A 114,342-nucleotide genomic window follows, 5' to 3' on the forward strand; every position below is an offset into this window, starting at 1 on the left:
GGGGGTCTGGTGTTCACCTCTTCCCAGTGGTACGCCAGCCGGTCGAGCGCGACCCCGGCCCCAACAGAGAAGTTAAGCGGGGCTGCCTAAGCGGGGCTGCCTAAGCCGAGGGCGTTCAGCCGCCACAATTACTAATCAAATACAATAGCACCCCATGAAGGACGCTTTTTTGCGTTTAGGGTGTTTCGAATGTTTATCCCTTGACAGAATCACAAGTCGTAGCCCGGAATAATGCTGGTAGGCAGACTATCTCTGCGTAGATTTAGTACACTCACACAACTTAATTTTAGCTCCTGAGCAATCTTTTGCCTTCTCTGGCTTTTGGCTCTGTCCAGCGTTGAAAGATACTCTCAAAAGCGGGAATGGCCTAGCTAACCACCCACCAACAAAAAAGCCGATCATCAGACCGGCTTTGAATAGGAAACTTATATCTTAATGAACAACTGAAGCCGCTTTAAACTGTCGTGCCATAAATTCAATTGAAGCGGAAATAATGCCATCCACATCGATCCCGCATTCTTTGTAAAGCTCCGAAGGCTCACCATGTTCAACGATCGCATCGGGAATCCCGAGTCGCTTCACTTGGCTGGTATATCCGTTATCAATCATAAATTCGAGCACTGCGCTGCCGAATCCGCCTTGTAAGCAGCCATCTTCCAATGTCATGACTCTGTCATAGGACGAGAAGATTTCGTGCAGCAGAGCCTCATCCAGCGGCTTTGCAAAACGCATGTCGAAAAGACCAGCATGGATGCCCTGTTTCTCTAACTCTTCACACGCTTTCAAAGCAAAATTACCAAGTGGACCGAATGAAAGAATGGCAAGATCGGCTCCGTCTTTCACTTTTCTTCCTTTACCAATCTGGATTTCTTCAAATGGCGTTTTCCAATCCGGCATAACACCATTGCCTCTTGGGTAGCGGATCGTGAATGCATTCTTGCCCGATTGAAAAGATTCCAACTGAGCTGTGTACATCATATTCCGTAGCTCCTGCTCATTCATAGGCGAGGCAACAACCATATTTGGAATACAACGCATGAAAGCGATATCGTACACGCCATGGTGCGTCGGCCCATCGGCTCCTACCAATCCGGCTCTATCCAGACAGAAAATAACCGGGAGTTCCTGAATGCACACGTCGTGCACGACCTGATCGTATGCACGCTGCATGAATGTGGAGTAGATATTACAGAAGACAATGTCGCCCCGTGTCGCCATACCTGCCGAGAAAGTAACAGCGTGCTGCTCGGCAATACCGACGTCAAATGCTCTTTCCGGAATGGCTTCCATCATAATGTTCAATGAAGAACCGGATGGCATTGCAGGTGTGATACCCACGATCTTTTGATTCTCTTTGGCCAGCTCCACAATGGTATGGCCGAATACATCCTGATATTTTGGCGCCTGAGGTGTATTGTAGACTTTTTTCTGAATCTCGCCCGTGATTTTGTCGAAGACGCCGGGAGCGTGCCATTTCGTCTGGTCTTTTTCTGCCGGGCCATAACCTTTTCCTTTGACGGTAAGGCAATGCAGCAACTTGGGACCAGGAATGTTTTTGAGATCTTTCAATACTTCGGTCAGATGGCTGATATCGTTTCCATCAATGGGGCCGAAATAGCGCAAACCGAGCGATTCGAAAAGGTTGCTCTGCCGCAGGATTGCTGTTTTCATAGCCGTTTCGACTTTGGAAACAATTTCCTGGGCGCTTTTTCCGAAGTTGCTCATTTTGCCGAGCAGGTTCCAAACCTCGTCTTTAAACTTGTTATAAGTCTGCGAAGTGGTAATGTCGGTCAGATATTCTTTTAAGGCACCGACGTTCGGGTCGATGGCCATGCAGTTGTCATTAAGGATAATCAGGAGGTTGGAATCCGTGGCACCGGCGTGGTTCATGCCTTCGAAGGCTAAACCAGCCGTCATGGCGCCGTCTCCAATGATGGCTATGTGCTGGCGTTCGAAGTTCTTTTCCAACGCGGATGCTACGGCCATACCGAGTGCCGACGAAATAGAGGTAGACGAGTGGCCTACCCCAAATGCATCGTAAATGCTTTCTTTTCTTTTAGGAAAACCGGACAATCCGCCGTAAACGCGGTTGGAATGAAACTCATCGCGGCGACCGGTAAGAATCTTATGCCCGTAAGCCTGGTGACCTACATCCCAAACGAGCTGGTCGTCGGGCGTGTTAAATACATAATGTAACGCTACGCTCAATTCCACCACTCCCAGACTTGCACCGAAGTGTCCGCCGTAAACCGACACGTTATCGATGATAAATTGCCTTAACTCGTTGCAAACCTGCGGAAGCTGAGAACTGTCCAGTTTTCGAAGATCTTCGGGAGAATTAATTGTCGCTAATAATTTTCCTGGCGTTATAAGCATACCGTAGGGCTATTGAATCAAATTTACTAGCTGTCCGCTTTATTAAATAGTCACAAAATTAAGCAAATACGTAATAAGTCTGACTATTATTTTTGCTGGCTTGCCTTGAACAACTTCTGCTTCTCCTCACGCGTCAGGCTTTCATAACCCGATTTTGAGATTTTATCCAGGATCGAATCGATTTCCATCTGATCGGGCATTTCGATGGGGCTCGATGATGATGATGAATATACGCTGGTACTGCGGTACACTTGCCGCTCGCGGTAAGTTACTTGCATGGATGGGCGCTTTCTGAAAATGCGCGACCATATCGACAGTAGCCCGTAAATGGGTTTGCCCAAATCTGTCCCGTTTTGCAGCAGTTTGATGAAAATATAACCCGTGAACGCCCCGCCTAAATGCGCCAGGTTTCCGCCTGCATTAGGACCAACCGTTTGTGCAAGCGACAGAATGATATAGAAGAGTGCAATAAATTTAATGCGTACCGGCCCCAAAAAGATCAGGTTGAAGGTGTAGTTAGGCAATAGCGTAGAAGCTCCTACGGCCACCGAAAAGGCCGCCGCGGATGCACCCAACATCCTAGAACCTTCGATATGGGCCTGAAAATAAGGCAACAGGTTATATAACACAATGTAAATCAGCCCGCCGGCGATCCCGCCCAGCATATACAACGCCACGACTCTCTTGGCGCCCAGATATTCGTCCACCAGCTTTCCAAACCAGTAGAGAAAGAGCATATTGAAGAGAATGTGAAAAATATCATCGTGTGTGAAGAAATACGTGATGAGCGTCCAGGGCTTGTATATGAATTCTTCCGTAGCAGCCGGAAGCTGTAACATATTGATCACCAGTGCGTATATGTTTGAAGATTGGGAGAGGGTAAGCACAATCTTCATGAGCAGCAGAATCAGGAATACTGCTGTGTTTATCAGAATAATCTTTACAAGCGCATTCTCGGATTTCGCGAATTCCCTTTTAACGTCGTCAACAATATTGCTCATCTTCTTCTTCTAATAGAAATTTGACTTTTGCGTACCCCAGTAACGCAACAATATATATGCAAATAGCATTCCTCCAATGTGCGCGAAGTGGGCAACATTATCGGACTGAGCGTTTTGTATTCCTGAATACAATTCAAAAAGCCCATAAAAAGCGACGAAATACTTCGCTTTTATAGGGAACGGTACAAACAGGAGAAAAAGCTCCGTATTTGGAAATAGCAAACCAAACGCCATCAGGATGCCGAAAATTGCGCCCGAGGCGCCGACCATCGGTATGCTTAGCATACTCTGGTAAACGTCCTGTACATCTCTAATACTCTGTTGAATATACATGGAATTAGTCGGATTTACTTCAAAATCATTCACAAATTGAAGCCTGTATTCATAGTAGGCTTCGGCATGTTTGCTCAGGAAGTCGGCGAAGCCGTCGGGTGTGGGATTTTGTGTATATATCTCAACAGCCTTAGCCAATTGCCAGTTCTCATAAAGGCCTATCCCTGAGAACAGCAACCCCGCACCAATGCCCGTTACAAAGTAAAATATCAGAAAACGCTTCGGCCCCCACACCCTTTCCAGCAGCGGCCCGAACATAATCAGACCGAACATGTTACTGAAAAGGTGGCCAATGCCGCCATGCAGGAACATGTAGGAGACAAACTGGAAAATATGGAAATCCGGCGACATCACCGGCATGAGCGCAAACTGGCCTTTCAGATTAAAAACAGAAGAATCTATAAAGTAGAATAGAATATTCAGTATCAATAAATTCCTTACCGTGGGGGTTATGGCTAACATATTTGATTCAAATTCAAAGATTTATCTCCAATTAACTTCGCAAATCCGGTTTTTTTTCTCAACCGCGGAATATGTTCGCCAGCTTATCCATCGTCAGCAAAACGATAATCGGTTCACCACCGGGCGTCCGGTTCGGGTCCGAGGATGAGAACAGCTGGTTAAGCAATGTGTGTATCTCGACGTATGAAAGCTTGACGGCGTACCGCACCGAAAAACGTTTCGCGAGTGACCTCGACAAGCTTTCCGGCTTATTCAGTTTAAGGTCGGAATAACTCTGTTTGAGTTGCTCGATCAGCTCTTCGAACAGGTCCTGCTCGCTTTCCTCGGGCAAATCGGCCGGAATGCCGCGGATGATCAGCTCGTTAGCCCCGAATTCGTCAAACTCAAATCCTAAACTGCGGATCTCCTTTTTCGTCTCGTGCACGAGCTGCATGTCCGAATGCGTGAGCCGGATGGTTTTCGGGAAAAGCAACTGCTGACAGGCGCCATTACGGTTAATCAACATCTTACGATACCGTTCGTAAAGAATGCGCTCGTAAGCGGCCTTTTGGTCGATAAGCATGATGCCATCCTTCACCTGCGACAAAATGTAGCGGTTATGGAGCTGGAACAGCAATGCATCAGCCTCCGGCGCGGCAATGACCTCGGACGCCATCCGGTTCACTTTGCTGGCAACGGTTTTAGCCTGTTCCTGGTACACGGGGCGCGAAGCAGTAGTGGCGCCCATTTCGAATGCTGCCAGTTCGCGGTGCCTGTCTTCGGTATTTTGCAATCCCTCGAAAAGCTTGCTCCAATTGGTCAGGTTCGATTTAGATGCACCGCCCTCGCTCTTGCGCGGCTGCGCGGCCCAGTCGGGCATGACCGTGCGCGGGATCAGGTTGTTGTTCGGTTCGGCCGGTGTAGGGTTGAGGAAATTTATATTTTCTTCAAAGTCGATGGACTGTGAGAGATTATAAACACCCACTGCCTTCTTGACTGCCGCCATAATGATCGCATACACCGAGCGCTCGTCGTCAAATTTAATCTCCGTTTTAGTGGGGTGAATATTGATATCGATATGAGACGGGTCGATTTCAATAAACAAAACATAAAACGGATGACTACCCTCCGGAATGGTGCCGTCGAATGCGCTGATCACCGCGTGATGCATGTAATTATGCTTGATGAAACGATCATTCACGAAAAAGAACTGCTCCCCACGCGTTTTACGGGCAAATTCGGGCTTGCCGATGTAGCCGCGCACATTGATGTACGACGTGTCCTCCTGGCAATAGGCCAGCTGTTCGCGGTAGCTTTTGCCGTAAATATCGATGATCCTCCGCACCAGCTTCACCGGTTGCAGGTTGAATACCTCGGTATCGTTGTGATGGAGCGTAAAGCCGACTTCCGGATGTGCCAGTGCTACCCGCTGAAACTCGTCGAGTACGTGCCGCATTTCGACGGAATTCGATTTCAGGAAGTTCCTGCGGGCCGGTACATTGAAAAACAGGTTGCGAATCGAAAAGTTGGTGCCTTTCGGGCAAGCCACGGCCTCCTGCGTTTTAATCTCCGAACCGTCGATACGGATCAACGTGCCTAGTTCGTCAGATTCCTGGCGCGTTCGCATTTCCACCTGCGCCACAGCCGCGATGGAGGCCAGCGCTTCGCCGCGAAAACCCATTGTCTTGATCCTGAACAAGTCTTCCGATTGCCTGATCTTGGAGGTAGCGTGCCTTTCGAAGCTCATGCGCGCGTCGGTTTCGGACATTCCGGTACCATTATCGATCACCTGGATGAGCGTCCGGCCGGCTTCGCGGAGTATGACCTGCACTTGGCTCGCCTTCGCATCAATCGCGTTTTCCATCAGCTCCTTTACCACCGAAGCGGGTCGCTGAACGACCTCTCCCGCGGCAATCTGGTTAGCTATGGAATCGGGTAATAGTTGAATGATGTTGGATGAAGGCATGTTGGAAGTGGCAGTTAACTTTACTATAACAAATAAACAAAAATTTTTTTTACTGCCCGGCGAATATCGGTGGGTAACAAATCGGGAGATTTTGCTTTATCAAGAATCCCGATTGAAATAATTACATTAATAATTCAAATTTTACAGAAAACGAGCGCGTTAGTATTGTAAAAAGTTGTTGACTATTAATTAATTATATAACTTGGGATACTAACCCATGTTATTTAGCACCTGATCCTGTTATGAAAACGCCAATTATCAAGAGATTTAACTTTACCATGGCATTGCAATGGCTGATTTTTTTGCCAGTCATTCTGCCTCTTTGTGTCATTTTCGGCGCCGTACAAGGCGTCATGAATATGGTTGAAAAAATGGCGCACAGGATGTGGGTTGACATGGAATTGTGACACCGCTCCGACACGTTTTACTCAGCGTATCAGGTAGATATAAAACGAAAATAGCCCGGAAACTTCCGGGCTATTTTCGTTTACAGTTATTACTTAGAACTTCCAGCGTACAAATGCTTCCATTGCTTCGTATTCGGCCAGACCGAGTGAATCGTAGAGCTGGGCCGTTCCGCGGTTGCGCTCCTCAGCACGTTGCCAGAACTCGCGTGAGTCTTCGCCCTGGAACACCACACCGTCTTTTTGCGACTGGTGTTTGAAAATTCCCTGGCGTTTTTTCAGCACCTGGTCCGGGCTCATCGGCACTGCCATCTCGATTTCATAAATATCCCATTCAGCCCATGCGCCGCGGTACAACCATACCCAACAGTCTTTCATGAAGTTCTTATGTTTCGAGCGCTGCAATGCGGCTTCGATAGCATCCCAGCACACTTTGTGTGTTCCGTGCGGATCGGCGAAGTCGCCGGCTGCATAGATCTGGTGCGGTTTGATCTCCTCGATCAGGTTTTCGATGATCTTGATATCTTCTTCACCGATCGGCTTTTTCTGAACAGTACCCGTTTCGTAGAAAGGCATATCGAGGAAGTGTGCCTGGCTGGTAGGGATACCCACGAAACGGCAGGTAGCTTTCGCTTCACCACGACGGATCAGACCTTTCACCTTACGAACCTCTGGGCTGTCGATCTCGCTGTTTTTAGTATGTCTCAAAAATTCCTTCGCATCCAGGAACAACTTGCTCGCATTCGGGCTGTCGATATCGAAGCCTTTGTTGAAGTCGACGACGAAATCAATAAAACGCAATGCTTCATCGTCGGCTACGGCGATGTTACCGGAAGTCTGGTAAGCAACGTGTACTTCGTGGCCCTGGTCGACGAGACGTTGGAAAGTACCACCCATTGAGATAATGTCGTCGTCAGGGTGCGGGCTGAAAATCAGCACGCGTTTTTTCGCAGGCTGAGCGCGTTCCGGACGGTGCGTGTCATCTGCATTAGGCTTACCACCCGGCCAGCCGGTGATAGTATGCTGCAATTGGTTGAATACATTGATATTGATCTCGTAGCAAGCACCATATTGTGCCAGCAAGTCGCTCATACCATTATCGTTGTAATCCTTGTCGGTTAGTTTCAGGATTGGTTTTTTCAAGGTTTGCGACAAATGTGTTACCGCTTTCTTGATCATTTTATTATCCCAAACCACTGAATCCACCGCCCAAGGCGTCTTGATGCGGGTCAGTTCGGAAGCTGCGCTTTCGTCCACCACGAAAGTAACATCCGCATGTGCTTGCAGGTAAGAAGCCGGGTTAAGCTCGGTTACAGGGCCTTCCACAGCGTTTTTGATCACCGAAGCCTTTCTTTCACCCCAAGCCAGCAGCACTATACGGCGTGCATTCAGGATAGGTGCGACGCCCAACGTGATCGCCTTGCGCGGTACGTTGTGCAGCCCGCCGAACTCCATGCTCGCAGCGGCGCGCGTAGAGTGGTCGAGCGTGATGAGGCGTGTGTGCGAGTTGATGAGCGAGCCTGGTTCGTTGAAACCGATGTGGCCATTTCCCCCAATTCCCAGCAACTGGAAATCGAGTCCGCCTACCGCATTGATTTTATTCTCATAAGACGTGCAGTAATCGCGCAGCAAAGCAGCGGGTACCGTTCCGTCCGGAATGAAATAGTTTTCTTTTGGAATGTCGACATGATCGAACAGCTGCTCTTTCATGAACCGGTGGTAGCTGTAAATGGAGTCCGGCTCCATTTGGTAGTACTCGTCCAGGTTGAAAGAAATCACATTCTTGAAGCTCAAACCTTCTTCACGGTGCATACGCACGAGGATCGCGTAGACGGTCTTCGGTGAAGAACCGGTTGCAAGTCCCAAAACACAAGGCTTACCTTCCTTTTGTTTCTGACGGATGAGGTCCGAGATCTCTTTTGCAACCGCATAGGACGCTTCTTTGGAATCGGCAAAAATCTGCGTCGGGATTTTTTCATAGGTGATGGGCTGCCCTATGGTGCCGGTAGTGCCTTTTCCATTGCTGGAAGCTTGCATCAGGATGGTTTGTGGACTTACCGTTTGTTGGCTCATAACTAAATGTTAAATTATTTAAGAGTTTCGTGAATAGACTTCGAATTAAACTGCAAGTTACTCATGTGTTCGATCACGCACGAACGATTTGACCACAAAAGTACAACGGAAAACAATTATTCTTAAAATAATTTAAGAAATAACTTACACATAAAATTACGCTTGTCGCACCGCTATGGGCTATCCGTCCGCATTAAGCTTACGAGCCGGTTCGCACTTTAAATATAAAGTAAGTGTTAATATTTTATTCCAAAATAATTGCTCGTATTTTTGCGGCTTATTCCACGAGTATCACACCATTTTTTCTGACAAATCCCATGTCTACACTCACCAGCGTTGAACGCGACACCGCCATTTTTGATCTGATCAACAGAGAAAAACATCGCCAGGAGTCTGGTATCGAACTGATCGCATCTGAAAACTTCACGTCACGCCAGGTGATGGAGGCGTCAGGCAGTGTGTTGACCAATAAATATGCGGAAGGTCTTCCGGGCAAGCGCTACTACGGCGGTTGCGAAATCGTTGACGAAATCGAGCAGATCGCGATCGACCGTTTGAAAGAACTTTTCGGCGCTACCTGGGCTAACGTACAGCCCCATTCGGGAGCACAAGCCAATACGGCTGTTTTCCTTGCTTGTTTGAACCCTGGTGATAAGATCATGGGCTTCAACCTGGCACACGGAGGCCACCTTACACACGGCTCGCCTGTGAACATTTCGGGTAAATATTTCCAGCCTGTATTTTATGGGGTAGAAGCAGAAACTGGCCTGATCGACTGGGATAAAGTAGAGGAAACGGCATTGAAAGAGCGTCCGAAACTTTTGATCTGCGGTGCTTCGGCATATAGCCGTGACTGGGATTATGAACGTCTTCGCGCAGTAGCCGACAAAATCGGTGCGTTGCTGATGGCCGATATTTCCCACCCTGCCGGTTTGATTGCAAAAGGTCTTTTGAAAGACCCGTTTGATCATTGCCACATTGTTACTACTACTACGCACAAGACACTTCGTGGCCCACGTGGCGGTGTGATCATGATGCGTAACGACTTCGAAAACCCATTCGGTATCAAAACGCCGAAAGGTCAGCTGCGTACCATGTCGTCGCTTCTGGACTCAGGCGTTTTCCCGGGCACACAAGGCGGACCTTTGGAGCACATTATCGCTGCCAAAGCCGTTGCATTCGGCGAGGCATTGAGCGAAGGATATTACAACTATGCTACCCAAGTTGCGAAAAATGCACAGGCAATGGCTAAGGCATTTGTTGACAAAGGTTACCGCATTATCTCAGGCGGAACTGATAACCACCTGATGCTGATCGACCTGCGCACTAAAAATGGTGTGGAATCAGGCCTGACGGGTAAATTGGCTGAGAACACATTGATCAAAGCGGACATCACCATCAACAAAAACATGGTGCCATTCGACGACAAATCGCCGATGATCACCTCGGGTATGCGTGTAGGTACTGCCGCTATGACTACCCGCGGGTTGGTTGAGGCAGATATGGAGCGTATCGTTGACCTCGTTGATACCGTTCTGGTAAACAATGACAACGACGCGAAAATCGCCGCTGTGAAAACAGAAGTGAACGAATGGATGAAACAATATCCATTGTATTAATATAAAATAGTAGTAAAAAAATGCTGCGCGGTAACACTGTTACCACGCAGTTTTTGTTTTGGGTTCGCCTAATATATTGACTTACAAATCAAAGGCCCTGAAATGCATTTGTCACCGTAAGCCTTTCGTTAACTAACGGTTGGCGGGAAATATATAACTTAAAGAATTGTGACCTAACTTGTTTTGACTTAACAAGTTTTTCATAACTTTGCACTCCAAAATCGAATTATTTGATATGAGCAAGAAGAATACGGGCGAATCCGGGATTGAAATCATTGAATCTCCGGAGGCATTAGCAGGCCAGATCAATAAAGCTGAGGTTTTTTTCCTTAAAAACCGCAAGGTTGTTCTTGGAATCGGGGTGGCGGTTGTGGTTGCTATTGCTGGTTTCGCGGGTTACCGTTTTTACATAGATGGTCAGGAAGGCACTGCCCAGAATGCACTTGCCAGTGTCGTGTACGATTTTGAAGCCGATTCATTGCAAAAAGCATTGAACGGAGCCGGTGGTAACGAAGGCCTTTTGTCAATCGCCGACAATTACAAAGGAACCGACGCCAGCAACCTTGCAAACTTCTACGCTGGTGTGGCTTTGCTGAAACAAGGCAAATACGACGAGGCTATCAGCCGTCTGCAATCATTCAGCTCTTCCGATCTGTTGATCCACGCACGTGCTCAATCATTGATCGGTGATGCTTATCTCGAAAAAAACCAGCCTGCTGAGGCTATCTCATACTATCAGAAAGCTGCTGATTATGAGAAAAACGAATATTTCACACCTGTTTATCTGATGAAACTGGCACTCGCGCAGGAGAAGGCCAACCAGCCTGCTGACGCGGTTGCTACGTATAAACGTGTTGTTGACGAGTTCCCACTTTCCTCGGAAGTGGTGAATGCCAAGAAATATATGGGATTATTAGAGGGACAGGTCGGCAAATAATGGTTAAACCATTCTGTTTCTGAAAAAGGATAAAGCCGACCTCGGTTTTATCCTTTTTTTATTCATTTAACCCGGAAATTTAAATCATACCTGTTTTTAATAAACCCCTTGAAAATCGATGTCAAGTGCCGATAAAAATTTAAGCGTGTTCACAACGGAAGGACTTCCGGATATCAGTAGTAAAAAATTCGCGATCGTCGTGGCCGAATGGAACAGCGAAGTGACCGGGAAACTGTTCGAAGGAGCTTACCAAACCCTGATCACCTACGGGGCGCTGCCTACGAATATCGTCAGAGGTAATGTACCAGGCAGTTTTGAGCTCACGATGGCCTCGCAATGGTTCGCGCAGCGCGCGGATATCGATGCGGTGATTGCATTGGGCGTGGTAATCCAGGGCGAGACGAAGCACAACGATTACATTAACCACGCGGTGGCACAAGGCATTACCAATGTGAGCCTGAAATACGACAAACCCGTCATTTTCGGTGTGTTGACCCCTAATAATATGGAACAGGCATTGGATCGTGCAGGCGGCGTGCATGGTAACAAAGGCGACGAGGCAGCCATTACGGCGATCAAGATGATCGGGCTTAAAAATATAATTTTGAATGATTGAATGACTGAATGATTGAATAGGGCGGGTTACTGATTTGCAACATTAGCCATAGCTTGATTTATTACTTAAAGCCTATTCGGTCATTCAATCATTCGGTCATTCAATCATTACCCATTCAGTCATTCAAAATTCAATCATTCATAATTAACTATGCAAGTCTGGAAATTTGGCGGTACTTCGGTAGGGAAGCCTGAGCGTATGCACTCAATCCGCGAACTCCTCAACAATGATCCTAATCGTAAAATTGTGGTATTGTCGGCTTTGTCCGGTTCTACCAATGCGCTGATCGCTATCGGAGAAGCGGCCAAATCGTATGACGATGCCAGGGCTGCTGCTTTGATTGAAGAGTTAAAAAATCATTACGATCTGTTTATCAAAGAATTGTACTCTACGCCGGAAGGATTGGAGGCTGGTCAGCAGATCGTAGACTCCGAATTCGGGTTTATCAAATCCGTGGTAAGCGTGAAGCCTTTCACGATCAAGCAGGAGAAAGAACTCGTTGCGGAAGGAGAAATATTGAGTACCAAAATGTTCCAGGCTTATCTGGAAGAAAAAGGCGAGAACTCGGTATTGCTGCCTGCATTGGATTTCATGCGCATCGACGCCGACGGTGAGCCGGAACTGGCAACGATCGAAGAGAAATTGGTGACGATTTTGAACCAATATACCGACAAACAGACCATCGTTACCCAAGGCTTCATTTGCCGCAACCCGCGCGAAGAAGTAGATAACCTGAAAAGAGGAGGGTCTGACTACACGGCTTCATTGATCGGCGGTGCCATCCGTGCCGACGAAATCCAGATCTGGACCGACATCGACGGAATGCATAACAACGACCCGCGCATTGTGAAGCGTACCTTCCCGATCCGCGAGCTGACGTTCGAAGAGGCAGCAGAGCTGGCTTACTTCGGTGCGAAAATTTTGCACCCTAGCACCATTACCCCTGCCAAACTACGCGGTGTGCCGGTTCGTTTGAAAAACACTATGCAGCCGGAAGCGCCGGGTACACTGATCGCGACCCAGACTTCCGACCGCGATATCAAAGCCATTGCTGCGAAAGACAATATCACGGCGATCTACATTCATTCGACCCGTATGCTGAATGCTTACGGCTTCCTTCGCAGGGTGTTTGAGATCTTCGAAAAATATAAAACACCGGTGGACATGATCACGACTTCCGAAGTATCGGTGTCGGTAACGATCGATAACTCCGAAAACCTGGAACAGATCAGTGCCGAACTGCGTGAATTCGCTGATTTGGAGGAACATGACCGCGACCAGAATATCATTTGTATCGTAGGTAATTTCAGCGCCGACAAAGAAGGCATTGCCCTGAAAGTGCTTGACGCGATGAAAAACATCCCGATACGAATGATTTCGTACGGCGCTTCGGAGCATAACCTTTCATTGCTGATCCATTCAAAATACAAAGCGGAAGCGTTGAATGTCCTCAACGAGCGTCTCTTCTTTTACGAAGACGCCATGAAAGACATCTTCACTGCTCCCTGAGCTCAAAGCATTCAAATACTAAAAAGCTGATCGCCGAAAGCCGACAGCCGACAGCCTCATGTTACAAACCAATTTTATCCGCGAAAACCGCGAACTAACCATCGCGGGATTGACCAAAAAGCATTTCAAGGATGCCGAACAGGCGGTAGACCGCATTATAGAACTCGACGGCAAACGTCGCCAGATTCAGCAGGACCTGGACGATGTGCTGGCTGCATCCAACAACAAAGCCAAGGAAATCGGCGCATTGATGAAAGCCGGCCAGAAAGCCGAGGCAGAAGCCGCCAAAGCCGACACCGCTGCATTGAAGGAGCGTTCCAAGGCGTTGGAAGAGGAGCATAAGGTATTTGAAGAGGCGTTGTTACAAGAGCTCGTAAAGCTGCCAAACCTTCCGCACGAGAGCGTTCCCGAAGGCCGCACCGCCGATGACAATGTGACGGTTCTCGAAGCCGGTACCAAGCCGGAATTACACGAAGGTGCATTGCCGCATTGGGATTTGATCAAAAAACTGGGTGGTAACCTGGCCCCGATCATCGACTTTGAGCTTGGGAACAAAATTACCGGAGCAGGTTTTCCGGTGTACAAAGGCAAAGCCGCACGTTTGCAGCGCGCTATGATCGCATTCTTCCTCAATGAGGCGGGTAATGCAGGCTACACCGAAGTGCAGCCGCCGATCGTGGTGAATGCGGATTCCGGTTTTGCGACAGGTCAGCTGCCGGATAAGGAAGGCCAGATGTACCATGCGACCGTCGATGATTTATATCTGATCCCAACGGCTGAGGTGCCGGTTACCAACCTTTACCGCGATGTAATCGTGGCGGAGAGCGAATTACCTGTTAAAAACGTGGCATTCACGCCGTGTTTCCGTCGTGAGGCGGGCAGTTGGGGCGCACACGTACGCGGGCTGAACCGTTTGCACCAGTTCGATAAGGTGGAAATCGTGCAGATCAACAAGCCGGAGGATTCATACAAAGCCCTCGACGAAATGGTGGAACACGTGAAAAGCCTGCTCGAAAAGCTGGAACTGCCTTACCGCATTCTGCGCTTGTGTGGCGGCGACATGGGTTTTACATCCGCATTGACCTACGATTTCGAAGTATGGTCGGCCGGGCAGCAGCGCTGGCTGGAATGCAGCTCCGTTTCCAACTTTGAGACTTACCAGGCCAACCGTTTGAAACTGCGTTACAAGAATGCCGACAAGAAAACGCAGCTGCTTCACACCTTGAACGGCTCTGCATTGGCATTGCCGCGTATACTGGCTGCATTGCTGGAAAACAACCAGCAGCCCGACGGAACCGTGAAAGTACCGGCGGTATTGGTGCCGTTCTGCGGTTTCGATGTGATCGAATAATGCATTTGAAATACGATTAACGAAAGGCTCTCATTCCGATGAGGGCCTTTTTGCTTTTTGGAGCAAAGCGGTCACACCGGTTTGGTCCATAATGAGCCTGCCGACCTTCTCAAATGCGGCGCCTTCTTCGATTTTAAATGTGTTTTGAAATTGATTGTTGTTGATATGGGTTCGGAAACATCGGAAGCTAAGCTTGGAATGGCCGGAGTAATGGGTGATCAATTCGTGAATGTGGGTTGATACCAGAAAACACGAGCCGCCGAAGTTCGCAAAACCATTGAGTACGGTTTTAGAGCAGTGCAAAGCATCCTCCTGATTAGTGCCACGGAATAGTTCATCTACGATCACAAAGCATTTTTCACCACGGTTCAATGCTTGGGAAATCTGTTTGATACGCATCATTTCATTGTAAAAATGGCTGAAACCCTGGTCGAGGTCGTCGGAGAGGTGGATAGACGTGAAGAGCCGGTCGATAAATGGTAATTGCAGCGATTTTGCTGGTACAGGCCAGCCCAGATGCGCGAGATAAACAATGATACCGCAGGTTTTGAGAAAAGTCGTCTTACCGCTTGTATTTGCTCCGGTGAGGATACATACGGGAGCGTTGGTGCCCAGCTCGAGGTCGTTGGCGATTGCATCGGTAATGAGCGGGTGCCAGGCTGCTTCGGCATTGAAATCATTGGAATGCAAATCAAAAACCGGAAATGTAAGTCGATGGCGTCTGGCTGCTTTGACAATCGCCATACAGGCATCCAGCTTATAAAGCGTGTCGAGCATTTGCCGGAACCCGTCCCGGTGGCTGATCCGCAAATGATAGTCGAGGTAGAAGATTGAGCGGTTGGATAGTTTCCCCTCATTCTTTCTCAAAAACACAGACAGAAGGGGGGAGAAGATAAACTTCCTGAGCCCGGCAATGTCTTCGGCAATTTCATCGGGAATGGCAGTTTTCGAAAGGTGATCCAGCGTGGATTGAACCGCCCTGGCCAGTCGCAGCGTTGCGAGCACGCCGCTTTGAATGCGGTAATATTCCCCCTTGTTTCTAACCGAATACCACCACGTATCAAACCAATGCTTGATCACATCCTGCGACATGGAATGCGCCACGCTTAACGCGTAGTAACTTTCGGCGGCGGCGGCATATGCTTTGGCAATGTTGACCTGCCAGGCCGTCGGACGTATGGCAATGGCTTTTAGCAGGTCCTGAAAGCAAATAATGTCTTCGGGCGTTTCCTTGGGCCGGGTGATAATGCTTTTGAGATAATCGCCGCCGCCCAGCGTTTCGGTGTGGTTATAGAAAGCGAAAACGCTGGCTGCACGGCTGTTTTCGGGCAGGAGTTGTAGTTCGTGTAAGGTATGCCGGTCTACGAGCTGCATTCGGGTAGTTTTGCGTATTCCCAAATGTAGGAACCGGTGCGAATACGTGCCGTTAAAGAAAGTTAAACTTGCAAGTACGGGAGACGCGGAGTGGGAAGAAAACAGGATCCTTTCTTGTTAATGTTAGCTGGAAGCTGCTTCTTCCTGTTTCGGAAATGCAAGCCAGATGAAATAGCCTGTCAGGAGCACAATAGCGGTTTGCATGCTGTAATCGATGAGCAGTTCCGTCGACGCAGCGGTGTCCGAGGGCGTCATGTAGCACGGCATTCCGAGCCGCCACCAGTAAGAGGGATGCACGACACAAAGCAAGTTGAATACGAAAAGGATCGTAATCTGTGTTTTGTTCTTCCAGTCAACCACATAGAATACCAACGGGAGCAGGAAGAGAAAGATATAATTGCTGTAAGCGCTCTGTTGTACGATCATCATCGTAGCGTACAAAACCACCCATACTTTGGAAAGCATTACCCGGAAATCGGCATAGCGGAGGCGCCAGGCTGAAATGCAGGCCAACCCTACCGAGGCTACGAGGCCGATCCAATTCCAGATTTTCTCACCAACGCCTATAGAATTGTAGAACCAAGGGTTCAATATCGACGGGATATTCGGGGCACGCAATGTTTTAGCTTCATCGAGCGGCTGCATGAATTCCAGCCCGACGAGCGGGTACAGAACAGCCAGGGAGATAATGCCGATAATGGCAATAGGAATGACGAAGCGGATCTTTTGTTTTTCCAATAAAAATAAAGGCACCATAATAAGCACGAAAATGGCTTTGGTCATCAACAAACCAATGGCCAGAACGGCAGCATACCACTCTACGCGCAATGTGCGCTCCCGCAGCAGGTACGCGAGGATTACGAAAAGCCACATCCAAACGTCTTCCTGCGCACCTATCACACATAGCACGAGAGAGCCGGGCAATAGCAGGTAAATGAGCGCCCGGAACAGAAAGGTCCCCCGTGATTGGAATGGCCTGAAAAAATGGTAGGAAGCCAGTAATGCAATGCCGTCCATAACTGCCATCGTGAGCACAATCATTTTCGGACTGTACCAGAGTTTCAGCCAAATGCCGAGGAAATACGCGTACAGCGGCGAATAGGGCGACCAAAAGTCACGGTACACGACTTGTCCCAATGAAGCCTTGCTCCCCTCGTCCCAGAAGCCGTTCACATCCGAAGTCGGTTCCATATTGGCGATCAGATATACGGCGATGAATGGTAGCAGCCTCAGAAATATCCAGGCGACGGCCAGTACCGCATTCGCGGATTTTTTTTCCAGCCAGTCGGTCAGTGCGTCCTTTTTGAATAGAAATGCAGTGGTAACCAGCAATGCCGCCACGCTGATGGCGGTTTTAGCAAGGACTATATTCATGCCGTTGCCAGGGTTTGGGTGCGAACTACCTTACGATACGTTTCGCGGAGAATCCACAAGAAGCAGAGTACATTCAGGATTTGCAGCACGTACTCGAACAGGTAGGAAGCATTCGCAAACAAGCTCAGCGATGTGTACGCAGGCTGTTTGATATACACCCACACAAACGGCTGTACGACCGTAAGCCAGTTCAATGCGAGCAATACCACCACATGGGCAATCTTGCGGATATCGATGATTTCAAATAAAACGGCCATTAGGTACGCGATCACATACGCGCCCATCGCGCTGGCCTGGAAGAGCATCATGCACACGAAGCAGGCGATGAAAATGCCTGGCAGCACCTCACTGATGTGCCGGTGCCGTGCTTTGAATGCCATGTAAACCGGGATGAAAACCGTAAACAGCAAACCGAACCAGTTGACTAAGGTTGATTTCTTCTCATCCACATGGAAAACGATCTCTACAAATGGCCTTAATACCGAGAACAAATTCGGAGTCATCAGCTGCTCCGTGTGCCGGATCGGCATCAGAAACAGATCACCAATCTGCCAGTAGAGGAAACCCACCGCAGGCAGACCGATCGCTGCCATCACGAGCAGCATTTTAACGGGTTTTTTCACCATTACCAGCAGGGCCGGCAGCAGGAATATGAACGTGACTTTGATCGTCAGCAAGGTCATCGCATACAAAAGGCCTATTCCGACCTCGTAGTTGCTCCTGTTCTTGATGGTATAGCGCCAGATGAGCAGCGCGGCGCCCCAGAACCACACCTCCTCCTGACCATCCACGAGAATGTACATGAATGCAGCCGGAAGCATATAGTAAATGGAAGCCAGTTGCAGCGCTTTCGGGTTTTTGCTTTTATAGGTATCGTAGGTAAGCCAGAGAATGGCGGTTTCCATCAAAACCATGAATAGCACGATTGCCCGCGCATTGTGCCAGATCCAGACAGGTATGCTGATAATGTATGCGTAAAGCGGTGCGTGATACGACCAGAAGTCGCGGTACACGAAACCGCCGGCTTTGGCACCCTCGGCTTTGTAAAAAAAGAAAGGTATATCACCTCGTGGTTCCTCGTTGATGATGAGGAAAATGCCGATCCAGGGAATGAGCCGGAACAGCACAAAGCCTAATGTGAGAATCAGTTTATCGTTTTCCCGCTGCCATTTTGAAAACAGATCCGAACGGCTGATGGTCCAGATGATTCCGATAGTCAATGCAAGGTTGATGAGCAGCTTAATATAAAAAACGGTAAGAACGGGCATGTGTAATCTGTCGTGATCAGGGCGCAAACTTAAGACAACTTTTGTTGAAAACGTCCAGCAAAACCCAAAGTTTTAATTGGTTAGGAAATTGTATGCTTGCATACTGTTTTCGTAAATCCTATTTTTGAAAATCTTCATCCTCAAAAATCAACGTTTTCTATGTCAGCTTCCCAACCACTAACCGGAATGGATTTCAACCTCAGCGAAGAGCACCTGGCGGTGCAAGCCGCTGCACGCGACTTTGCACAATCCGAGTTATTACCCGGTGTGATCGAAAGAGATACCGCCCAGCATTTCGACCCTGCATTGTTAGGTAAAATGGCCGAAATGGGCTTTCTCGGCATGATGGTGGCGCCCGAATACGGCGGCGGAGGTATGGATACGCTTGCTTACGTGCTTGCGATGGAAGAAATATCGAAGGTGGATGCATCGGCTGGGGTAATCATGTCGGTGAACAATTCGCTGGTGTGCTGGGGCCTCGAAAAATATGGTACGGAGGAGCAGAAACAGCAATATCTGACGCGGCTTGCCTCCGGTGAGCTCATCGGTGCGTTCTGCCTGTCGGAGCCGGAAGCCGGTTCGGATGCCACTTCGCAACACACGACCGCCTTTCTGAACGGCGACCATTATTTATTGAACGGTACGAAAAACTGGATTACCAGCGGGAATACTTCATCGGTTTGCCTGGTGATTGCGCAGACGCACCCGGAGGCAAGACATAAGGGTATTAACGCCTTCATTGTTGAGAAGGGTTGGAATGGCTTCGCAGTTGGCCGTAAAGAAGATAAAATGGGCATAAGAGCCTCAGACACACACACTTTGATGTTTTCGGATGTGAAGGTGCCGGTGTCAAATCGGATCGGGGAGGATGGCTTTGGATTCAAGTTCGCGATGAATGTGCTGAATGGGGGGCGCATCGGTATTGCGGCGCAGGCGCTAGGAATCGCTGCGGGGGCTTTTGAGCTTTCCTTAAAATATTCCAAGGAGCGGAAGACATTCGGCAAACCGATTGCCGACCACCAGGCGATCCAGTTCAAATTGTCGGAAATGGCGACTAAAATTGAAGCGGCGCGGTTACTTGTTTACAAGGCCGCCCGGTTGAAAGATGAAGGGAAGGAGTACATCCAGGCGGCTGCTATGGCAAAATTGTATGCATCCGAAGTGGCGATGTGGGTGACAACAGAAGCGGTCCAGGTACACGGGGGCTACGGTTATGTGAAAGAATACCACGTCGAGCGCCTCATGCGGGATGCGAAAATCACACAGATTTATGAAGGTACCTCCGAAATCCAAAAACTTGTAATCGCCCGGGAGCTTCTTAAATAATTAGTAATTCTCCCAAAAGTCGATTTTATTCTGAATGTTGGATTAAAATAATATCAAAATATCACTTTTTTTCAAATTTTTGTGAAACTATACTTGTATTAGTTTTGTACAATTTATTAGATTTGTACAAAATTTGAAAAATCGGTCAAAACGGCCCTTAAATATATCAAGTATGGAAGACTATAATAAGATTATTGAGTCGTTGGGGGTGAAATTTGTGAAGGCCCGTCATATCAGGATTTTACAGCCCATCACAATCAAAAACTTTTATGACGTACAGAACTCCCTGACCATTCTGTACGACGGTGAAGTTTCCTTCGGATCCGATGAGCCTCAGAGGGTTGAGGAAGGGGATATGCTCTTCATTCCGGGAGGTAAGCATGCTACCGTAACATACGGAAACGGCGCGTCAGCCAAAACCGTGTCGAACGAGGAGTTCATGACTAACCGTGACAATTATATCGAAGCAGGCCACGATCCGGCATTGATCGGAAAGTTGCCAAACTCTTTCGGTTTGATATCTTTCGAAGCGAAAGTATTTGATACTGTAAACTTTTTCACGTCCCTGGACGTGCCTCCGTTCCTGATCAAACGCGACGACCAGATCGCCGCGACGATCAACCAGATCCTGACGGAAGATATGCTCGATACCCCTGGAAAGGGCCGTATCATTAAGATCAAAACCGAAGAGGTGGTGATCGAGATCATCCGTTATATTTTGAAAAACAAACTGTTCGTTGAGCAGCTCGTAACCAACAGTACGTATTTCAAAGACCCTCGTCTGATCGATATTTTCGCTTACATCAAAGACAACCTGGGCGGCGACCTGTCGAACAAGGTACTCGCCAACGTAGCGAACGTTTCGGAAGATTATGTAGGCCAGTATTTCAAAATGCTGACTGGTATTAACCCGCAGGATTACATCGAATACCAGCGCATGGAAAAGGCGGTGGACCTGCTTCGCACGTCGAAGAAAAGCATCCGCGCGATCGGTTCCGATGTGGGTTACAAAGACACCGCTTATTTCTGCCGCCGCTTCAAGATGATGTTCGGTATCCCGGCCGGAAAAATGCGTCGTCGCGAATCGCTGATGAATGTTTAGAATGTAATGTTAGACTATAATTGAAAAAGAGAACTGGTTCCGGTTCTCTTTTTTTTATGCCCCGTAAGCTGCATTTTCGGCGCTTTACGACGTACGGAATGCCTTGCTTCATTGCGCGGGCGTCAGTTGCACGGTGGTAACCTTCCATTTCCCGCCCGAGCGCACGCACACGCTCGTGTAGGCGACGTTACCGCTGAAGCCGTTGTTCTGAATCCTCGCGCTTACATTCCAGAAGCCCTGCACTACCGCGACATCGCCATACGTACGCGTGCGGGTGCCTGTGAGCATACCCGAATCGACAATAATGTAGCCTTGTCCGATTGCCTGCTGTAGTGCACGGCCGTCGATGGTCTGTCCATTGTAATTGGTCACAGTAAAGTCATTGGAAATAAGGTTACCGACAGCCGCCCCATTTTCATCCAGCATTGCCTGGAAAAACAGGTTGGAACAATCGGTACCGTCGACGGGCTGCGTGACGTTGTCTTGGGCTGATGCGGCCAGTGTCGCGAATGTCACGAGAAAGATGGTCAGGAGTTGTTTCATCATGTAGTCTGGTATGGTCAGGTGTTGTCAGATATGGTCAGGTATTGTCAGGTATAGTCAAGTGTGGTTGGGTGTTGTTGGTTTGAGAGCGTGCGATTTTTAGCAATTTTCTCGCATTGTATGGCTAGATTCGCCTCGGTTTTGAATGAACGAATTATGACAATGAAATTATCTATAAAAATCCTCTTGACCGCATTGATCGGTATTGTTGCCAGCTGTTCGAGCGCACCTGATAAATTGGGCAACCTGGATCTTAAAAAGTGGCGTGGCGACCGTGGCGGCTGCAACGGCATCCGCAAAGGCCTGGAAAGCGATTTTAAGAATGCTGAAAATGAATTGAAAGGGAAGTTCGCCGACACGATCGGCGAGATATTGGGCAGGCCGGATATTCATCAGCTCGGCGAGCGGAATACCAAATTCTACGTTTATTTCCTCGAAAAGGGGCCGCAATGCGAGAATATGCAAGCCAAATCGGACGCGCGTAAGGTACTATTGAAATTCAATGCGGTAGGATTGCTATCGGAGATTACTTACCAGGACAGGCCGCTCTGATGTCAGAACCGGCCATTCCGGCTATTGATAGAACTTCTTGATCTTAATCAGCTGCTCCACCGGCTCAGGCACCATGTAGCGGATCGACTGGCCTTTCTTAACGCAGGCGCGAAGGAATGTGGCTGAAATGTCCAGCAAGGGCGCTTCCACGAACTTCACGTCCGGATGGTTCCCGAATGCGTGCGGCTTTGAATTGGGCCGTGGGTAAACATACAGGCCCGTGTATTCCAAGATCTTGTCGTAATTCTTCCAGTTCGGGAATTGCGCCAGGTTATCTTCCCCCATGATCAGCTTGAATTGATGCTGAGGGAATTTCTCCTGTAACCTCACCAATGTATCGATGGTATAACTTGGCTTGGGCATGTGGAATTCAATGTCGTTAGCCCGAAACAATGTATTATCCGAAATAGCGCGTTGCACAAGGTCGAAACGATCGAATTCGTGCAGGAGGCTACTGTTTTTTTTGAACGGGTTTTGCGGGCTCACGATAAACCAGACCTGCTCGAGGTCGGTGGTAGTAGCCATCGTATTGGCAATGATCAAATGACCGACATGAATAGGATTGAACGATCCGAAAAACAGGCCGATCTTCATTGCTCAGACTAAATTTTAGGATTGGATGAATGCCTGAACGAGATCTTCCGCTTTAGCCAGCGTTTCGTCCAGTTCATCATTGACAAGAACTACGTCGAACTCGTGCTCGAAGCTTTGCTCGTAACGCACTTTGGCCAGGCGTGTAGCCAATGTTTCGGCCGTTTCGGTACCGCGGCCCGACAGGCGGCGTTTGATTTCTTCATCGGAGGTAACCTTTACGAATACGGCGAGTGCGGCGTCGCCATATGCTTCTTTCAGTTTCAATCCTCCTTTCACATCCACATCGAAGAGGACGTGTTTGCCTTCATCCCAAAGGCGCTGTATTTCTGATTTGAGTGTGCCGTAGTAATTACCGGCGTAAACTTCCTCCCATTCCGCAAACTGCTGATCCGCTATTTTCTGACGAAAATCCTGCAAGGTCAGGAAGTAGTAATCTTTGCCGTCTATCTCGTAATCGCGGCGCGGGCGCGTACATGCCGAGACAGAAAATGCCAGTTGCTGTGTGTATTTATTTAAAAGATGCCTTACGATGGTGGTCTTTCCGGATCCGGAAGGGGCAGAAAATATGATAAGCTTACCTTTCACTCGAACAGATTAACTGTTAATTTTTGAAATAATCGTATTGAGAATACTGTCCGGGCAAGGTTTCTTGACAATTTTCATGTTGAGGGAATCCTTGATGCACTTTTCCAGGCGATAGGCCTCGATACAAGGGATGCATTTATCCATATTTTCGCGGAAGTGGTCCTTCTCTGCTTCGCTCGCCTCGTCATCCAGGATTGCCTGAATGATTTTCATACACTCAGCATGGTGCTCGCAGGTATGCTTCATTTGTTTTTGCGCAACTTCTGTTACAGAAGGCGTCGTGGAAGATGCATTCATTAGTTAAAATGAAAAAGAATAATGGAATATTGTACAGTTGTACCCTATAACCGAAGAGGTTGCAAAAAAAGTTTCACAACCTATGAATCATATCCCATTGAGCTCGCGTAGCTTCTGAGTTTTTCTTTCAGGAGGTTACGTGCGCGGTGCAGTCTGGACCTCACTGTTCCGATAGGAATGTCCAGGATTTTGGCCATCTCTTCGTAGGTGAAACCCTCGATGTCGCAGAGAATGATGACCGTTCTGAAGTCGACAGGCAGGGCGTTGAGTGCGTTCGCAACTTCATCGCCGATCAGTTCCTGTACAGCATCGGCACGGAGATCTACGGTATAAGTGGTATCAGATGCCTCCTCAGAGTTATAGGTCGTTTCAACTTCCTGATAATCAACTTTGGAAGGTTCTTTACTTTTTTTACGGTAGTCGTTGATGAAGCTGTTTTTGAGGATCCTGAAAAGCCATGCTTTTGCGTTGGTACCCTGTTCAAATGAAGATATAAAACGGAACGCCTTCAGATATGTGTCTTGAACCAGGTCGTTAGCATCGTCTTCATCCATGGTGAGGCGGAAGGCGAAGTTATACATGGAGTCAATGTGTGGCATGAACTCGCGGTTAAATACTTCATAACGAAGATCGTCCGTGTATTCATTAGTCGTGAGCGTTTCTGACATGGCAACTAACATAGGAATGCTGAATTTACAAAGATTAATAACAGCTCCAATTCGTACAAATTAAAATTTGATAAATGGCTGAATGGAGCGTCCTAACTGCCCTTATTTCACGATAAAATTAAAAAGAGCTGGGATGAATAACCTGCCTCCCAAACGGTGTCGCCTCGTATCGTTAATTTAATGTTACTACATCAAATTCCGAGCCAAAAACGAGGCTCCGCCAAAATGTCATGCTAGCGTTTGGAGAAGAGTTCCAGCAGGATAATGAGGATGGTTGTGAAGAGGGTGCTGGCGCCGATGCGGATCAGTGTGTAAAGGATCATTCCAAAATTGTTCATTTCCATTAGGAACAACATCGAATGGTGGATCAGGATCAGCGGGAAAATGTATGAGACGAATGCCCCCAGCCCTTGCGCACGTATGCCTACCTCCGCGCGCTCGGCCCCGCGCGATTTCATCTGGTAGTGGATCAGGAATGGCCTCAGGTAGGCAATCAGCACCGTCGCCGATGCATGCATACCGAAAGTATTTGAGAAAACATCCACTACAAAGCCCACGGCGAACGCGATGAGCAACGTATACATCCGGTCCATGTCCGCGGGCAGCAGCAAAATGGCCGCGATGTAAATGAAGCAGAACGCGTAGTTGAAGAGCACGATATTCCGCATGAAGAAGATCTGCAAAAATAGATAAAGCAGGATCATCAGGGAATATTGTATCGCCTCGCGTAAGCTCATTTTTTCAGGTCTATGGTTTTGGCTTTAAGATTTTCTTGTTCTACAAGTTGGTGATTTTGTACCACATACACGTATGACAGGTTCCGGAAATCGGTCGCCAGTTTCAGCACGATATTGTAAAATGTCTGGTTCGGGTTCACGGCTACGCTCTGCACTTTTCCGACCATGATATTCGGCGGGAAAACCGAGTTCTGGTCGGACGTTACGGCAGAGTCACCCTTATAGACTTTGGTATACTTCGAAACATCGATCATGTCGATGAAATTAGGGTCCTTCCCGTCCCATTTCGCATAACCGATTTCCTTGCTGCGCACGAGTTTGGATGACACCATGAAATTCGAATGCAGAATGGATGTAATGACCGAGTAATGTTCGGAACAGAACCGCACCTTGCCCACTACTCCTGTGGCGGAAATGACGCCCATGCCGGGTTTAATGCCATGTGCGGTGCCTTTGTCGATCGTAATGACGTTGTTTGCCTTGTTGGTTTCGTTATCCACCACTTTCGCAACGGTATACGTAAACCGCGCCGCAAACGCCGAGTCCGGCACATAACCGGCAGGCAACTGGCTTGGATTGGTCTGGCTCAACTTTGCCACGAGCGCATGCAAATGTGCATTCTCGCTCGCGAGGTCGGCATTGATCTCGTCCAGCTTGGTATAATCGCGCACCGAGTTCGAAAACGCGAGCGTTTTAGCGACGTAGTAATTGGAAGTATTAAAATAGGTTGCTCCCCAGTAGGTATTGTTGCGCACGATCATCCAGACACTGAGCACTTCCAGCAGCACAAATACCAAAAAGAAACGATTCCGGACAACGAAATCAACGAGTTGGAGCATGGGGTTAAATGTTCACGCGCAGTTTATCAACCCCAAAAATAGAAATCTTTTTTTCCAATTGATGAACTGCGCGCTCCGATCCTACGAAATCAGTACAGGCTTGTATAGTTCGAGGTTTTTGAGGACTTCCCCGGTACCTTTTACTACGGCCTTCAACGGATCGTCGGCGATGTGTACGGGCAGCTTGGTTTTCTGGGCGATACGTCTGTCGAGGCCGTGGATCAATGCGCCACCGCCTGTGAGGTAAATACCGTTCTTGAAAATGTCGGCAGAAAGCTCGGGTGGAGAAATTTCGAGGGCTTTCATCACACCCTCCTCAATTTTGGAGATCGATTTATCGAGAGAATAAGCGATTTCGCTGTAAGTGACGCGGATTTCCTTTGGAATACCGGTCATAAGGTCGCGGCCGCGGATCTGGTAGTCGTCCAATGGGATTTCCAGCTCCGGAGAAGCCGAACCGATCGCCATTTTGATCAATTCCGCAGAACGCTCACCGATCAGCAGGTTGTGTTCGCGGCGCATATAGTCGACGATATCGCGCGTGAAAACGTCGCCTGCGATACGTACCGACTGCTCGCAGACGATACCCGACAATGCGATTACCGCGATTTCGGTAGTACCGCCGCCAATATCGACGATCATTACCCCGTTTGGCTGCGTAATATCGATACCGATACCGATCGCCGCTGCGATAGGCTCGTGTACCATGTAGACTTCCTTCGCACCGGCGTGCTCGCAGGAGTCTTTTACCGCACGTTTTTCAACCTCGGTAATTCCCGAAGGAATACAAACCACCATGCGGTGAGAAGGAGTGAAGAAACGGCTGCCGGTGTCGATCATTTTGATCATCCCGCGGATCATCATTTCGGCCGCGGTAAAGTCGGCGATCACCCCGTCTTTGAGCGGACGGATTGTTTTTATATTCTCGTTCGTCTTTTCATGCATTTGCATTGCCGTATGGCCAATCGCCAGCACTTTGCCGGTGGTTTTGTCCATAGCAATGATCGACGGCTCATCAACAACAACAGTATCTTTATGGATGATTAAAGTATTGGCAGTACCTAAATCGATCGCTATATCGCTCGTCAAAAAATCAAACAATCCCATATATATTTTTAAAAACTTTTGCTCCCTTTGATTTCAGGATGGCAAAATTACAGATTATTAACCACAAACAAAGGCATTTAAAAAATTTCGGTATGCGGTATCCGAAGGGCGTAAAACTAGTTGCAAAGGGCTTTCCGATAGGCCTTCCAGGCGGGTTCCGAGCGGCTTTCCAAGCGGTTTTAAAATCATGGAATTTGTAATTCCTGCGTACATTTGTTTTCACTATGGGAATCAGATCAGTTTTAAGCAGGCCGCTGGCCCGTTACATTGTCAAGCAGCAACAGGAATGGATCGCGAGAAGTGTTGAGGTCCAGGAAAAATGGAGGTCGGAGCTGGTAAAGAAGGCCGCTGACACGCAGTTTGGAAAAGACCATTTTTTCAGAGACATTCATAGCTATTCCGATTTCAGGGAAGCCGTTCCAGTGTATGATTATGAAGATCTGAAACCTTACGTGGAGAAAATAAAATCCGGGGAAAGTGATATTTTGTGGCCGGGTAAGCCACTTTATTTTGCCAAAACATCGGGAACTACTTCGGGTACCAAATACATCCCGATTTCCAAAGATTCCATCTCCAATCACATCGACTCGGCGCGTAATGCCATTTTGACGTATATTGAAGAGACTCAAAAAGCTGATTTTCTGGATAATAAGCTGATTTTCCTCTCTGGTAGCCCGATACTGACAGATACTGGCGGGGTACTGACAGGCCGCCTGTCAGGCATTTCCAACCACCATGTGCCGGGCTACCTGCGCTCGAACCAGCTGCCGAGTTACGAAACGAATTGCATCGAAGACTGGGAAACCAAGCTCGACAAGATCATCGACGAAACGCTCGACCAGCGGATGTCGCTCATCTCGGGCATTCCGCCGTGGGTTCAAATGTATTTCGACCGCATTATCGAGCGGACAGGCAAGAAAATCAAAGATGTGTTCCCTGACTTCTCACTGTTCATTTATGGCGGGGTAAACTTCGAGCCTTACCGAGCCAAATTGTTCGAGTCCATCGGCAAGCGCATCGATTCAATTGAGCTGTACCCGGCTTCCGAAGGATTCCTCGCTTACCAGGACAAGCAGAATGACGAAGGCCTCCTGCTTTTGCTCGATACCGGCATTTTCTTCGAATTTATTCCCGTAGAAAACTATTTCGATGAGAATCCGCGCCGATTATCCATCGGTGAAGTGGAAGTAGGCAAAAATTATGCGGTAATAGTCAATAATAATGCGGGACTGTGGGGTTACTCGCTCGGCGATACCGTCAAGTTTGTCTCGATTGACCCCTACAAAGTACTGGTAACGGGCCGGATCAAGCATTTCATTTCCGCATTCGGCGAGCACGTGATCGGCGAGGAGATTGAAAAAGCATTGAAATACGCATTGGAAAGGCATCCTGAAACAGAAGTGATCGAATTGACCGTCGCGCCGATGGTAAATTCGACGGATGGCGGCCTTCCCTATCACGAATGGCTCGTGGAATTTGCTAGGAGGCCGAATGACATGGAGCAATTCGCGAACGATCTCGACCGCAGACTAACGGAGCTCAACATTTATTACAAAGACCTGATCACCGGAAGTATCCTGCGCCGGCTTGAACTCACGCCGCTGCGCAAGAACTCTTTCATCGACTACATGCGCGCCAATGGAAAGCTCGGTGGCCAGAATAAGGTGCCGCGCCTTTCCAACGACCGCAAAATCGCCGACGAACTGACCCGGCTGAACCAAAATTGACCGAACCTAACAGTGAGAATGCAATGAAAAAAAGAGTAGCCATTTTAGGTTCGACCGGTTCCATCGGTACCCAGGCCCTCGAAGTGATCGCGGCGCATCCGGGAATTTTCTCGGTTACCGTGCTAACCGCCGGCGGCAATGCGGATCTGCTCATCGAGCAAGCGGTGAAATTCAAGCCGGAGGAGGTTGTTATTTGCAATGAAGCGCATTATGAAAGGGTCAAAGCCGCCCTTTTTCCTTTCAATATCAAAGTTTACAGCAGCGCATCCGCGTTGGTTTCAGTCGTGGAATCGGACCATGTGGATGTGGTACTGACCGCTATGGTGGGTTATGCCGGCCTTCTGCCGACCATTCACGCCATCAAAGCGGGGAAAGACATCGCACTAGCCAATAAAGAAACGCTCGTAGTAGCCGGCGAAGTGATTACCGCGCTGGCAAAGCAGCATAATGTCAGTATTTACCCCGTCGATTCGGAGCATTCGGCCATTTTCCAATGCCTCACGGGAGAACAGGACAATGCGATTGAAAAAATCATACTGACCGCATCGGGCGGACCGTTCCGCGGCAAAGACCGTGCATTCCTCGCGCACGTAACGAAGGCGCAGGCGCTCAAACACCCGAACTGGAGCATGGGCGCGAAGATCACGATCGACTCCGCGACGCTGATGAACAAGGGCCTGGAAGTGATCGAGGCGAAATGGCTTTTCGATTTGAAGGCTTCACAAATAGAGGTGATTGTGCATCCGCAGAGCATCGTGCATTCGCTCGTGCAGTTTGAGGACGGCAGTATCAAAGCACAAATGGGGCTACCTGATATGAAATTGCCCATTCAATATGCCCTTAATTATCCGCAAAGGCTTAAATCGGATTTCCCTCGGTTCAATTTTATGGATTACCCGACGCTGACTTTCGAGAAGCCTGATCTGCAGACCTTCCGTAACCTGGCGATCGCATATGAAGCCTTGGAAAAAGGCGGAAATGCGGCTTGCATCGTCAATGCGGCTAATGAAATTGCCGTTGACGCATTCCTGCACGATAAGATAGGTTTTCTGGATATTTCGGACGTTATTGTCGAGAGCCTTGCCAAAATCGCGTTTGTCGGGAATCCTTCGATTGAGGATTATGTTCAGACGAACGAGGCGACAAGGCGTTTTGCTTCTGAAATGATACAGGTTAAAGTCTAAATGAAAACCACCTTTTTGAAATACCTGTCTGTTGCGCTTGCCAGTACATTGAAATTCTTCGGAGGGCCGATTGCGGGGGTTGTGCTTAAACTAACCTGGATAGAAACCGCCCTGTGCTCGGCTGTGGGCATGATGTTCACGGTGTTCGTGCTCACGTACGTAGGGGGCGCGATCCGTAACCTCATTCAGAAATACCGTAAAACGCCGCCCAAAAAATTCACCAAAACCAACCGCATTGCCGTCAATATCTGGCGCAAGTTCGGGATTGTAGGCATTGCGTTCCTTACGCCGCCACTATTCACGCCGCTTTTCGGGCCTATTCTGGCCGTTGCATTCCGCGTGCCCAAGGGTTCGATATTCCTGTGGATGTCGGCCAGCGCGCTCGTGTGGGGGCTGGCGATCTCCTACATCGCCCACAAAATGACATTTATCCAGGAGTGGATTAAATAAGTTGTATTACCTGCTGACTTCCTTTTTAGGAGCAGCGGTTTTCTTCATAAAGTCGCCTTGCGAGAAGTATTTTTCGATGAGGCAGTACATCAATATAAAGAAGTACCGGCTACCCATTTCCTTGATTTTCAGCTTCGATTCGCCGTATTTCCGGTTTGTCCAGCTATTAGGGACCACGGCGTAGTTATAGCCACGGACAATGGCTTTGAGAGGTAGTTCAATGGTCAAATTGAAGTGAGGGGCCAGAAAAGGCTTGATGCCTTCGATGGTTTCGCGCTTGTAGAGCTTGAATGCATTGGTCGTATCGTTGTATTTAATACCCATTACCATGCGTACAATGGCATTCGCTACCCGGTTGATCACCTTTTTCAATACGGGATAGTCGATCACCTTGCCGCCTTTTTCCCAACGAGACCCGAAAACACAGTCGTAATCGCCTTCCAGCATTTTGTAATAGAACTTCACGAGGTCTTCGGGATCGTCGGACATATCGGCCATGAAAACGGCCACGCAATCGCCTTTGAAGCGTTCAAGCCCGTAACGTACCGCATAACCAAAGCCATTGGGGCCCGGATTGGTGTAATAAACCAGTGTGGGAATTTGAAGGGAAAGCTCGTCCAGTACGCGCAATGTCCCGTCCTTCGAATTGTCGTTGGTGACGCAGATTTCGTGGGGTATATTGTACTTATTTAATGTATTGTGTAAAGATACAAGCGTGTGAGTGATCGATTCTTCTTCGTTATATGCTGGTATTACGACGCTTAGCTTCATAAATGTGTTATGTGTTAAACAGTACAAATTAAAGATTATTAATTCGAACTGCCAATTTTTTCATGGCTGGCAAGGAGCTCATCATAGCGTTGCAGGGTTTTGGTGACTGTCGAATTATAGCGCCCTTCAAGCCATTTACCCACGTTTTCAAACATCTCCTTTCTGTTTTGTAAAAACTTAAAATTGGTGTGTGCATGTACATTGCTCAGGCCTGCGCTGTGCTTGCGGTACACGCCCATGACCTCATTTAAATACCCGATTTTACCCCTCGCAGCGAGCTGGAACATGATCGCCCAGTCGCCTGCTGCGGCCCTGGCGTGCCATTCGGCAAAATCTTCGGTGAGGAAATGGTTACGGTAAACCCAGCTGGCCGTAGCCATAAACCATTTGTCTTCCAGCAGATCTTCGATGGTAGAAACGGCTTTCTGATCGGGCGCATTGAAAAAATGCGAGGGAGAACCGTCTTCGTAAATGACTTCCATATTGTGATGACATACGGCGAAATCAGGGTTCTGATCAAGGAAATCGACCTGTTTTTGCAGTTTTAACGGGTCAGTCCAGTAATCATCGCCTTCGCACATCGCTACGTATTCGCCCCGGCAGGCTTTCAGCAATTGCAGCACATTATTTCTTCCGGCAAACTCACGAGGTTCTTTGGGCCCCTGGTTTTCGGAATGCAGAAAAGCCCGGATAATGCCGGGCCTTTCTGCGTCATATTTACGGATAATCTCCGGCGTCGCGTCGGTCGAAGCATCATCCCCGATTACAATTTCAAAGTTGAAGCTGGTTTGCTGCATGAATGCACCTTCCAGCATTTGACCAATGTATTGCTCGTGGTTGTACGTCGGTACGCAAACGGAAAGTTTCATTGAGTAGTATTAAATGGCAACGAGTTGCTTAACGGAATCGCCATTGATCTGATGGAACGACAGGCCGTGCACATTGGTAAAAGATTTGGCATGCTCGATGGTCATTGAAACCGGATTGCCATTTTCGTCCAGATCGACCAGCATATTCTCATTCAAATCATCCGTAGCCACTACCGGGTTCTGGTTGAAAATGAGTAACAATGTATCCGTATCCTCAAAATATCGAATGTCCATAGCTATTTTCCCGGTTTAAATGATCTGTCAAAGAATGCATTATGAACTGTGACACCGTCTTCGAGCAGAACGATGCGTAAATACTTTTGGTTCTCGGCAATCTTTGCCCAGCGCCTAATGCGCCCGTCGGATTGGATCTCTTCCTTTTCAGGATGCGTGAAAACGTATTCGATCCATTCCAGCTTGATTTCCTGACGATCCGGCCGATCGCGTGTAAACAGAAAGTACTGTGTGAACTTCATCCGCCGGATTCATCTTGTTTCTTAGCTAAAAACCTCTTTCAGCTGCTCCACCGTCGGGAAGTTCGGGGTTACGAGCTCTGTTTCAGGTTTGTAAATGTACGCCATCGGGTAGCCGCGCTCGATGAAGGTCGGTTCGTCGAGGTTGTTGTAACGCAGCTGCACCGACCAGCGGATGTTGTTCGTAATGTTATTGCCCGATTGGTGGATCAGGAATGCGGAGAAAATCAGGATATCGCCGACTTTGAATTCCGTTTGAATAAAATCTTCATCCTTTAATTCAACAGTAATACCTCCCTGATAACCGGAAGTGGAAGACGCCTGCAAGCCGATCTTGTGGCTGCCCGGAATTACCTGCAATGCACCGATATCCGCGCCGGCATCGACCATCGGAAACCAGATCACCGCGCTGTCGAGCGAGCCCTGGCCGGTGCGCCAGTCCTGGTGCGCATCCAGTTTCCAGTGTTTGCTGCCGTCTTTGGACAAAAAGCGGCTGTTGAACTGCATGGCAGCCCTTGCACCGATAATTGGGGAGGATAGGCCGACTTCTTTCAACAAATTTTCAATAACCGGGTCCACGCCGAGCCGGTGCAGCGAGAAGGAATGCTGTACGGTTTTACCGGTGCTCACAAATCCGTCGAAATCCTTTTCGAAAAACTCGAACATCGCATTCTCGAAAGTATCGCGGTCGTCGATATCGACGGTTTTGCCGGTTACGCGTTTGATCTGCGTCGCAAATATTTTGCGGGCTTCGGTGTATATTTCATTAATAACGCCCTTATCGAGGTAGTTTCTCAAAAGGACATAACCATCGCGGTTGAACTGCTCCTGAAGTGTACTCATTGTGCGATCACGTTTGTGACATTTAATGGTGATTTCTTCAAAATTATCTCGCCATTGTTGTTGAGGTTATGACTAGCCTCAGTTTGATTCAGAATATTAATCTTCCCAAACCGCATAGCCAAAGCCGGCCGCACCGAAGCCATTACCATTATAAAGCAGGTAACGCTTGCCATTGTGCTGGTAGAAATTGGCGTAATCGATCATTTCGTAGTCGAAATCTTCCGGGTTGTCGGATTTCGCGATGCCTACCAAATGATCTTTGCGCTCCCAGTTGGTACCATCGGCAGACTCGGCGTAGCCCAGGCGGTAGCTCTGGTTGCGGTCGGTACGATAGTCGCGGGAGTGACGGTAGGAATAGTACATTTTGTAAACGCCGTCTTCCTTAAACACGCTCGGGCGGCCTACTGCGTGCAGGAAATCGTCAAAATCCAATGTCGGAATGTCGCTGATCTCCCAGTGGATCCCGTCTTTGGAAGTAGCCGATTGTGCGCGGTAGTAAGGCTCGGGATAATCGTGGATCATCTCGCATTTGTGGCCCGAAATGTACCACATCCGCCAGGTACCGTCATCGTCGATGAGAACCGAAGGCTGCGCGGCCCAGAGCGGGTTTTGAATGCTGCGGTCCATAATCGGCCCGCGGAACATCTTTTTGAAAGTCAGACCTCCATCGTGGCTTACCGAGAGCCCCATGGAAAGCCGGTAGGAGTTCCAGGTACGGTTCCAGCCGGTGTAGTAAAGCCAGATGTCACCGTTCGGCCGGTCCACAAACCAGGCTGGCATAGCGCCGGTTTCGTCGTATTCACCCGGGCCGCCGAGTTCGAGCACAGGCTTGTCGTGTACGTAGAGGATCTTTTTGGGGTCGTCGTAATCTACATCGATGAACGTCGGCCGCGACTGTGTGCTCGAATCCCTCGTCGAGAAATAGATCCTCAGAAAATCCTTGTGTTTATAGGCAAATGGCACCTGCGCATGGCTCTGACTGTGCGCCAGACTGCCGTCAGGTTTATAAATAACTCCTTTTTTAACCCACATTGGAACGTTGAATTTTTGGTATTGAATAATGGCGTAATGCTCAGTCGACTGCCTTTTCAGCCCGCAGGCGCCAGTTATCAACGAAATCTTTACCCGGGATCGGCAGATCGATATCCACTTCCGGGGCCTTCGCGGTTACGCGGTATTCCATTACATAAAATGCATTACCAAACACATAATGCAGCTTAAAGTTCTCGATATTGGCCGGAACATCTTCAAGCGGCACCTCGGCACGGAACAACGGATTCGCTTTCAGCAAAGTAGCGTAAGTAGGGGCATTCCGAAGCCATGGGGCCACGCTTTCATCACCTACTACCACTTTTCCACCCGGTTTCACCACGCGGGTCAGCTCGTCGAATGCACGTTTGCGCTCCGAGAAAGTGTTAATGCCGCCGAAATGGAACACGGCGTCGAAAGTATCGTCCGGGAATGGCAGGTAAGAGCCATTTCCAAGGAAGTAATGCACGTTCAAATCGTCGGTAACGAGTTTTTCCTGTGCGAGTTTCAGCATGTTAGGCGAAAGATCGGAAAGAACAGCCGTACCGCCGGGTCTTACTTTATCGAGAATCAATGCAGAATCCTTACCGGTTCCGGCGCCTACTTCGAGGGCTTTCATACCGGGTTTCAGCTCCATCAGATCGATGAAAAAGCGGCGGGTAGCGGCTTCGTCGGAATGGTTCAGGGTTTCGAAAACCCAGGAAACGCCGCGGTCGTAGCGAAGGAAAGCCTGGTCGTACAGATATTGTTCACGGGCATCTTCGGGCAGCAATTCTTTGGGATACAGCATGTTGACAATGCCTGTATCGCCTACTTCATAAACTGTGCCGTCTTCGCTTTTGAGAGATTTGCCGTCTTCGGCTATGGTTAAAGGGGTTCCTGTGCGTGGACAAACCAATGATTCTAAAAACTCCTGTTGATTCATTTTTTGCGTGTCTGATTGATTCATATCTGGTCAAAATTACCCTTTTTCTTTGGAACACCAGCCAATGCCGGCTGCGTTCTTAGCAAATGGGCGATGTGTTTTTGGTTGTATGGTAACGATACCACGCCATTTTTTTATTATTACCTTTGAATGTTTTGTAAAGACAACCCGTAGTACTTCCATATCATGTCCCAGCTTCAGGAAAAAATCAAAGCGCTTGCCAAGGATCAGTCGCAAGACATCATTGCTCACCGCCATCATTTGCATAGTAACCCCGAGTTATCATTTGAAGAGTTCAAAACGGCGAAATACGTTGCATCGGAACTCACAGCAATTGGTCTTCAACCCGAAGAAGGCATTGCCGGAACGGGCGTGGTAGCGATCATCGAAGGACGTAACCCGGGCAAGAAAATCGTCGGCCTGCGTGCCGATATGGACGCATTGCCGATTCTCGAAGCGAATGACGTTCCCTATAAATCAAAGGTCCCGGGCGTGATGCACGCATGCGGGCACGACGTGCATACATCGTCGCTCCTGGGCACGGCGCGTATCCTGCACACGTTGCGCGAGGAGTTTGAAGGGACTATTAAATTGGTATTCCAACCGGCTGAAGAAAAGGCACCGGGCGGGGCTTCACTGATGATCAAAGAAGGCGTGCTCGAAAATCCACGCCCTGCCAGCATGGTAGGCCAGCACGTGGCACCGAATATTCCGGTGGGTAAAATCGGTTTCCGCGAAGGCATGTACATGGCCAGCACGGACGAATTGTATTTGACCGTAAAAGGCAAAGGCGGCCACGCAGCGGCACCCCATCAGCTGGTAGACCCTGTGCTGATGGCTTCGCACATTATCGTAGCATTGCAGCAGATTATCAGTCGTAACCGTAACCCGGCAAACCCGTCGGTATTGTCATTCGGCCGGTTTATTGCCGATGGCGTTACGAATGTGATTCCAAACGAAGTGACTATCCAGGGAACATGGCGCTGCATGGACGAGGAATGGCGTGAGGACGGCCTGCGCCGCATGAAGAAAATGGCCGAAAGCATCGCCGAAGGTATGGGCGGAAGCTGCGAATTTGAGATCGTGAAAGGTTATCCATTCCTGAAAAACCATCCTGAGCTTACCCGACGTACCAGAACCGCCGCCGTAGGCTACATGGGTGCGGAGAATGTCATCGACCTCGACCTTTGGATGGCCGGAGAAGATTTTGCCTTCTACTCACAGGTGGTTGATTCCTGCTTCTACCGCCTCGGAACGCGCAATGAGGCACGCGGAATTATCTCCGGCGTGCACACACCTACATTCGATATCGACGAAAGCGCACTCGAGATTTCGACCGGCCTTATGAGTTGGCTGGCAATTTCTGAGCTGAATGCTTAGGGATATACCTTTTAAAATAGCTGTTGAGTTTCAAAGTGATCACACCAAAGATGGCTTCCTTGAAAATGCCTTTCGACATTTTTGAGGCGCCTTTGGTGCGGTCGGTGAAGATGATAGGCACCTCTGTTATGCTGAAACCGTATTTCCAGGAGTTGAACTTCATCTCGATCTGGAATGCGTAGCCGATGAAACGGATGTTGTCGAGATTGATCGTGTTCAGAACTTTGGCCGTGTAGCAAATGAAGCCGGCCGTTGGGTCCATAATCGGCATCCCGGTGATCATCCGCACGTAATACCCTGCAAAATAGGACATCAGCACGCGGTTAATAGGCCAGTTCACCACATTTACCCCCGTAATATACCGCGAACCGACAGCTACATCGTGGCCTTCGTTCGCACATGCATTGTAGAGGCGTACCAGGTCCTCTGGCGGATGCGAGAAGTCGGCGTCCATTTCAAAAATATAATTATACCCTTTTTCGAGCGCCCATTTGAAGCCGTGGATGTAAGCGGTACCCAGGCCTAGTTTTCCCTTTCTTTCTACGAGGTGAAGTCCCGAAAATTCCTTCATTAACTCCTTGACAACCCCCGCGGTGCCGTCCGGCGACCCGTCGTCTATGATCAACAGATCAAACGGATGATTCAGGCTAAAAACCTTCCGGATGATGGCTTCAACATTTTCAAGTTCGTTGTAGGTAGGGATAACTACAATGCAATCGTTCACAGAAATTGTCCAGTTTAGAAGTTAAATGCGTAGTATAGAGCGCGATACGAAATTTTCAGAGCTTAATATTATTACTTTTCTCCCGATCCTCAATTTTCTTGTTCACTTTTTCGTAAATGGTGGTCATGCGTTCGGGATGGCTCATGTAGTAAGCGTAGCTTTCGCGATAGGCCGTGGTATCAACTTTGTGTTTTTTCCAGATATCACTTTTCAAACGGTTGAAAATCATGAGCGACGAATCGAGCGATTTCAGCTGTAAACGGTTCACGCGCGACTCTGCCAGGTGGATGTCGGTCAGAATGGTGGCCATTTTTTCCTCAGATAATGTCCCTTTGGGCGGCGTTTCGTCTTCGGAACAGGCCGAAAACAGGAGCATAAAAAGGGTCAGGAGGCTTATAACGGTCGTGAATTTCATCGCAGGGCGTAGCTTACTATCAAAATACCTATCTTTGTTTAGGTACACCAGACGACAAAGGTGGTAATTTTTTTGCAAAACTTATGTTTGAGCAGTTTCTGGGGAAGTTGAGGAAGTATGAAATCCGGATGCGGAAAGCGGTGACCAGCGAGCGTCACGGCAACTTTCATTCGGTGTTCAAAGGGTCCGGCCTGGAATTCGACGACCTGCGCTTGTACCAGTACGGCGACGACGTGCGGGCGATCGACTGGAACACCTCTGCGAAAGGTCACGGCACATTTGTCAAGATTTTCAAAGAGGATAAGGAGCAAACGGCCTTCTTCATGCTCGACGTGAGCGCATCGCAGCAGGTAGGGGAGATCAAGAAGCTCAAAATCGATATTGCGAAAGAAATATGCGGGGTGCTCACGCTCTCGGCCATTCAGGAGGCGAGCCGCGTCGGCTTGCTATGCTTTTCGGACCGTAACGAGCGGTACATTCGCCCTTCGGACGGCATGAAGCATGGTTACGGCCTCATTTCGGAACTTTACAAACTCGTTCCCGAATCGACCAAGACCAATATCGCCGAGGCCATTCTCGTTGCATTGAATGTGCTACGCCGTCGCAGCCTGATATTCCTGATCTCGGATTTTATCGACAACAATTACCAGCACAACCTCAAAGCCCTCGCCCGCAAACACGATCTTATTGTGATCCATTTGTATGATTCGAGGGAGGTGAATTTGCCGGGGCTGGGCATTATCCCGCTTTACGACGCCGAGAAGAAGACCACCGTGTGGGTAAATACCTCTTCGCGCCAGTACCGTGAGGAAATGGCCAATCGCTTCGGAAAAAGAAGTGCCGAGCTCCAACGGTTGTGCCATCAGAACCGCGCCGACTATATTTCCATCAATACCCAAGAGGATTATGTGCCGGCGCTGATCCATTTGTTTAAGGTGAGGCGTTATACCAAAAGTACGGCACCATCCAATGGCTAGGGTTTTTCAGGTATTCTTTTTGGTAGCAACAGGCTTTTTGCTGTGTTTCTCGGGCATCGCAAGAGACGCACGCAAACAGCGGATTACCCCTAAAGGTGTTTTCCAGACCGATAGCGTGGAAGTGGGCAAGCCCGTTTATTTCTCCCTTAGCGTACGCCACAGTCCTGAATCCGAGATTTTCTTTCCGGACAGCACCTATGATTTCTCGCCTTTTGAACTGGTATCTCAAAGGATTTTCGTGTCCAGCACCGACGCACGCGGCACGCTCGATAGTGCGGTTTATCACCTCGTTTCTTTTGACGTATCGAAGGTCCAAAAGCTGCGATTACCTGTCTTTGTATTCCAGAAGAAGGATTGCACGGCCGTTTTCACCACTTCCGACTCCGTTCTGCTCGTTAAAAGCAACAACATTGATCTCAGTAAAAAAACCGTATTGAAAGAAGAAACAACGCTGGCCGCGCTGAGCCGGGAGTTCAATTTTTCGATGCTGATCGGCTCCGTCGCGTTGATTATCGGTGTGGTAGGAAGCATTTACTGGGTTTTCGGGCGCGATATTTACAAGCAATGGCAGTTGCTCAAATTGCAGCGCCGGCATCTCGAATACGTTCGCTCGTTCAACCGCCTCATGCGCAGCGCACGAGAGAAGGGCAATATCAAGGACGCCGAAAAGGCTATTATCATTTGGAAAAACTACCTGGAAAGGTTAGAGAAAAAGCCGTTTGCGACTTATACCACAAGAGAAATCATTGATAATATGCCCGACGACGAACTGGCCGATGCATTGAAAAACATGGACAGTATCGTGTACGGGCAAAGCCGGTCAGGCAATATGGATAAACACCTGGAAGTGCTCAAAACAGGTGCCACGCGTTTGTACCGGGCGAAAAGGAAGTTTATACTCGACAGCCCCGTCGTATAATCGGGTATTGAATGGAAAACTGGTTTTCACTGGAATGGTTTGGATACAGCACGCTGAGGTCGTACGAATGGGTGTATCCCTATTTCCTCTATTTGCTGCCGCTGGTTCCTTTTCTATTTTGGTTGAGGAATGCATTGCATCGCAAGCACAAGCAACGGCTCACGATTACCTACACGTCGGTCACAGGCTTCCGCAGCTGGCTCACTTTGCTGCGGTTTGTACAACCGGTTTGCGTGGGCTTTGCGATATGCCTCATTTTGGTGGCATTGGCACGGCCGCAGGTAGTTTCGGAGCGGAGAGACCAGTATTCAGAAGGTATTGACATTGTGCTTCTGCTGGATATTTCGGATTCGATGATCGAAAAGGACCTGAGTCCCAATCGCCTCGAAGCTGCCAAAAGAATGGCGAGGCAGTTTATCAAAGGCAGGTTGCAGGACCGAATCGGGCTTATTGTCTTCGCAGGGGAAGCCGTATCGCTCTGTCCGCTCACTACCGATTACGAATTACTGTACGGTTTTCTCGACGAGGTCAATCCGAGCCTCATTCCCACTCCCGGGACGGCGATCGGCAGTGCGTTGGCGGTGGCTGTGAACAGGATGCGTGACACACCGGGGGAGAGCAAGGTGGCGATCCTGATCAGTGACGGTGATAATACATCCGGTAACCTCGGCCCGACGACTTCGGCTCAGCTCGCCAATGCATTTGGCGTGAAGGTTTATACAATTTCAGTGGGGCGACCCAAAAAAATGTCGAAAGCAGACACCACAGCTCATGCAGGAGCATTAATGGATGAAGGCGAGCTGCAAAATATTGCGGGAATCGGTAACGGGAAGTATTTTCGTGCTACCGATAATACGACGCTGGAAACGGTTTTTAAACAGATTGACCAGCTCGAAAAGGTAAAGTCGCGTGACGTGCTGTCGCGCGATGTGAAGGATTACTATCGCGTTTACCTCTATTGGGCAGTTACGTTGCTGTTGGTGGCGATCGGGACGAAGAGTACATTTATGGCCAATATTCTGGAAGATTAATGCTGAAAGCTTATTACAATATCGACGCCGTCGAGGCAGGGCTGGACGAAGTGGGGAGGGGCTGCCTGGCAGGACCGGTAGTGGCCGCGGCGGTGATTTTGCCGCGCGATTATAAGCATTCATTTCTCAACGATTCCAAGCAGCTCACCAAAGCGCAGCGTTTGGAACTGGAAAAGGAAATCATCCGCGAGTCGGTCTCCTGGGCGGTGGCGGAGGTAGATAATGTTGAAATTGATAAAATCAATATCCTGAAGGCGAGTTTCCTGGCTATGCACCGGGCGGTAGACAAGCTAAGGGTGCGTCCCGAGCATTTACTCGTTGATGGTAACCGCTTCACGCCTTATCCGATGATCCCGCATACCTGTATTATCAAAGGCGATGCGCATTACCTGTCGATCGCGGCAGCGTCAGTTTTAGCAAAAAATTACCGGGATGAGCTGATGGCCAACCTTTCCCGGCAATTTCCGCATTATGGTTGGGAGCAAAATGTAGGCTACCCGACCGTCCATCACCGCAAAGCGATCGTGCTGCACGGCCCATGTTCCTATCACCGGATGACGTTCAAACTGATTAAGGAAGAAGGTGATCAATCGGTAGAGGAAACCGAAGATTTAGGCTTCTTGTAAAGCGGCACCGTGCTGCAAGGCTCTCCGAACATCAGGCTTTGGACAACGGGTTTCAGCAATTTGCTCACTGCCACATAGGCTGAGACAGGCACATTTACCTTGCTGCAACCTTTTACTACCACGCGTTTTCCTGCAAATTCTTCCACATTCAGTTTGCTGATTGCGTCGGCGAAGAGCTTGTCTTCCAATGCGTTCAAATCCCCGAAAACAAATGCATTTGCATAAGGTTCGAGCTGTACGGCGAGGAGCATGTATGCCCATGTAGGCACAATGGCGTCCTCGGAGCAGATAATCGCCACATTTTTGCCCTGGTACTGCGTCCAGTCATGGCTTTTAAGAAAGTCGCGGAAATCCTTTTCGCGCAGGATCATTCCCTGCCAGAGGTTGTCCTTGATATCGTAAACAATGCGTTCGCCAGGATGGTAAAGCTCTTCAAGATCCAGTGAGATAATGCCGCTGGTAGCAACCCGGTTTACTATTTCGTCAGTTTCCATGCTAAAAATCCATTTACAAAAGGCTAACACCAAAATGCGGCCGATTGTTTGGCAAATTTTCTAAAATCCGTTGTTCACTGCACCAATGTGCTGGCCTTGCGAGGCGCGGGCGACATGAAATCTTTCAGGTAATAGGGTTCAAAGGACGCCACATCCTCGAACCGGCCGTTTTGGAATGCAATCGCACCCAACTGTCCGACGGTACGTGCCGACGGCTTAATGTCTTCGGCAGGAAAAATCGCATGAGGGTGTTTTTCCAGGAGTGGCTTGCATTTGGCAGCGCCGTCTCCGAAGAATACGATCTTGTGGTTTGTCAGCAGGTCCTGAAATGAAGTTTCATTCATAATCACTGCCTGAGTTTCCTGGACAAATGCAGTGTTTTCATCCAGAACTGCCGCGTAAACCTCCATTCGGCGTGCGTCGATCATCGGGCAAAACAAATGTCCCGGGTAGAATGGCGCGAGCTGTAATGCCATCGCCTGCAAGGTATTGACGGCGATCAGCGGCTTATCGAGCGCGTAGCACAGGCCTTTTGCCGTGGATACGCCCACGCGCAGGCCCGTGTATGAGCCGGGGCCCTTGGCGACCGCGATCGCGTCGATGTCCTGAAGTTCGAACCCCGCGTGCGTCACGCTGTCGCGCATGAGCGTGGTGAGCATGGCGGACGAGGATTTGTCCGTGAAAAGATCATAGGCTGCCAGCAAGCCGGTGTCGTTGTGGACGGCTACTGAACATCCGCGGATTGAGGTGTCGATACTGAGTAAGCGCATATAAAAACAAAAAGCCCGCCGCGAGCGACGGGCCGGATGGTATTACTTCTTTTTCAAAATCTGGCTGTAACGGGCCGGGTCTTTGAAGAGCGCCAGCGCAGCTTTTACTTCGGGATCTTCATTGAAAGATGCTTCCCGCATGCCTTTTTCCAGATAGTAATGCTTGATGATCTCTTCTTCAAGGATCTTTTTGATCTCCGGCTTGAAGATTTGCAAGTCATTATCCTTGCTGTGTGACAGCTTCGATTTCAATGCTTTCAATTGATCTTCAATAACTTCTAATGATTTTTCCTTTTTGGCAGAAGCTTCCAGGTCTTTCAGATCGCGTTCTACCTGGGTAGTATAATCGTACTCCTTGTCGCCCAGCCATTTGGTGAATGCGGCGTAATCGGCGTCGGTCAGGTGGAATTCCTTCGCGGGTTTAATGGTCGGGTGTTCGAAATGGTATTTCACCGCATAGTCAAAAAACAACCGGTTGCGGCCCAGTGAAACGGCCAATGGCGAGAAGGTTTCTTTTTCCGTAATGATATCAGGCAAGATACCGCCGCCATCGAACACCACACGGCCATTTTTCGTCTTAAATTCCGTCATGAGCGAATCGGGGATCTTGCCTACGCTGCCATCGTCGTTGCGGTGGCTGTAATCGATCGCCTGAATACACCGGCCGCTTGGAATGTAGTATTTGGCGGTGGTGATCTTCATTTTGGTATTGAACGAAAGGTCGCGCGTGGTTTGCACGAGGCCTTTTCCGTACGTCCTCTGGCCGATCAGCACGCCGCGGTCGTAATCCTGAATGACGCCCGAAACGATTTCTGCTGCCGAAGCACTGCGGTTATTGGTCAACACCACAACAGGTATTTCGGTATCCAGCGCCGGGTTGTAAGCCGTGTAGGTTTTGTTCCATTCGCTCACTTTTCCCTTGGTCGAAACTATTTCCTCGCCTTTCGGAATAAATATATTCGAAATCTCGATCGCCATATTCAGTAATCCGCCCGGGTTATCGCGCAGGTCCAGTACGACCGATTTCATGCCCTTGCCTTTCAGCTCCTGGAATGCATTACGCACTTCCCTGGAAGCGGTTGCGGTGAAATCCTTCAAATCAATATAACCTACTTCTTCGTTCAGCATACCGTAATAGGGCACGTTGGTCACCTTCACAATGTCGCGATTGAGCGTGATTTCGAGCGGTTTGGTAATGCCGTAACGTTTTACGGTGAGTTTAACGGCAGTTTGGGTCTGGCCTTTCAGCAGTTTGCCGGTATCGAAATCTTCGCGTGTCGAAAGGTCGATGTCGTTGATTTTCGTGATCTCGTCTCCGAGCTGCAAGCCCGCTTTTTGTGCCGGGGTATCTTCGTACACCATCATCACCGTATGCTTGCCGTCCGCAGAGTTGACCATCGCCCCAATGCCGTTGTATTTGCCGGTGGTCATGGTCATATAATCCTCGATATCGTCCTCGGCATAATATACGGTGTACGGATCGAGGGAACGGAGCATATTGTCGATGCTCGTTTTGATTAACTGATTAGGGTTGATCTCATCGACATAATACGCATTCAATTCCTTGAAAAGCGTGGCATAGATATCCAGATTTCGCGCGATTTCGAAAAGGCGGTCGTCCTGACGGAACGAAACGAATGCCAGCCCGCCTACGACAGGAGCGGCCAGCAAGATGGAACGAAGATACTTTTTCATCTATGTTCAGGAATTGGATTGTTCTTTGAGAAAGGCGGGCGGCAGCTTTTCAAGCTTTTTGAGCGACTGCTTCATAGCCGTTTCAATAACGTCGTACGAGGTTATTTCTTTTGCAAGATACAAAAAAGCAATGTAGGAAGGGCGCGTTTGGGCGGGTAATGCCACGAGCGCAGATTTGTGCAGCCGGTAGGTTTCACGGCAGCGTCGGCGGATCAGATTGCGGTCAACCGCTTTCTTAAAATTCCTTTTGGAAATAGAGAAAAGTACTTGCGGAAGCGGGGAGGGGGCTTCGGGGGCGTAGATATACAGCACCCTGAATGGATAAAGGTAGAACGTTTGAACCTCCGGACTGCCTTTTTTGAAAAGCCTGCCTATGATACGGAGGTTACGTAACCGCTCGTTCTTACCAAATGTCTGTTTCAAGTTCTTGTAGAAAAAAATGTCTGATAAGTTCGTGGTTTTCAAACTTATCAGACCTATGAATGACTATGCGTCCTCTACTGAACCTTCAAGCACTAATTATTGCTTGTGACGTTTTTCGTCAGAAACAGTCAGTTTCCAACGGCCTTTTTTACGACGGCCAGCAACTACTTTGCGTCCGTTTGCCGTGGACATTCTCTCACGGAATCCGTGCTTGTTTCTCCTCTTGCGATTCGATGGTTGAAAGGTACGTTTCATCTCAGTATCAAATTATTGCGATATAAATCTCTGTCTACCCGTAATTTTGGCTTGCAAAGGTAGATAAAAAAATCAATCAAGTCAAAATTTCTGTATTTTTTTCAGAAATAGTCTGTTAGTACGGCTGTTTGCAATGAATTTCCTCCCCCCAAACGGTACGGAAATCAGTATGAGCATAAACCCGGCGCCGGTCATTGTGTCGTTTACACAGAGAATACGACCATGCACATTTATATGCGCGGAATGTTGACCGTGGCAGGAATGCAAGAAGGAAATTGTTAGGAATGAGAAGGGTGAGGCAACAAATGCCGGAATGGGAATCCTGGAAGCGGAACTGGTCTAGGCCGACATCAGATTATAGGCCGAATAGTTTTTGGTAAACGATTCGCGTACGTCTTCGATCTGATGTGTCAGAAGCCAGGTCCTAAAGCGGATGGCGTCCTCTGCCTCGTGGTGAACAATACGTCCTTCCGACAGCAGAAGCGTAAAAGTTTTGTGTGTTTGCAGAAAGCGGCGAATTTGCGCTGCACTATGCTCGAAGCCGGAGAAATAAGGGTTTGTCATAATCATATTCGCATGGCGTCATGAATAAATCATCGGCAAGGTACAAAAATGTAGGTGTTATTTTATAATAATGTAGAATAAATTTATATTCTACCCTTAATTTCTTCAAAAGTAACGGAAAAGCTGTAAAATAATATGTCACCGATGATAAATAATTTTTTCATGTGAGCATTTGTTTCTCCGGCAAAAGGATTGATATTGACAAGGATACGCCCAATTCGGAACGTTAGCTATTGTAGCTGTTCATCAGAACGGCCCTCGTCGAACACCACATGAAATTCGCAGACGTTGTAGTTGTCTACAAAAGGTTTGTTTCCAAAGATTTCAACCTTATCCGGTAAAGTGTCGTCCGCACATAGCTCAAGAGATTATCGAGGAAATTGGTCATTTGCACAAGGCTTTGCTCCAACGCATTGCCCACCTCGTTCAACATTTCGCGCTGGCCCATTTCATTGAGCTTCGGAATTTGCCGTGATGCCTGCGTAAAATCCCGCATCATCGCGTGCGATAGATTTGATACTGTTGTGGGGTAGCCCGGTTTCGGCGGTATAATGCGAAAGCCGGTAATGATCGGATTTGAATGCGATTCCCTGCGCTTTGGCAGTGGGGAGCAGATAGCTTAAAGAAAAGACCATGCGCAGCAGTTGCTGTGCAAGGGGGGGCGCCGTTGAGAAATTTCAGGCTGAAATTGCGGCTCATCAATTTTATATTGTGCAGAGATGCTGCCAAAATCCTATCCGCTCCACAAGTTTCGAGATTGATCCAAGTAGTGCAAATAAAAGTCACAAACACAAAAAAGCCACCTTCTTTCGAAAGTGGCTTTGGCCTAGTAGCGGGAGCTGGACTCGAACCAGCGACCTTTGGGTTATGAGCCCAACGAGCTACCAACTGCTCCATCCCGCGGTGTCGTTGAATTGGAGTGCAAACATACAACAAATGTTTTACAGAAAACAATTATTTTTGTGAAAACTTTTTAAAAAAGTTTGCCTCTAACGTTCTGATATCAATTTTATGAGTTCATATTCAGTCGCTTCCGGTTTCGGATGGCGCATTCATCAGGTGCTGCTGATCAGGCTGCTTGGCATCATGGTCCTGTTTACAGTTTGCCGGATTCTCTTTTATTTTTTCAATCAATCGTTTTTTCCGGACGTTTCCCTGGCTTTGGCGCCGCGTTTATTTCTCGGCGGGCTGCGCTTCGACCTCGTGGCGGTGCTCTACACGAATATCCTCTATGTGTTCCTGACGCTCATTCCCGTCACATTCAAGTACCGACCGACGTTTCAAAAATTTCTGGACTACCTTTTTATTATCACCAACAGCATAGCCCTGCTTGCCAACTGCGCTGATTTCATTTACTACCGCTTTACGATCAAAAGGAGCACGTGGTCGGTTTTGGAGGAATTTTCGCACGAAAACAATATGCACAAGCTGTTCGGCGGCTTTCTGGTGAATTATTGGTACGTGGCGCTGGTATGGGCGTTGCTTGTGGTGGCGGTGGTATACCTCACGCGACGCTGGCGTGTAGGTCTCAAACCCGTACGCCCGGCCTGGCAGATATTTCTCGTTCACAGTGTATTGATGACCGGCGCGGTTTTCCTTTTTATTGGGGGTGTGAAGGGAGGCTTCCGGCACAGCACCCGCCCGATCACGCTGAGCAATGCAGGTGAATACGTCGATAAACCGAAAGAAATGTTCATTGTCCTGAACACGCCATTCTGCATTTTCAAGACCTTGAAACGCTCCGATTACCAGCGGGCGAATTTCTTTAAGTCGGAGCAGGAAATGAATGCGGTTTACTCGCCGATCCATTATCCCGACCCTAATGCGCCGGCATTCCGGCCGAAAAACGTCGTGATACTGATCTGGGAGAGTTTTGGAAAGGAAATGGTGGGGACGTTCAATCGGGATTTGGAAAACGGTACCTATAAAGGTTATACCCCGTTTATAGACTCGCTTATGCAGCACAGCAAGGTGCATTGGTATTCGTTTGCCAATGGTGCGAAGTCGATAGAGGCCATTCCGTCGGTGCTTACGAGCATTCCGGGCATTATGGAGCCATTTATACTGACGCGCTACACCGATAACAAGCTCCCCAGCCTGCCCCAAATGCTGCAAGAGAAGGGTTACCACACCTCGTTCTTCCACGGTGCACCGAATGGCTCAATGGGTTTCAAGGCATTTACCAATTTGATTGGTATTAAAGATTATTATGGTAAAACCGAATACAATAATGACGCCGACTATGACGGAATCTGGGGAATTTGGGACGAGGAGTTCCTGCAATTCTGGTGCAAAAAGCTGGATACTTTTCAACAGCCGTTCATGAGTACGCTGTTCACAGTGTCGTCGCACGACCCGTACAAGGTACCCGCGCGCTACCAGGGCAAGTTTCCAAAAGGCCCGCTGCCGATCTACGAAACAATGGGTTATACCGACCATGCATTACGTAAGTTCTTCGACTCTGCCAAAACCAAACCATGGTTTAAGAATACATTATTTGTGATCACGGCCGATCATTCGGCCACATTTGCTCATTACCCTCAGTACCAGACCTCGGTAGGAAATTTCTCTATCCCGATTCTGTTCTACGCGCCGGGCGACGCCTCGCCCGGCGAAGAAATGCCGGATGAAGGATCTCCAAGTGGCGTGGGTATAAAAAGCGTCGTTTCGCCGGGTACTGACAGCACCTGGCTCGTTCAGCAAATCGACATTATGCCCTCCATTCTGGGTTATTTATATTATGATAAACCCTATTTTGGTTTTGGAAAAAACGTCTTCGGGAACCCTCCGCTCAACTTCGCTGTCAACTATGATGGCGTCTATCAATGGTTCAATGGGCCATATGTTTTGCAATTTGATGGCCGGAAAACCGTAGGTTTGTATAAATATCAGGAAGACAAGCTTTTGAAAAATAACCTTGCAGGACGCATTCCGGAGGTTCAAGGGCCTATGGAATTGCAGGTGAAGGCATTTATCCAGCAATATTCTAACCGGATGCTGGACGACCGGCTGACGGTAACACCCTAGGTGCCCCATTTTTGGGAAGCTGAAAAAAGTGAAGAAGTAATTTTTATGGAAGAAAAAGCCGAAAATAATACCGAGTTGCGTAACCACCGGGCTGGTTTTGTGAGCATCATCGGAAAGCCCAATGTCGGGAAATCGACGCTGATGAACGTGCTCGTGGGTGAAAGAATGTCGATCATCACCTCCAAGGCGCAGACGACACGCCACCGCATTATCGGGATTCTGAATGGAAAGCACGAGGATATTCCATTCCAGCTCGTGTACTCGGATACGCCCGGGGTGATTAAGCCGTCATACAAACTACACGATTCGATGATGACCTTCGTGAAAGGCTCATTGGAAGATGCCGATGTGGTGCTTTTTGTCGTGGAAATAGGCGAGAAAGCCGCCGAGCATGAGGTATTGCCGCTGCTGAAACGCACCGAAGCACCGGTGGTGCTCGTACTGAACAAAATCGACCTCTCGAACGACGAGGAAGTGAAAGCGAAAATGGCCGAATGGGAGAATGAAATCCATCCGGCAGCCATTGTACCGATCTCCGCATTGGAGAAGGCGAATATAGGTACATTGTTCGACGCCGTGGTGACCCGCTTGCCATTCCACCCGCCTTACTTCGACGAGGATGAACTAACCGACAAGCCGGAGCGTTTCTTTGCTTCGGAAATCATCCGCGAAAAGATCTTCTTGAATTACCGCCAGGAAATTCCATACAGCTCCGAAGTAGTAATCACTGAATTTAAGGACAAGGACGACATCATTGTGATCCGCGCAGAAATTCTGGTCGAACGCAAAAGCCAGAAAGGGATCATTATTGGTGAAAAAGGGGAAATGCTGAAAAAAGTCGGTACACAGGCCCGTCAGGACCTCGAAGATTTCTTTGGCAAAAAAGTTTTCCTCGAACAGCACGTAAAAGTAGAACCGGATTGGAGAAGCAAGGAAAATAAGCTTCGCCAGCTGGGTTATCAGGAATAAATTTTAAATAAAACGAATGAAGAGCGGGTGCCAGGCCGGCTCGGATCATACTAATAGTAAGAAAATGGCAAATGTAATATCGATTGTTGGTCGTCCGAACGTGGGCAAATCCACTTTGTTCAACCGCCTCACCGAAAGCCGGAAGGCCATCATGGACAACCAGAGCGGCGTAACCCGCGACAGGCATTATGGTTACGGCGAATGGACCGACCAATATTTCACGGTGATCGACACGGGCGGGTATGTGGTAGGCTCGGAAGATATTTTCGAAGGCGCGATCCGCGACCAGGTGGAACTCGCGATCGAGGAATCGACCGTGGTATTATTTATGGTGGACACGATGACCGGTCTCACCGATCTTGACAAAGACTTCGCAAATGTACTTCGCCGCTTCAATAAGCCGGTTTACCTCGTAGCCAATAAGGCCGAAACAACTGAGCGCTACCAATCGGCGGGTGAATTTTATGAATTAGGTTTGGGAGATGAAATTTTTGCGATTTCAGCCCAAACGGGCTTCGGTACAGGTGAGTTGCTCGACAAAGTAGTGACGCATTTCGAAACCGCAGGCATCGAAAACCCGGAGGAAGGTATTCCGCGCATCGCGATCATGGGACGCCCGAATGTAGGTAAATCGTCGTTCCTGAACGTACTCACCGGCACCGACCGCAGTATCGTGACCAACATCGCGGGCACCACGCGCGACGCGATCCATACGCATTATAATGCATTCGGGATGGAATTTATCCTCACCGACACCGCCGGTATCCGCCGCAAATCGCGCGTGAAAGAAGATATCGAGTTCTACTCGACGCTCCGTTCGATGAAGGCGATGGAAGAGTCCGATGTCTGTATTGTGCTCCTCGACGCCACGCTCGGTTTAGAAGGTCAGGATCTGAACATCATCGGTCAGGCGGACAAGGCGAAAAAAGGCATTGTGATCATGGTCAACAAGTGGGATTTGATCGAAAAGGATTCCAAAACGGCCGATCAATATAAGAAAGCATTACTGGAAAAGCTTGCTCCGATGAACTACATGCCGATTATCTTCGCATCGGTTGTTGAGAAGCAACGCATTCACCAGGTAATGGAGAAAGCGATGGAAGTTTATCAAAATAAAACCAAGAAAATCTCGACTTCGAAACTGAACGAAGTAATGCAGGCGGAGATCGAGAAATATCCGCCACCGGCGCACCGCGGGAAGTATATTAATATCAAATACATGATCCAGCTGCCGACGCCGTCGCCGACGTTCGTGTTTTTCAGCAGCCATCCCAAACACGTGAAAGAGCCATATTTACGCTATCTCGAAAACCGTTTGCGCGAAAACTTCGATTTTTCGGGTGTACCGATCACGATATTCTTTCGCGAGAAGTAGGAAGAAATGTTATCAGCAAAGAAGCGCCGATAGGATTTTCCCTGTCGGCGCTTTCGCAATTTATCCGTAACCAGCTACTGTTCAGCGGGAAATTTCTACGGTTCGTCTTTTTTAGAAAATCTCGAGCAACCTTTTATATTACTTTTACATCTGTTATCCGGCCAGCCATGGTACTTTGAGAGAATCCTGAAAAATTTTCGAAAAAAATGTTAAAAACAAGGTACTATGTATTGCAAGATACCTAATGAAACATATATATTTGTAAGGTCAATTAGTTACACATAATTCCATCCGAATTCTTAACGATTGCATACAAGCCATGAAAACACTCAGAATCTTAATATTACTCACGATAATCAGCCTGCAAGCCAGCGCAACAGGTTATGTGCACAACATGTTCGTAGCGCACAGAAAATTGCAGTCAGGCAAGGAATGTGTAACGGAAAAAGCGATTGTAAGAAAGGCTAAACCTGCTTTGAAGGCAAAAGCACCCGTGCAGATGAAGCACGCCGGGCTGATCAAAAATACCAGCGCGAGTGCGCCAGCTTCTCAAATCATTACACTGAATGCCCGCATCCTGGAAGAAGGACCGGCAGCATTATTTGAGAATGAGCCCGAAGAAAACGAAGGCGAATCAATGGTAAGCAAGCTGGTAGGCGCGGTGAAATGTGTAATCTTCACCTTTATCCCCAGGTTGGCCCATTCGTAAGCGATACTGTTATTTATGAAAGCAAAAAGCTGCGGGAGTCGATCTCGCAGCTTTTTGTTTATCAGCCTACTGTATTGGTCAATGTGCCAATCGGCTCGATGGTAATGTGAACGACGTCGCCGGCTTGCAACGTGAAGTCGGATGATGGCACGATGCCCGTTCCTGTCATAAGATAAGCGCCTGACGGAAACGACATTTCACGGTAGAGGAAATGCAGCAGTTCCTCCGGCTTGCGCTTCATCTGGGATAATGTAACTTCTCCGTTAAAAACTTCCTCGCCCCCGCGCACGATCGAGAGGTCGATCACCGTGTCGGGACCGAGTTTCTCCTTAAACACATAAAGACAAGGCCCCAATGCCGCGCTGCCGGTGTAGGATTTGGCCTGCGGCAGATACAGCGGGTTTTCGCCCTCGATACTTCTGGAACTCATGTCGTTTCCAATGGTATAACCTACCAATGCGCCTTCGGAAGTGGCGAAAAGCGTCAGTTCCGGCTCCGGCACATCCCAGGTCGAATCTTTACGAATGCGAACCGTGCCATGGTGACCTACCACACGCCATGCGGTTGATTTGAAGAACAATTCGGGACGTTCGGCTTCGTATACCCGGTCATAGAAGCTGCCGCCGCCCGCTTTTTCCGACTCTTCCATCCGCGCAGTGCGGCTTTTGAAGTACGTCACACCCGACGCCCACACTTCCTGGGTACCGATCGGCGCCAGCGCCTCTGGCATTGGGAGATCGTCGCTGAATGTCAAAGCGATAAGGCTTTGCGCCTGGCCTTCGAGCCATTCGTACAGGTTATTCCTGTTCACAACCACGTCCCAGTCGGTCTCGTGGAGGCGGTAGAAAACGTCCTCGTTTTCAAGGAGGATGCCATTTTCGGTCTTATATAACTTCATGAAATGCAGATTTTGGTTTTGCCTGAATAAGTCCCCCGCGGGGCGTCTTTACTGATGAATACGAACAGGAAAGTGTTTCAGGCCACTGAAATTTGCGGGAAAGTGAAGCGCAGGAATGGCTAGCTGTGCCACAAGCGCCGGTCAATTGGAATGGGCTCCTGAGCTATGAGCTTGATGTCCGCAAACAACGGGTGCTCGGGATGCAGAATGATGTTGGAAGAAAAAGGCACAATCACCGACGGAATGCCAATTGCAAGCACGTCGGGCTTGATGAGCCAGTCTTTGAGCCAGAATTGCGTCCGGCCATAGGTTTTGTCCTGCCAAAAATCGGGCAGGTCTTTTCGTGCGTAATGCCTGATGTCGTCGGGTATTTCGATGGAGGAAAGCCAGTATTTGGGAAGGTCCTCGTAGCGTACGCCTGGCGCGTGTGCGAGGGTCTCTACCAGGCCGAGCTCGGGAGTAGAAGTGGTATAAAGTACGCCAATGCCTTTGGGGTTCCAGCGCGCACCAAACAGCCTGGCACCTTCGGTTGAAAGCGCCTCATGCCGGTATTTTTCGCGTGTGATCCTGTATACCAATGGCATGGGTGACGCGATCAGGCGGGTGAACCATAATCGAGGCGGCCCAGCACATTATCCACCAGCCCGAAACCCGTAACGGTATCCATCATTTGCAATGGCGACTGCTCATTCAACTCGGCGATGGGCGTCCGCAGCCAATGCCTCACCACATGCTCCCTGCCCTCAAAGGTATCCAGCGCATGAATAAGCACATTCCGGAGGAGCAAAAGGCGCTCTGATGCATCGGTACCAAGCCGTTTTTCCCCTTGAATGCGATGCAAATTACGCGGCGTCATGCCTAACACATAAGCAATCTCATTGTCGGTCAGTCCCACGAGATCAGAAACTTCATCGGCAACGGAGCGCAAAATCCCCTCCCGCGATGTTTTAACCACCGCATACTCGGAAGCGGGTTGCTTGCCGTATGGAACGAATTCTTCTTCGAAAAACCGGATAGGCGTTGACATAAGACTTTTGGTGAAGTATGTCACTAAGTTAAGTGACATACTTCGCAATATCAAATTTTTTCCTTCAAAAACTCCGCGGTGTAATTCCCTTCCAGCTTCACCATTTCTTCAGGTGTGCCGGTGAAAGTGAGTTGCCCGCCATTTTCGCCGCCTTCGGGGCCGAGGTCGATAATCCAGTCGGCGCTTTTGATGACTTCCATGTTGTGCTCGATGATGATCACGCTGTCGCCTTGCTCTACGAGTGCATTAATGGCTTTGAGGAGCTTTTTGATGTCGTGAAAATGCAAACCGGTGGTCGGTTCGTCGAAAATGAAGAGTGTTTTGCCTTTGTTGGATGAGCCTTTGCCAAGGAATGACGCGAGTTTAACACGCTGGGCTTCCCCACCGGACAATGTGTTCGAAGATTGTCCCAATCCCACGTAACCAAGCCCTACTTCCTGCAATGGCAGCAATTTGTCCGCCAGTTTAGGCTCCGATTCCCGGAAAAACTCGATGGCTTCGTCCACAGTCATATCCAGGATTTCTGCCACATCTTTGTCCTGATATTTTACTTCCTGGATTTCCTGCTTGAAACGCTTGCCATTACAACCCTCGCAAGTGAGGTAAATATCGGCCATAAACTGCATTTCGATCTTCACCTGACCTTCGCCCTGGCAAATCTCGCAGCGGCCACCGTCGACGTTGAAAGAGAAATGCGAGGGTTTATAGCCTCTCGCTTTCGAAAGCGGCTGTTCCGACATCATTTGCCGGATATAATCGTAAGCTTTAATATAAGTAACCGGGTTGGAGCGCGACGATTTCCCGATCGGGTTCTGGTCAATCATTTCAACGGCCTCGATACGGTCAATGCTGCCCGTTAGCGCGTCGAAACGACCAACATCCTCGCTAAATTCGCCTTTGAGGCGCATTAATGCAGGATAAAGAATCTTCCGGATCAAGGTTGATTTTCCCGAACCACTTACGCCGGTAACAACGGTAAGGTTATTCAAAGGGATTTTCACATCCAGCTCCTTCAAATTATTCTCCCGCGCCCCTTTGATTTCGAGGAAATGCAAAGACTTCCTGCGTACGGATGGCACCGGAATAGAGTCGTTCCCCAGCAAAAAGTCCAATGTATGCGACTGAACATTCCCTTCAGCAACTTCCTGACTACCAATGACCTCCTGACCATTCTTGACCACATAGCTACCATCGTCATCTTTTAACGCCTCAATATCACGCTGATTCCCTTGAAAAACCACATGGCCGCCGCCCGTCCCCGCTTCCGGCCCAATATCAATGATCTGATCGGCTGCATGCATCACTTCTTCCTCGTGTTCTACCACAATCACGGTGTTGCCCAGGTCGCGGAGCGATTCGAGTACGCCTACGAGGCGTTGCGTATCGCGCGGGTGCAAGCCGATGCTCGGTTCGTCGAGAATGTACATGGACCCAACCAATGCACTGCCCAATGAAGTAGCAAGCTTAATGCGCTGGAATTCACCGCCGGATAATGTGCTGGTCAATCGGTTCAATGTCAGATAACCCAGCCCGACGCGGTTCATATAGTCCAGCCGGGATTCGATTTCGGTCAGAACCCGGCGAGCGATTTGCCGGTCGTGGTCGCTGAGTTCGAGCTGTTTGAAAAAAGCCGAAACATCCTGAATAGGCATCAGTACCAGGTCGGTAATGGATTTGCCACCGATTTTAACGTACGATGCATCTTTCCGCAAACGCGAGCCGCGACAATCAGGGCAGGTTGTGCGGCCGCGGAAGCGCGAGAGCATTACGCGGTACTGGATTTTATGGGTCTGGGATTCGAGTTCTGCAATGAAATCGTTGATTCCCTGAAAATATTGGTTCCCGGTCCAAAGCAGCTCTTTTTGAGCAGGCGTAAGGTCCTTGTAAGGCCTATGGATCGGGAAATCGAATTTCACGCCGTTGCGGACGAGCGGGATCAACCATTCGCCCATTTTTTCGGTACGCCAGGGCGCAATAGCACCGTCGTACACCGAAAGGTTTTTGTCGGGAATGACCAGATCGGGGTCAATGCCTAATATTTTGCCAAAACCCTCGCACCTTTTACAGGCACCGTAAGGGTTGTTGAAGCTGAAAAGATTGACGGAAGGTTCTTCGAATGTGATCCCGTCCAATTCAAACTTATCAGAGAAAACTCTTTTTTCACCCCCTACAATATGTACGGTACATGTGCCTTCTCCTTCGAAAAATGCGGTTTGTACGGAGTCAGAAAGGCGGTATTGTGTGTCTTCGTCGTTGTGGCGAATTGCGGCACGGTCGATGAGGATGGAAACCTGATTACCGGCTTGCGGGAAATGGTCGGGTTTTTCGAGAATATCCTCGATAGAAACCACTTCCTCGTTCAGCACAATGCGGTTATAGCCTTTTGAAAGCAATATGGTGAGCTCTTCGATTTGTGAGCGGCCATCGCGGATGAGCAGCGGCGCGAGGACCATTACACGCGTGCCCTCGTCGTGCGCGAGCATGTAGTTCACTACATCCGTAACGGAGTCTTTTCTTACAATTTCCCCCGAAACCGGCGAATAAGTATGCCCAATACGCGCGAAAAGCAGTTTGAGATAATCATAAATTTCCGTGGAAGTGCCGACGGTCGACCGCGGGTTACGGGTATTCACCTTTTGCTCAATAGCAATAGCTGGCGAAATGCCCTTAATGTATTCCACCTCCGGCTTCTCCATCCTGCCCAGGAACTGCCTCGCATAACTGCTAAGGCTCTCCACGTACATCCGCTGGCCTTCCGCAAAAAGCGTATCAAAGGCGAGGGAAGACTTTCCGGAGCCGGAAAGGCCGGTGATGACGACCAGCTTGTTGCGCGGGATCGCCACATCGACGTTTTTAAGATTGTTTACACGGGCACCTTTGATCAGAATGTATTGTCTCGGATCCAGTTCATCGAACTGGTCGGCCTCGATGCGGGGCACAGCTAGTTGCATCATAGCGGGGTTATCGATGGATTATGATATTAGTTTGAATGATGATGTGATACTATTATAACCAAAAGCCTGTGCATTTAGTTTTCTTTGAAAACCTGGCCCGCTTTCTCAAATTTCATGCCGCTTTTCGCAGCTTCTTCAAATATCGGATCGGCAAAATGGCCGAAGTTGGGCACGTCGGACATGCAGTCGGTTAATGCAATGGTCTTGGCAGCTAATGCCGGCGCATATTTCACGACTTGCCGGATACTTGTCGCCACGCAATGCGATCGTGCTTCACCAGCAACTAATATCTGATCGAATGTATTCAGCTCTGCCAGAAAACGCTCATCCAGCTCAGTTTCCGGGGCATTCGCTACCGGTACCTGGGCTTTAAAAACCCCGAAATGCTCGGTGAGCGGGTTAATGCCTTTTGAAACGGTGCGGTAGTCGCGGCGGGTACGGTACGCCCACGCGAGCACAGCACGCATGAGGGTGTCGTCAATGGCAGCACCTTTGGAGCCGACGAGGCAATGCTCCGGCCAGATGAAATGCTGGAATTCGCCGTCAGCTTCAAGGGTTTGCAGGTATTTCAAAACATATTCGCGATGGTACCGCGGCACCCATTTGCCCGCTTCCACCGATTTGCTGGAAATTAATGTGAATGGTGCTACCGTATTGCCGTTCTGGTCTTCCCAAAAAAGCGGATGCGCGATATCCAGCACTTTATGTGTATCGAGGGTCAGGAATATCGCATCTATTTTGTCGCCTTCCAGCGCAATCAGGTTGGCAATGCGTTCCACGTCTCGTTCGGCGCCCGGCACATACAAGGTGCCGTTAGGGTCGCAGAAATCGTATTGGGCGTCGATGATCAGCAATGCGGTCTTTTTCATGGTGTTTTTAAAATTCAAGTTCCTGTGGTAGCTCCATTTGCCGGGCGTACATTTTGGAACAGTGGCTGAAAACCAGTTGCAGCATCCGGTTCGCATCTTTGATGTAATCAGTCCGGTAGTCCTCGTCGAGTTTATGGAGTCCGTTGAGGATCACCTGGGCCTTTTTGGCAATGTATAATGCACAGGTATCCGCACGGGAAGAATAGGTTCGGAGAATATCCGAATAACTTTCCAGAAAGGTATTGAGTAGGAAAAGGTTGAGCTCGATGCCGCCGATCTTGTCTTTCGTGACTTTCACATGGTAAGCAATGTCCGCGCTGAGGCTACGCATATCCATCAGGATCCAGCCGGGCGTGTTCTGGTTAAATTTCGACGTCCGCACGATCCGCCCCATGAGCTCTTCCCGACGCTCGGGAATCGTAGAACTATCCTCAATGAGTTCGAAATGGAGCCGGTCGCTCAGGGTTTTGTCTTTCGTGATCAGTCTCAGGAGCAGTTTATCCTTTTCTTTGGCAGGCATTTGGATAATCGCCTTTTTGAGCTGTTCTGGTAACGCCATTCGGGTGCTTTTAATAACTTTTAGTTTAATTCCCGGCACAACCACGTAACTTTATGGCCTATAAACGGGCCGGGAAGCTTTTACAAAAATATAAAATACAGATACACATTATGATTTCAGTGGCTATGTGTACTTACAACGGGGCAAAGTTCCTGCCCGAACAGTTGAAGAGCATTGCTGATCAGACGGTTTCGGTGGACGAATTGGTTGTTTGCGACGACAGATCGAAGGACGACACTATTGAAATCATAAAATCTTTCGCTGCTACCAGCAGATTTCCCGTGCGCATCCATGTGAACGAGCAGAATCTCGGCTCGACCAGGAATTTCGAGAAATGTCTTTCCCTATGCAACGGGGATGTGATTTTTCTCTCCGATCAGGACGACCGCTGGCGGAAAGACAAAGTGCAAAAGCAACTTGCGTTCCTGAATGCGCATCCAAACCTGGATGCCGTGTTCAGTGATGCGGATAAGATCGACGACGACTCGCAGCCGACCGGGGGTACCATTTGGGAGGAAATCGAGTTCAACCAAGCACGGCAGCAGCTCTGGCGTAGCGGCAAATCACATGAGATCCTTTTCAATGGTTTTGTGGTAACCGGTGCCACCCTGGCCATCCGTAAATCTGCGCTTGAACGGCTGATGCCATTTCCTACCCACGTTCAGGATCTGATCCACGATGCCTGGATAGCCATGGTGCTAAGTCTGGAAGGTAAAATCGAATTCATCCCCGAACCACTGATTTCGTATCGCATCCATTCCAGTCAGCAGGTCGGATTTGGTAATAAAGTGGAAAAAGTACAACTGGCCGATCGTTTCAAGCGCGACCGGAGGTTGAAATTGATCCCACTGGAAGAAAAAGCCAATAAGTTGCACGAGTTGTATTTGCTCCTTCGCGCGCTTCCATTCGTCCCGCGGGAGAAGCTGCTCAAATTGTATCTTTCACAAAAGCATTTTTATACTCGCGCCGGACTGCCTGAAAACCGTTTCAGACGACTTACTCCGGTTTTGAGCCAGTTGCTGCGGGGCTACTACAAGTTTAGCAGCAAAGACTGGTGGTTGCCCGCGATAGGGGATTTATTAGAATGACGAACTGGATGATTATTGAAAATGGCTGAAAATAAGTCGTTGGTGGCGGTGGTTATACCGGTATATCAGGCAAATCTGTCGGAGGCGGAACAGATGTCGTTGCGGCAATGTATGCAAGTACTAGGCAGTTATCCGGTGATTATCGTGAAACCCGCGGCGCTGGACCTTTCTGCATTTCAGCAGCAATATCCCTCGCTTACATTTCAATCTTTCGACAATAGCTTTTTCACAAATGTCGACGCGTACAACCGCCTTATGGTGTCCGTTGATTTTTACAAAACTTTTACGGCCTACGAATACATTCTCATTTACCAGCTCGATGCATTCGTTTTCCGGGATGAATTAAAAGAATGGTGTGCGAAGGGCTACGACTATATCGGCGCGCCGTCGTTGCATCAGCCCGAATTCGATACTATTCCCGCGGAGTCTGCACAGAATTTTGCACAAGCATTATCAACGCATCGTGTCGTGTTGAACGGGGGGCTTTCGTTGCGGAAGATTCCTTCGTTTTTGCGTTATTTAAAGATTTACAATGTCTTTTATCCCGCCTGGAAAGGGAACGAAGATATGCTTTTCTGCCAGGAAGCAACACGCCTCAAACCCATGAAATTTTTCATGAAGCTGCCACAATGGCGGGAGGCATTGCGTTTTGCGTTCGAGAAAAGCCCGGCGGCAAGTTATGAACTGACAAACCATCAATTACCCTTCGCCTGCCACGCCTGGGAGCGCTACGACCCGGCATTCTGGGCCCCATTCATTACTGTAAACCAGTGACTTCCTGCGTTTAACAATTTTTAACAAACTATCGTCGGTTTTCGGACGTTCTTGCTGATATTTAGGTAAAACCCCAATATCACTATGAATTTCAAATTGCTTTCGGCCAGTTTTGGAGCCATTTTACTATCCATCCATACCAGCTTCGGGCAAATTACTGAAAACCCCAAAGTAGAAGAATCGTCGGTTCCCTATGTGAAAATCAAAAAGGTGGAACTGACGGACGCCAACACGGTCATTTATCTGCAATTTATCGAGCCTAAGGCGCAAAAGCAGCCGCAATTCCGTTCGCAACCCCGGATGTCGCCTTTCCCCGACTCGCGCGTTCCACAATTTCCGCAGCAGGGCATCGGCCAGAGCCAGATCTGGCTCGATCCTGAGACCCGGCTATACAAGCCCGGCGAAATTGACAAGAAATTCAAGTTCATTAGGGCTGAGAATATCACTACTACTACCAAAACGAGTGTTGCCAATGGTGATACAGTCAACTTTGTTGCCTATTTTGAAAGACTTACGCCGGGAATCGAGGAATTCGACTTCTATGAAGGCAGAAGTTCGGGCGGTAGCCAATCGTGGAACTTTTATGGCATTCATGTTAAAAATCCGCTCAAAAAACAGCCGGAAAAATCATCCAAACCGATAGCGAAGGAAACAGCACCGCCTTCTAAGAAGCCTGCTGTTCAGCCGGCGACCAAAGCACCGCAAAAGCCGGCCCCCGCACCAGCAAAGAAAGAGACGGAAATGGCTGTTTTGAAAGGCACGGTTTACAATGCGAAAACCAAAGAACCGATCGCGGCTCAGCTCTCATACCTGGAAAAAGGCGATACGCTGCAAATTCGCTCATCATCGGGGAAATACCGCGTAGGGATCGATGCGGGTGAGCAATACAAATTCCGTGTGATGGCCCGCGGTTACTATGGGTCCTCGTTTAGCCTGGCACCCGGCGATTCGTCCGGTAAATCATTCGATCAGGACGTGTACCTGACGCCGCTGATCGTAGGAGAAACGATTCTGCTTCCGAATATTTATTTCGAAACCTCCAAATACACTTTGCTACCCGAGTCGTATGAAGAACTGAACCGCCTGGTAGATGTCATGCGCGACAGCCCGACGGTGAAGATCCGCGTAGAAGGCCATACCGATAATGTCGGCGATTTTGACAAAAATCTCGAACTCTCCCGCCAGCGTGCGGAGTCGGTGAAAAACTATCTGATCGAAAAAGGCATTGAAAGCAGCCGCATTGAAGCGAAAGGCTACGGAGGCACGCGCCCGCTCACGAAGGGTAGCGAAGAAGAGCGTAAAAAGAACCGCAGGGTGGAGTTTGTGATTACGGAAATGTAGTATGGTAACGCTGCTTTTGTCATTGTGGTCAAGTGTATTCAGGAATTGTCAGGAGGAGTCATTTGTAGTCACGTATTGTCGTTTGTTGTCAGGCATTGTCATCAACGGGAACCAAATTCTCCCTCGTGACTACAAATGACCACAAATGACTATACATGACCACATATGACAATTCCCGACTACACCTGACGTCGAAGCTTACCGCGCCTTGATAATATTCGTGAACTCACGTGATTTCAACGAAGCGCCACCGACGAGGCCGCCGTCGATATCCGGTGCAGCGAAGAGCTCTGGTGCGCTGGCGGCTGTAACGCTTCCGCCGTAAAGGATCGAAATTTCATCGGCTACTTTCGCCCCGTATTTCGACGCGATGTGCGCGCGCAATGCCGCGTGCATTTCCTGCGCCTGCTCAGCCGAAGCCGTAAGGCCTGTACCGATCGCCCAGATGGGTTCGTAAGCAATCACAACTGATTTCAACTGCTCTTCCGAAAGGTGGAAAAGGCTTTCGGTCAACTGGTTTTTTACAAAACCGATATAATCTTCATTCTGACGCTGTTCGAGCGATTCGCCGCAGCAGAAAATAGGCGAAACGCCGAAAGAAAGCGCCGTATTTACTTTTTCAGCCAGCAATGCATTGGTTTCGTTGAAATACTGGCGGCGCTCGCTGTGGCCGATCAGCACATATTGTACACCGATCGATTGTAGCATTTGCGCGGAGATCTCCCCGGTGAATGCACCCGAAACTTTGTCGGAGCAGTTTTGAGCGGCCAATGCGAAGTTGGGCGCGTCTTCGATATATTTTTGAATCGTAGTAAGGTAAATCGCAGGAGGGCAAAGGATGATTTTTGCGTCATTACGGACCTCATCTTTGGCCATATTAACGAGCTCCGAAGTAAGCGCAACTGCTTCATCCAGAACCTTGTTCATCTTCCAGTTACCGGCAACAATTTTTTTTCGCATGAGAAAATTTTTATTGTGGGAAAAAGTCATTTTACGCAACAAAAGTACCATATTTTCCTCATTTACATGATTATATATATGTGATCAAAAAAATGTCGAAAAGTTTGCACATATCGAGATTTTTTTGTGTTTTATTAATGTGAAAAGAACTATTTTTACTTGAATTAACCGATTGGACTGAATTCGATACTTAGCGTACACCGAAGAATATAAATAGAGTTTCAAGTCATTTATAGTCAACGTGTTGAAATATGTCACCCCGGGATTAGAACATTAGCCATCATAAAGAAAGGAGGCCACGATGAAAACGTCTAAGTGGTTTATAGCAGCGATCATACTTTTAACTCACACCCTGACATTCGGCCATTCCAGCGACGTACCCCCTGTATCAGAGGAGAAGTATGGTTACTTTTTGGATAAAAACCATAAAACAGCACGCATCCCGTTCGAGCTGCATTCCAACCTGATATTGCTCTACGCGAAGATCAACGACAATGATTCGCTGCGTTTTATCCTCGACACGGGAGTTAGTTCGATTATCATTACGGACCCCAACATCCTCAAAGCCGACAAGCTGCGTTTAACACGTAAAGTTAACCTCACCGGCGCGGGTGAAGGCGAATCTATTTCGGCGCACGTGGCAATAGACAACCGGTTTTCGATGGGCAGGCTCAGGGCCAACCACCAGAATATTGTAATTCTGGAACAGGATTTCCTGCGGTTATCCGAGTACGTGGGTGTGCCGGTACACGGGATTTTCGGGTATGAGATCTTCAACAACTTCGTCGTGACCATCGATTTCGCCAAAAAGGAAATATTGCTGATGCGGCCGGACAGATACAAGTACAAAACCAGCAAAGGTGACAAACACCCGCTCATTATCGAGGATACCAAGCCATTTACCGATGCCGTGACGCTTTTCGCCGATGGGCGCGAGCATCCGATCCGCGTGCTGATTGATACCGGCGCCGGACATGCATTGCTGCTCAACAACACGCCTAAGGAAACATTCCGCTTGCCGGAAAAAGTGATCCGCGCACAATTAGGCCGCGGGCTGAACGGCGTTATCAATGGAAACCTGGGCCGGGTCGATAAAATGAAGCTGGGCCGGTTTGAGCTCAATAATGTCGTAGCCTCGTTCCCAGACAGCATCGCATTCGGCTCGAAAATCCGGGCCGGAGCCGAGCGGCAGGGGAACATTGGTTGCGAGTTGCTCCGCCGTTTCAAGGTCACATTCAACTATGGCGAGCGCTACATGGTGCTCAAACCGATCAGAAGCCGCCTGCGCGAGAAATTCGAGCACGATATGAGCGGCATGGAGATCCGCGCAGAAGGAAGGGATTTACGCGATTACATCGTCAATCACATCGTGGCTGACTCTCCCGCGGCGCGTGCAGGCTTGATGGAGGGAGATCAGCTTCTGTTTATCGACGACCATTCCGCTTCCGAACTGAATGTGAGTGAAGTATACAAGCTGATGCAGCGCGGCGATGGTAAAAACATAGACCTGCTCGTGAAACGCAAAGGCGATATTTTCTTTACCCAGATCACACTGCGCAGAATGATTTAGTACTTTTGGCCAAACTAATACCCGGCCATTTGGAACGCTTCATTATCACGGAAGACGGCTCGCATTCATTGTTCAGCGCGCAGTTCAATCAGCAATACCATTCCTTGCAAGGTGCCCTGAATGAATCGGTGCACATTTATATCAACCTTGGTTTAAGGCCGGCCCTTGAAAACGGGCCGGTTTCTGTTTTTGAAATGGGTTTCGGTACGGGACTTAATGCGTTTCTCGCCTGGAAACTGGCTGATCAGCTTCAAAAGCAGGTTTTCTACACTTCCGTGGAGGCATATCCCGTTTCGTTGCTGGAAGCATCGCAGCTCAACTACGAGGAAGCCACTGGTGAAAATGGCTTTATGCAGCTGCACCAGGCGCCGTGGGGCAGGGAAGTGGCCATTTCTCCCTTTTTTAACCTGAGGAAAGAAATAACCACCTTACAGGATTTCACCCCGGACCGGTTTTTTGACGTCATTTTTTACGACGCATTCGATCCCCAGGCACAGCCTGAACTCTGGACGGAAGAAATTTTTACCAAAATAGCGGCCCAAACCAAACCCGGTGGCGTATTAGTGACATATTCATCCAAAGGAATCGTTAAAAGGGCATTAGCCGCTGCCGGTTTTCAGGTGGAGCGGCACAAGGGCCCCGGCCGAAAGGCGCATATACTCAAAGCCATTAAACTCTGACATTCATTAGCATTAATACCAACATGAATTACCAAAGCATTATTAGCCAGGAACTGAAAGAAGCACAAGTCGTTCTAGACAACTTCCTGAGCGACCCCGAGCAAATCGAAAAGATCGAAAAGGCAGCAGGCCTGATGGCCGATGCGATTATTCATAACGGTAAAATCCTTTCGTGCGGCAACGGCGGTTCGCATTGCGATGCCATGCATTTCGCCGAGGAGCTTACCGGCCGCTATCGCGACAACCGCCGCGCATTACCAGCCATCGCGATCTCCGATGTGAGCCATTTAAGCTGCGTCAGCAATGATTTCGGGTATGAATATGTGTTTTCAAGATATATTGAGGCATTAGGCCAGCCTGGCGACGTACTGCTGGGCCTGAGTACAAGCGGAAATTCGGCGAATATCATCCGGGCTACCGAAGCCGCGAAGGCGAAAGGAATGAAGATCATCATCCTGTCCGGCAAAGACGGTGGCAAGCTCGCGGGCGCGGCCGATGTCGAGATCCGCGTGCCCCATTTCGGCTACGCCGACCGCATTCAGGAAATCCACATTAAGATTATCCACATTTTCATGCTCCTGATCGAAAAAATGGTGCTGCGAGATTGACGCGCGTGCGGTAGGGCGACGTCAGGTACCGGTCAGGAGTAGTCATATGTAGTCAAGTGTGGTCAGGAATAGTCAGGAGGTTGTCATTTGTGGCCAGGTATAGTCAGAAATGTCAAGGAGTAGTCAAGTTTAGTCATTTGTTGTCAGGGGGTGTTATTTTTCACGGGAAGTTTGTTTATTGAGAAACAATCATTTCAATACTTAACAACTCCTAACCATTTCTGACCACACCTGACAATACTTGACCACAAATGACCATTCCTGACCACACCTGACAACCTTCTGACCACATCTGACCAAACACATCCAGCACACCCGTACCGTTATGAACGTCCGTCCATCCGCTATCATTCTCGACAACGACAAGATCCTCACCCTGCGCTACCAGTATGGCGAAAAGGAAGTATTCGCATTGCCCGGCGGTAATCCCGATCCGGGCGAATCGCTCGCGGACGCGCTCGCGCGGGAGCTGATGGAAGAGCTGGGCGTGGAGGTTGCAGTGGGCAAAATGGTCTCTTGCGGAGAGGTAATCTGGCAGGAAGTGCGGAAAGAGACACTACACATGGTATTTAACGCAAATATAACAAAGGGCACGCCGGCGCTCAATCCGCTGCACACTACGGCATTGGAAATTGTATGGCTGCCGGTGGCATCGCTAGGTTCGAGGCATTTGTATCCCAATGTCGGTCCGCAGATCGCCGCATTCTGCAATGAATCACTCCATTCCGGGCATATCGGCGTGATCGACCAGCCCTACGTGCGCTCATAAACCGGCTAGTTGCCGGGCAATACTTCTTCGTTCGTTTCTATAAGACAGAAACATACCGTACTTTTGCGTTTTTAATAGGCAGCAGGGTAAATGGAAAACGAAAAGAAGGAGAAATTATCCAACTTCTTACTAAGACGGGCGGACAGGGATGTATTGTCAAGAGGGCGTTCCATTTATAGCAGTGGCGGCTTAAAAGTTTCCAAACTCGATTATAATGGCCCCGGTAATGCTGAGTTCAAGGTCAAAAGCGACTATTCTATCCAGTACTACCAGATATTCATCCGCGACTTTCTCACACCGCAGATAACCACCGAATGTTCGTGCCCCGACAAAGCCGGGCTGTGCAAACACCGCGTGGCCAGTATTTTGTACATTCTCGACAAGATGCCGACGATCAAGCAGGTTGTCCACGAAATGGGCAACACGGTGATCGAGCTCCAAGAGATCCGTGAAATGCAATTGCGCAGCATGGTACTCGACGAAACCTGGCAAAATCGCGAAAACGTGGGCCCGGTGGAGATTGTTTCGGCCAAAGAAGGCGAGGCGGAATGCCAGGTGACCGACAAAGGGCAGGAGTACCTGACCACTTTCCGGCGCGTGAAAGGCACCCGCCAGGTACAGACTTCCTGCACTTGTAATCAGAAACTCTGGGTACCGCTCTGCGAACACAAACTTGCCGCATTGCTCAAACTCCGTGAAGAATTAGGCGAAAAGGCATTCGAAGTAATGCGCGACCTCACGGTCGAGAAAAGCAATCTGCTCGCTGAATACGGTTATTCCCTGGAAGATCAGTTTAAAGATAAATTCGAATTCCGGCTCGATGAGGACGGCGGGTTGCATTTGATCAAGCTCGATCCTGCGATTCAGAAAGTTGGCGCTTACCAGGATTGGCAATCGCTTCGCGAGCGCATATTGCCGGTACAGGAGTCGTCGTTTGCGGTGACGCTCACCGACAATGGTCAGGACGACGAGGACCGTGTTTCCATTTTTGTGTTTTGGCCAAAGGGGAAAAATCACCTGCTGGACATCGGTTTCGGGGTTTTTTCGGTCAAATTCAGTTCCAAATCCGAAAAGGTAACGAACATCCGCAACATTGCCGGAGGTTCGAGCCACTATTATAGTGCAGATGAAATTCCGGTACTCACTGAGTCGGACGCGCGCCTCGTGCGCATGGCGAAACATTGGGAGGAGGGTTTGCAGAAATTCATCCGTAAACAAGGCTGGGCGTACAATGCCTACCTGCATTTCGATGATGTAGAAGCCGACCAGCGCTACGAAGCGCGCAATTACGTCGGTAAGCAGCTTACCCGCGTCTTCAACGACCTGGATGGCGACCGCCTTTTCCTTGCCGATGGCGACTATGTGACCAGCAACCATCAGCTTACCCAGCTCGAACTGCACCGCGAGCCCGTAAAACTGTTTTTTGTGCTCACGGAGGATAAGGAGTTTATTACATTAAATCCTTACGTAGAAATTAAGCCGGGCACCCCACTTGAATTGCAGAAAGTGGTGACGCTCGACAGCTTCTGGCTGGGACTTTATAACGAAAAGACTCTATTCCGCTGGGCGGGGATCAGCGAGGCCGAAATGGTCGCTTACCTTAGCCAGAATGGATTTAAAATACGGGTTAAGAAAGATTTTGGTGACGATTTCCTGAAAGACTGGATCATTCCCGTTTCCGAGAAATTCGATGTGATTTTCCAGACCCGCCACAAAATACAAACTTCGCCGCTGGTATTTCAGAAGCCGAAGTTTTACTTGAAAGAAGACGAGGCAAACCTGCTCATAGTGCCCTCCTATGTTTACCTTGAACAAAACGGTAAGGAGGAAGAACTGGAACTACTGCACGATCAGCGCCGTACGCGAACCAGCTTCGACAACAACCAGATCACCATGCTGGAACGTGACGTTCAGGCTGAAAATGCGATTTGGGACTGGACGAAGGCATTGCACCCGAGCTTTGAGCATCAAACCGGTCAACCGTTCTTTTATGTGCCTTTCGAGCAGGTCATGAAAGATGGCTGGCTGTTCAATTTCGTGGATGCGGCCAAGAAAAAGCATTACGAGATTTTCGGGTTCAAGGATCTGAAAAAAATGAAGTTCAATCCCAATCGCGGGACGGTAAAAGTACATACTTCGTCGGGAATTGATTGGTTCGATATGAAGATCGAGATCAGTTTCGGCGACCAGACGGTTTCGCTGGCCGATGCGAAGAAGGCACTGCTCAAAAAGCAGAACTATATTCAGTTGCAAGACGGCTCGCTGGGCGTGTTGCCCGACGAATGGATCGCCAAACTGGAACCGCTCATGCAGTTCGGCCGGGTGAACGACGATCAGATCCATTTATCGAAAATACATTTCTCGCTCATCGACGAACTTGTTTCGGAGGTAGACAATGAGGACGTCTTCCGGGAGCTCTGGGAGAAGAAGCAGAAGCTGCTCAATTTTAAACAAATCCCATCCGTACCGCTTCCGCAGAATATCGAGGCCACGCTTCGCCAGTACCAGGAAGAGGGGTATAAATGGCTACATTTCCTCGACGAATTCCAGTGGGGTGGCTGTTTGGCGGATGATATGGGTTTGGGGAAAACCCTGCAAATGCTGACTTTTCTGCAAAATCAGAAAAACCTGAATCCGGAATATACGAACCTTGTCGTAGTTCCTACTACGCTGATATTCAACTGGCAAGCGGAAGCAGCAAAATTCACGCCTGACCTGAAATTGTACGTTCACCGGGGCATGGCGAGAAGGAAAGACATCGAGTTTTTCCGGGAATACGACATTATTCTCACCACCTATGGTACCATGCGCAGCGACGTGGAGCTGCTGCGCGAGTTTGATTTCAACTATATCATTCTCGATGAAGCGCAAGCCATTAAAAACCCCGATTCGCTCACGTCCAAGGCCTCACGCCTGCTGCGCGCACGCAACCGCCTGACCATGACGGGTACACCGGTGGAAAACAATACATTTGACCTGTACTCGCAATTCGAATTCCTGAACCCGGGAATGCTCGGTCACGCCGATTTCTTCCGGACGGAATATGCAACGCCTATCGACAAGTACCAGGATAAGGAAAAGGCGGCTGAGCTGCGTAAATTGGTCTACCCATTCATGTTGAAACGCACGAAAGAGGAAGTGGCAACCGATTTGCCGGACAAAACAGAAACCATTCTGTTCTGCGAAATGGGGAACAAGCAACGGAAAGTTTACGACACCTTCCGCGAACGGTATCGCCAGGAAATCGCCGAAAAACTCGCAACAGAAGGTCTTAACAAAAGCAGTTTCCTTATCCTGGAAGCATTGTTGAAACTTCGCCAGATTTGCGATTCGCCATCTATACTATCTGGCGATGAAGATTTCGGGAACGAATCGGCGAAGCTGGAAGAGATTACCCGCGAGATCGAGGAGAATGCATCGAATCACAAAATATTGATATTCAGCCAATTCCTGGGCATGCTGGATCTGATCCGCAAGCATTTGGAAAAAATGAATATTCCTTACGAATACCTCGACGGCCAGACCGTAGACCGGGCCGGTCGCGTGAACCGCTTCCAGAACGACTCTACCTGCCGCGTGTTCCTCATGAGCCTCAAAGCGGGCGGCGTAGGGCTTAACCTCACCGAAGCGGATTACGTGTACCTCGTAGATCCGTGGTGGAACCCCGCCGTGGAGCGCCAGGCGATCGACCGTACGCACCGCATCGGGCAAACGCGCAAGGTGTTTGCGTATAAAATGATTTGTAAGGATACGATTGAAGAGAAAATTCTGCTGTTGCAGCAACGTAAGCAGGACTTGGCAGAAGATTTGGTGGGCGGCGAATCCGGCTTTATCAAGAAATTGAGCCAGGAAGATATTATGGGGCTCTTCAGTTAAACCATGAGAAAGCTAAATTACTGAATCGGCTTGGTTCAGTAATTTAGCAGCTTGGTACTCGCCGAAATGTGCAATAATCTTTGATTGGCCAGTCGGGCGGTAGTCTCTGATTTCAACGAGTCGGCAGACGCGAATTCAAATGTCTGTGAATCGGTTAGCAATTGGTCTGCATATTCAGGAGCCGAAGTGCCGCCATCTTTTGGCGCTATTGGCGAAGAATTGTACATTTTTTCTACACTGTCGTGCTGGGCCGTTCCATACCGGGCTTCTTTTTGCATTACGCACAGTACCAGTAAAACTGAGGCAATTAGAAGTGTAATTCCATTTTTCATGTTAAGAGATGCCTATTGTTTAGGGTTCTAAATCAGACAACACTTTCACAAAGAGCAAATATTGCGCCAGAAGGTTGGAATCACAGTTTCAAATGGTGACAAAAAAAGCCTGTTTTCACCGGGAAACAGGCTTTTTTTAAATATTTCGATATATCACTGTACTATTGCGGTGAATTCGATCTCAACAAGGTAGTCGGCCGACACCAGTTTGCTGATTTCATAAATCCCTGTGGTGGGCTTAATCTCCCCAAAATATGCGCCATGTGCGCGGGCGATGTCTTCAAAAAGGGTAATATCCGTTGTGAAAATTCGTGTGCGAACCACATCTGCGAGGCTTGCGCCCGCATCTTGCAACACTTTCTCAATGCGTTCGATGATATTGTTGGTTTGCGCATAAGCATCATCGGCCTTCACTTTTTCGCCGTCCACGATAGCCACCGTCCCGGCCACTTCAATGATATTTCCGATCCGTACTGCCCGGCAATACCCCATTTTGTCTTCCCAGGGAGATCCTGAGAGTATATTTTGTCTTGACATATTATTGGTTAAGTATTTGAAAACGTAAATATAAGCACGTGCTGCTAGTTTTGCCGTTCCTCTTCCCAAATCGCAAGCGCCAGCCGGATTTGCCCGTAATCGTATCGCTCGTCCAGTAGTTCGAATAGCGGCTTCAATGGATCATTTTTTCCGACGTGAATTTCTTCGGCGGCGGCGATGATGGTTTTGTAGGCCTCGGGTTCAATGAGTGATTTTAAGTCGACACCTTGGCCGTCTTCTTTTAGCTTCACCAAATGCGAAATGATCGTTACGGGGTTTAAATTCCGCTTTTCGGCGATCGCTTTAATGGAGTAGCCTTCCTTGTAAAGATCGAAAGTTTCTACGAAAGTCATTCCTTTCATCACACGGGTGCCAGGCGCATTGTTCTCCCGGGCGAAATCGAGGATTTCGTTGATGAATGCTTCGCCGTATCGACGGAATTTTTCGGCACCTACACCTGAAATAGCCTTCATTTGCGCTTCGGAAATCGGCTTTTTCTGGGCCATTTCCGAAAGCGAAGCGTCGCTAAATACGACATATGGCGGGACGCCCAGTGTATCGGCAAGCTGCTTGCGGAGCTGGCGGAGGCGTTCGAAAAGGGCGTCGCGGATGATTTCCTGTTTCGGTTTTTCCTTTTTTAACAATTCTTCCTCTTTCGCCTTCCGTTCGGCGAGCGGGATAAATTTTACGAGTTCTATTTGCCGCTCGCCTTTCAAGACCTGCCAGCTTACAGGATTCAGTTTAAAAGAATGCGCCTCGTCGTAAGCAATGTCCATGACGCCGGAGTTCAGCATTTGCCCCAGGTATTCCGACCATTCGTCGCCGCGCAGCTCATGCCCGACACCGAAAGTAGGAAGCCTTTCGTAGCCGTGTTGCAGGATATTCCGGTTGCGGCTGCCGCGGAGAATGTCGATGAGCATACCCATGGCAACCTTTTGTTCGGTGCGGGCAATGCCTGATAGTGCTTTTTGGGCGATAATGGTGGCGTCGAAGCGGGTACGTGGGTTGCGGCATACGTCGCAGTTGCCGCAGTCGTGATCCACCGGCTCGTTGAAATAGCTCAAAAGAATGCGCCGGCGGCAAATATCGGCTTCGGCGTATTGCTTCATCCGGTTCAGTTTTGCGTGTAGCAATTCTTTTTGCTCAGCCGATTGATCGGAATTGTTGATCATATCCTGCCGGGTGATAATGTCCATGTAGCTGTAAAATAGCACGGTATCCGCGCTCGCTCCATCACGGCCCGCCCGCCCGATTTCCTGGTAAAAGCTCTCGACATTGGATGGCAGGTTATAGTGGATTACCCAGCGGACATTCGATTTGTCGATCCCCATTCCAAATGCGATCGTTGCGACGATGATTTGAATATCGTCTCTCAAGAAATTCTCCTGCACTTGCGAGCGCTTGTCGCCTGTCATGCCCGCGTGGTAGTACGCAACGCGAAAGCCTGCCTTTTGCAAGCTGGCTGCCACCGTTTCAGTACCTTTTCGGCTGAGGCAATAAATAATACCGGGCTGGCCTTCGTGCCGGTTGATGAAGCGCTGAATTTGTTCGATTCGCTTTCTTCCGGGTAATACATTCAGGCTCAGATTTGGCCTGTCGAAGCTGGAAATGAAGGTTTCGGCGTGCTCGATATTGAGTTGTTTGAGGATATCGCGGCGAGTGACGCGGTCGGCAGTGGCGGTGAGGGCTACAATCGGCACGTCGGGGAAGCGGACTTTTAGAAGGTTCAGCTGGCGGTATTCTGGCCGGAAATCGTGGCCCCAGGACGAAATACAGTGTGATTCGTCGATGGCGAACAGGCTCACGTTCCATTCCCGCAGCAAATCGAAGGTATTTCCTGCAAAGAGCCTTTCCGGCGCGATATAGAGCAGTTTCAACTCCCCGAGCTTGATTTGCCACATGATCTGGTCCTGTTCGGTGCCCGAAATAGTGGAGTTGAGGAATGCCGCAGTAATGCCATTTCCACGCAATGCCTCAACCTGGTCCTTCATCAGGGCGATCAGCGGGGAGATTACAACGGTAAGCCCTTCACGGAGCACAGCCGGTATTTGAAAACAGACTGATTTGCCACCGCCCGTAGGCATAAGCACCATGCAATCGCGGTTAGCCATGATGGTGTCGATGATTTCGGATTGCTGAGGGCGAAAGGAGTCGTATCCGAAATATTTCTTTAATGCTTCAAGTTTGTTAATGGACATGATGTACTGATTAATGGTATTTACTTCAAAAGAATTTCCTTTCGCGCAGCAAAAATACGGCTTCAAAACTGATACATCACCTGTACTTTGGCCTCGCTTCGCTTGTTACCGTTAATTTCGTTGAGTCCTGAACTGATCTTTTCAATGTCTGAATACCGTGTTTGCGACCATCTGAGCCATATTTTAAGCTGTTTTGCAATGGTATAGCGCAGCATTAAATAATGCCGGGTACCGGTGTCGTAATAGGCCGGGATCGAGAATGCGTAGAGCATATCTTTCTCATACACATATTGCCGGCTGTCGTAGTCATCGGTTTTGAAAAACGCCAGCCGACCGCTGATTTCAACTTTTTTCAAATGCCAGGACACGTCCTGTACGATCGTAAAGCCGTTTGAGCCTTTGGAATGCCCGTTTTTCAGCCCGCCATATTGCAGCCGCGTCCGGAATGCGCACCGGAGCGGAATTTCGTAATCGATATTGAACATAGCTGTCCGTTTAATGGATCGGATCAGCGATGGATTAACGACTTCTGCCGCAGGATCATTAACCTGCTTATGCTTCTCATGAAACAGCCCATAGGCACTCAGCCGCTTCGAAGGTTTCCAGAGTAAATGCAGGAAATAATCGAATCCGCGGGAAGGTTTATCGACCTGGTATTTCAGCCACGGGAACCGGAAATAATCGAAATAGGCGCTCCATTGCCACTTCCGGGAAGGCGACCAACGCATTCCGGCATAGGCGCCGCGCTCATTAATAGGCCGCGTACCTTCGCCGATAGGATTGCCGTAAAATGTGTGAAAGTGGCGGGCATAATGCCGGGCCATTACCGATACATCGACTTTCCTGCCAACGCTTGCAATGAGGCCGCCGATTGCGCCGGTGCCGCCGCTTTTGGAAATGGCGGTTTCGGCGAAGAAACGGATGTTTTGCCAACGGTAGTCGCCATGCAGGCCGGCAATCAGGTTCTGCCTGCCCGAAAATTCATACCGGTTATAAGGCAGATCACGCTTTTGGATAAAAGAATCATAACCGGTATGGAGCATTGTCAACCCAACCTGGCCCTTTTGCGAAGCCAGTCTATGCAGCAGATGCAAACCTGCAATCTGCTCGCGAAGCACATTGTGTTTCTCAATTTCCGAAGGCGTGCGGTGGTAGCCTGTAATCGGTAGCGAAGTCGTAATGCTGGAATGAATGCTGTCCGCCTCCTGGGTGGCGTCGCGTTTGGTTTTGGAGATTAAAATGGTCAGATCGGTGCGTGGGATAATACGCCACGTAGCTGCAATGCCCCGGAAAAAGTTGGCTTCGGTGGCCGAGGTATAAGGTTTAAGGCCGGTTGTGCTCCTATAAGCGGTTCGGATCACCTCCGAACCCTTTCCCAGTGAAAATCCTGCGCCGGTGATCATTCCTTGCCCGGCTTGCATTTGAAAATCGCCGATAATCAGACTTTTAAGCCTTCCCCGGTTGAGGATTTGTGCATGAAAGGAAGTGTAATCGATGCCCAAAATCTGCCTGCGTGCATTCCAGTGCCATATTTCTTCGCCAGCATCTTTTTCCAATGTAATTCCAAAACTATACGCGCCGCTCCGTGCATTGCGGTAGCGGATGTAGCCGTTGAAAGGAGGCCCCTGATAGCGTGTAGTCGCATTAGAGTTTGAGTCCAGCGGTGCGAAACCCTTTTGCCGCTCCATCAATCTACCCGAACGAACCATCAGGAAATGCTGACCAGGATTTTTCAATGCATCTTGAATGGAAACTGCTTTGGTACTAATTGTTATAAAGGGTAGTAATCTCCGAATCGTGTAAATGTCAAACCCTGGAACAGCCTGTAATTCGTAAAGCGAGAGCAATGCACCCGTTTTTGCACGGTAGTCGAAAAAGGAGCGGAGCTGTTCTTCGCTTAAAATAAATGTGGCGGCAAGATCGTCCGGTGTGGCGGTGTTGAGATCGAGCGGACTGGCGTAGAGCTGCAAAAGCGCCTCGTAAAGGTCTTCGGAGTCGTCCGGCGGGACAGGGAAGAGTTCGGCGATGAACTGGTTGATGTCGATCTCAGGCCGTGGCGGCTCCTGGGCAAAGGCCAGGAAGGGAATGCAAATGCCAAGCAATGCGGCTGCCCATAGGGAATAGCCGGTAGGAAACCCTTGAAGATCAAAAGCGTATGTGGTTTTCATCGATCTCAGCATACGCTTTTGATATGAATGAAAAGGTTAAAAGGCTTTCAGACTTAAATCCAGACTTCGCGCCTGATGCGTGAGCGCACCGCTGGAAATCCCATCCACACCGGTTTCGGCCACTGCGCGTAATGTTTTTTCGGTAATGTTGCCGGATGCCTCTGTTTCGTATCGCCCGCCGATCCGCTTCACCGCTTCCCGCAGGTCGTCCAGCGAGAAGTTATCAAGCATAATAATGTCGACCTGGCCGACACGCAGCACCTCGTCCACTTCGGCAAGGTTCCGCGTTTCGATCTCGATTTTCAACTTCCGGCCGGTTTCTTTCAGGTACTTGTTAGCCCCGGTAATCGCCGCTTCGATGCCGCCGGCGTAATCCACATGGTTGTCTTTCAACATGATCATGTCGTAAAGACCCATCCGGTGGTTTACCGCGCCACCGATTTTCACCGCCATTTTTTCAAATAGCCTGAAATTCGGGGTTGTTTTGCGGGTATCGAGCAGTTTTACAGGCAAATCCTTGATCAAATCCGACATTTGCCGCGCATAGGTGGCGATACCGCTCATGCGCTGCATAATGTTGAGCACCAGTCGTTCGGCTTTCAGGATCAGGCGGGCGTTTCCTTCTACCGTAAAAACAATGTCTCCTGTTGATACGACGGAACCGTCAAAAAGTAACACATCAATTTTCGGAAGGGGGTAACCGTAATATTTTGCGGTTTCATCGAAGATAATCTGCGCCACTTCCACACCGGCGAGCACGCCGTCCTGTTTCACCAGCAGCTTCGCACGTTTGGTGGCATTTTCGGGTACGCTGGCGAGGGATGAATGGTCTCCGTCACCGATATCTTCCAGCAATGCAAGCCTGAGAAGATTCCGGAGTTCGTGGGGGTCAGTTTCCATTTTGGTAGAAATTAAAGTCAGTAGGTTTGTTGCCGGTAGGCCATATTATAGCGGATGGCAATCGAAAAGATATTGGAGTTGGTGGCGACCTTCGCGTCCTGTGAGGTCACTTTTCGCATCAGGTAGCGGCCATCGAGGAACAGATTGTGAGCCAGAGAATACGACAAGCGCAAATCGGTAAATAAGGTTGTCGCTTTAATGCCCTGGCCGATTTTCTGGTTTTCTTCGCTTTGCCCGTCCCGACCTACATGACGGGTTTCGTAACTTTTTGAAATATCGCCTCCGTAGTTCATCAAAGGCTTGTCAGATGGATCTTTACCCTGCATGGCCGACATTACCGTGCCGTAAATTGAGAGCCTCGGCGTGACTTTATAGCGTAAAATTCCCAGATACTCCCGGAAATTAGCCCCCAGCGGGTGTGCGAGCGCTTGCCCGTAATGCATGTAGTTGCGCCCTCCGTCCTTGTGCGAGTACGTGTAGGGGCGTACGACGTTGTATTCTGCCTGCAAGTCGAGATTAGGTATGCCAAATGCGTCCACATATTTGGCACCGAGCTGGAAGCTGTATTTGTTGGTCCACGAGCCGCTGCCATTGAAGAGGTATTTGGTCAAAAACTCGTCGAGAACAAACTGGCTGTAAATGGAGGCGGTTTTGCCCACAAGCCAGCGGAAGTCGAAGCCGAGCAATGCATTGTCCTGACTACCGATGTAGGATTCTACATAACGATAGAAGATAATGGGGTTGAGGTAATTGAGGTCGTAGCCGCCGCCCACGGAATCGCGGTTGAAAACTTCGGCTTCAAATACCCCGAAATTGATTTTGTCGGTTAGGTTAACACTCAAATGGTGGATCGCCGCGAATTTCTTTTTTCTTAAAAATTCAGAGAAACCATCCTCGGCGCCGTCGATCATGCTGGTCCAGAGGTTGGTATAATGGAACCGGCCGAGCTGGGTATCTAATCTTAAAAATAAATAAGGACTGCTGTTGTCGGAAAGGATCAGCGAGCGGTAACCACTGCCGAAAGTGTTGTAATCGTGCCCGAATTTCACATTAATCGCTTTCAGCGGGCGGAAAGTAATATAACCGCGTGCCGAAAGGAAGTCGTTGCCGTGGTTGCGGGTTGCTTTCGCGAGCCCCTCACCCGGGAAGCTGTATTTCGGCGCAAAGGCACTTACATAGCGCGGAAAGCGACCCTGATTATCGGATACGAAGGTATAAAAGCCCAGCTTTTCATTGATCATCCCCCTGATCTCGACCCCACGGCCGGTAAACCAGAGCGTCTGATGCGACGTGGTGTCGTAGCTGTTGTCTTTTCCGATGAAATTGGTAGTAGTAAAATTGAAATGCAGGTCGAAATCTTTGTTGTGGATGCTGTACAGATCGGCAGGGTGATGGAAAAACTTGCGTTTCTGCCCCGGAGGCGGTGATTTAAACCAGCCCAGCCGCGCCAGCTTGTTATATTTGGCCGAATCGGTGGAAATCATTCCCTTGGTCCATTCCCAGCTGTCCTCGCGCAGATAATCGATCGTTTCCCAGTCGCGGTCGGTCAGGTCAACGGTGCCTTCTTTTAATATGGAGTCGGTTAACGCAACTACCGCTTTACGCTCAAAAGGCTTGGCGTTGAAATGAAAACCTTCGGAAAATTTACCTCTTTTGATTTCCAGACGATCAATGAGATGATAATAGTCGTCGTTTAGCGGAACGAAAGCACTTTGCGCGTGTACGTAAGCCGAGGATACCAGTGTTAAAAACAGTAATTTAAAAAGCCGGATAATTCCTTGATACATAGGCAACAAAAATCTACTACGACCGCAATTGGAGCTTTTGCACGTAATTTTTAGAAATGGTGTTCCAAATTACGTCAATGAATTTGTATTATCTTGCATGGAGTAGTCTAAAAAACTGTCACTCCCATGTTTTTACTTTCCCAGAAACCTTCCATAGCAGATCACTACCTGGCCGAATTGCGTGACGTAAATTGTCAGAAAGACCGGATGCGGTTTCGCCGGAATATGGAACGGGTAGGAGAGCTGCTGGCTTATGAGATGTCCAAAACGCTCACTTTCAAAACGGAGAAAGTAGAAACGCCGCTCGGTACCGCACCGTGCCGATCGATGTTGCAGCCCATCGTGCTGGCTACCATTCTGCGCGCCGGGTTACCGTTCCACCAGGGCTTTCTGAATATTTTCGATAAGGCCGATAATGCATTTATCGGGGCCTACCGTGGGCACCATATCAATGCAGAGGAGGAGTTTACGGTTGAAATGGACTACATTACCAGCCCCGATCTGACGGGTAAAATCCTGGTGATGATCGATCCGATGCTGGCAACCGGCCGCTCCATGGAGAAGGTTTACCATGCATTGCTGCGCTTCGGCATTCCTTCGCAAACCCATATTGCTTCTGTCATTGCCAGTCCCGAGGGCGTTCAGTATCTGCAGGAAAGAATACCGCAATGCCGCCTCTGGCTCGGTGCCGTGGACCAGAAGCTGAACGAGCAATATTATATAGTGCCAGGCCTCGGCGACGCCGGCGACCTGGCTTTTGGCGAGAAATAGATTTTCCTGCACTCAGTTCAGCAATTCATCAAACATAATGGACACATAATACGTGCTGCCCACGTTCGGGCTGCCGTATGACTGGAAGTAAGATTTCCCGAACAGATTCGTGCCACCCAGCTTGATGATCGATTTGATCGCGGGCACTTTCCAGCTAACCTGCGCATCAAGGTTACTGATCGCCGGCACCCTGGTGTTCGAGAATACCGGCACATCGGTGGTCGTAGGCACGACAAAGCTCGACTCCCACAAAAAAGCCTGCTGGTAGCGGTACACGACATTGAATCCCCAGGTGTTGGAGCTGGTAATGCGGCGGCCAAGGCTCACATTGTACCGGTATTTAGGAGTATTGAATTGCGAATACTGTACTTCGGGAGATGGAGTAAAGTCTTTCAACTCATTGTTCGCTACATTACCGCCGATATTGAACCCTTTCGGCAATGTATAATTCAGCCCGATCGCGAAGCCCCGCGTGGTTATCGTCTCGGTTGTATTCACGGTCCTCGCGTATCCCTGGTAACTACCCACCCCAATGCCTGATTCAATAGGCAGACCTGGGGCAGCCGCAGCAGTAGGCACAACAATCACCGTCCCGCCAATGAGGTTTTTGTATTTGCTGATATAATAATAGGCATCGATGAAGAGTTTTTTCGCGATAATGCCCTTATAGCCAACCTCATAGGAGGCAATGCGTTCCGGTTTCAGTTTCACCGGCTGGTATTTAGGCAGTTTCCCCAATGCATATGCCTTCGCCAGGTCAGGGACCAGCGCCGGAACCTGGGTGGCGAGAATACCCGGCAATTGCGCCGACAATACGCCCGGAAGCGTTTGGTTGACGCCCGCCTTGATGGCCGCCTGGATCACTGCCGGGTCGTTCGGAATGGTTCCAGCCGCTACTCCCGCATTAACCTGCGCGGTCACCGCCGTGGTGACTTGTTGCGTAATGGCAGCGGTAGCCTGTTGGGTCACTACCACCGTAGCATATTGCTGTGCGCTCTGGACCACCGATGGGTCACTTTGCACCACGGCCATCACCGCAGCTTCGGAAAGGTTTTGCCGGAGAATGCCACTCGAAAGGTTGTAGCGTGAATCAAACTCAGGCAAACCGCCAACCAGCGTTCCCGATGGTGTCCGGAGGTCGATGTATTGGTTCTGCGTCGTGGGGATACGGAAGCCTGTTTGATAAGAGAGGCGGATATTGTGCTCGCCAAATGTGGTCACCGCCGACACGCGCGGCGTGAACTGGCCGTCGAAATTCTCGTTTTTGTCGTAGCGGATTGAGCCTGTCAGTTTCAAATGGTCGGAAAGCAGGTTTTTGCCGGCTTGCACGAATGCGCCCCATTCATTAATAGGTATTGTTCCGTCGCGGCCCTCCTTGGTATCGGCAAATAACGTCCCGGCAGAGCGGAGCGTGTAAAGGCGGTAGTTGGCTCCGGCGATCAGTTCCAGAAAGCGGACCTGGTTTTTGAAATTGTAAAAGCCTTCTGCGTGGTACATATTGGTTTTATCTGCAAAACCACCTCCGCCGTTCACAATCGGCATGTTCCGGTATTTATCCAGCAGCTGGTTAAAGGTGGCGCTGCCCGGTTGCGGCATTCCCTGATCAGCAAACTGCCGGGCGGTTGCGTGTGCATCTGCCTCCGCTGCGCCCGCATCACGCGCCTGTACAAAGGCGCCCACATATTGTCCGAACCAGGTATTGTTTGGTTTGATCTCGCCGAGCATGGAAACCGCCGCGAGGCCTGCGAGGTACGACTTGCCGGAACGTTCCTGTGTGGTGTATGCCCTCACGGTAAAATTGTCGCCCCGAAGCTCCAGTTTGGCCTGGGTAAGGTTAAAATCTCGCAATGAGTAACGGCCGGTACCGGTATAGACCGTGGTTCCATAGCCATAATTGACTTGCGCAATGGCCTCCACTTTTTCGTTCAGGCGATAATGTAATGCGGCATTAGCCTTGAAACTTTTGGTATCGTAATCCACCAGGTCCCGCTCCCGGATCCCGGTGCGGCTGACAAAAATATTGGGCACAAGCCCCACCTTATCCTGAGGAATCTGCCCGGACGCAGCAAGCGCTTTCGCTACCGCGTTGATATTCGTCTGGATTTCATCGCCGTATACATTCGTACCGTCGTAGTCGAGGTCCGTGCCTTTTCCGCGGCTCGGATCCGCATTACCGCCTACGTTCAGGTTTGTATAATTGGTGGCCTCCCAATCTTTCGCCTGGATGTAGGACAGGTTTACCTTGAATGCAAATTTGTTGTTGAATGCCTTTGCATAACGGATGGTAGCCTCTGCAAACGGGGTGGTGGCTTTTGAGCGATTCTTTTCATGCATGATTCCGCCTTTGAGATTCGCGCTTATCCCCTGATAGAGGAACGGACTTTTGCTGTTCATTAATACCAATCCATTTACCGCGTTGGGACCGTACAGCGCCGATGCCGCGCCGGGAAGCACCTCTACGCTCTCGACGTCGAGCTCGGACATACCGATGATATTATCGAGCGGAAAGTTGAGTCCCGGCGCCTGATTGTCCATACCGTCGATCATCTGCACGGTACGCGGGTTACCCGTCGCACCAAACCCGCGCATGTTGATGGATTTGAACAAGACACCCTGGGTGGTCATGTCGATGCCTTTCAGGTTTGCGAGTGCGTCATAAAAATTGGTTGCTGGCGTGTCTCGAATACCCCGGATATCGAGCTTTTCTACCGCTACCGGCGATTTCATCACGCTTTCCTCCACACGGGAGGCCGAAACGACAATTTCCTTGCCGAGCACCGGCTGTTCCACCATTTTGATATTCAGGTCCGACATGCTGGCAGTGACCGCAATTTCCTGCGTTTGGAAGCCAACGGAACTGACAATGATAGAAAATGGGGGATTCGAGGTGGTACTGAGAGAAAACTTACCTTTCGTGTCGGTGATTGTACCGGCTACTTTACCCTGTATACGAATGCTAACGCCGGCCAGTGGTTCCTGGGTAACCGATTCGGTAACCTTTCCGGTCAAACTAATCTGCGCAAAAGAATGTTGGCAAAACAACAATAAGAAAAACAAGAGAGGCAGATTTCTGGGGGATGCAGAAGTTCGGATCATGGTTGGTTAGTGGGTTGATGTCTGTAACAAGTTACTAAGAAATAGATTTTGTTTACATAATATCCAATTTTTTCTTTGGGTATTTATAATGCAAAGGCAGGTGTCTTCGGAAAACAAATGGTTCGATCACTCGAAAGGAATTTAATGCAATGACGAAAAACCGCTATTCGCGCCATGAACTAACTTTCCGGGACTTTTCCGATGCCCGGATTGAGCATACTGAGTCTTTATCATTAGTTTTGAGAGATTTTATTTAACGTTATAACAAACATACCTTACACAACACAGATGCAGGACACTTATGTGATAATCATGGCAGGCGGCGTCGGAACCCGTTTTTGGCCGTTCAGCCGGACGGATTTCCCGAAGCAATTCCATGATGTGCTTGGCACAGGAAGGACGCTGTTACAGCAAACGGTCGACCGTTTCGACGGCGTTTGCCCTATCGAGAACATTTATATAGTAACCAGTCAGGAATACAAGGAGCTGATCAAACAGCAGATTCCGGAATTGACCGACGACCAGATTCTCCTGGAACCACACCGGCGAAATACCGCGCCGTGCATTGCCTATGCGTGCTACAAAATTGCGGCCCGCAACCCGAACGCGAACGTAGTGGTAGCGCCTGCGGACCACATTATCCTGAAAGAAGAGGTTTTCAAGGATACGATCAAGGTTGCGTTGGGAGCTACCCGTAATGAGGACATCCTGGTGACGCTGGGCATCCAGCCGACTCGTCCTGATACCGGTTATGGCTACATCCAGTACATTCCGGATAAGCTGACTGTTAAAAAAGTAAAGTCATTTACCGAAAAGCCCCATCTGGAATTGGCATTGCAGTTCCTCGACAGCGGTGATTTTGTGTGGAACGCAGGTATTTTCGTTTGGAATATCAATGCATTCAAAAAAGCGCTGACTCAATTCCAGCCCGACATTGCTGAAATTTTCCAGGGCGGGGTCGAACATTATTACCTCGATTCGGAGGATTCGTTCATCCAGCGCGCTTACCAGCATTGCGGCAGCATTTCCATCGATAACGGTATCATGGAAAAGGCCAATAATGTGCACGTTGTATTGGCAAGCTTCGGCTGGTCGGATCTGGGAACGTGGAAGTCGATGTACGAAGTTTCGGAAAAGGATGAAAACCTGAATGTTACAGACGGCAACCTGATCCTGCACAATACCACGAACTCGATCATCAAGACGCCGAAAGACAAGCTGGTAGTCATTAACGGCCTCGACGGTTTCATCGTCGCCGAATTCGACGGCGTGCTATTGATTTGCAAAAAGGATGATGAACAGAAGGTGAAGGAGTTTGTGGCACAAGCCAAGGAGCTGGATCCGAAATATGTTTAATGCGGTGATTTTTAATGCATGCCGCTTGAAAAGCCAGGTCGTTTCGATCTGGCTTTTGTTATTTTAATTAGGTAACCTTGATTAGTGTTGAATCAAAAACAATGCTCGCTATGTCTGACCAAGAGATGAAAACCGAAGCAATTCGCCTGATAAACGAAATAGACACAGATCGTATGGAAGACTTGTTATCGTGCCTTCGTGTGTTCAGAGAGCAGCAAGACTAAATCATTCTTTCAACACCTTCTCAATCTCAAAAAAACGCACATCGGCCTTCACATGCTCTAAAATCCTTTGCGAGCGCTCCGGACGGGCGTCGGTGATGAAAACCTGCGACAGGAAGCCGGTATCAATGAGTTCAATGAGTTTATGAATGCGGCGGTCGTCGAGTTTATCAAAAATATCATCGAGGAGCAGAATGGGTGTTTTGCCCTTCTCTTCTTTTAATAATTCAAATTGCGCCAGTTTGAGGGCAATCAGGAAGGACTTTTGCTGGCCCTGCGAGCCGAATTTTTTGAGGGTAACCCCGTCTATTTCGAATACATATTCATCCTTATGCACGCCTTTGCCCGTACGTTGTGCGTGCAGGTCGCGGCTACGATTGCGACGGAATTCGGCTGGGAAATCGGGGCTGGCGACTTCGCTTTCATAGATTACATCCACTTTTTCATGCCCGCTGCTGAGGAATTCGTAGTATTTGCAGAACAGCGGGATGAATTTTTGCATGAACGTCGCGCGGTGCTCGTGAATGCGCTGCGAGAGGACGATCAGAGGCTCATTATAGGTTTCGAGCAGGTCTTCGTCGAGGTAATTTCTTTCGGCGAAAAGTTTTAAGAGACCGTTTCGCTGGGTGAGGATTTTGTTGTATTGCAGGAAGTCGCCCAGGTAGCCGGGCACGGCCTGGCCGAGTACGCCATCGAAAAAGCGGCGGCGTTCCTCGCTGCCGTCGCGGATGAGGTCGGTGTCGTCGGGCGCGATGAGCACGACTGGAAACAGGCCGATATGGTCGCTCAGGCGGTCATAATGCTTCTTATCGGCCATGAAAACCTTCCGCTGGCCGCGTTGCAGGCTGCATGTAATCTGGATATGCTTCCCGTGCTCGTTGAATACGCCATCGATGAGGAAGAAATCGGCGGTGTGGCGGATGCCGAGGGCGTCCTGGTTGTGAAATGCGCTCTTGGTAAGGGTCAGGAAATAGATTGCGTCGAGCAGGTTGGTTTTTCCGCTGCCGTTCTCGCCCACGATACAGTTCACATGTTTTCCAAAAGTGAAGGCCTTCTCCTCATAGCTTTTAAAGTAGGTAAGACGGAGCTTTTCTAGCCACATGAACTTCTTTGTTATTTAGTTTATGCTTATTTTCGCACATCATTGCGTGAGTACGGCAAAACAGACTCTGTTCATACCATAACTTTAAGACAAAGTTCTGTCTTTATAAACGAGAACCAAATACATGGCCACCGTTACTGAGAAAAAGAAAGCATCAGCCCCCAAAAAGTTACAGCATCCGAAGGAGCAATACATGTTCTGGTTCGAGAATATGCTTTTACAACGCCGTTTTGAAGAAAAATCAGGCCAGTTGTACGGTCAGCAGAAGATTCGTGGTTTTTGCCACCTCTACATCGGCCAGGAAGCCTGTTCTTCCGGCGCGGTGAGTGCCCTGAAAAAAGGCGACAAGTACATTACCGCTTACCGTGATCATGGTATCCCTCTCGCATTGGGCACGAGCCCGAACGCGATTATGGCGGAGCTTTTCGGCAAAAAGACCGGAACTACCAAAGGTAAGGGCGGTTCTATGCACATTTTTGATAAAGAAGTAGGCTTCATCGGAGGCCACGGTATCGTAGGCGGCCAGATTCCACTGGGCGCAGGTATCGCATTTGCAGAGAAATATAACAAAACCGATAACCTGTGTATCTGTTACTTCGGTGATGGCGCGATCCGCCAGGGTTCATTCCACGAAACGCTGAACATGGCGATGAGCTGGAAGCTGCCGGTGATCTTCGTCGTTGAAAATAATGGTTACGCAATGGGTACTTCCGTAGCGCGTACATCCAACGTTACCGAGCTTTATACCCTTGGCGAGGCATATGACATTCCTTCGGAGCCTGTTGACGGTATGAGCGTTGAGGCGATTCACGAAGCGGTTTCCCGTGCGGCGGAACGCGCCCGCAGAGGCGACGGACCTACTTTCCTCGAATTCCGTACTTACCGCTACCGCGGACACTCCATGTCCGATCCTCAGAAATACCGTTCGAAAGAGGAGGTAGAAGAATACAAACACCGCGATCCGATCGAGCAGATCCGTGCGGTGATCCTTGAAAACAAGCTGGCTACCGAAGAGGAGCTGGAAAACATCGATAAAAAAGTAAAAGATATCGTTGCGGAGTCCGTGCAATTCGCCGAAGAATCGGAGTGGCCGGACCCGAAAGAGGCTTACACAGACGTGTACGTTGAGAACGATTACCCTTTTGTAATGGATTAATTGATCCAGAACGCATGAATAAAAAACCCGTCGGATCACTTCGACGGGTTTTTTAAGTAATTTCAGCTTTTCACTTAGATTGAGTTCTAGTAATAACTTAAAATATGTCCCTGGATCAGGATTTTGACAGAGAGCAGGAGGATGAAGACGGCGATGGCAAGGAGATGTCGTTCCTTTCGCATCTCGAAGAACTAAGATGGCATGTTATCCGCGCCGGTGCTTCGATTCTCGTATTTGCGATTCTTGCCTTCATTTATATTCAAGAAATATACCATTATGTAATCATTGCGCCGTCACAGCCTGATTTCTGGACGTATAGAATGCTCTGCAAACTGTCGGAAATCACCGGTTACGAGGATTTGTGCGTAAAGAGCCTGAACTTCAAATTGCAGGTGATCGGAATGGGCGATGCGTTTACGATGAGTATGACGTCGTCGGTGATCGCAGGTCTGGTATTTGCCTTCCCTTACGCATTCTGGGAAATCTGGCGGTTTATCGAGCCTGGTCTGAAACCTTCTGAAAAACGGTCGGCGCGGGGAGCGGTGTTTTATGTGACTACACTGTTTTTCTCCGGTGTGCTGTTCGGCTATTACGTGGTATCGCCGCTTGCTATCAACTTCCTTGCCAACTACACGCTCGATCCGACGATTATCAACGAATTCAGTCTTGCTTCGTATATTTCGCTGGTGGCGACACTTACACTGGCCTGCGGGGTGGCATTCCAGTTGCCGATTGTGGTGTTTGTTTTGTCGAAAATCGGAGTACTCACGCCTTCGTTCATGCGCGAATACCGCAAGCACTCGATGATTGTGATCCTGATCGTAGCGGCGGTGATTACACCTTCGCCGGACATTTACAGCCAGGTACTCGTGGCCATTCCGCTATTCTTGCTTTATGAATTGAGTATCATGGTTTCGGCGAAAGTGGAGCGTGAAAAGCTGGCTGAGGAAAAGCGCCTTGCCAAACTAGGCGGAACAACTACCGAAGACTAAATACAAAGATTGGCTTTAAGAAATATCAAGCATTAAACCGCTTACAGACCTCGGCCAATCGGTCGAGGTCTTCTTTTTGGTGCAAACTGCTAATCGCAATGCGCGTAACAGGCGCGTCCGCAGGCGATGGGTAGGGGAAGCAGGAGGCCATAATACCGTTTTCCAGCAAATGCTCGAATAATGCGGCGTTGGAGGAACAGAATACGGGGTAACCTTCTATGCATTTAAAAAGCGCGGTACCTTCCATTTTTGCATTGATATAACCAATATTCTTCATCAGCAAAGCGCGCGCCGCCGCATATTTGCTCTGTTCCAAAAGTGTTTTCAACGCGTACGCATAGGCGGGTGCGGGCGGAGACCCACCTGCGAACCAGGGCGATTTTCGCACCATTTCAACCACACTTTTTGAACCCCAAACAGCACCTGCGGGAATGCCCAGTGCTTTGTTCAGGGACGAAGCAAAGATGGTTTGCTTCGAAAGCTTTGGATGTATTTGTTCCATCACACCATTTCCGCGGGCTCCCATCACACCCAGCGAATGCGATTCATCGATGATGAGCCACACATTCGCTGAATTTTGAATAGCATTAAAGAGGGTAAAATCAAATGCCTTCACCATCGGCGAACCTACGGCATCCGTACAGATTATATGCGCGACATCCGGCTCGGTTGCATTGATTTTTCGAGCGGTTTGCATTATCCACTCGCTCCATTCACCATTGTTCCGCTGAAATCCATGGCCCCATAATGCGGGATGAACGCCGGGTGCATAATGGTAGAAGATTCTGGCGATGTCACGCTTTCGTTGAACAACGTTCTCAACTTCTTTCATCAGCAACTGCCCCGCCCACATGCCCGACGAGACAATCAATGCAGACTCAGTTCCCAGAAAATGAGCGAGTTGTTGTTCGGCATCATCGTAAATGTCAAGCCGCAAGCTGTTATTCCTCGAACTACCATAATGATTTCCGAAAGTTTCCGTAGCCGAATGTACGTATCTACGAAAGTCTTCGTTGTGGCCCATTCCAAGGTAATCCGTGCCGCTGAACCACAAAAATTCCCGTCCGTCGGTTGTAACGACGGTCCGGCCGGGAAGTTTGGTGGTATGGAAGGTGTTCACAGCGGAACCTATAAAAATTCAGGCTTCAAGGCGGCTCCGGTGCCATTGCCCTGGGCGTAAATCACTTTGCCAAAATCGAAAGTAACGCCGGTGGCGGGATCGTTGCGGATGAGCAGGGAACCGTCCATATCGACGTAATCGAGCAGCGGAAGCAAATGCGCAATGGCCGAAATGCCGACGCTGGTCTCTGTCATGCAGCCGACCATCGTTTTCATGCCTAATGAGCGCGCTTGTGCGATCATCCGCAACGCAGCGGTAGGCCCGCCGCATTTGGTCAGTTTTACATTAATGCCGTGAAAAAGGCCGTGACATTGCTCGACATCTTCTTCAACAATGCAACTTTCATCCGCAATCACAGGCAATGCGCTCGATGCAAATACCTTTTTCATTCCCTCAATATCATCCGCGGGTAGCGGTTGTTCGATGAATTCCACACCTAATGCGGCCAATTGAGGCGCTATTTCAATGGTTTTCTCTGCTGTCCAGCCGCAGTTAGCATCCACGCGGAAAAGTGCGTCGGTGTTTTTCCTTAATTCCCGTACAATGCGCAGGTCTTCATTCGTACCGAGCTTGATCTTGTAAATAGGCCAGGGAAGCTCTTTCATCTTCTCGACCATCTTTTCCACAGTATCAATACCGATCGTAAAATTGGTCATAGGGATATTCTCGGGCGACAGGCCCCAGCTTTCGTACAGCTTCTGGCCTTTCTTTTTAGCAAAATAATCCTGCGCGGCCTCGTCCAATGCACATTGTGCGAATGAATTGTCTCTGAGCAGCGGGTGTACCATGGTCCAGAGCTCTTCTGCGGAAGTGTATTTTCCCTTTTCAACAATGTCCTTCACCATATCGAGCGTCGCGATCATGTTACCGATCGTGATGCCATAATAGGGGTTGGAAGTAGCCTCGCCAAAGCCGGAATAAATGCCATCGCTGAGCTGGACGATGAGCGTCTGCTGTACATCGCGCGAGTCGTGCGCGATGGTGAAGGTATGTTTGAGTTGGAGGTCGAAGGTGTGGTAAGTAAGGCGCATAGGGTGTCAGAAGTGGTGATTTCGGGGGCCTAGTTACGCATGTCGAGCCCCCACGATAGTTTGCTTCTCAATGTATTCAAAAAACTGTCGTCTTTCATCTTGATCAGCCGTGCAATGAAGCCGGCTTTGCGCACAAGCAGCTGCGTGTTCTCATCCACAATGCGCGAGCGTGCGTCGAGCGAAACGAGGAAATTGCTGCTGCGACTCTTTACTTCGAGGCGTATTACGGCGGTATCCTCTACCACGAGCGGGCGCACGTTGAGGTTGTGCGGGCTGATGGGCGTGACGATAAAGTTTTGCGAATGCGGCACAAGTACCGGCCCGCCGCAGCTCAATGAATAGCCTGTAGAACCTGTGGGTGTCGATACGATAAGCCCGTCGGCCCAGTAGGAGTTCAAAAACTCATCGTTCAGGTAAGTATGCACAGTGATCATCGACGACGTATCGGTTTTGGTGATGGTGAAATCATTCAAACCGAAGTTCAGGCCGTCGAAAAGATCGATATTGGACTCAACTTCCACGAGCGTACGCTCGTCGATGCGAAACTGGCTGTTTTCGAGCGCGGCGATCATGTCGGTAATGCGTTCGGGCGGCACGGTAGCCAGGAAACCCAGGCGGCCCACATTGATACCGATAGCGGGTGTTTGCCGCTTGCCGACGTGCGAAATCGTTTCCAGCAGTGTGCCGTCGCCACCCATGCTCACGATGAGGCGTGCGTCGAAAAGGTCTTCCGGTTTTTCATAAACCAGTTCGGAATAATGCGAAATGCCGGCCTGGTCCAGAAATGTCCTGAATGACTTCGAAAGCTGGACTTCAACTTTTCTGCGCGCCAGTTCATCGAACATATTTTCAATGAATGGCCTTGCGGACTCATTAAAGTTGCGTCCGTGAATGGCGATTTTCATGAAGGAAAAGTAAAACGTGTGGTTTCAGCCGAAAGATACACGACAAACGGTGCGATTCAAAAGCCGCATGCACATTTGAAGCGTCGGGCGTCGCGCTTGGGATGCTAAGTAGCCAGATAGCGCAAAAGCATATCGAGGCGCTCCTGGTCGAGGCTTTCGATCGGGTCGTTGGCGTGCGCTTCTTCGATTTCGTACCCGAAGCGTTCAAGCGTTGCGATAATGGGGGTAATGTGCGTCCGGTTCAGTTTCAAGGTCAACCGGGCTTCGTTGGTTGGATTATAGACTTCTCCCGACGAATAATAACTGCTCAGGATTTTGACGCCGTTTGACTCGATCAGTCTGCTAATTTCTGAAAGCGAATAGTTTCTTTCTTCTATTTTGAGCACAATTACAGCCCCTTTTTCCTGCACACCCAGCTCGTTCACAAAATGTTCAACGAGGTCGTTCACAAGAATACTGCCCGCAAATGACCGGTCGTCGTGAAGCACGGGGATGATCAGCAGGCCAAATTGGTTTACCAACCGGAGCAGCTCGTAAGGATGCTGATCTTCGGTCGCGAAAATGTCCTTATGCTGGATGATTACTTTCGAAAGCTGCTCGGAAATGTCCGTAATGTCGAAGAGAATATCTTCAGAAACAATTCCCTGATAAACGCCCGAGTCGGCGATGACCAATTGCTTCACGCCAAACTCATCCATCCAATCCAAAGCCGTACCCACCGAATCGTTCGGTTTCAGTACAGGGATCATAGGATTTATCAGAGTGGCTGCGAGCATAGGTCAGAACGTCATTTTCCGAAGCTATAAAAAAACTATATATAGATCAACTATCGTAACAAAAGAAATTTTCCGGGAATTCCCGGGCGTTTACGCCATCGGAACCGACACGTCTTTTTCCAGGAAACTTTCCAGGATCAGGTTGAACTCGTGCGGGTGCTCCATCATCGGAGCGTGGCAACATTTATCGATAAAGTACAATTCCGAATTGGCTATCAGGCGATTGAACTCGTAACCTACATGCGGAGGGGTAATGGTATCGTTGAGACCCCAGACAAGCAGGGTAGGAACGGTGATCTGGTGCAAATCTTTCGCGAGGTTATGGCGCTGGGCCGATTTCGCGATGCCTACGATGCTCATACATTTCGGGATGCTCGAAGTTGTTTCGAACACCTCGTCGATGAGCTCCTTGGTAGCCACTTCCGGATCGTAAAAGGTATAGGCTACGCGTTCCTTGATATAGTCATAACTTCCACGTTTCGGGAACGAGCCGCCCATCGAGTTTTCGAACAGGCCCGAGCTGCCGGTCAATACCAGGCGCTGTACATTCTCCTGGTTTTTCAGGGTGTAAAGCAGGCCGATGTGCCCGCCCAGCGAATTACCGATCGCCGTAACGTTGGTGAGATTTTTAAACGAAACAAAGTCTTCCAGAAAGGCGAGTAATGCTTCCAGACCGGCTTCACGCGGGGGAAGCGAGTAAATCGGAAGCAATGGAATAACGACCCGGTAACGGTTTGAAAAATGGTCAATAATACCGTCCCAGTTACTTAATGCACCGAAAAGGCCATGCAAAAGCAGTAACGTTTCGCCCTTTCCCTCATCGATAAATTGAAACCTGCCCTCTGCATGTACTGTATATTTCATTCTTTTGTGGATTTAAGACGATTTATAACTTATCAAAGAAACTAGTGCATGATTAGGATACTCTACAAAACTAGCTATTTTTTTGATTGTTCAATGGGGCAAAGTAACAAACGCGTTTCGAATTTCTTGTAAATATTATATTAATATTAAAAGAATTAGTCGAATAACACAGAATGGTGCAATTCTGTTCGCTCCATTCCGAAGGTTTTCCGTGCGCGTTGCGCAGGTAAATTTTGTCGAACTATGTCTTAACCCATTGTTTGCCGGCCGTTAGCGCAGCAGGGGGTTCTGCGTCACCGGGCGGTTAAACAGTGTAACCGAAATTTAGGTAGAAAAATATCTAATAGGAATTAGAAAAAAATTAAATGATAAAACTATCCAGCCTTCTGGCCTCCATTGGCCTTGTTCAACTTCTGGCGATGCCGGCACAAGCTCAGACCGAAATGGCACTTTACCCGGATCGCATCCCGAATGCCATTGAGGCGGAAAATCAGGAAACCAATGAAAAAGCATACGTTAAAAATGTATCGAAGCCTACATTGACAGCATTTCTTCCCGCGGCAGGCACCGGTAATGGTGCAGCGGTGATTGTCTGCCCCGGCGGCGGTTACGGCGGACTGGTAATCGAGCGGGAAGGATACCGCGTCGCAAAAGAGCTGAACAAAGCCGGCATTGCCGCATTCGTGCTGAAATACCGGTTACCCAGCGACCGGATCATGAAGGACAAGGCGATAGGCCCGTTGCAGGACGCCCAGCAAGCCATTAAAACGGTTCGTGAAAAGGCAAAGGAATGGCAGGTCGACCCGGCGAAGATCGGTATTATGGGTTTTTCGGCGGGTGGTCACCTTGCTTCTACGGCTGGTACGCATTACGACAGCACTTTCATCGAGAACCCGCAAAAAACCAGCCTTCGTCCCGATTTCATGGTGCTGGTATATCCCGTGATCAGTTTTGAAGGAAAAATCGGGCATAAAGGGTCGTCCGCGAACCTGCTCGGCGCGTCTCCGTCCGCCGAACGCATCAACTACTTTTCCAACGATTTACAGGTGACGGCCTCTACGCCGCCCGCGTACCTCACGCACGCGGGCGACGATACCGTAGTGCCGGTGTCGAACAGCATTCGCTTTTACGAAGCATTGAATGCCAAAGGTGTCCCGGCCGATATGCATATCTATTCACAGGGCCAGCATGGTTACCCCAAAACGCCGTCATTCGACGAGTGGTTTGGCAGGTGCCTGCATTGGATGCAGGTAAGTGGTTTTATACCCGCTAATTGATCACGCCTCTAATTAACATCGGCTGTCGGCAGTCGGTTGTCAGATACACCCTGCGTGCCAGGTGCGTCATCCAAAGCTTCGTAAGGTGAATTGGCGCTGATGTATTCCGGAATCACCATTTTTAACACGCTCACCATTTGCTGAGGCTCGCCGGAGTCGAGGGCTTTTTGCAAAGCTTCCAGCATTGCACGCATGCATCGGGAAGGGCGGTCGGGAAAAGGCATCGTGCAGAGCTGTCCAGGTGTGGTCCCTTTCTCGCCGGTGTGTAATACTTCCGTCAGTTTTTCGCCCGCTCGTAATCCTGTGAAAATGATGGGAATGTCTTTCTCCGGCTCCATTCCCGCCAGCCGGATCATGTCCCGGGCGACCTTTGCAATGCGTACCGGTTTCCCCATGTCGAAGGACAGCACTTCGCTCCCGCTGCTTTGCGCCGCGGCCAGTAATACCAACTGACAAGCTTCCGTGACCGTCATCAGGTACCGCTCGGCATCAGGATGGGTGACGGTAACAGGCCCGCCCTCCCGGATTTGCTGGGCGAAACGGACGAGGAATGAGCCATTGGAACCAAGTACATTTCCGAAGCGGGTGATAATGAACTGAGTGCATGCTGGATGTTCGTGGCTGAGATATTGCAGATAAAGTTCTCCGAAATGCTTCGTAGCCCCCATTATACCGGCAGGTCTGATGGCTTTGTCGGTGGAAATGTACACGAATTGGCCGACGCCTCGCGCAACGGCAAGATCGGCAAGAATGGCGGTACCAAAAACGTTGGTCTTGATGGCCTCGTAAGGGTGGCGCTCCATGAACGGCACGTGTTTGTAGGCTGCGGCATGGAAAACGATGTCGATCTTATTTTTCAAAAACAGATCAGTCATGCGCCGCGCGTCAGTTATGTTGGCGATGAGGCAGGTAATGTGCGTTGCAGGGAATTGCCGTTTCAGCTGATAATCGCGCTCGTAAAGCGCAGTTTCGGCCTGGTCAATCAAAATCACTCGTGCGGGCGCACAGGCGCATACCTGTACGGCGAGCTCGCTGCCGATCGTGCCCGAAGCACCCGTGATAAGGATGTTGCGGTGGCGAACCCGTTCAAAGGCATTTTGTAAATCCGGGACGATAGGTTCGCGGCCGAGGAGATCTTCCGGCCTGAATGTGAATGGGAGGTAGGTGTGTCGTTTGGTTTGCATACGGATATCTTTTTTCAATTACAGATACCCTTGATACGTGTGTTTGAACAGTTGGTAACAAAAAAATCGCCGTATGTCTTACGGCGATTTTCATAAGGTATTATTTGTAAGTTTTTAAATCAATTTCTCGAAGATACCCGGTGCCAGACCGAACAGGATTGTCAGGAATGTAGCCAACACCAGGATGATCTGGTAAAACGGCGCCACGCGGATCTTAACGGTATCCCCTTCCCTGAAGTAAGAAGAGATAATCACCCGGAAATAGTAGTAAATACCGACGGTCGACATCAGAACGGCGATCACAGTAATCCAGATAATGCCGCGCTCCGCTGCGCTCGTGAAAATGAAGAATTTACCCCAGAACCCGGCCGTGAGCGGGATACCAGCCAGCGAAAGCATGGATACCGCCAGTACGAAAGCCAGCAATGGGTTTTGTTTGGCCAGACCATTGAATGCTTCGTAGCGTTCGTTGGGCTGTCCTTCGATCGTTTTCTCCTTTGAAACGAGCATCAGCACACCGAATGCAGCGATGGTCGATAAGGAGTAGGCGAGAGAGTAAAAGATAATGGCGTTTTGAGTAGGCTTGCTCAGGGCCGTTAGTGCGATCAGCAGGTAACCTGCATGCGAGATACCCGAGTAGGCAAGCATTCTTTTGAAGCTGTTCTGACTGGTAGCACCGATGTTGCCCACCAGGAGTGTCAGCACGGCGATGATTGCGATCACGATCCACCAGAAGTTATAGATAGCAAAAGTGTGATTCAACAAACGGAATAGTGCCGCAAAACCGGCAGTTTTCACGATCGTCGACATGAAGGTCGTGAAAATAGTAGGTGCGCCTTCGTATACGTCCGGCGTCCAGAAATGGAACGGAGCTGCGGATACTTTGAAAAGCATACCGATCAGCAGCAATAGCAACCCTGCGTAGAAAATGTAGGATTGCGAAGCGGCGGACATATTCGACGCAAAGCCCTGGATCGCGACGAGCTGGAACGAGCCGGTTGCGCCATACAGCAATGTCATACCGAAAAGCATGAACCCGGTCGCAAATGCACCCATTAAGAGGTATTTCAATGCTGCCTCGTTGGAGCGCAGGTTGCGTTTATTGCTCCCTGTGAGCACGTACATGGCTACCGAAAGGATCTCAACACCAATGAAGAGCATAATCAGGTGATCGAAGCCGATCATCATAATGGCGCCCACGAGCGAGAAAAGCATCAAACCATAATATTCAGCCGGCTCGGCGTCTGCATTGTCCTGGAAGCCACCCGAGATTGCGACGATCATAAATGCGGAAAGCAATACGATCCCGTTGAATGCGAGCGTGAGGTTGTCCACCCGGAGCATGTCGTAGAAGTACAGGAACGGCCCTTTACCCCATTCGATGAAGTTGCTTCCCAGCGCGAGGATGAGGAAAAGCAGGGTAGAGGGTAGGAGGATGTTCTTGGATTTCGAAAAGCCCAGAAAGAGCGTTAATACTCCAAAAACCGACAACAATATAATGGGATACATATTCTTAACTTAGTTATTGACCAGTTGCAACAATTGGTTTACAGCAGGCTCTGTTATTTTCAGGAATGTGCTTGGGTAAATACCGATCCAGAATACCATGACGATCAGCGGCAGCAATACGGCGCGCTCGCTGGCAGTAAGATCCTGGAAGCCTTCCACCCATTTCGATTTCGGCCCGAACATGGATTTCTGGAAAAGACGGAGCATGTATACCGAACCGAGAATGATCGTCAGACCAGCTACGGCACCGAGCCAGCCTTTGTATTGGAATACACTTGAAAGCAAAAGGAATTCACCCACAAAGCCGTTGGTAAGCGGCAATGCAACGCTTCCCAGCAGCAACACCATGAAATACACGCTCAAATGCGGCGTGCTTTGGGTAATGCCCCCGAGTTGGTCGAGGTAGCGGGTTTTGGTTCTTGAATAAATAATGTCGACGATGAAGAAGAGGCCGATCACGTTGATACCGTGTGCGAGCATCTGGATCAATGCGCCTTGCAAGCCATTCAATGAAGACGAGAATACACCGGCCGCCATCAGTCCCACGTGCGCGAAAGACGAGTATGCGATGAGCGTTTTCATGTCGCTCTGCTGGATTGCGATGATGGAACCGTAGATGATACCGATCACCGAAAGGATCATCGCCAGGAAGCCCCATTGCTCCATGCCCAATGGCACGATCGGCAGCAGCAGGCGGATCAGACCGTAAACCCCCATTTTAAGCATAATACCTGATAACAGCATTGTAGCCGCGGTAGGCGACTCGGTGTAAGTATCCGGCTGCCAGGTATGGAAAGGGAAAAGCGGCATTTTAATGGCAAATGCAATGAAGAATGCCCAGAAAAGGTAGCCTTGGGCTGCCGGACTCAGTTGCAGTTGGTAGAATGCTGCTATTTCAGAGGTATGCGTGCCCGGTGTCTGGTAATAAAGGTAAACCAGCGCCACAAACATGAACAAGCTACCGAAGATCGTATAAATGAAGAATTTGAATGTGACCTTGATGCGGTTCTCTCCGCCCCAGATCGCCGCAAGGAAGTAAACGGGGATCAATGCAGCTTCGAAGAACAAGTAGAAAAGGAATGCATCCGTAGCAGTGAAAACACCGATCAGCGCCGCTTCCATAAATAGGATGAGCGAATAGAATGCCGCAGGGTTTTTGTACTCGTTTTTAAATGCCGAAAGGATGATCAGCGGTGTCAGGAACGTGGTAAGCAATACCAGAAGCATGCTGATACCGTCGATACCGGCAGCAAAGGAAATGCCTCCCGAGGCCAGCCAGGCATATTTAAACCCGAATTGAGAGCCAGCTGCAGGGTCGAATTGCAGCCAGGTAAAAATAGCGATGCCCAATGATGTCAGGCCGCCAACCAGCGCCAGCTGCTTCGCCATGCGTTCGCCGGCCAGGAGGGTGATAACGCCTGCCGCTATTGGTAAAAGTATTAAAAGAAGAGTAAGCATATTTTCAAGTCGACGGTCCGAAACTAATAGGAAACGGATTGATGAATGATCGGATCAGAGTAACAGCTTCCAGAATAATATGACCACAATGCCGATCACCATTGCGAACACGTATTCGCCGGTGGAGCCGGTTTGTGTTTTTCGTAACAGTTTCGCCCCCAGGCTCACGAGTTTTACGAATGCATCGATAATCAGGTCGATGAAAATCTCGCCGAAGCTGTACAGGATGTTGGACAGTGCTTTAATCGGCTTCACAAATACGGCATCATACAGTTCGTCGACATAGTATTTGTTATAAACCACGCGCTGCAAGCCTGATTTTTCTTCCGAATCCGGTGCTGGTACCGCGCCTTTTTGCACATACATCACATAAGCGGCGATTGCGGAGATCAATGCTGCGGCTACCGAAATGGCCATCAGCATATATTCTTCTGAATGTGAAAGGGAAGTATGTTCGAATGCGGCGGGGTTTGCTGTTTTTGCCAGATCATACAACGGGCTCATGAACTGTGCCAGCTGGTGTGAGCCGTGCAACGCTTCGGGAACGCCGATGAAACCACCCACTGCCGAAAGAATGGCGAGGATGATCAAAGGTACCGTCATGGAAGCAGGTGATTCGTGCAGATGGTGCTCCTGCTCGTGCGTACCGCGGAAGGTCCCGAAGAATGTGAGGAACAACAGGCGGAACATATAAAAGGAAGTCATGATCGAGCCCAGCACACCGATTACCCACAGGATTTTGTTGTGTTCAAAAACATGTGCAAGGATTTCATCTTTGGAGAAGAAACCTGCAAATGGCGGGATACCGGAGATCGCGATCGTGGCGATCAGGAAAGTCAGAAATGTAACAGGCAATTTCTTGCGGAGACCGCCCATTGAACGGATATCCTGCTCGTCGGACATGGCGTGGATCACGCTACCGGCACCGAGGAAAAGCAATGCTTTGAAGAATGCGTGGGTAATCACGTGGAACATCGACGCCGAATAGGCCATCGCGCCCAGACCCATGAACATATAGCCGAGCTGGCTCACGGTAGAGTAGGCCAGTACTTTCTTGATATCGTTTTGCAAAAGGCCGATAGAAGCGGCAAACAACGCGGTAGCTCCACCGATAATACCCACGATTTCGAGCGTCGAAGGCGCGAGTGAATAGAGCACGTTGGAGCGGATCACCATATAAATACCTGCGGTAACCATCGTTGCCGCGTGGATCAGGGCTGAAACCGGGGTAGGACCAGCCATCGCATCAGGCAACCAGGTGTATAATGGGATCTGGGCCGATTTACCCATGGCACCTACAAAGAGAAACAACGTAATGGTAATAATCACCGGGTCGCCTACCTGGAAACCGGCGGCAGCTTTACTGAAAACCTCCGAATATTCTACCGAACCAAATGTGGCGATGATCGTGAAGATACCTAGCAGGAAGCCAAGGTCACCCACGCGGTTCATAATGAATGCCTTACGGGCAGCATTGTTGTAGTTGGTGTTCTTGTTCCAAAAACCGATGAGCAGGTAAGAGCAAAGTCCCACACCTTCCCAACCGATGAACATGATCACGTAGTTCGAGCCCAGCACCAGCAGGAGCATGAAAAACAAAAACAGGTTCAGGTAAGCGAAAAACTTGCCGAAACCCGAGTCGTTGTGCATGTAGCCAATCGAATAAATGTGGATCAGCGAGCCTACGCCGGTGATGATCATCAGCATGAGCAGCGAAAGCTGATCTACCTGGAACGAGAACGGGATATTAAGGTCGCCGACCGTGATCCAGTCGAAAAGCGGTACGATGAACGGCTGACTGCCGGAAGCAACGAATGCATTGAACGTCATGACCGACAGCACGAAACTGGCCACAACCGCCAACGTTCCGATAATGCCGACTGCGCCTTTTGGAATATTGGGAAATCCGAGCCCGTTGATCAGAAAGCCGGCGAGCGGCAGCAGCGGAATCAGGATGAGTAATGATGCAGACATGTCTATTTTTTAATCTTTAATCTCTTGATTGTGTACCGGTTATGCGCCGGTAATTACCATTTCAGCTTGTTCAGGAACCCAATGTCCGTATTTCTGGTGTTGCGGTAAATCATTACGATAATGGCCAGCCCGACGGCTACTTCGGCGGCAGCTACCGCCATAATGAAGAATACAAAAACCTGTGCGGAAGGATCGGACCGATAGGAAGAGAATGCGATCAGCAGCAGGTTAGCAGCGTTCAGCATCAATTCAATCGACATAAAAATGATAATGGCGTTCCTGCGTGTAAGCACGCCGATAATGCCGATCACAAATAGTAAGGTGCTGAGAATTAGGTAGCTTTGAAGTGGGATATGTTGAATAACCGCTGGTATGTTAACCTCTGGCATGGTGGGGTTTGGGATCATAGCAGGTTTACCTAATGGGATATCCGGTTAAAATAGTCAAAAATAGATTTCTGGCAAAAATAGACATAATTACTACTTACTCAAACCTGAGGTAAGATTATGTCAGCGTTGGGTCAATCCCCTTAATTTAATCTCCGTCAATTTGCGTTTGGTGTCGAGCGGAAACTCGCCTTTCATCATCCAGTCGAAGAACGATGGTTCGTTTTTCAGGATGTCGGTCACACGCTTGCCATTGTGCTTGCCAAAGTTGAATACCTCTTCGCCTTTGTCGTTGAATACCATACGCCCCGCGAAATCCACGATTTTGGAAGCGGTCAGCTCGTGCAGCACGGCCACGTCGTTTTTCACCGGTTCGGTAACCTTGCCGTGCGCATCGGTGATCGTAACACCTTCGTATTTTGCGATTTGCCCTTGCAGCACTTCGAAAGTCGCGATAGTATCGGCCTCGGCGCTGTGTGCATTGTCGAGCGTTTTGCCGCAATAGAACTTGTAAGCGGCACTCAGGTTCCGCGGCTCCATCATGTGGTAAATGCGCTGCACGTCCACCATCCGACGGTTTTTAATGTCGAAATCCACACCCACGCGCAGGAACTCTTCCACGAGCATCGGAATATCGAAACGGTTGCTGTTGAAACCTGCCAGATCGCATCCTTCAAGGAACGATGCCAGGTTTTTGGCAATACTTTTAAATGTGGGGGCATCTTTTACATCCTCGTCGTAAATGCCGTGAATAAGGCTGCTTTCCAGCGGGATAGGCATTTCAGGATTGATCCTCCGCGTGCGGATCTCGGTTTCGCCATTTACCAATGCTTTGACAACGGAAATCTCTACAATGCGGTCGCGGACAATATTTACTCCTGTTGTCTCAAGATCAAAAAAAGCAAGGGGCTTTTTGAGATGGAGGGTATGCATGGGTTACTGAGGTTGATTTGGCACCGCGAAGTTAAGGTGAACGGCGTGATGGCACAAGGAATGGGCTTGTTTATATACATTATAAAGAAGAGTCATTTGTGGTCAGTAGGTTGTCAGGTGTTGTCATTTGTGGTCAGGAGTGGTCAAGTATTGTTATTTGTAATGAGGAATTGTCGGGGTGATTTTGAAGAATTTTTAGGCAAATTCTCCTCTCGCGACTATAAATGACAATACGTGACCACTCCTGACTATTAATGACCACACCTGACAATACGAAACAACTTGCGCTATTCAATCCAGTCATACGACTTGGTAACTGCCTTTTTCCAGCCTTTGTAGTAAGTATTGCGCTTTTCCTCGGCCATGTTCGGGTTCCAGGTGTGGGCGATGGCCCAGTTTTTCTTCAAATCTTCGGTGCTTTTCCAGTAGCCGACGGCTAATCCGGCGGCGTAGGCTGCACCTAACGCGGTGGTTTCAGCAACGGCCGGGGACACAACCTGCGTATCGAGAATATCGGATTGGAACTGCATGAGCAGTTGATTATGCACCATACCCCCATCCACGCGCAGGCTGGCGAGTTGGATGCCGGAATCCTGCTCCATGGCTTTTACTACGTCAACGGTCTGGTAAGCAGTTGCTTCGAGCACGGCGCGGGCAATGTGGCCTTTGTTTACGTAGCGTGTAAGGCCTGCGATGACGCCGCGCGCGTCGTTGCGCCAGTAGGGGGCGTACAGGCCCGAGAATGCAGGTACGAAATAGGCGCCGCCATTATCTTCCACGGTTTGGGCGAGTGGTTCGATGTCGCTGCTGTTCTGGATCAGGCCCAGGTTATCGCGGAGCCATTGTACCAGAGCGCCGGTTACTGCGACGCTGCCTTCCAATGCATATTGCACCGGCTGGTCACCGAATTTGTAGGAAATGGTGGTAAGCAGGCCGTTTTCAGAAGTTTTTAGCTCGGTACCTGTGTTCATTACGAGGAAACAGCCAGTACCGTAGGTATTCTTGGCCATGCCGGGTTCGAAGCACGTTTGGCCTACCAATGCGGCGTGCTGGTCGCCGAGGTCGCCGGCAACGGGAACGTCCGGGAGTACCTCATGGGTGGCATAGCCGTATATTTCGCTGCTACTCTTGATAGCCGGTAGCATGATTTCAGGGATATTATAAGCGGAGAGCATTGATTGGTCCCATTGCAGCGTGCGGAGATTCATCAGCTGCGTGCGGCTTGCATTGGTAACATCCGTCACATGGATACCGCCTTGCGTGCCGCCCGTAAGGTGCCAGATCAGGAATGTATCCATGTTGCCAAAGATCGCTTCTCCCTTTTCAGCGTCCTCGCGCATGCCTTCCACATTTTCCAGGAGCCATTTCAGTTTTAAACCACTGAAATAGGTAGAAACCGGCAGGCCGGTAATCTCACGAAACTGGTTGAGGCCGCCTTCCTTTTCATATTTCGCCACGAGCTCAGTGGTGCGCGTATCCTGCCAAACCAATGCATTGTAATAGGGCTTGCCGGTGCGTTTGTTCCAGACGACTGTCGTTTCGCGCTGGTTGGTAATGCCCACAGCCGCAATGTCCGAAGCGTGTGCCGACACGTGAATGCGCGCCAGAGCGATCACTTCCAGGGTGTTTTTCCAGATTTCGGTGGGGTTATGTTCTACCCAGCCCGGACGCGGGTAAATCTGCTCGTGCTCTTTTTGCCCTACGGAAACGATATTCCCCTGATGGTTGAAAAGTATGCAGCGTGTGCTGGTAGTTCCCTGATCGATGGCGGCAATGTATTTGGACATAATGGTATTATGATTGATTTTATTTGTAGTAAAGTAAGTAAATAGGGAAAATTAACCGATCAGGACAAATGCGCGGGCAATTTTATTGAACGGGGAGACGCTAAAACCGTTCGTCGGCGTTGGCTGTATTATATTGCAGCGTTATCGGGTCACAGCGCATCCTCCTATGAAAAACAGTAAGGTCAAAAAAGCATTATTGGCATTAATCGGCCTCATACTCCTGCTTTTCGTGCTTGATCTGGCTTTTCCCTTCCGTCCTGAAATTCATTATGCGACGCAAATCACGGACCAGAAGGGGCGGGTAATTCATGCATTTTTAAGTAAAGAGGATAAATGGCGGCTCTATTCGGATGTGGATGAAATCACTCCGCTGCTCCGGAAAACGCTCATTCATAAGGAAGACCAATATTTTTATTACCATCCGGGGGTGAACCCGTTCGCGGTGGTACGTGCGGCTGTCAGGAATGTGTTTTCTGGAAGAAGGACTTCCGGGGCATCTACTATTACCATGCAGGTGGTGAGGCTGATGGACCCGCGTCCGCGAACCTATTGGAATAAGGTAGTTGAAATGTGGCATGCGTTTCAGCTGGAAATGCATTATTCCAAAGAAGAGATCCTTCAATTTTATGTAAACCTTGTGCCTTATGGCGGCAATATCGAAGGTATTAAAGCGGCCTCTCTGTTCTATTTCGGCAAAGCGCCGCAGCTTTTAAGCCTTGCAGAAATTACCGCGCTCACGATCGTGCCTAACCGCCCGTCGGGCCTGCGCCCGGGTACACGTAACGACGCGCTGCGCAACGCGAGGAACACCTGGCTGAAACGGTTTCAGGAAGATGATTTATTTGACCATACCGTAATCCAGGACGCCATGGAGGAGCCCTTGAACATCCGTCGGCTCCAAACCCCGCGCCTGGCTCCGCACCTTTCGATCCGCCTCAAACAGCAATATCCAGACGAGCCGGTGATCCGTACGAACCTCAATCTCCAAGCGCAAAGCCAGATAGAGGAGCAGGTTAGGAATTACATCAACCGGCGGCAACTGATGAATATCCACAATGCCGCGGTGCTGGTGGTGAACAATGAAACGATGGAAGTGGAAGCTTATGTAGGCTCGGCAGATTTCAATAATCCGTTCGACGGAGGGCAGGTGGACGGGGTGCGAGCGGTGCGTTCGCCTGGAAGTACTTTGAAACCGCTGTTGTATGCCACTGCCTTCGACGCGGGCATCATCACCCCGAAATCAGTTTTGAACGATGTTCCTGGGAATTTCAATGGGTACGAACCTGAAAACTTCGATAAGCATTTCAATGGCGCGGTTACCACTGAATTTGCATTGGCCAATTCGCTGAATATCCCGGCGGTGAAGGTTTTGAAAGACATCGGTACACCTGCATTGATCACGAAATTGAGGAAAGCAGGTTTCAAGACGGTGGACAAACAAGCCAAAGATCTGGGACTTTCGATGATATTGGGCGGCTGCGGGGTAACTCTGGAAGAACTCACAAGGCTGTTTGCTGCGTTTGCGAATGAAGGAAAGTTGCGAAATCTCCGGTTGAGCGGTGCGGACCCCGCCGACAAAAAGGGAACATTCCTATTGTCGGAAGAAGCCACGTTCCTCACGACGGGCATTCTCACGCAGATAACCCGTCCCGATTTACCCACTAATTTTGACAATACCTATCATTTACCCCGCATAGCCTGGAAAACCGGTACGTCATACGGGAAAAGGGACGCATGGAGCATTGGTTATAACCGTCGATATACGGTCGGGGTATGGGTCGGGAACTTCTCCGGAGAAGGCGTGCCCGAGCTGAGCGGCGCCAATACCGCTACGCCTTTGCTTTTTTCGATCTTCAATGCATTGGATTACAACTCGCCGAAAGGCTGGTACAAATCCCCGGCCAATATCTCGCTTCGCAATGTGTGCCCGGCGAGCGGCGACATTCCCTCGGATTTTTGCGGTCATCAGGTCCCCGATCAATACATTGTCGGTACGTCGGCTTACCGCAAATGCCAGCATATGCGCTGGGTTTTTACCGATGCGGCGGGGAAAATGTCATATTGTACCTATTGCCTTCCTGAAAAAGGCTTTGAGAAAAAAGCCTACCCCAATCTGGCACCGGAACTGATCGCGTTTTATGAACTACAAAAACTGCCCTACCAGAAAATACCTCCTCATAATCCGAAATGCGAGCGGGTTTTTCATGAAGGGGTGCCGTTGATCGTGAGTCCGAATGAGGGAAGCGAATACTACATCCGTAAAGACGAGCCGCAGCAAATCCAGCTTGCGTGCCAAGCTGCCAATGATGTTCAGGAAGTGTATTGGTATATCAACGATAAGTTATACCAAAAATCGCCGCCGCAGGAAAGCGTCTTCCTGAGCCCACCGCTGGGGCGTGTCAAAATTTCTTGCAGCGATGATAAGGGGCGGAACTCCGACGTTTGGATTATCGTGAAGCGGATGTAGGGTTGTCAGGTGTTGTCAGAAATGGTCAGGAGTAGTTGGGTATTGTCATGAGTAGTAAGGTGTTGTCAGGTATGGCCAGAACTTGTCAAATGTGGTCAGCTACTGAGGATTTAATCAATGACTACCGCCGACAATTCCTGACTATCAATGACAAAACTTGACAACTCATGACTATACCTGACCACACTGACCACATTACAGCGGCTGATCCTTCGCCTCCTGGTAAAGCACCTGAACGAGCGTTTGGCCGACTGCCTTCAACGTTTTCGGATCGATGTTTTCCATGGTGTCGTGGGTAGTGTGCCACTGGTCGAAGAACGTTTTGCTCATATTGTTGGGCCGTGTATGGATGATGTCGATCATCGGGATATGTGCCACCTGGTTTACAGGGACGTGGTCGTCGGTAATGCCCGGGCCGGCCTCGTCGATGAAATAGTTGCTGTAACCAAGACGGCTGGCTGTTGCCCAAACCTGCCGTACGACATCACTGGCGAGCTGTAGTGAATAGGCTTCCTTAAAGAATGTGGCCCCTTTTGCGCCAGCCATATCCAGGAGAATACCGAAATAGGCGGTATAATTAGGAATATGCTTGTTGGCCGCCCAATACTGCGAGCCAAGGCAGAAACCACTATGTTCCATTTTGGTTTCCTCCGATTCGGAACTGCCCCAGTCTTCGAGGTCGAAGAAAATGATATCGACGCCAATCTCCGGTTTGGCAGATTGAACCGATAGTGTACGGGCTACTTCCAGCAGAATTCCCACGCCACTCGCGCCGTCGTTTGCGGCCAACACGGGTTTGTTTTTCAAAACCGAATCCTGGTCCGAGAATGGTCGCGAATCCCAGTGGGCCGCCAGGAGTATCCGTTTGGCAGCAGCCGGATTGAACGAGCCGATGATATTGCGGCCATTGACAATCTTGCCGTCAAAAGTGGTGTCCTTAAAAGTTTGTTCACTTACCTGCAATCCATATTTCTTCAAGCTGGCAACAAGGTAATCGCCGCAAGCTTTGTGTTGCGGGGTCCCCGGCACGCGTGGGCCGAAATCGACCTGCTTCTGTACAAATTGAAATGCGCTATCGGCATTGAAATCCGCACTTTTAACCAATGCGGGTGGGGCCTGCTCCGCAGTTTGTTCGGAACTGGTGTTGCTGTTGCACCCGTAAATGCCGGCAATGATCGCTAATGCGATGGGTAAGCGCTTAAAAAACAGTTTATTAGAAAGAAATGACATCTCCTGATTGAATATTGTTTTGCTTGGTAAAACCTGCATTGACCTCCACCACATATTGTACTAGACCGTACGGCGGAATAGCCTCTTCCGAATACGGTTGGGTGTTTTCTGCGATTGAAATGATTTTTTTATCCGGACCTACATATATAATGTCCAGCGGAATGGATGTGTTCTTCATCCAGAAGGAATGTTCGTCGGGCTGTTCAAAAATGAAAAGCATACCCACCGAATCGGGCAGGTAGGAGCGGAACATCAGGCCCTTATTTCGTTCAGCTTCGTTTTCGGCAATTTCGACCTCGATTTTTTTGAAAGGCTTGCCGTTTTTCAGGAAAGTTACCTCGCCTTCCTTATTAAAAACCGGGGTTGGTACGGCCGGAGCAGATATTTCCGCAGGCTTGCTTTTGTCGGAAAACGATGCGATGAAATACGCCACGCCGCCCAACAAAAACACACCCAGCAATATGAATGCAAAAACCGACTGCCGTTTTTTCATGACTATTCCTCGTATGCCCAGTCGATCCTGGTCTTGGTATCGCGGATCACCAGCCCCTGATTTTTGAAGTAAGAACGGATTTCGTCGACTTTTTCGTAGTTCTGCGACAGTTTAAATTCGCGGTACAGTTTCAGCATGCCGTCGAGGATCGCGTGGCCTTCGGCAAGCTCTTCTTTCAAACCGAGCACATCTTCGAAGAATATGACGAACCGTTCTTTTAGCGAAGTAAATACAGCTTCGCCTAATGCAGCCGATTTCAATTGACCCATATTCAGCATGTTGATGTATTTCAGCATGTTGAAAAGATTCGCAAATGCTACGGCCGTATTAAGGTCGTCGTTCATGGCATTGTAAAAGCCTTCGATCGATTTTTCGATGTCCGCTTTTTTCGCTTCGTCCGCATTTACGCCATCCTCATGTGTATACGTGAGCATTTTTGCAATGCGCAGGCCGTTAGCGAGTTTTTTGTACCCTTTTTGAGCCGCTTTCAATGCGTCGTTTGAGAAATCGAGCGTGCTGCGGTATTGGCTTTGCAGCATGAAGAACCGTACAGTCATCGGACTGTAAGCCTGGTCGAGGAGCTCGTGGTTACCCGAAAACAGCTCCGAAGGCAGGAATGAGTTCCCCAGCGACTTCGACATTTTCTGGCCGTTGACCGTCAGCATATTCGTATGCATCCAGTAACGCACCGGCTCTTCGTCGGTGAGGGATTTTCCCTGTGCGATCTCGCATTCGTGGTGAGGGAATTTCAGGTCCATCCCGCCGCCGTGAATATCAAACTGTTTGCCTAAATATTTGGCACTCATGCATGTACACTCCAAATGCCAGCCGGGAAAACCTTTGCCCCAGGGTGATTCCCATTGCATAATATGCTCCGGATTGGCTTTTTTCCACAATGCGAAATCAAGCGGGTTACGCTTTTCGGCTTGTCCGTCGAGCTCGCGGGTCTCGTTCAGCAAGTCCTCGATAATGCGGCCCGAAAGCTTGCCGTACTCGTTGCCGCCTGCCTGGTATTTGTTGATATCAAAATAAACCGAGCCATTGGATTCGTAGGCTACTCCCTTGTCAATCAACGTCTGCACCGCTTCGATCTGCTCGATCAAATGCCCGGTCGCAGTAGGCTCGATGCTCGGAGAAAGCAGGTTGAATATGGCAGTGACTTCGTGGAAATCATTCGTATATCGCTGCACGATCTCCATCGGCTCGAGTTTTTGCAGCTTTGCCATCTTCCCGATTTTGTCCTCACCCGCGTCGCCATCGCCCACGAGGTGGCCCACATCGGTGATGTTTCGGACGTAGCGCACCTTATAACCGATGTGCGTCAGGTAGCGGAACAGGATATCGAATGAGAGAAATGTGCGGATGTTGCCCAAATGCACATTGTTATAGACCGTCGGCCCGCACACATACATGCCGACATAGGGAGGGGCAATGGGAACGAAAACATCCTTTTTACGGGTAAGCGTATTGAATATTTTAAGTGGCTGGAAAGTTTGTGCGGTCATTTATATGTTGTACTTTCTTGATTACTGATTTTTCTTTTCGAGCCGGGTCTCGACCCAGTCGATGATTTTTTCTGCCTTCTTTAGACCTAGTGAGGCTGTGTCGGCACTTCTGATTCCCTGATAGCCCATATCGATGTGGAGGATTTCGTAGACACCGGTAAAGTTCGATAAAAGCGTTTTGTCAATCCGGCTCAATTCATATTGATACCATTCAGCACTCTTCGGTGTCCTTTTATTTTTCTCCCCTAACAACTCATTTAGCGCCAACAACACGCCGGTGTAGGCTGTATGTCCAGCGATTTTAACGTATTTTCTATCCTGATAAAGTCCGTCCTGTTTCTTTGCATTGTTGCTGAGAAAATCCTTTGCATTGTCGATATGGCGTCTTGCTTCTAAGATTACTTCCATGATAGTATGTGATTAGAGTGGTGTTTTACTTGATTCTGACAAAAATAGCAAATAACCCATGATTGATTTGTAGGTATAATTGAGAATGAGCAGGCGGCGAGAGGCTATTCGGCCGTTTTGTTTATCTTCGCAGCGTTTTTGCATTTAAAATCCAGTTTGAAACTAACTTAAAATCAATACAGTAATCACTTATGAGTTTACTTACCGTAGGATCTGTTGCATTCGATGCGCTCGAAACCCCGTTTGGAAAAACAGACAAAATTATCGGTGGTGCAGCCACTTACATCACACTAGCTGCTTCCTATTTTACCCAGCAAAATAACCTCGTTGCGGTTGTAGGCGGCGATTTCCCCAAAGAAATGATCGGCCTGCTCGAAGAACACGGCGTGGATACCAAAGGTTTGGAAATCGTGCAGGAAGGCAAGACATTCTTCTGGTCGGGTAAGTACCATGAGGATATGAACACCCGCGATACGCTGATCACGGAACTGAACGTGATGGAGCATTTCGACCCCATTATCCCCGATTCCTACCAGGGTACTGAGTTCCTGATGCTGGGAAATACGGTTCCTGCTACTCAGAAAGTAGTGATCGAGCGCCTGGCGAAACGCCCGAAGCTGATCATGCTCGATACGATGAACCTGTGGATGAACATCGCACTGGACGATTTGAAATCCGTTCTCAAACTGGTTGACCTCCTGACGATCAATGACGAGGAGGCCCGTTTACTTTCAGGCGAATACTCATTGCGCAAAGCTGCGAAAAAAATCATGGCAATGGGGCCAAAAACCCTGATCATCAAGAAAGGCGAGCACGGTGCATTGCTGTTCCAGGAAGACCGTATCTTCTTCGCGCCCGCATTGCCGCTGGAAGAGGTGTTCGATCCAACCGGCGCAGGCGACTCGTTTGCAGGTGGTTTTATCGGCTACCTCGCCGCTACCAACGACATTTCGTTCGACAACATGAAGCGCGCGATCATTTACGGTTCGGCGATGGCTTCGTTCTGCGTGGAGAAATTCGGTACTGAGCGACTGGTGAACCTTTCAAAGGAAGAAATCAACGCCCGCGTTCAGGAATTTGTGAAACTGGCGAGCTTCGAAATACAATAAAAGTTTAAAGTTCAGAGTAGAGGAGTCTATAAGTTGAAATTACATTTCTGCTTGTAGACTCATTTTTTTGGCAGGCTTGTTAGCCTGTTTGATTGAAAAAACGGTAACTCCGCTGATAACCTGAAAATTCACGATGAAATTGTTTATTCACAAAATCTGCTCCCTCGTGGCGTGCGCTACGCTCGCTATACCCGCATTTGCGCAGCATCATGCCCACCCTGTATTACCACATTCGAAAAACAAAACCGTCGTGATTGCTCATCGCGGCAACCACGTGAACGCACCCGAGAATACGCTGGCGTCCACACGTGAGGCCATCAACTGTGGTGCCGATTACGTGGAGGTGGATTTAAGGACAACCAAAGACGGCCACCTAGTAGCGATGCACGACGCCAAAGTGGACCGGACGACCAACGGCATGGGCAAAATTGCCGATATGACCTGGCAGGAGGTGGAAGAATTGCAGGTTTTCAACCGTAATAAAAAGACTCACCGCGTTCCCGAGTTCAGAGAGCTGCTCGCACTTTGCAAAGGCAAAATCAACATTTACCTCGATTTCAAGGACGCGGATGTGGCCGAAACCTGGAAGCAGATCAAAGCCGCCGGCATGGAGCATCAGGTGGTGGTGTATTTAAATAAGGAAGAACAGTATAAGAAGTGGAAGGAAGTAGCACCTGAGGTACCGCTGATGACCAGCCTTCCGAAAGAGGTGACGAACAAAGAGCAATTCACGGCATTTCTCAGCCAAATCAGCATTCAGGTAGTGGATAATGTCACTAACCCTGAATTATTGAAAGCGGCGCATGAGCTTGGCATTTCCGTTTGGCTTGATGTACAGAGTCCTACCGAAGGGCCGGCTTCCTGGAACGAGGCGTTGCATAAGGGTGTGCAGGGTTTGCAAACGGACAAGCCGGCGGAAATGGTATCCTATATGAAGACGCACGTGCAGTAGCATTTCAAAAATCACCCGCGCTAATCAACTACTGTGACCATTCGTGTCAGTTCGTGCCTTCGTGGCAATAAAAATCGGACAATCCGCATCATGGGCACCGGGCAGATATCCTGTACTCATTAAAAACTCATTTACAATCTCGCCGCCCGTAAACTTAAAAGTCTTCTTGAAAAGTTTGATCCACTGCTCTTTGCTTAATGGGTGGTGCGCATCGATCCAGCCTTTGAACGACCCGTATTCCTGTTTCAATTCGAGGATCTTCTGTGCATTCACAATAGCTGCATTCACCTTCAACCGGTTCCGGACAATGCCTGGATCGGCCAGGAGCCGCTCGCGATCGGCTTCATCATAAGCAGCAACTTTTTCAATAGAGAAATTGTCATAAGCGGCCCGGAAACTGTCCTGTTTCCGCAGCATGAGCGTCCAGCTGAGGCCTGCCTGGTTGATTTCCAGCAAGAGCCGTCCGAAGAGCTCGTCATCGTCTTCGATCGGAAAGCCGTACTGGTTATCGTGGTAATGCTTGTGGAGCAGGTAGTCAGCCTGCTCCGAGGGATTGTTGATGATGTAAGTGCAATATGACATCGCGGTGGTTGTTAGGATCTTGTCCTTTAAAACAGTTTATTTCAAAATGCCGATCTGAACTTCGGTGATATTCCGGTCGGGGTTTTCGAAATCCATATTCAGGTAAATTTCCCGGCTCTGTCCCGACATAGCAAGATTTTGCGACATAATCTCGCCGAACAGTGCGCCATAAGTGTTAACCAGCCCATCCCAGCTTCCATAAAGTTCTTCGCTGATGCATTCAAACGTTTCAAGCTGCTTTAACTGGTAAGCCGAGTCAATAGTGTGTGAGGGTGGTGTGACCGGCAATGCGATAGTCAATGTAAAAACCGTATCCGGCCGGCCGTCAGCGCCTTCATAAACCCAGTAAATCGGACCGGTGATTTCGAGGTCGTTGCGGATCGCGTCCTGATACAGTTTCCTGGCTTCAACACGTACATACTGCAAAATTTCCCGGAACGAAGTCCGCGTTTCGAAGCATAGAACGTGAATGGGCCGGATGGTTTTCGTTTGCATGGCTAACAGATGTTTATGCAAAAGACAAACCTGCGAGTGACAACCCTATGTCAGCAGCATTTCAATTTTTTTCACTGTGCCGTCGGGCCTTCATTCTGCGCACCTGCTGCTGCATCCACGGATAGCTGATATACACGACTTTGGTTGCGCCTATACCTATGCCTGCACCCATGAGCACGTCCGCGAGCCAGTGGTGGTTGCCCAGCACGCGCATGGCTCCTACGGTAGTTGCGGTACCATAGCCGCCTATACTATATAATACGCTGCGCTGGCCGTATTCCTCATGCAGGATCGTCGCATTCGTGAATGCCGTTGTCGCATGGCCGGAGGGGAAAGAATGGTTGTCTTCTTCGTTGGGGCGTGGATACTTCACAATGCGTTTCAGGCTTTGCGTAACCCCCTGGGCGATCACATTGGAAAGTATGGCCAGAATGACCTGGTCTCCGAGTTTATGCTTCCCCTTCACGCCAGCGGACGCCAGCCCGAGGCTCACCACACCCGGCGCATAAGGAAGGAATTCGTCTACCTTCGTGCGGTAATTGGGATAATTGGAAACCACGCGCTCCTGCAAATGCCGGCTGATCTTGCCCTGAACAATGAGGCTCGCAAGTCCGAGTGTGACAGGCGGGATCACGTCCCCCGCCGTTACTTTCCAAAGTTTGGTAGAATCCTGCTGGGCAAATGCCGTTTGCGGGATAATTTGAATACAAAGAAAAAGGCATATCAAATATGCCTTCATAGTTTTTGGAATCATAAAATAGCTTCTCTCACACGTACAAGTCTTTCCAGCAGCCCTTCGAGCTGATCGAGCGGGAGCATATTGGCGCCGTCGGATTTGGCTTCGGCGGGGTTGAAATGGGTTTCGATAAAAAGGCCGTCGGCACCTACGGCAATGGCGGCTTTGGCAATAGTTTCTATCAATTTCGGTTTGCCGCCGGTTACGCCGGAACTTTGGTTGGGCTGTTGCAATGAATGGGTGCAGTCCATTACGACGGGCACGTCGAATGCCGCCATTTCGGGCAGATTGCGATAATCCACGACCAGGTCGCCGTAGCCGAAGCTGTTGCCGCGGTCGGTAAGAATTACCTGTGCGTCGGGATTTACCTCATTGATTTTTTCGGCAGCAAATTTCATCGAAGCACCTGAAAGGAACTGACCTTTCTTCACATTTACAGCCTTACCTGTGCGCGCGGCCGCCGCGAGCAATTCGGTTTGGCGACAGAGGAACGCGGGAATTTGGAGTACATCCACATACTCGGCGGCGAATGCGGCTTCGTGTGATTCGTGGATGTCGGTAACAGTAGGAACGCCGAATGTCTGACTTACTTCCTGCAAGATTTTCAGCGCTTTTTCATCGCCGATCCCGGTGAATGAATCGATTTTGGTGCGGTTGGCTTTGCGGTAGGAACCTTTGAATATATAAGGAATACGAAGGCGGTCGGTAACCGTCACGATATGTTCGGCGATTCGCAGGGCCATATCCCTTCCTTCGATGGCGCAGGGACCAGCCATGAGGAAAAAGTTAGTCGAATCGGTATTTTTCAACTTCGGTATCGAGATCATACGGGTGTTGGTATAGATATTGATAAATGTTTCGCGAATGTACGGCTATCCGTAATGTTCTCTTTGCACTCGGCCGATTTCTTAAAACAGAACCCTTATAATCGGCTGATTTCCTGCTTTTTTTTATTTTAAACCAGGATTGTGCAATAAAATGACCAGTTTAAAAAATTTTTGAAAAAGTGAACTGAAATATCTTTCTTTGTGGCGATTTTAACCAAAAAGTGATTATAAAATGTCAGCAATTGCAGAAAGAGTTAAGCAAATTATCGTCGAAAAACTCGGCGTAGAAGAGTCGGAGGTTACACCGGAAGCAAACTTCCAGAACGACTTGGGAGCGGACTCTCTAGACACCGTTGAGTTGATTATGGAATTCGAAAAAGAATTCAATCTTTCTATCCCTGACGATCAGGCAGAGAACATCGGTACAGTTGGTCAGGCTGTTGCATATCTGGAAGAAAACGTGAAGTAATCCGGTTTTTACCAGTACAATCTTCTATTTCTGTCCCAATTTTATGAGTTTTAAGCGAGTTGTAATTACAGGTATGGGCGCATTGACGCCCGTTGGCAATGATGTTCCTACCTTTTGGTCAAATCTGGTTGCAGGCGTAAGCGGTGCAGCCCCCATCACGCGGTTCGATGCTGAAAAGTTTCGCACGCGTTTCGCCTGTGAGGTGAAGGGATTGGACGTTACTAATTACATACCGCGGCAAGAAGCCCGTAAAATGGACCCCTTTACACAATACGCCGTCATCGCGGCTGATGAAGCGATGAAGGACGCCGGCTTTGACGCAGATACGCTTGATCTCGACAAAGCCGGTGTAATTTGGGGCTCCGGTATTGGTGGTCTCAAAACTTTCGAGGAAGAAGTGATGAACTATTCCGAGAACGGCAGAACTCCCCGCTTCAATCCTTTCTTTATCCCGAAGATGATCGTCGACAGCGCTTCCGGCGTATTGTCGATCCGGTACGGTTTCCGGGGGCCTAATTTTATCACGGTATCGGCTTGTGCTTCGGCAACCAACGCCTTGATCGACGCATTCAACTATATCAAGCTTGGCTTGATGAATGTGTGTATCTCCGGCGGTTCGGAAGCGGCCGTTACGATTGCCGGTGTAGGTGGTTTCAATGCGTTAAAGGCATTGTCCGAAAGAAACGATTCGCCTGAAACTGCCTCGCGCCCTTACGACAAGGACCGGGATGGTTTCGTACTTGGAGAAGGCGGAGCGGCGATTATTCTGGAAGAACTCGAACATGCGAAAGCACGAGGGGCTAAGATTTACGCCGAAATGATCGGTGCCGGTATGTCATCCGACGCCTATCACATCACTGCTCCGCATCCGGAAGGACTCGGCGCTTACATTGTAATGAAAAATGCAGTCGAAAATGCAGGTATCAAGCCTGAGGAAATCGACTACATTAATACCCACGGTACATCTACCCCGATCGGTGATCCGCAGGAGATCAAAGCCATAGAAAAATTCTTCGGCGAGCATGCATATGATCTGAATATCAGCTCTACGAAATCGATGACAGGGCATTTATTGGGAGGAGCAGGAGCGATTGAAGCTGCCGCCTGTATCATGGCGATCAAAGACCAGATCGTGCCGCCTACCATTAACCACTTTACCGACGACCCGGAAATCAATCCGCGATTGAAGCTGACCTTCAATAAGGCTGAAAAACGTCGCGTAAATATCGCTTTGAGCAATACTTTCGGTTTCGGAGGTCATAATGCGTCAGTCGTTTTCAAAAAATATGAAGACTGATTAAATCTCTACCATTGGCAAAGCGAATTCTTATACCGATACTTTCCCTATTCAGGACCGGAAGTGCTGAGGATAAAAAATTTAAGGAGTCGATTGCGCATGTTATAGGCGACAAGCCTTCCAATCTCGGCGTTTATCAGCTGGCTTTCCGGCACACCTCCGCTTCCCGCGAAACCGCTATCAAAGGTTTCAGGGAATCGAACGAGCGTTTGGAATACCTGGGTGACGCGGTGCTGGGCATGGTGGTAGCAGAATTTCTTTTTACGAAATATCCCTACAAAGACGAAGGCTTTCTTACCGAAATCCGTTCACGGATCGTGAACCGCGAATCGTTGAACCAGATCTCGCGAAAGCTCGGCCTCG

The 114,342-nt window shown here is 49.2% G+C and carries 107 protein-coding genes and 1 tRNA gene (1 of these 108 only partly in view); 40 read left to right on the forward strand and 68 right to left on the reverse strand.

Going from position 1 to position 114,342, the window contains the following annotated elements:
• Nucleotides 1–432: 432 nt before the first annotated feature.
• From dxs to mutL, 4 genes are all read right to left on the reverse strand, one after another.
• Nucleotides 433–2,376, reverse strand: a complete 1,944-nt coding sequence (gene dxs, locus ACQ4MZ_RS27295; protein WP_430850568.1) for a 1-deoxy-D-xylulose-5-phosphate synthase — start codon at nt 2,374–2,376, stop codon at nt 433–435.
• Nucleotides 2,377–2,462: 86 nt separating this feature from the next.
• Nucleotides 2,463–3,377 carry a rhomboid family intramembrane serine protease gene (locus ACQ4MZ_RS27300; RefSeq protein ID WP_430850570.1) on the reverse strand — a complete coding sequence of 305 codons (915 nt, stop codon included), beginning with the start codon at nt 3,375–3,377 and terminating at the stop codon, nt 2,463–2,465.
• Between the two features lie 9 nt (nt 3,378–3,386).
• Nucleotides 3,387–4,172, reverse strand: a complete 786-nt coding sequence (locus ACQ4MZ_RS27305; protein ID WP_430850572.1) for a rhomboid family intramembrane serine protease — start codon at nt 4,170–4,172, stop codon at nt 3,387–3,389.
• Nucleotides 4,173–4,230: 58 nt separating this feature from the next.
• Nucleotides 4,231–6,117, reverse strand: coding sequence for a DNA mismatch repair endonuclease MutL (gene mutL / locus ACQ4MZ_RS27310; protein ID WP_430850574.1), 1,887 nt, complete (start codon nt 6,115–6,117; stop codon nt 4,231–4,233).
• A 242-nt stretch (nt 6,118–6,359) separates the two neighbouring features.
• On the opposite strand from mutL, the gene ACQ4MZ_RS27315 reads away from it, so the two are divergent.
• Nucleotides 6,360–6,524, forward strand: coding sequence for a hypothetical protein (locus ACQ4MZ_RS27315; RefSeq protein WP_430850576.1), 165 nt, complete (start codon nt 6,360–6,362; stop codon nt 6,522–6,524).
• Between the two features lie 93 nt (nt 6,525–6,617).
• Here the strand turns inward: ACQ4MZ_RS27315 and nagB are convergent, their stop codons facing one another.
• Nucleotides 6,618–8,558 (reverse strand): glucosamine-6-phosphate deaminase, encoded by a 1,941-nt coding sequence (gene nagB / locus ACQ4MZ_RS27320; RefSeq protein ID WP_430850867.1) that lies wholly within the window; start codon nt 8,556–8,558, stop codon nt 6,618–6,620.
• A 353-nt stretch (nt 8,559–8,911) separates the two neighbouring features.
• On the opposite strand from nagB, the gene glyA reads away from it, so the two are divergent.
• The 5 genes from glyA (at nt 8,912) to serS (ending at nt 14,626) form a co-directional block, all read left to right on the forward strand.
• Nucleotides 8,912–10,213 (forward strand): serine hydroxymethyltransferase, encoded by a 1,302-nt coding sequence (gene glyA / locus ACQ4MZ_RS27325; RefSeq protein ID WP_430850578.1) that lies wholly within the window; start codon nt 8,912–8,914, stop codon nt 10,211–10,213.
• A 235-nt stretch (nt 10,214–10,448) separates the two neighbouring features.
• Nucleotides 10,449–11,150 (forward strand): tetratricopeptide repeat protein, encoded by a 702-nt coding sequence (locus ACQ4MZ_RS27330; protein WP_430850580.1) that lies wholly within the window; start codon nt 10,449–10,451, stop codon nt 11,148–11,150.
• 118 nt (nt 11,151–11,268) lie between these two features.
• Nucleotides 11,269–11,766, forward strand: a complete 498-nt coding sequence (gene ribH, locus ACQ4MZ_RS27335) for a 6,7-dimethyl-8-ribityllumazine synthase (protein WP_430850582.1) — start codon at nt 11,269–11,271, stop codon at nt 11,764–11,766.
• Between the two features lie 150 nt (nt 11,767–11,916).
• Entirely contained in the window at nt 11,917–13,275 is a 1,359-nt protein-coding gene (locus tag ACQ4MZ_RS27340; protein ID WP_430850584.1) for an aspartate kinase, read from the forward strand.
• A gap of 58 nt (nt 13,276–13,333) precedes the next feature.
• Complete coding sequence (serS, locus tag ACQ4MZ_RS27345) at nt 13,334–14,626, forward strand: serine--tRNA ligase (RefSeq protein WP_430850586.1); 1,293 nt, start codon at nt 13,334–13,336, stop codon at nt 14,624–14,626.
• Nucleotides 14,627–14,656: 30 nt separating this feature from the next.
• Here serS and ACQ4MZ_RS27350 read toward each other — a convergent pair whose 3' ends face one another.
• The 3 genes from ACQ4MZ_RS27350 to ACQ4MZ_RS27360 all read right to left on the reverse strand — a co-directional run bounded on the left by ACQ4MZ_RS27350 (nt 14,657) and on the right by ACQ4MZ_RS27360 (nt 18,642).
• A complete protein-coding gene (locus ACQ4MZ_RS27350; RefSeq protein WP_430850588.1) occupies nt 14,657–16,000 on the reverse strand; it encodes a MutS-related protein in 1,344 nt (447 codons plus the stop codon).
• A gap of 123 nt (nt 16,001–16,123) precedes the next feature.
• Nucleotides 16,124–17,374 (reverse strand): hypothetical protein, encoded by a 1,251-nt coding sequence (locus ACQ4MZ_RS27355; RefSeq protein ID WP_430850590.1) that lies wholly within the window; start codon nt 17,372–17,374, stop codon nt 16,124–16,126.
• Nucleotides 17,371–18,642 carry a hypothetical protein gene (locus tag ACQ4MZ_RS27360; protein ID WP_430850592.1) on the reverse strand — a complete coding sequence of 424 codons (1,272 nt, stop codon included), beginning with the start codon at nt 18,640–18,642 and terminating at the stop codon, nt 17,371–17,373. Before ACQ4MZ_RS27360 ends, ACQ4MZ_RS27355 begins: the two co-directional genes overlap by 4 nt.
• Before the next feature lie 186 nt (nt 18,643–18,828).
• Between ACQ4MZ_RS27360 and ACQ4MZ_RS27365 the strand changes: the two genes are divergently transcribed.
• Both ACQ4MZ_RS27365 and ACQ4MZ_RS27370 read left to right on the forward strand, forming a co-directional pair.
• On the forward strand, nt 18,829–19,968 hold the full coding sequence (locus ACQ4MZ_RS27365) for an acyl-CoA dehydrogenase (RefSeq protein ID WP_430850869.1): 1,140 nt from the start codon (nt 18,829–18,831) through the stop codon (nt 19,966–19,968).
• Nucleotides 19,969–20,140: 172 nt separating this feature from the next.
• The gene (locus ACQ4MZ_RS27370; RefSeq protein WP_090376150.1) at nt 20,141–21,070 is read left to right on the forward strand and encodes a helix-turn-helix domain-containing protein; all 930 of its coding nucleotides are present in this window, start codon (nt 20,141–20,143) and stop codon (nt 21,068–21,070) included.
• A gap of 108 nt (nt 21,071–21,178) precedes the next feature.
• On the opposite strand, the gene ACQ4MZ_RS27375 is transcribed toward ACQ4MZ_RS27370, so the two are convergent.
• Complete coding sequence (locus tag ACQ4MZ_RS27375) at nt 21,179–21,616, reverse strand: nuclear transport factor 2 family protein (protein WP_430850594.1); 438 nt, start codon at nt 21,614–21,616, stop codon at nt 21,179–21,181.
• Between the two features lie 159 nt (nt 21,617–21,775).
• Between ACQ4MZ_RS27375 and ACQ4MZ_RS27380 the strand changes: the two genes are divergently transcribed.
• Entirely contained in the window at nt 21,776–22,165 is a 390-nt protein-coding gene (locus ACQ4MZ_RS27380) for a hypothetical protein (protein WP_430850596.1), read from the forward strand.
• Between the two features lie 21 nt (nt 22,166–22,186).
• On the opposite strand, the gene nadD is transcribed toward ACQ4MZ_RS27380, so the two are convergent.
• The 7 genes from nadD to ACQ4MZ_RS27415 all read right to left on the reverse strand — a co-directional run bounded on the left by nadD (nt 22,187) and on the right by ACQ4MZ_RS27415 (nt 26,992).
• Nucleotides 22,187–22,759, reverse strand: coding sequence for a nicotinate (nicotinamide) nucleotide adenylyltransferase (nadD, locus tag ACQ4MZ_RS27385; protein WP_430850598.1), 573 nt, complete (start codon nt 22,757–22,759; stop codon nt 22,187–22,189).
• Nucleotides 22,760–22,774: 15 nt separating this feature from the next.
• Nucleotides 22,775–23,344 (reverse strand): guanylate kinase, encoded by a 570-nt coding sequence (gmk, locus tag ACQ4MZ_RS27390; RefSeq protein WP_430850600.1) that lies wholly within the window; start codon nt 23,342–23,344, stop codon nt 22,775–22,777.
• Between the two features lie 9 nt (nt 23,345–23,353).
• Nucleotides 23,354–23,641 carry a phosphohydrolase gene (locus ACQ4MZ_RS27395; protein WP_106599622.1) on the reverse strand — a complete coding sequence of 96 codons (288 nt, stop codon included), beginning with the start codon at nt 23,639–23,641 and terminating at the stop codon, nt 23,354–23,356.
• Between the two features lie 80 nt (nt 23,642–23,721).
• Nucleotides 23,722–24,321 (reverse strand): sigma-70 family RNA polymerase sigma factor, encoded by a 600-nt coding sequence (locus tag ACQ4MZ_RS27400; RefSeq protein WP_015813277.1) that lies wholly within the window; start codon nt 24,319–24,321, stop codon nt 23,722–23,724.
• 221 nt (nt 24,322–24,542) lie between these two features.
• Nucleotides 24,543–25,046 carry a hypothetical protein gene (locus ACQ4MZ_RS27405; protein ID WP_291204387.1) on the reverse strand — a complete coding sequence of 168 codons (504 nt, stop codon included), beginning with the start codon at nt 25,044–25,046 and terminating at the stop codon, nt 24,543–24,545.
• The gene (gene mreC, locus ACQ4MZ_RS27410) at nt 25,043–25,885 is read right to left on the reverse strand and encodes a rod shape-determining protein MreC (RefSeq protein ID WP_430850603.1); all 843 of its coding nucleotides are present in this window, start codon (nt 25,883–25,885) and stop codon (nt 25,043–25,045) included. The genes ACQ4MZ_RS27405 and mreC overlap by 4 nt, the downstream gene beginning before the upstream one ends.
• A gap of 81 nt (nt 25,886–25,966) precedes the next feature.
• The gene (locus tag ACQ4MZ_RS27415; protein WP_019946014.1) at nt 25,967–26,992 is read right to left on the reverse strand and encodes a rod shape-determining protein; all 1,026 of its coding nucleotides are present in this window, start codon (nt 26,990–26,992) and stop codon (nt 25,967–25,969) included.
• Nucleotides 26,993–27,216: 224 nt separating this feature from the next.
• Between ACQ4MZ_RS27415 and ACQ4MZ_RS27420 the strand changes: the two genes are divergently transcribed.
• From ACQ4MZ_RS27420 to ACQ4MZ_RS27430, 3 genes are read left to right on the forward strand one after another with little or no spacing between them, the layout of a single operon-like run.
• The gene (locus tag ACQ4MZ_RS27420) at nt 27,217–28,719 is read left to right on the forward strand and encodes a GH3 auxin-responsive promoter family protein (protein WP_430850606.1); all 1,503 of its coding nucleotides are present in this window, start codon (nt 27,217–27,219) and stop codon (nt 28,717–28,719) included.
• A gap of 23 nt (nt 28,720–28,742) precedes the next feature.
• Nucleotides 28,743–29,903, forward strand: a complete 1,161-nt coding sequence (locus ACQ4MZ_RS27425; RefSeq protein WP_430850608.1) for a 1-deoxy-D-xylulose-5-phosphate reductoisomerase — start codon at nt 28,743–28,745, stop codon at nt 29,901–29,903.
• Nucleotides 29,904–30,353 (forward strand): hypothetical protein, encoded by a 450-nt coding sequence (locus ACQ4MZ_RS27430; RefSeq protein ID WP_309992505.1) that lies wholly within the window; start codon nt 29,904–29,906, stop codon nt 30,351–30,353. It begins immediately after the preceding gene.
• Nucleotides 30,354–30,359: 6 nt separating this feature from the next.
• Here ACQ4MZ_RS27430 and ACQ4MZ_RS27435 read toward each other — a convergent pair whose 3' ends face one another.
• From ACQ4MZ_RS27435 to ACQ4MZ_RS27465, 7 genes are all read right to left on the reverse strand, one after another.
• Nucleotides 30,360–31,124 (reverse strand): glycosyltransferase family 2 protein, encoded by a 765-nt coding sequence (locus ACQ4MZ_RS27435; protein WP_430850610.1) that lies wholly within the window; start codon nt 31,122–31,124, stop codon nt 30,360–30,362.
• A gap of 38 nt (nt 31,125–31,162) precedes the next feature.
• Nucleotides 31,163–31,993, reverse strand: coding sequence for a glycosyltransferase family 2 protein (locus ACQ4MZ_RS27440; RefSeq protein WP_430850612.1), 831 nt, complete (start codon nt 31,991–31,993; stop codon nt 31,163–31,165).
• 9 nt (nt 31,994–32,002) lie between these two features.
• A complete protein-coding gene (locus tag ACQ4MZ_RS27445; protein WP_430850614.1) occupies nt 32,003–32,227 on the reverse strand; it encodes a DUF2283 domain-containing protein in 225 nt (74 codons plus the stop codon).
• A gap of 2 nt (nt 32,228–32,229) precedes the next feature.
• The gene (locus ACQ4MZ_RS27450) at nt 32,230–32,469 is read right to left on the reverse strand and encodes a hypothetical protein (RefSeq protein ID WP_430850616.1); all 240 of its coding nucleotides are present in this window, start codon (nt 32,467–32,469) and stop codon (nt 32,230–32,232) included.
• A 21-nt stretch (nt 32,470–32,490) separates the two neighbouring features.
• Nucleotides 32,491–33,309, reverse strand: a complete 819-nt coding sequence (locus ACQ4MZ_RS27455) for a phytanoyl-CoA dioxygenase family protein (protein ID WP_430850618.1) — start codon at nt 33,307–33,309, stop codon at nt 32,491–32,493.
• 96 nt (nt 33,310–33,405) lie between these two features.
• Nucleotides 33,406–34,341 (reverse strand): hypothetical protein, encoded by a 936-nt coding sequence (locus tag ACQ4MZ_RS27460; protein WP_430850620.1) that lies wholly within the window; start codon nt 34,339–34,341, stop codon nt 33,406–33,408.
• A gap of 40 nt (nt 34,342–34,381) precedes the next feature.
• Nucleotides 34,382–35,263, reverse strand: coding sequence for a class I SAM-dependent methyltransferase (locus tag ACQ4MZ_RS27465; protein WP_430850622.1), 882 nt, complete (start codon nt 35,261–35,263; stop codon nt 34,382–34,384).
• A 186-nt stretch (nt 35,264–35,449) separates the two neighbouring features.
• On the opposite strand from ACQ4MZ_RS27465, the gene ACQ4MZ_RS27470 reads away from it, so the two are divergent.
• Nucleotides 35,450–36,643 carry a M20 metallopeptidase family protein gene (locus ACQ4MZ_RS27470; protein ID WP_430850624.1) on the forward strand — a complete coding sequence of 398 codons (1,194 nt, stop codon included), beginning with the start codon at nt 35,450–35,452 and terminating at the stop codon, nt 36,641–36,643.
• Here ACQ4MZ_RS27470 and ACQ4MZ_RS27475 read toward each other — a convergent pair.
• The gene (locus ACQ4MZ_RS27475) at nt 36,606–37,367 is read right to left on the reverse strand and encodes a polyprenol monophosphomannose synthase (protein ID WP_223406224.1); all 762 of its coding nucleotides are present in this window, start codon (nt 37,365–37,367) and stop codon (nt 36,606–36,608) included. The genes ACQ4MZ_RS27470 and ACQ4MZ_RS27475 overlap by 38 nt on opposite strands.
• Nucleotides 37,368–37,422: 55 nt before the next feature.
• Entirely contained in the window at nt 37,423–37,782 is a 360-nt protein-coding gene (locus ACQ4MZ_RS27480) for a DUF4296 domain-containing protein (protein ID WP_430850626.1), read from the reverse strand.
• Nucleotides 37,783–37,865: 83 nt separating this feature from the next.
• On the opposite strand from ACQ4MZ_RS27480, the gene ACQ4MZ_RS27485 reads away from it, so the two are divergent.
• From ACQ4MZ_RS27485 to ACQ4MZ_RS27500, 4 genes are read left to right on the forward strand one after another with little or no spacing between them, the layout of a single operon-like run.
• Nucleotides 37,866–38,759: a DUF58 domain-containing protein gene (locus tag ACQ4MZ_RS27485; RefSeq protein ID WP_430850628.1), complete on the forward strand. Its 894-nt coding sequence runs from the start codon at nt 37,866–37,868 to the stop codon at nt 38,757–38,759.
• Nucleotides 38,752–39,678: a hypothetical protein gene (locus ACQ4MZ_RS27490; RefSeq protein ID WP_430850631.1), complete on the forward strand. Its 927-nt coding sequence runs from the start codon at nt 38,752–38,754 to the stop codon at nt 39,676–39,678. Before ACQ4MZ_RS27485 ends, ACQ4MZ_RS27490 begins: the two co-directional genes overlap by 8 nt.
• 11 nt (nt 39,679–39,689) lie before the next feature.
• Complete coding sequence (locus ACQ4MZ_RS27495) at nt 39,690–40,709, forward strand: VWA domain-containing protein (RefSeq protein WP_430850633.1); 1,020 nt, start codon at nt 39,690–39,692, stop codon at nt 40,707–40,709.
• On the forward strand, nt 40,709–41,335 hold the full coding sequence (locus ACQ4MZ_RS27500; protein WP_430850635.1) for a ribonuclease HII: 627 nt from the start codon (nt 40,709–40,711) through the stop codon (nt 41,333–41,335). Before ACQ4MZ_RS27495 ends, ACQ4MZ_RS27500 begins: the two co-directional genes overlap by 1 nt.
• Here ACQ4MZ_RS27500 and ACQ4MZ_RS27505 read toward each other — a convergent pair.
• From ACQ4MZ_RS27505 to ACQ4MZ_RS27540, 8 genes are all read right to left on the reverse strand, one after another.
• Nucleotides 41,296–41,829, reverse strand: coding sequence for a DUF2480 family protein (locus ACQ4MZ_RS27505; RefSeq protein WP_430850637.1), 534 nt, complete (start codon nt 41,827–41,829; stop codon nt 41,296–41,298). The two genes, ACQ4MZ_RS27500 and ACQ4MZ_RS27505, sit on opposite strands and share 40 nt — an antisense overlap.
• A gap of 74 nt (nt 41,830–41,903) precedes the next feature.
• The gene (gene tsaB / locus ACQ4MZ_RS27510) at nt 41,904–42,599 is read right to left on the reverse strand and encodes a tRNA (adenosine(37)-N6)-threonylcarbamoyltransferase complex dimerization subunit type 1 TsaB (RefSeq protein WP_430850639.1); all 696 of its coding nucleotides are present in this window, start codon (nt 42,597–42,599) and stop codon (nt 41,904–41,906) included.
• A 42-nt stretch (nt 42,600–42,641) separates the two neighbouring features.
• Nucleotides 42,642–44,294: a S41 family peptidase gene (locus ACQ4MZ_RS27515; protein ID WP_430850641.1), complete on the reverse strand. Its 1,653-nt coding sequence runs from the start codon at nt 44,292–44,294 to the stop codon at nt 42,642–42,644.
• 6 nt (nt 44,295–44,300) lie between these two features.
• On the reverse strand, nt 44,301–44,717 hold the full coding sequence (locus ACQ4MZ_RS27520; protein WP_430850643.1) for a ribonuclease P protein component: 417 nt from the start codon (nt 44,715–44,717) through the stop codon (nt 44,301–44,303).
• 96 nt (nt 44,718–44,813) lie between these two features.
• The gene (rpmH, locus tag ACQ4MZ_RS27525; protein WP_015813300.1) at nt 44,814–44,972 is read right to left on the reverse strand and encodes a 50S ribosomal protein L34; all 159 of its coding nucleotides are present in this window, start codon (nt 44,970–44,972) and stop codon (nt 44,814–44,816) included.
• A gap of 339 nt (nt 44,973–45,311) precedes the next feature.
• Nucleotides 45,312–45,536 carry a hypothetical protein gene (locus ACQ4MZ_RS27530; protein ID WP_430850646.1) on the reverse strand — a complete coding sequence of 75 codons (225 nt, stop codon included), beginning with the start codon at nt 45,534–45,536 and terminating at the stop codon, nt 45,312–45,314.
• A gap of 449 nt (nt 45,537–45,985) precedes the next feature.
• A complete protein-coding gene (locus ACQ4MZ_RS27535; protein WP_430850648.1) occupies nt 45,986–46,171 on the reverse strand; it encodes a hypothetical protein in 186 nt (61 codons plus the stop codon).
• Between the two features lie 195 nt (nt 46,172–46,366).
• Nucleotides 46,367–46,439: transfer RNA gene (locus tag ACQ4MZ_RS27540), tRNA-Met, on the reverse strand.
• 108 nt (nt 46,440–46,547) lie between these two features.
• On the opposite strand from ACQ4MZ_RS27540, the gene ACQ4MZ_RS27545 reads away from it, so the two are divergent.
• From ACQ4MZ_RS27545 to ACQ4MZ_RS27560, 4 genes are all read left to right on the forward strand, one after another.
• Nucleotides 46,548–48,563 carry an LTA synthase family protein gene (locus ACQ4MZ_RS27545; RefSeq protein ID WP_430850650.1) on the forward strand — a complete coding sequence of 672 codons (2,016 nt, stop codon included), beginning with the start codon at nt 46,548–46,550 and terminating at the stop codon, nt 48,561–48,563.
• A 45-nt stretch (nt 48,564–48,608) separates the two neighbouring features.
• Nucleotides 48,609–49,532, forward strand: a complete 924-nt coding sequence (gene era, locus ACQ4MZ_RS27550) for a GTPase Era (protein ID WP_430850652.1) — start codon at nt 48,609–48,611, stop codon at nt 49,530–49,532.
• Between the two features lie 64 nt (nt 49,533–49,596).
• A complete protein-coding gene (der, locus tag ACQ4MZ_RS27555; protein ID WP_430850654.1) occupies nt 49,597–50,907 on the forward strand; it encodes a ribosome biogenesis GTPase Der in 1,311 nt (436 codons plus the stop codon).
• Between the two features lie 319 nt (nt 50,908–51,226).
• The gene (locus tag ACQ4MZ_RS27560; RefSeq protein WP_430850656.1) at nt 51,227–51,616 is read left to right on the forward strand and encodes a hypothetical protein; all 390 of its coding nucleotides are present in this window, start codon (nt 51,227–51,229) and stop codon (nt 51,614–51,616) included.
• Between the two features lie 61 nt (nt 51,617–51,677).
• Here the strand turns inward: ACQ4MZ_RS27560 and ACQ4MZ_RS27565 are convergent, their stop codons facing one another.
• The 6 genes from ACQ4MZ_RS27565 to ACQ4MZ_RS27590 all read right to left on the reverse strand — a co-directional run bounded on the left by ACQ4MZ_RS27565 (nt 51,678) and on the right by ACQ4MZ_RS27590 (nt 57,923).
• On the reverse strand, nt 51,678–52,514 hold the full coding sequence (locus ACQ4MZ_RS27565) for a fumarylacetoacetate hydrolase family protein (protein ID WP_430850658.1): 837 nt from the start codon (nt 52,512–52,514) through the stop codon (nt 51,678–51,680).
• A gap of 119 nt (nt 52,515–52,633) precedes the next feature.
• Nucleotides 52,634–53,098, reverse strand: a complete 465-nt coding sequence (locus tag ACQ4MZ_RS27570) for an RES family NAD+ phosphorylase (protein WP_430850660.1) — start codon at nt 53,096–53,098, stop codon at nt 52,634–52,636.
• Between the two features lie 11 nt (nt 53,099–53,109).
• Nucleotides 53,110–53,541, reverse strand: coding sequence for an antitoxin Xre/MbcA/ParS toxin-binding domain-containing protein (locus tag ACQ4MZ_RS27575; protein ID WP_430850662.1), 432 nt, complete (start codon nt 53,539–53,541; stop codon nt 53,110–53,112).
• 50 nt (nt 53,542–53,591) lie between these two features.
• Entirely contained in the window at nt 53,592–56,495 is a 2,904-nt protein-coding gene (locus tag ACQ4MZ_RS27580) for an excinuclease ABC subunit UvrA (protein ID WP_430850664.1), read from the reverse strand.
• Between the two features lie 74 nt (nt 56,496–56,569).
• The gene (locus ACQ4MZ_RS27585) at nt 56,570–57,364 is read right to left on the reverse strand and encodes a cysteine hydrolase family protein (protein ID WP_430850666.1); all 795 of its coding nucleotides are present in this window, start codon (nt 57,362–57,364) and stop codon (nt 56,570–56,572) included.
• 7 nt (nt 57,365–57,371) lie between these two features.
• Complete coding sequence (locus ACQ4MZ_RS27590) at nt 57,372–57,923, reverse strand: hypothetical protein (protein ID WP_430850668.1); 552 nt, start codon at nt 57,921–57,923, stop codon at nt 57,372–57,374.
• A gap of 53 nt (nt 57,924–57,976) precedes the next feature.
• Between ACQ4MZ_RS27590 and ACQ4MZ_RS27595 the strand changes: the two genes are divergently transcribed.
• From ACQ4MZ_RS27595 to ACQ4MZ_RS27605, 3 genes are all read left to right on the forward strand, one after another.
• The gene (locus tag ACQ4MZ_RS27595) at nt 57,977–59,011 is read left to right on the forward strand and encodes a glycosyltransferase family 2 protein (protein ID WP_430850670.1); all 1,035 of its coding nucleotides are present in this window, start codon (nt 57,977–57,979) and stop codon (nt 59,009–59,011) included.
• A gap of 21 nt (nt 59,012–59,032) precedes the next feature.
• Nucleotides 59,033–59,785, forward strand: coding sequence for a DUF5672 family protein (locus ACQ4MZ_RS27600; protein ID WP_430850672.1), 753 nt, complete (start codon nt 59,033–59,035; stop codon nt 59,783–59,785).
• An 84-nt stretch (nt 59,786–59,869) separates the two neighbouring features.
• Nucleotides 59,870–61,126 carry an OmpA family protein gene (locus ACQ4MZ_RS27605; protein WP_430850674.1) on the forward strand — a complete coding sequence of 419 codons (1,257 nt, stop codon included), beginning with the start codon at nt 59,870–59,872 and terminating at the stop codon, nt 61,124–61,126.
• 198 nt (nt 61,127–61,324) lie between these two features.
• On the opposite strand, the gene tpiA is transcribed toward ACQ4MZ_RS27605, so the two are convergent.
• Complete coding sequence (gene tpiA / locus ACQ4MZ_RS27610; protein ID WP_430850676.1) at nt 61,325–62,086, reverse strand: triose-phosphate isomerase; 762 nt, start codon at nt 62,084–62,086, stop codon at nt 61,325–61,327.
• Between the two features lie 301 nt (nt 62,087–62,387).
• Here tpiA and ACQ4MZ_RS27615 point away from each other — a divergent pair, with 301 nt between their 5' ends.
• The 5 genes from ACQ4MZ_RS27615 to ACQ4MZ_RS27635 all read left to right on the forward strand — a co-directional run bounded on the left by ACQ4MZ_RS27615 (nt 62,388) and on the right by ACQ4MZ_RS27635 (nt 69,589).
• A complete protein-coding gene (locus ACQ4MZ_RS27615) occupies nt 62,388–63,656 on the forward strand; it encodes an aspartyl protease family protein (protein ID WP_430850678.1) in 1,269 nt (422 codons plus the stop codon).
• 29 nt (nt 63,657–63,685) lie between these two features.
• Nucleotides 63,686–64,336 carry a tRNA (5-methylaminomethyl-2-thiouridine)(34)-methyltransferase MnmD gene (gene mnmD / locus ACQ4MZ_RS27620; protein WP_430850680.1) on the forward strand — a complete coding sequence of 217 codons (651 nt, stop codon included), beginning with the start codon at nt 63,686–63,688 and terminating at the stop codon, nt 64,334–64,336.
• 23 nt (nt 64,337–64,359) lie between these two features.
• A complete protein-coding gene (gene lpcA, locus ACQ4MZ_RS27625) occupies nt 64,360–64,944 on the forward strand; it encodes a D-sedoheptulose 7-phosphate isomerase (RefSeq protein WP_430850682.1) in 585 nt (194 codons plus the stop codon).
• A 325-nt stretch (nt 64,945–65,269) separates the two neighbouring features.
• The gene (locus ACQ4MZ_RS27630; protein WP_430850684.1) at nt 65,270–65,713 is read left to right on the forward strand and encodes an NUDIX domain-containing protein; all 444 of its coding nucleotides are present in this window, start codon (nt 65,270–65,272) and stop codon (nt 65,711–65,713) included.
• A 90-nt stretch (nt 65,714–65,803) separates the two neighbouring features.
• Entirely contained in the window at nt 65,804–69,589 is a 3,786-nt protein-coding gene (locus ACQ4MZ_RS27635) for an SNF2-related protein (RefSeq protein WP_430850686.1), read from the forward strand.
• Between the two features lie 35 nt (nt 69,590–69,624).
• On the opposite strand, the gene ACQ4MZ_RS27640 is transcribed toward ACQ4MZ_RS27635, so the two are convergent.
• From ACQ4MZ_RS27640 to ACQ4MZ_RS27665, 6 genes are all read right to left on the reverse strand, one after another.
• Complete coding sequence (locus ACQ4MZ_RS27640) at nt 69,625–69,867, reverse strand: hypothetical protein (RefSeq protein ID WP_430850688.1); 243 nt, start codon at nt 69,865–69,867, stop codon at nt 69,625–69,627.
• A gap of 207 nt (nt 69,868–70,074) precedes the next feature.
• Nucleotides 70,075–70,458, reverse strand: coding sequence for a RidA family protein (locus ACQ4MZ_RS27645; RefSeq protein WP_430850690.1), 384 nt, complete (start codon nt 70,456–70,458; stop codon nt 70,075–70,077).
• A gap of 44 nt (nt 70,459–70,502) precedes the next feature.
• Nucleotides 70,503–72,656, reverse strand: a complete 2,154-nt coding sequence (recQ, locus tag ACQ4MZ_RS27650) for a DNA helicase RecQ (RefSeq protein ID WP_430850692.1) — start codon at nt 72,654–72,656, stop codon at nt 70,503–70,505.
• 62 nt (nt 72,657–72,718) lie between these two features.
• Nucleotides 72,719–74,824: a ComEA family DNA-binding protein gene (locus ACQ4MZ_RS27655; RefSeq protein ID WP_430850694.1), complete on the reverse strand. Its 2,106-nt coding sequence runs from the start codon at nt 74,822–74,824 to the stop codon at nt 72,719–72,721.
• 36 nt (nt 74,825–74,860) lie between these two features.
• Entirely contained in the window at nt 74,861–75,724 is an 864-nt protein-coding gene (nadC, locus tag ACQ4MZ_RS27660; protein ID WP_430850696.1) for a carboxylating nicotinate-nucleotide diphosphorylase, read from the reverse strand.
• 17 nt (nt 75,725–75,741) lie between these two features.
• Complete coding sequence (locus ACQ4MZ_RS27665) at nt 75,742–77,511, reverse strand: capsule assembly Wzi family protein (protein ID WP_430850698.1); 1,770 nt, start codon at nt 77,509–77,511, stop codon at nt 75,742–75,744.
• A 126-nt stretch (nt 77,512–77,637) separates the two neighbouring features.
• Here ACQ4MZ_RS27665 and upp point away from each other — a divergent pair, with 126 nt between their 5' ends.
• Complete coding sequence (gene upp, locus ACQ4MZ_RS27670; RefSeq protein ID WP_223406303.1) at nt 77,638–78,282, forward strand: uracil phosphoribosyltransferase; 645 nt, start codon at nt 77,638–77,640, stop codon at nt 78,280–78,282.
• Nucleotides 78,283–78,294: 12 nt separating this feature from the next.
• On the opposite strand, the gene ACQ4MZ_RS27675 is transcribed toward upp, so the two are convergent.
• The gene (locus ACQ4MZ_RS27675) at nt 78,295–81,378 is read right to left on the reverse strand and encodes a carboxypeptidase-like regulatory domain-containing protein (protein ID WP_430850701.1); all 3,084 of its coding nucleotides are present in this window, start codon (nt 81,376–81,378) and stop codon (nt 78,295–78,297) included.
• Nucleotides 81,379–81,666: 288 nt separating this feature from the next.
• Between ACQ4MZ_RS27675 and ACQ4MZ_RS27680 the strand changes: the two genes are divergently transcribed.
• The gene (locus ACQ4MZ_RS27680) at nt 81,667–82,734 is read left to right on the forward strand and encodes a mannose-1-phosphate guanylyltransferase (protein ID WP_430850703.1); all 1,068 of its coding nucleotides are present in this window, start codon (nt 81,667–81,669) and stop codon (nt 82,732–82,734) included.
• 225 nt (nt 82,735–82,959) lie between these two features.
• On the opposite strand, the gene recF is transcribed toward ACQ4MZ_RS27680, so the two are convergent.
• Complete coding sequence (recF, locus tag ACQ4MZ_RS27685; protein WP_430850705.1) at nt 82,960–84,057, reverse strand: DNA replication/repair protein RecF; 1,098 nt, start codon at nt 84,055–84,057, stop codon at nt 82,960–82,962.
• 124 nt (nt 84,058–84,181) lie between these two features.
• Between recF and pdhA the strand changes: the two genes are divergently transcribed.
• Together pdhA and tatC are read left to right on the forward strand one after the other, a co-directional pair.
• The gene (gene pdhA, locus ACQ4MZ_RS27690) at nt 84,182–85,213 is read left to right on the forward strand and encodes a pyruvate dehydrogenase (acetyl-transferring) E1 component subunit alpha (RefSeq protein ID WP_430850707.1); all 1,032 of its coding nucleotides are present in this window, start codon (nt 84,182–84,184) and stop codon (nt 85,211–85,213) included.
• Between the two features lie 104 nt (nt 85,214–85,317).
• Nucleotides 85,318–86,205, forward strand: coding sequence for a twin-arginine translocase subunit TatC (gene tatC / locus ACQ4MZ_RS27695; RefSeq protein ID WP_430850709.1), 888 nt, complete (start codon nt 85,318–85,320; stop codon nt 86,203–86,205).
• 25 nt (nt 86,206–86,230) lie between these two features.
• On the opposite strand, the gene ACQ4MZ_RS27700 is transcribed toward tatC, so the two are convergent.
• From ACQ4MZ_RS27700 to ACQ4MZ_RS27720, 5 genes are all read right to left on the reverse strand, one after another.
• Nucleotides 86,231–87,325, reverse strand: a complete 1,095-nt coding sequence (locus ACQ4MZ_RS27700) for an aminotransferase class I/II-fold pyridoxal phosphate-dependent enzyme (protein ID WP_430850711.1) — start codon at nt 87,323–87,325, stop codon at nt 86,231–86,233.
• Nucleotides 87,326–87,333: 8 nt separating this feature from the next.
• Nucleotides 87,334–88,356 carry a dipeptide epimerase gene (locus tag ACQ4MZ_RS27705; protein WP_430850713.1) on the reverse strand — a complete coding sequence of 341 codons (1,023 nt, stop codon included), beginning with the start codon at nt 88,354–88,356 and terminating at the stop codon, nt 87,334–87,336.
• 29 nt (nt 88,357–88,385) lie between these two features.
• Entirely contained in the window at nt 88,386–89,261 is an 876-nt protein-coding gene (locus ACQ4MZ_RS27710; RefSeq protein ID WP_430850715.1) for an NAD kinase, read from the reverse strand.
• A gap of 104 nt (nt 89,262–89,365) precedes the next feature.
• Nucleotides 89,366–90,037, reverse strand: a complete 672-nt coding sequence (locus tag ACQ4MZ_RS27715; RefSeq protein ID WP_430850717.1) for a CBS domain-containing protein — start codon at nt 90,035–90,037, stop codon at nt 89,366–89,368.
• A gap of 90 nt (nt 90,038–90,127) precedes the next feature.
• Nucleotides 90,128–90,901: an alpha/beta fold hydrolase gene (locus ACQ4MZ_RS27720; RefSeq protein ID WP_430850719.1), complete on the reverse strand. Its 774-nt coding sequence runs from the start codon at nt 90,899–90,901 to the stop codon at nt 90,128–90,130.
• Between the two features lie 365 nt (nt 90,902–91,266).
• Here ACQ4MZ_RS27720 and ACQ4MZ_RS27725 point away from each other — a divergent pair, with 365 nt between their 5' ends.
• Nucleotides 91,267–92,178, forward strand: a complete 912-nt coding sequence (locus tag ACQ4MZ_RS27725) for an alpha/beta hydrolase (protein ID WP_430850721.1) — start codon at nt 91,267–91,269, stop codon at nt 92,176–92,178.
• Between the two features lie 8 nt (nt 92,179–92,186).
• Here the strand turns inward: ACQ4MZ_RS27725 and ACQ4MZ_RS27730 are convergent, their stop codons facing one another.
• The 7 genes from ACQ4MZ_RS27730 to glpK all read right to left on the reverse strand — a co-directional run bounded on the left by ACQ4MZ_RS27730 (nt 92,187) and on the right by glpK (nt 101,409).
• Nucleotides 92,187–93,362, reverse strand: a complete 1,176-nt coding sequence (locus ACQ4MZ_RS27730) for an SDR family NAD(P)-dependent oxidoreductase (RefSeq protein ID WP_430850723.1) — start codon at nt 93,360–93,362, stop codon at nt 92,187–92,189.
• 114 nt (nt 93,363–93,476) lie between these two features.
• Nucleotides 93,477–94,871 carry an NADH-quinone oxidoreductase subunit N gene (locus ACQ4MZ_RS27735; protein WP_430850725.1) on the reverse strand — a complete coding sequence of 465 codons (1,395 nt, stop codon included), beginning with the start codon at nt 94,869–94,871 and terminating at the stop codon, nt 93,477–93,479.
• A gap of 9 nt (nt 94,872–94,880) precedes the next feature.
• Nucleotides 94,881–96,329, reverse strand: a complete 1,449-nt coding sequence (locus tag ACQ4MZ_RS27740; RefSeq protein WP_430850727.1) for a complex I subunit 4 family protein — start codon at nt 96,327–96,329, stop codon at nt 94,881–94,883.
• A gap of 54 nt (nt 96,330–96,383) precedes the next feature.
• A complete protein-coding gene (nuoL, locus tag ACQ4MZ_RS27745) occupies nt 96,384–98,303 on the reverse strand; it encodes an NADH-quinone oxidoreductase subunit L (RefSeq protein ID WP_430850729.1) in 1,920 nt (639 codons plus the stop codon).
• 53 nt (nt 98,304–98,356) lie between these two features.
• Complete coding sequence (gene nuoK / locus ACQ4MZ_RS27750; RefSeq protein ID WP_342084490.1) at nt 98,357–98,710, reverse strand: NADH-quinone oxidoreductase subunit NuoK; 354 nt, start codon at nt 98,708–98,710, stop codon at nt 98,357–98,359.
• Nucleotides 98,711–98,812: 102 nt separating this feature from the next.
• A complete protein-coding gene (locus ACQ4MZ_RS27755) occupies nt 98,813–99,622 on the reverse strand; it encodes an exonuclease domain-containing protein (RefSeq protein WP_430850732.1) in 810 nt (269 codons plus the stop codon).
• 287 nt (nt 99,623–99,909) lie between these two features.
• Entirely contained in the window at nt 99,910–101,409 is a 1,500-nt protein-coding gene (glpK, locus tag ACQ4MZ_RS27760) for a glycerol kinase GlpK (RefSeq protein WP_430850734.1), read from the reverse strand.
• 166 nt (nt 101,410–101,575) lie between these two features.
• On the opposite strand from glpK, the gene pbpC reads away from it, so the two are divergent.
• Complete coding sequence (gene pbpC / locus ACQ4MZ_RS27765; RefSeq protein ID WP_430850736.1) at nt 101,576–103,876, forward strand: penicillin-binding protein 1C; 2,301 nt, start codon at nt 101,576–101,578, stop codon at nt 103,874–103,876.
• Between the two features lie 195 nt (nt 103,877–104,071).
• Here the strand turns inward: pbpC and ACQ4MZ_RS27770 are convergent, their stop codons facing one another.
• From ACQ4MZ_RS27770 to ACQ4MZ_RS27785, 4 genes are read right to left on the reverse strand one after another with little or no spacing between them, the layout of a single operon-like run.
• Nucleotides 104,072–105,106: a M28 family peptidase gene (locus ACQ4MZ_RS27770; protein ID WP_430850738.1), complete on the reverse strand. Its 1,035-nt coding sequence runs from the start codon at nt 105,104–105,106 to the stop codon at nt 104,072–104,074.
• The gene (locus tag ACQ4MZ_RS27775; protein WP_430850740.1) at nt 105,090–105,599 is read right to left on the reverse strand and encodes a DUF192 domain-containing protein; all 510 of its coding nucleotides are present in this window, start codon (nt 105,597–105,599) and stop codon (nt 105,090–105,092) included. Before ACQ4MZ_RS27775 ends, ACQ4MZ_RS27770 begins: the two co-directional genes overlap by 17 nt.
• Nucleotides 105,600–105,601: 2 nt before the next feature.
• On the reverse strand, nt 105,602–107,104 hold the full coding sequence (gene cysS, locus ACQ4MZ_RS27780) for a cysteine--tRNA ligase (protein ID WP_430850742.1): 1,503 nt from the start codon (nt 107,102–107,104) through the stop codon (nt 105,602–105,604).
• A gap of 21 nt (nt 107,105–107,125) precedes the next feature.
• The gene (locus ACQ4MZ_RS27785; RefSeq protein ID WP_430850744.1) at nt 107,126–107,512 is read right to left on the reverse strand and encodes a DUF5618 family protein; all 387 of its coding nucleotides are present in this window, start codon (nt 107,510–107,512) and stop codon (nt 107,126–107,128) included.
• 191 nt (nt 107,513–107,703) lie between these two features.
• Here ACQ4MZ_RS27785 and ACQ4MZ_RS27790 point away from each other — a divergent pair, with 191 nt between their 5' ends.
• Nucleotides 107,704–108,621 carry a PfkB family carbohydrate kinase gene (locus ACQ4MZ_RS27790; RefSeq protein ID WP_430850746.1) on the forward strand — a complete coding sequence of 306 codons (918 nt, stop codon included), beginning with the start codon at nt 107,704–107,706 and terminating at the stop codon, nt 108,619–108,621.
• A 133-nt stretch (nt 108,622–108,754) separates the two neighbouring features.
• Nucleotides 108,755–109,573: a glycerophosphodiester phosphodiesterase family protein gene (locus ACQ4MZ_RS27795; RefSeq protein WP_430850748.1), complete on the forward strand. Its 819-nt coding sequence runs from the start codon at nt 108,755–108,757 to the stop codon at nt 109,571–109,573.
• Nucleotides 109,574–109,597: 24 nt separating this feature from the next.
• Here the strand turns inward: ACQ4MZ_RS27795 and ACQ4MZ_RS27800 are convergent, their stop codons facing one another.
• The 4 genes from ACQ4MZ_RS27800 to kdsA form a co-directional block, all read right to left on the reverse strand.
• Nucleotides 109,598–110,155 (reverse strand): DNA-3-methyladenine glycosylase I, encoded by a 558-nt coding sequence (locus tag ACQ4MZ_RS27800; protein WP_430850750.1) that lies wholly within the window; start codon nt 110,153–110,155, stop codon nt 109,598–109,600.
• 36 nt (nt 110,156–110,191) lie between these two features.
• Nucleotides 110,192–110,650, reverse strand: a complete 459-nt coding sequence (locus tag ACQ4MZ_RS27805) for a GyrI-like domain-containing protein (protein WP_430850752.1) — start codon at nt 110,648–110,650, stop codon at nt 110,192–110,194.
• Between the two features lie 61 nt (nt 110,651–110,711).
• Nucleotides 110,712–111,389, reverse strand: coding sequence for a phosphatase PAP2 family protein (locus ACQ4MZ_RS27810; RefSeq protein WP_430850754.1), 678 nt, complete (start codon nt 111,387–111,389; stop codon nt 110,712–110,714).
• Nucleotides 111,390–111,400: 11 nt separating this feature from the next.
• On the reverse strand, nt 111,401–112,213 hold the full coding sequence (gene kdsA / locus ACQ4MZ_RS27815) for a 3-deoxy-8-phosphooctulonate synthase (RefSeq protein WP_430850756.1): 813 nt from the start codon (nt 112,211–112,213) through the stop codon (nt 111,401–111,403).
• A gap of 232 nt (nt 112,214–112,445) precedes the next feature.
• Here kdsA and ACQ4MZ_RS27820 point away from each other — a divergent pair, with 232 nt between their 5' ends.
• The 3 genes in view from ACQ4MZ_RS27820 to rnc are tightly spaced (at most 43 nt apart) and all read left to right on the forward strand, a layout consistent with a single transcriptional unit that may run on beyond the window.
• Nucleotides 112,446–112,682: an acyl carrier protein gene (locus tag ACQ4MZ_RS27820; protein ID WP_015813362.1), complete on the forward strand. Its 237-nt coding sequence runs from the start codon at nt 112,446–112,448 to the stop codon at nt 112,680–112,682.
• 43 nt (nt 112,683–112,725) lie between these two features.
• Nucleotides 112,726–113,979, forward strand: a complete 1,254-nt coding sequence (fabF, locus tag ACQ4MZ_RS27825; RefSeq protein WP_430850758.1) for a beta-ketoacyl-ACP synthase II — start codon at nt 112,726–112,728, stop codon at nt 113,977–113,979.
• A 14-nt stretch (nt 113,980–113,993) separates the two neighbouring features.
• A protein-coding gene (gene rnc, locus ACQ4MZ_RS27830) for a ribonuclease III (protein ID WP_223406370.1) crosses the window boundary here: on the forward strand, nt 113,994–114,342 show its 5' end (the start). 398 nt of this gene lie beyond the right edge of the window; only the first 349 of its 747 coding nucleotides appear in the window; its start codon is at nt 113,994–113,996; the stop codon falls past the right edge of the window.

Origin of the sequence: Dyadobacter sp. BHUBP1 (assembly GCF_050587785.1) — a bacterium.
Taxonomy (GTDB): domain Bacteria; phylum Bacteroidota; class Bacteroidia; order Cytophagales; family Spirosomataceae; genus Dyadobacter.

What these genes read in the sequence shown, in the direction of transcription:
- ACQ4MZ_RS27505 (WP_430850637.1), bottom strand. Translation starts at nt 41,829, where the DNA reads ATGGAAACTGACGAAATAGTAAACCGGGTTGCTACCAGCGGCATTATC.
- ACQ4MZ_RS27535 (WP_430850648.1), bottom strand. Translation starts at nt 46,171, where the DNA reads ATGGTCTTTTCTTTAAGCTATCTGCTCCCCACTGCCAAAGCGCAGGGA.
- nadD (WP_430850598.1), bottom strand. Translation starts at nt 22,759, where the DNA reads ATGAAGATCGGCCTGTTTTTCGGATCGTTCAATCCTATTCATGTCGGT.
- ACQ4MZ_RS27805 (WP_430850752.1), bottom strand. Translation starts at nt 110,650, where the DNA reads ATGCAAACGAAAACCATCCGGCCCATTCACGTTCTATGCTTCGAAACG.
- ACQ4MZ_RS27375 (WP_430850594.1), bottom strand. Translation starts at nt 21,616, where the DNA reads ATGATGAAACAACTCCTGACCATCTTTCTCGTGACATTCGCGACACTG.
- rpmH (WP_015813300.1), bottom strand. Translation starts at nt 44,972, where the DNA reads ATGAAACGTACCTTTCAACCATCGAATCGCAAGAGGAGAAACAAGCAC.
- ACQ4MZ_RS27485 (WP_430850628.1), top strand. Translation starts at nt 37,866, where the DNA reads ATGTTTGAGCAGTTTCTGGGGAAGTTGAGGAAGTATGAAATCCGGATG.
- ACQ4MZ_RS27600 (WP_430850672.1), top strand. Translation starts at nt 59,033, where the DNA reads ATGGCTGAAAATAAGTCGTTGGTGGCGGTGGTTATACCGGTATATCAG.
- ACQ4MZ_RS27800 (WP_430850750.1), bottom strand. Translation starts at nt 110,155, where the DNA reads ATGTCATATTGCACTTACATCATCAACAATCCCTCGGAGCAGGCTGAC.
- glpK (WP_430850734.1), bottom strand. Translation starts at nt 101,409, where the DNA reads ATGTCCAAATACATTGCCGCCATCGATCAGGGAACTACCAGCACACGC.
- ACQ4MZ_RS27735 (WP_430850725.1), bottom strand. Translation starts at nt 94,871, where the DNA reads ATGTATCCCATTATATTGTTGTCGGTTTTTGGAGTATTAACGCTCTTT.
- ACQ4MZ_RS27435 (WP_430850610.1), bottom strand. Translation starts at nt 31,124, where the DNA reads ATGAAGCTAAGCGTCGTAATACCAGCATATAACGAAGAAGAATCGATC.
- nuoL (WP_430850729.1), bottom strand. Translation starts at nt 98,303, where the DNA reads ATGTCTGCATCATTACTCATCCTGATTCCGCTGCTGCCGCTCGCCGGC.
- ACQ4MZ_RS27355 (WP_430850590.1), bottom strand. Translation starts at nt 17,374, where the DNA reads ATGAATATAGTCCTTGCTAAAACCGCCATCAGCGTGGCGGCATTGCTG.
- ACQ4MZ_RS27415 (WP_019946014.1), bottom strand. Translation starts at nt 26,992, where the DNA reads ATGGGATTGTTTGATTTTTTGACGAGCGATATAGCGATCGATTTAGGT.
- ribH (WP_430850582.1), top strand. Translation starts at nt 11,269, where the DNA reads ATGTCAAGTGCCGATAAAAATTTAAGCGTGTTCACAACGGAAGGACTT.
- ACQ4MZ_RS27615 (WP_430850678.1), top strand. Translation starts at nt 62,388, where the DNA reads ATGAAAACGTCTAAGTGGTTTATAGCAGCGATCATACTTTTAACTCAC.
- ACQ4MZ_RS27430 (WP_309992505.1), top strand. Translation starts at nt 29,904, where the DNA reads ATGAAAACCACCTTTTTGAAATACCTGTCTGTTGCGCTTGCCAGTACA.
- ACQ4MZ_RS27705 (WP_430850713.1), bottom strand. Translation starts at nt 88,356, where the DNA reads ATGCGCCTTACTTACCACACCTTCGACCTCCAACTCAAACATACCTTC.
- ACQ4MZ_RS27350 (WP_430850588.1), bottom strand. Translation starts at nt 16,000, where the DNA reads ATGCAGCTCGTAGACCGGCATACCTTACACGAACTACAACTCCTGCCC.
- ACQ4MZ_RS27445 (WP_430850614.1), bottom strand. Translation starts at nt 32,227, where the DNA reads ATGGACATTCGATATTTTGAGGATACGGATACATTGTTACTCATTTTC.
- nuoK (WP_342084490.1), bottom strand. Translation starts at nt 98,710, where the DNA reads ATGATCCCAAACCCCACCATGCCAGAGGTTAACATACCAGCGGTTATT.
- ACQ4MZ_RS27570 (WP_430850660.1), bottom strand. Translation starts at nt 53,098, where the DNA reads ATGCCATTGGTATACAGGATCACACGCGAAAAATACCGGCATGAGGCG.
- ACQ4MZ_RS27315 (WP_430850576.1), top strand. Translation starts at nt 6,360, where the DNA reads ATGAAAACGCCAATTATCAAGAGATTTAACTTTACCATGGCATTGCAA.
- ACQ4MZ_RS27675 (WP_430850701.1), bottom strand. Translation starts at nt 81,378, where the DNA reads ATGATCCGAACTTCTGCATCCCCCAGAAATCTGCCTCTCTTGTTTTTC.
- ACQ4MZ_RS27515 (WP_430850641.1), bottom strand. Translation starts at nt 44,294, where the DNA reads ATGAAAAAGTATCTTCGTTCCATCTTGCTGGCCGCTCCTGTCGTAGGC.
- ACQ4MZ_RS27575 (WP_430850662.1), bottom strand. Translation starts at nt 53,541, where the DNA reads ATGTCAACGCCTATCCGGTTTTTCGAAGAAGAATTCGTTCCATACGGC.
- ACQ4MZ_RS27740 (WP_430850727.1), bottom strand. Translation starts at nt 96,329, where the DNA reads ATGCTTACTCTTCTTTTAATACTTTTACCAATAGCGGCAGGCGTTATC.
- era (WP_430850652.1), top strand. Translation starts at nt 48,609, where the DNA reads ATGGAAGAAAAAGCCGAAAATAATACCGAGTTGCGTAACCACCGGGCT.
- ACQ4MZ_RS27480 (WP_430850626.1), bottom strand. Translation starts at nt 37,782, where the DNA reads ATGAAATTCACGACCGTTATAAGCCTCCTGACCCTTTTTATGCTCCTG.
- ACQ4MZ_RS27360 (WP_430850592.1), bottom strand. Translation starts at nt 18,642, where the DNA reads ATGCCCGTTCTTACCGTTTTTTATATTAAGCTGCTCATCAACCTTGCA.
- ACQ4MZ_RS27440 (WP_430850612.1), bottom strand. Translation starts at nt 31,993, where the DNA reads ATGAAACTTTCCGTTTGCGTACCGACGTACAACCACGAGCAATACATT.
- tatC (WP_430850709.1), top strand. Translation starts at nt 85,318, where the DNA reads ATGTCCCTGGATCAGGATTTTGACAGAGAGCAGGAGGATGAAGACGGC.
- fabF (WP_430850758.1), top strand. Translation starts at nt 112,726, where the DNA reads ATGAGTTTTAAGCGAGTTGTAATTACAGGTATGGGCGCATTGACGCCC.
- ACQ4MZ_RS27455 (WP_430850618.1), bottom strand. Translation starts at nt 33,309, where the DNA reads ATGAGTACACTTCAGGAGCAGTTCAACCGCGATGGTTATGTCCTTTTG.
- ACQ4MZ_RS27565 (WP_430850658.1), bottom strand. Translation starts at nt 52,514, where the DNA reads ATGAAGTTATATAAGACCGAAAATGGCATCCTCCTTGAAAACGAGGAC.
- ACQ4MZ_RS27725 (WP_430850721.1), top strand. Translation starts at nt 91,267, where the DNA reads ATGATAAAACTATCCAGCCTTCTGGCCTCCATTGGCCTTGTTCAACTT.
- ACQ4MZ_RS27795 (WP_430850748.1), top strand. Translation starts at nt 108,755, where the DNA reads ATGAAATTGTTTATTCACAAAATCTGCTCCCTCGTGGCGTGCGCTACG.
- ACQ4MZ_RS27465 (WP_430850622.1), bottom strand. Translation starts at nt 35,263, where the DNA reads ATGAATCAACAGGAGTTTTTAGAATCATTGGTTTGTCCACGCACAGGA.
- ACQ4MZ_RS27400 (WP_015813277.1), bottom strand. Translation starts at nt 24,321, where the DNA reads ATGTTAGTTGCCATGTCAGAAACGCTCACGACTAATGAATACACGGAC.
- upp (WP_223406303.1), top strand. Translation starts at nt 77,638, where the DNA reads ATGTTTTTACTTTCCCAGAAACCTTCCATAGCAGATCACTACCTGGCC.
- ACQ4MZ_RS27655 (WP_430850694.1), bottom strand. Translation starts at nt 74,824, where the DNA reads ATGAAAACCACATACGCTTTTGATCTTCAAGGGTTTCCTACCGGCTAT.
- ACQ4MZ_RS27340 (WP_430850584.1), top strand. Translation starts at nt 11,917, where the DNA reads ATGCAAGTCTGGAAATTTGGCGGTACTTCGGTAGGGAAGCCTGAGCGT.
- ACQ4MZ_RS27785 (WP_430850744.1), bottom strand. Translation starts at nt 107,512, where the DNA reads ATGGAAGTAATCTTAGAAGCAAGACGCCATATCGACAATGCAAAGGAT.
- ACQ4MZ_RS27405 (WP_291204387.1), bottom strand. Translation starts at nt 25,046, where the DNA reads ATGAGCTTACGCGAGGCGATACAATATTCCCTGATGATCCTGCTTTAT.
- ACQ4MZ_RS27560 (WP_430850656.1), top strand. Translation starts at nt 51,227, where the DNA reads ATGAAAACACTCAGAATCTTAATATTACTCACGATAATCAGCCTGCAA.
- ACQ4MZ_RS27450 (WP_430850616.1), bottom strand. Translation starts at nt 32,469, where the DNA reads ATGAAGTTCACACAGTACTTTCTGTTTACACGCGATCGGCCGGATCGT.
- ACQ4MZ_RS27640 (WP_430850688.1), bottom strand. Translation starts at nt 69,867, where the DNA reads ATGCAAAAAGAAGCCCGGTATGGAACGGCCCAGCACGACAGTGTAGAA.
- nadC (WP_430850696.1), bottom strand. Translation starts at nt 75,724, where the DNA reads ATGGAAACTGACCCCCACGAACTCCGGAATCTTCTCAGGCTTGCATTG.
- ACQ4MZ_RS27380 (WP_430850596.1), top strand. Translation starts at nt 21,776, where the DNA reads ATGAAATTATCTATAAAAATCCTCTTGACCGCATTGATCGGTATTGTT.
- ACQ4MZ_RS27775 (WP_430850740.1), bottom strand. Translation starts at nt 105,599, where the DNA reads ATGAAAAAACGGCAGTCGGTTTTTGCATTCATATTGCTGGGTGTGTTT.
- recQ (WP_430850692.1), bottom strand. Translation starts at nt 72,656, where the DNA reads ATGTCCATTAACAAACTTGAAGCATTAAAGAAATATTTCGGATACGAC.
- der (WP_430850654.1), top strand. Translation starts at nt 49,597, where the DNA reads ATGGCAAATGTAATATCGATTGTTGGTCGTCCGAACGTGGGCAAATCC.
- tpiA (WP_430850676.1), bottom strand. Translation starts at nt 62,086, where the DNA reads ATGCGAAAAAAAATTGTTGCCGGTAACTGGAAGATGAACAAGGTTCTG.
- ACQ4MZ_RS27420 (WP_430850606.1), top strand. Translation starts at nt 27,217, where the DNA reads ATGGGAATCAGATCAGTTTTAAGCAGGCCGCTGGCCCGTTACATTGTC.
- ACQ4MZ_RS27330 (WP_430850580.1), top strand. Translation starts at nt 10,449, where the DNA reads ATGAGCAAGAAGAATACGGGCGAATCCGGGATTGAAATCATTGAATCT.
- ACQ4MZ_RS27630 (WP_430850684.1), top strand. Translation starts at nt 65,270, where the DNA reads ATGAACGTCCGTCCATCCGCTATCATTCTCGACAACGACAAGATCCTC.
- ACQ4MZ_RS27305 (WP_430850572.1), bottom strand. Translation starts at nt 4,172, where the DNA reads ATGTTAGCCATAACCCCCACGGTAAGGAATTTATTGATACTGAATATT.
- ACQ4MZ_RS27595 (WP_430850670.1), top strand. Translation starts at nt 57,977, where the DNA reads ATGGCCTATAAACGGGCCGGGAAGCTTTTACAAAAATATAAAATACAG.
- ACQ4MZ_RS27545 (WP_430850650.1), top strand. Translation starts at nt 46,548, where the DNA reads ATGAGTTCATATTCAGTCGCTTCCGGTTTCGGATGGCGCATTCATCAG.
- ACQ4MZ_RS27370 (WP_090376150.1), top strand. Translation starts at nt 20,141, where the DNA reads ATGGAAGACTATAATAAGATTATTGAGTCGTTGGGGGTGAAATTTGTG.
- ACQ4MZ_RS27530 (WP_430850646.1), bottom strand. Translation starts at nt 45,536, where the DNA reads ATGACAAACCCTTATTTCTCCGGCTTCGAGCATAGTGCAGCGCAAATT.
- ACQ4MZ_RS27585 (WP_430850666.1), bottom strand. Translation starts at nt 57,364, where the DNA reads ATGAAAAAGACCGCATTGCTGATCATCGACGCCCAATACGATTTCTGC.
- ACQ4MZ_RS27495 (WP_430850633.1), top strand. Translation starts at nt 39,690, where the DNA reads ATGGAAAACTGGTTTTCACTGGAATGGTTTGGATACAGCACGCTGAGG.
- ACQ4MZ_RS27770 (WP_430850738.1), bottom strand. Translation starts at nt 105,106, where the DNA reads ATGTCATTTCTTTCTAATAAACTGTTTTTTAAGCGCTTACCCATCGCA.
- ACQ4MZ_RS27710 (WP_430850715.1), bottom strand. Translation starts at nt 89,261, where the DNA reads ATGAAAATCGCCATTCACGGACGCAACTTTAATGAGTCCGCAAGGCCA.
- ACQ4MZ_RS27470 (WP_430850624.1), top strand. Translation starts at nt 35,450, where the DNA reads ATGTCCCAGCTTCAGGAAAAAATCAAAGCGCTTGCCAAGGATCAGTCG.
- recF (WP_430850705.1), bottom strand. Translation starts at nt 84,057, where the DNA reads ATGTGGCTAGAAAAGCTCCGTCTTACCTACTTTAAAAGCTATGAGGAG.
- ACQ4MZ_RS27720 (WP_430850719.1), bottom strand. Translation starts at nt 90,901, where the DNA reads ATGAAATATACAGTACATGCAGAGGGCAGGTTTCAATTTATCGATGAG.
- ACQ4MZ_RS27715 (WP_430850717.1), bottom strand. Translation starts at nt 90,037, where the DNA reads ATGCTCGCAGCCACTCTGATAAATCCTATGATCCCTGTACTGAAACCG.
- ACQ4MZ_RS27755 (WP_430850732.1), bottom strand. Translation starts at nt 99,622, where the DNA reads ATGCATACCCTCCATCTCAAAAAGCCCCTTGCTTTTTTTGATCTTGAG.
- glyA (WP_430850578.1), top strand. Translation starts at nt 8,912, where the DNA reads ATGTCTACACTCACCAGCGTTGAACGCGACACCGCCATTTTTGATCTG.
- ACQ4MZ_RS27500 (WP_430850635.1), top strand. Translation starts at nt 40,709, where the DNA reads ATGCTGAAAGCTTATTACAATATCGACGCCGTCGAGGCAGGGCTGGAC.
- pdhA (WP_430850707.1), top strand. Translation starts at nt 84,182, where the DNA reads ATGGCCACCGTTACTGAGAAAAAGAAAGCATCAGCCCCCAAAAAGTTA.
- mreC (WP_430850603.1), bottom strand. Translation starts at nt 25,885, where the DNA reads ATGCTCCAACTCGTTGATTTCGTTGTCCGGAATCGTTTCTTTTTGGTA.
- kdsA (WP_430850756.1), bottom strand. Translation starts at nt 112,213, where the DNA reads ATGATCTCGATACCGAAGTTGAAAAATACCGATTCGACTAACTTTTTC.
- ACQ4MZ_RS27365 (WP_430850869.1), top strand. Translation starts at nt 18,829, where the DNA reads ATGGATTTCAACCTCAGCGAAGAGCACCTGGCGGTGCAAGCCGCTGCA.
- ACQ4MZ_RS27300 (WP_430850570.1), bottom strand. Translation starts at nt 3,377, where the DNA reads ATGAGCAATATTGTTGACGACGTTAAAAGGGAATTCGCGAAATCCGAG.
- ACQ4MZ_RS27645 (WP_430850690.1), bottom strand. Translation starts at nt 70,458, where the DNA reads ATGTCAAGACAAAATATACTCTCAGGATCTCCCTGGGAAGACAAAATG.
- ACQ4MZ_RS27810 (WP_430850754.1), bottom strand. Translation starts at nt 111,389, where the DNA reads ATGAAGGCATATTTGATATGCCTTTTTCTTTGTATTCAAATTATCCCG.
- cysS (WP_430850742.1), bottom strand. Translation starts at nt 107,104, where the DNA reads ATGACCGCACAAACTTTCCAGCCACTTAAAATATTCAATACGCTTACC.
- serS (WP_430850586.1), top strand. Translation starts at nt 13,334, where the DNA reads ATGTTACAAACCAATTTTATCCGCGAAAACCGCGAACTAACCATCGCG.
- ACQ4MZ_RS27425 (WP_430850608.1), top strand. Translation starts at nt 28,743, where the DNA reads ATGAAAAAAAGAGTAGCCATTTTAGGTTCGACCGGTTCCATCGGTACC.
- ACQ4MZ_RS27490 (WP_430850631.1), top strand. Translation starts at nt 38,752, where the DNA reads ATGGCTAGGGTTTTTCAGGTATTCTTTTTGGTAGCAACAGGCTTTTTG.
- mutL (WP_430850574.1), bottom strand. Translation starts at nt 6,117, where the DNA reads ATGCCTTCATCCAACATCATTCAACTATTACCCGATTCCATAGCTAAC.
- ACQ4MZ_RS27730 (WP_430850723.1), bottom strand. Translation starts at nt 93,362, where the DNA reads ATGCAAACCAAACGACACACCTACCTCCCATTCACATTCAGGCCGGAA.
- pbpC (WP_430850736.1), top strand. Translation starts at nt 101,576, where the DNA reads ATGAAAAACAGTAAGGTCAAAAAAGCATTATTGGCATTAATCGGCCTC.
- ACQ4MZ_RS27635 (WP_430850686.1), top strand. Translation starts at nt 65,804, where the DNA reads ATGGAAAACGAAAAGAAGGAGAAATTATCCAACTTCTTACTAAGACGG.
- ACQ4MZ_RS27605 (WP_430850674.1), top strand. Translation starts at nt 59,870, where the DNA reads ATGAATTTCAAATTGCTTTCGGCCAGTTTTGGAGCCATTTTACTATCC.
- ACQ4MZ_RS27680 (WP_430850703.1), top strand. Translation starts at nt 81,667, where the DNA reads ATGCAGGACACTTATGTGATAATCATGGCAGGCGGCGTCGGAACCCGT.
- nagB (WP_430850867.1), bottom strand. Translation starts at nt 8,558, where the DNA reads ATGCAAGCTTCCAGCAATGGAAAAGGCACTACCGGCACCATAGGGCAG.
- ACQ4MZ_RS27460 (WP_430850620.1), bottom strand. Translation starts at nt 34,341, where the DNA reads ATGTGGGTTAAAAAAGGAGTTATTTATAAACCTGACGGCAGTCTGGCG.
- lpcA (WP_430850682.1), top strand. Translation starts at nt 64,360, where the DNA reads ATGAATTACCAAAGCATTATTAGCCAGGAACTGAAAGAAGCACAAGTC.
- ACQ4MZ_RS27820 (WP_015813362.1), top strand. Translation starts at nt 112,446, where the DNA reads ATGTCAGCAATTGCAGAAAGAGTTAAGCAAATTATCGTCGAAAAACTC.
- ACQ4MZ_RS27590 (WP_430850668.1), bottom strand. Translation starts at nt 57,923, where the DNA reads ATGGCGTTACCAGAACAGCTCAAAAAGGCGATTATCCAAATGCCTGCC.
- ACQ4MZ_RS27580 (WP_430850664.1), bottom strand. Translation starts at nt 56,495, where the DNA reads ATGATGCAACTAGCTGTGCCCCGCATCGAGGCCGACCAGTTCGATGAA.
- tsaB (WP_430850639.1), bottom strand. Translation starts at nt 42,599, where the DNA reads ATGCGCTTACTCAGTATCGACACCTCAATCCGCGGATGTTCAGTAGCC.
- ACQ4MZ_RS27665 (WP_430850698.1), bottom strand. Translation starts at nt 77,511, where the DNA reads ATGTATCAAGGAATTATCCGGCTTTTTAAATTACTGTTTTTAACACTG.
- dxs (WP_430850568.1), bottom strand. Translation starts at nt 2,376, where the DNA reads ATGCTTATAACGCCAGGAAAATTATTAGCGACAATTAATTCTCCCGAA.
- ACQ4MZ_RS27395 (WP_106599622.1), bottom strand. Translation starts at nt 23,641, where the DNA reads ATGAATGCATCTTCCACGACGCCTTCTGTAACAGAAGTTGCGCAAAAA.
- ACQ4MZ_RS27790 (WP_430850746.1), top strand. Translation starts at nt 107,704, where the DNA reads ATGAGTTTACTTACCGTAGGATCTGTTGCATTCGATGCGCTCGAAACC.